The sequence below is a fragment of the Streptomyces sp. NPDC058335 genome (assembly GCF_042723915.1).
In the GTDB taxonomy this organism is placed as follows: Bacteria; Actinomycetota; Actinomycetes; order Streptomycetales; family Streptomycetaceae; genus Streptomyces.
Genome location: NZ_JBHXHX010000007.1, coordinates 290,048 through 403,778, shown reverse-complemented (window position 1 = coordinate 403,778; position 113,731 = coordinate 290,048). Strand labels below are relative to the sequence as shown.

Annotated in this window: 98 protein-coding genes, 3 tRNA genes, 1 other RNA gene, 1 pseudogene and 1 riboswitch (1 of these 104 only partly in view); of the genes and pseudogenes, 69 read left to right on the top strand and 34 right to left on the bottom strand. The window is 71.3% G+C overall.

The features are described from left to right. The 6 genes from ACFWJX_RS16655 to ACFWJX_RS16630 all read right to left on the bottom strand — a co-directional run. On the bottom strand, positions 1-1,766 hold the 5' portion of the coding sequence (locus ACFWJX_RS16655) for a CDP-glycerol glycerophosphotransferase family protein (protein WP_383242885.1). Its footprint begins 427 nt before the window's first position; only the first 1,766 of its 2,193 coding nucleotides appear in the window; it begins with the start codon at positions 1,764-1,766; its stop codon lies beyond the left edge, outside the window. A gap of 102 nt (positions 1,767-1,868) precedes the next feature. Beyond that, complete coding sequence (locus tag ACFWJX_RS16650) at positions 1,869-4,121, bottom strand: CDP-glycerol glycerophosphotransferase family protein (RefSeq protein WP_383242882.1); 2,253 nt, start codon at positions 4,119-4,121, stop codon at positions 1,869-1,871. Between the two features lie 149 nt (positions 4,122-4,270). Beyond that, positions 4,271-5,152, bottom strand: a complete 882-nt coding sequence (locus ACFWJX_RS16645) for a carbohydrate ABC transporter permease (protein WP_383242879.1) — start codon at positions 5,150-5,152, stop codon at positions 4,271-4,273. 88 nt (positions 5,153-5,240) lie between these two features. Further along, on the bottom strand, positions 5,241-6,524 hold the full coding sequence (locus ACFWJX_RS16640; RefSeq protein WP_383242876.1) for a carbohydrate ABC transporter permease: 1,284 nt from the start codon (positions 6,522-6,524) through the stop codon (positions 5,241-5,243). Positions 6,525-6,594: 70 nt separating this feature from the next. After that, complete coding sequence (locus tag ACFWJX_RS16635) at positions 6,595-7,974, bottom strand: ABC transporter substrate-binding protein (RefSeq protein ID WP_383242873.1); 1,380 nt, start codon at positions 7,972-7,974, stop codon at positions 6,595-6,597. 170 nt (positions 7,975-8,144) lie between these two features. Beyond that, positions 8,145-11,438, bottom strand: coding sequence for an FHA domain-containing protein (locus ACFWJX_RS16630; protein ID WP_383242994.1), 3,294 nt, complete (start codon positions 11,436-11,438; stop codon positions 8,145-8,147). Between the two features lie 379 nt (positions 11,439-11,817). On the opposite strand from ACFWJX_RS16630, the gene ACFWJX_RS16625 reads away from it, so the two are divergent. The 4 genes from ACFWJX_RS16625 to ACFWJX_RS16610 all read left to right on the top strand — a co-directional run bounded on the left by ACFWJX_RS16625 (position 11,818) and on the right by ACFWJX_RS16610 (position 17,411). Beyond that, positions 11,818-13,497: a protein kinase gene (locus ACFWJX_RS16625; RefSeq protein ID WP_383242870.1), complete on the top strand. Its 1,680-nt coding sequence runs from the start codon at positions 11,818-11,820 to the stop codon at positions 13,495-13,497. A 201-nt stretch (positions 13,498-13,698) separates the two neighbouring features. After that, positions 13,699-14,961 carry a serine/threonine-protein kinase gene (locus ACFWJX_RS16620; RefSeq protein ID WP_383242867.1) on the top strand — a complete coding sequence of 421 codons (1,263 nt, stop codon included), beginning with the start codon at positions 13,699-13,701 and terminating at the stop codon, positions 14,959-14,961. Between the two features lie 151 nt (positions 14,962-15,112). Then, entirely contained in the window at positions 15,113-16,219 is a 1,107-nt protein-coding gene (gene prfB, locus ACFWJX_RS16615; protein ID WP_383242864.1) for a peptide chain release factor 2, read from the top strand. Positions 16,220-16,523: 304 nt separating this feature from the next. Next, the gene (locus tag ACFWJX_RS16610; protein ID WP_383242861.1) at positions 16,524-17,411 is read left to right on the top strand and encodes a hypothetical protein; all 888 of its coding nucleotides are present in this window, start codon (positions 16,524-16,526) and stop codon (positions 17,409-17,411) included. A gap of 84 nt (positions 17,412-17,495) precedes the next feature. Here the strand turns inward: ACFWJX_RS16610 and ACFWJX_RS16605 are convergent, their stop codons facing one another. Then, positions 17,496-17,690, bottom strand: coding sequence for a hypothetical protein (locus ACFWJX_RS16605; RefSeq protein WP_383242858.1), 195 nt, complete (start codon positions 17,688-17,690; stop codon positions 17,496-17,498). Positions 17,691-17,927: 237 nt separating this feature from the next. On the opposite strand from ACFWJX_RS16605, the gene ftsE reads away from it, so the two are divergent. From ftsE to ssrA, 5 genes are all read left to right on the top strand, one after another. Beyond that, positions 17,928-18,617, top strand: coding sequence for a cell division ATP-binding protein FtsE (gene ftsE / locus ACFWJX_RS16600; RefSeq protein ID WP_067235911.1), 690 nt, complete (start codon positions 17,928-17,930; stop codon positions 18,615-18,617). Positions 18,618-18,653: 36 nt separating this feature from the next. Continuing rightward, entirely contained in the window at positions 18,654-19,571 is a 918-nt protein-coding gene (gene ftsX, locus ACFWJX_RS16595) for a permease-like cell division protein FtsX (protein ID WP_383242856.1), read from the top strand. A 68-nt stretch (positions 19,572-19,639) separates the two neighbouring features. Further along, a complete protein-coding gene (locus ACFWJX_RS16590; protein WP_383242853.1) occupies positions 19,640-20,809 on the top strand; it encodes a S41 family peptidase in 1,170 nt (389 codons plus the stop codon). Positions 20,810-20,889: 80 nt separating this feature from the next. Next, positions 20,890-21,423 (top strand): SsrA-binding protein SmpB, encoded by a 534-nt coding sequence (gene smpB, locus ACFWJX_RS16585; RefSeq protein WP_355914001.1) that lies wholly within the window; start codon positions 20,890-20,892, stop codon positions 21,421-21,423. Positions 21,424-21,579: 156 nt separating this feature from the next. After that, positions 21,580-21,968: a transfer-messenger RNA gene (gene ssrA / locus ACFWJX_RS16580) on the top strand. 62 nt (positions 21,969-22,030) lie between these two features. On the opposite strand, the gene ACFWJX_RS16575 is transcribed toward ssrA, so the two are convergent. Beyond that, complete coding sequence (locus tag ACFWJX_RS16575; protein ID WP_383242850.1) at positions 22,031-23,263, bottom strand: MFS transporter; 1,233 nt, start codon at positions 23,261-23,263, stop codon at positions 22,031-22,033. An 83-nt stretch (positions 23,264-23,346) separates the two neighbouring features. On the opposite strand from ACFWJX_RS16575, the gene ACFWJX_RS16570 reads away from it, so the two are divergent. From ACFWJX_RS16570 to ACFWJX_RS16515, 12 genes are all read left to right on the top strand, one after another. Further along, the gene (locus ACFWJX_RS16570; RefSeq protein WP_383242847.1) at positions 23,347-24,312 is read left to right on the top strand and encodes a LysR family transcriptional regulator; all 966 of its coding nucleotides are present in this window, start codon (positions 23,347-23,349) and stop codon (positions 24,310-24,312) included. Positions 24,313-24,553: 241 nt separating this feature from the next. Then, positions 24,554-25,669 carry a hypothetical protein gene (locus ACFWJX_RS16565; protein ID WP_383242844.1) on the top strand — a complete coding sequence of 372 codons (1,116 nt, stop codon included), beginning with the start codon at positions 24,554-24,556 and terminating at the stop codon, positions 25,667-25,669. Positions 25,670-26,192: 523 nt separating this feature from the next. Continuing rightward, positions 26,193-28,301 (top strand): bifunctional polysaccharide deacetylase/glycosyltransferase family 2 protein, encoded by a 2,109-nt coding sequence (locus ACFWJX_RS16560; protein WP_383242991.1) that lies wholly within the window; start codon positions 26,193-26,195, stop codon positions 28,299-28,301. Next, complete coding sequence (locus ACFWJX_RS16555) at positions 28,298-29,515, top strand: acyltransferase family protein (RefSeq protein WP_383242841.1); 1,218 nt, start codon at positions 28,298-28,300, stop codon at positions 29,513-29,515. The genes ACFWJX_RS16560 and ACFWJX_RS16555 overlap by 4 nt, the downstream gene beginning before the upstream one ends. Positions 29,516-29,664: 149 nt before the next feature. Continuing rightward, positions 29,665-31,092: a nitrate/nitrite transporter gene (locus ACFWJX_RS16550; RefSeq protein WP_383242838.1), complete on the top strand. Its 1,428-nt coding sequence runs from the start codon at positions 29,665-29,667 to the stop codon at positions 31,090-31,092. A 100-nt stretch (positions 31,093-31,192) separates the two neighbouring features. Beyond that, positions 31,193-32,377, top strand: coding sequence for a uroporphyrinogen-III synthase (locus tag ACFWJX_RS16545; RefSeq protein ID WP_383242835.1), 1,185 nt, complete (start codon positions 31,193-31,195; stop codon positions 32,375-32,377). A 285-nt stretch (positions 32,378-32,662) separates the two neighbouring features. Next, positions 32,663-33,259 carry a CGNR zinc finger domain-containing protein gene (locus ACFWJX_RS16540; RefSeq protein WP_383242832.1) on the top strand — a complete coding sequence of 199 codons (597 nt, stop codon included), beginning with the start codon at positions 32,663-32,665 and terminating at the stop codon, positions 33,257-33,259. Positions 33,260-33,600: 341 nt separating this feature from the next. Then, positions 33,601-34,122 carry a sigma-70 family RNA polymerase sigma factor gene (locus ACFWJX_RS16535; protein ID WP_010039908.1) on the top strand — a complete coding sequence of 174 codons (522 nt, stop codon included), beginning with the start codon at positions 33,601-33,603 and terminating at the stop codon, positions 34,120-34,122. Further along, on the top strand, positions 34,122-34,952 hold the full coding sequence (locus tag ACFWJX_RS16530) for an anti-sigma factor family protein (RefSeq protein ID WP_383242829.1): 831 nt from the start codon (positions 34,122-34,124) through the stop codon (positions 34,950-34,952). The genes ACFWJX_RS16535 and ACFWJX_RS16530 overlap by 1 nt, the downstream gene beginning before the upstream one ends. Positions 34,953-35,012: 60 nt before the next feature. Beyond that, positions 35,013-37,406 (top strand): HelD family protein, encoded by a 2,394-nt coding sequence (locus ACFWJX_RS16525; protein WP_383242826.1) that lies wholly within the window; start codon positions 35,013-35,015, stop codon positions 37,404-37,406. A gap of 324 nt (positions 37,407-37,730) precedes the next feature. Next, entirely contained in the window at positions 37,731-39,146 is a 1,416-nt protein-coding gene (locus tag ACFWJX_RS16520) for an NAD-dependent malic enzyme (RefSeq protein WP_383242823.1), read from the top strand. A gap of 337 nt (positions 39,147-39,483) precedes the next feature. Further along, a complete protein-coding gene (locus ACFWJX_RS16515; RefSeq protein WP_004000874.1) occupies positions 39,484-39,765 on the top strand; it encodes an HU family DNA-binding protein in 282 nt (93 codons plus the stop codon). Positions 39,766-39,867: 102 nt separating this feature from the next. Here the strand turns inward: ACFWJX_RS16515 and murA are convergent, their stop codons facing one another. Then, complete coding sequence (gene murA / locus ACFWJX_RS16510) at positions 39,868-41,214, bottom strand: UDP-N-acetylglucosamine 1-carboxyvinyltransferase (protein ID WP_383242819.1); 1,347 nt, start codon at positions 41,212-41,214, stop codon at positions 39,868-39,870. A gap of 262 nt (positions 41,215-41,476) precedes the next feature. Between murA and ACFWJX_RS16505 the strand changes: the two genes are divergently transcribed. The 11 genes from ACFWJX_RS16505 to ACFWJX_RS16455 all read left to right on the top strand — a co-directional run bounded on the left by ACFWJX_RS16505 (position 41,477) and on the right by ACFWJX_RS16455 (position 54,304). Beyond that, positions 41,477-42,049 carry a YqgE/AlgH family protein gene (locus ACFWJX_RS16505; protein WP_383242816.1) on the top strand — a complete coding sequence of 191 codons (573 nt, stop codon included), beginning with the start codon at positions 41,477-41,479 and terminating at the stop codon, positions 42,047-42,049. A 29-nt stretch (positions 42,050-42,078) separates the two neighbouring features. Further along, entirely contained in the window at positions 42,079-42,369 is a 291-nt protein-coding gene (locus ACFWJX_RS16500) for a DUF3039 domain-containing protein (protein WP_086770502.1), read from the top strand. A gap of 234 nt (positions 42,370-42,603) precedes the next feature. Beyond that, on the top strand, positions 42,604-43,896 hold the full coding sequence (locus tag ACFWJX_RS16495) for an extracellular solute-binding protein (protein WP_383242812.1): 1,293 nt from the start codon (positions 42,604-42,606) through the stop codon (positions 43,894-43,896). Positions 43,897-43,900: 4 nt separating this feature from the next. Then, on the top strand, positions 43,901-44,848 hold the full coding sequence (locus ACFWJX_RS16490; protein ID WP_383242810.1) for a carbohydrate ABC transporter permease: 948 nt from the start codon (positions 43,901-43,903) through the stop codon (positions 44,846-44,848). Then, positions 44,845-45,702 carry a carbohydrate ABC transporter permease gene (locus ACFWJX_RS16485; RefSeq protein ID WP_383242807.1) on the top strand — a complete coding sequence of 286 codons (858 nt, stop codon included), beginning with the start codon at positions 44,845-44,847 and terminating at the stop codon, positions 45,700-45,702. Before ACFWJX_RS16490 ends, ACFWJX_RS16485 begins: the two co-directional genes overlap by 4 nt. A 1-nt stretch (position 45,703) precedes the next feature. Beyond that, positions 45,704-47,335 carry a beta-N-acetylhexosaminidase gene (locus ACFWJX_RS16480; RefSeq protein ID WP_383242805.1) on the top strand — a complete coding sequence of 544 codons (1,632 nt, stop codon included), beginning with the start codon at positions 45,704-45,706 and terminating at the stop codon, positions 47,333-47,335. Positions 47,336-47,588: 253 nt separating this feature from the next. Further along, positions 47,589-48,482, top strand: coding sequence for an FAD binding domain-containing protein (locus ACFWJX_RS16475; RefSeq protein ID WP_383242802.1), 894 nt, complete (start codon positions 47,589-47,591; stop codon positions 48,480-48,482). Continuing rightward, a complete protein-coding gene (locus tag ACFWJX_RS16470; protein WP_383242799.1) occupies positions 48,479-50,050 on the top strand; it encodes a 2Fe-2S iron-sulfur cluster-binding protein in 1,572 nt (523 codons plus the stop codon). The genes ACFWJX_RS16475 and ACFWJX_RS16470 overlap by 4 nt, the downstream gene beginning before the upstream one ends. After that, entirely contained in the window at positions 50,047-52,356 is a 2,310-nt protein-coding gene (locus ACFWJX_RS16465) for a xanthine dehydrogenase family protein molybdopterin-binding subunit (protein WP_383242796.1), read from the top strand. Before ACFWJX_RS16470 ends, ACFWJX_RS16465 begins: the two co-directional genes overlap by 4 nt. 250 nt (positions 52,357-52,606) lie before the next feature. Further along, positions 52,607-53,806 (top strand): SUKH-4 family immunity protein, encoded by a 1,200-nt coding sequence (locus ACFWJX_RS16460; protein WP_383242793.1) that lies wholly within the window; start codon positions 52,607-52,609, stop codon positions 53,804-53,806. 9 nt (positions 53,807-53,815) lie between these two features. Continuing rightward, positions 53,816-54,304 carry a hypothetical protein gene (locus ACFWJX_RS16455; RefSeq protein WP_383242790.1) on the top strand — a complete coding sequence of 163 codons (489 nt, stop codon included), beginning with the start codon at positions 53,816-53,818 and terminating at the stop codon, positions 54,302-54,304. A gap of 27 nt (positions 54,305-54,331) precedes the next feature. Here the strand turns inward: ACFWJX_RS16455 and ACFWJX_RS16450 are convergent. Together ACFWJX_RS16450 and ACFWJX_RS16445 are read right to left on the bottom strand one after the other, a co-directional pair. Further along, a tRNA-Cys gene (locus tag ACFWJX_RS16450) sits at positions 54,332-54,406 on the bottom strand. 20 nt (positions 54,407-54,426) lie between these two features. After that, positions 54,427-54,524: transfer RNA gene (locus tag ACFWJX_RS16445), tRNA-OTHER, on the bottom strand. A gap of 198 nt (positions 54,525-54,722) precedes the next feature. On the opposite strand from ACFWJX_RS16445, the gene ACFWJX_RS16440 reads away from it, so the two are divergent. From ACFWJX_RS16440 to ACFWJX_RS16425, 4 genes are all read left to right on the top strand, one after another. After that, positions 54,723-56,195 carry an MFS transporter gene (locus ACFWJX_RS16440; RefSeq protein ID WP_383242787.1) on the top strand — a complete coding sequence of 491 codons (1,473 nt, stop codon included), beginning with the start codon at positions 54,723-54,725 and terminating at the stop codon, positions 56,193-56,195. Between the two features lie 148 nt (positions 56,196-56,343). After that, a complete protein-coding gene (locus ACFWJX_RS16435; protein WP_383242784.1) occupies positions 56,344-58,143 on the top strand; it encodes a DEAD/DEAH box helicase in 1,800 nt (599 codons plus the stop codon). A 328-nt stretch (positions 58,144-58,471) separates the two neighbouring features. Then, positions 58,472-59,116 (top strand): IclR family transcriptional regulator, encoded by a 645-nt coding sequence (locus ACFWJX_RS16430; RefSeq protein WP_383242781.1) that lies wholly within the window; start codon positions 58,472-58,474, stop codon positions 59,114-59,116. A gap of 311 nt (positions 59,117-59,427) precedes the next feature. Then, entirely contained in the window at positions 59,428-60,219 is a 792-nt protein-coding gene (locus tag ACFWJX_RS16425; protein WP_383242778.1) for a PDZ domain-containing protein, read from the top strand. A 6-nt stretch (positions 60,220-60,225) separates the two neighbouring features. Here the strand turns inward: ACFWJX_RS16425 and ACFWJX_RS16420 are convergent, their stop codons facing one another. Genes ACFWJX_RS16420 through ACFWJX_RS16400 form a run of 5 tightly spaced genes read right to left on the bottom strand, consistent with a single transcriptional unit; the run spans position 60,226 to position 64,385 of the window. Further along, positions 60,226-61,173: a glycine betaine ABC transporter substrate-binding protein gene (locus tag ACFWJX_RS16420; protein WP_383242987.1), complete on the bottom strand. Its 948-nt coding sequence runs from the start codon at positions 61,171-61,173 to the stop codon at positions 60,226-60,228. 5 nt (positions 61,174-61,178) lie between these two features. Then, positions 61,179-62,015 (bottom strand): ABC transporter permease, encoded by an 837-nt coding sequence (locus ACFWJX_RS16415; protein ID WP_383242775.1) that lies wholly within the window; start codon positions 62,013-62,015, stop codon positions 61,179-61,181. Continuing rightward, positions 62,012-63,244, bottom strand: a complete 1,233-nt coding sequence (locus tag ACFWJX_RS16410; RefSeq protein ID WP_383242772.1) for a betaine/proline/choline family ABC transporter ATP-binding protein — start codon at positions 63,242-63,244, stop codon at positions 62,012-62,014. The genes ACFWJX_RS16415 and ACFWJX_RS16410 overlap by 4 nt, the downstream gene beginning before the upstream one ends. Next, a complete protein-coding gene (locus ACFWJX_RS16405; RefSeq protein ID WP_383242770.1) occupies positions 63,237-63,884 on the bottom strand; it encodes an ABC transporter permease in 648 nt (215 codons plus the stop codon). The genes ACFWJX_RS16410 and ACFWJX_RS16405 overlap by 8 nt, the downstream gene beginning before the upstream one ends. A gap of 6 nt (positions 63,885-63,890) precedes the next feature. Continuing rightward, positions 63,891-64,385: an Lrp/AsnC family transcriptional regulator gene (locus ACFWJX_RS16400; protein ID WP_383242767.1), complete on the bottom strand. Its 495-nt coding sequence runs from the start codon at positions 64,383-64,385 to the stop codon at positions 63,891-63,893. A 122-nt stretch (positions 64,386-64,507) separates the two neighbouring features. Between ACFWJX_RS16400 and hppD the strand changes: the two genes are divergently transcribed. Further along, positions 64,508-65,653, top strand: coding sequence for a 4-hydroxyphenylpyruvate dioxygenase (gene hppD, locus ACFWJX_RS16395; RefSeq protein ID WP_383242764.1), 1,146 nt, complete (start codon positions 64,508-64,510; stop codon positions 65,651-65,653). 83 nt (positions 65,654-65,736) lie between these two features. Here the strand turns inward: hppD and ACFWJX_RS16390 are convergent, their stop codons facing one another. Further along, positions 65,737-67,215 carry a tetratricopeptide repeat protein gene (locus ACFWJX_RS16390; RefSeq protein WP_383242761.1) on the bottom strand — a complete coding sequence of 493 codons (1,479 nt, stop codon included), beginning with the start codon at positions 67,213-67,215 and terminating at the stop codon, positions 65,737-65,739. 92 nt (positions 67,216-67,307) lie between these two features. Between ACFWJX_RS16390 and ACFWJX_RS16385 the strand changes: the two genes are divergently transcribed. Beyond that, on the top strand, positions 67,308-68,714 hold the full coding sequence (locus ACFWJX_RS16385) for an FAD-binding oxidoreductase (RefSeq protein ID WP_383242758.1): 1,407 nt from the start codon (positions 67,308-67,310) through the stop codon (positions 68,712-68,714). A gap of 11 nt (positions 68,715-68,725) precedes the next feature. On the opposite strand, the gene ACFWJX_RS16380 is transcribed toward ACFWJX_RS16385, so the two are convergent. Next, positions 68,726-69,202: an SsgA family sporulation/cell division regulator gene (locus ACFWJX_RS16380; protein ID WP_383242756.1), complete on the bottom strand. Its 477-nt coding sequence runs from the start codon at positions 69,200-69,202 to the stop codon at positions 68,726-68,728. Positions 69,203-69,441: 239 nt separating this feature from the next. On the opposite strand from ACFWJX_RS16380, the gene ACFWJX_RS16375 reads away from it, so the two are divergent. Together ACFWJX_RS16375 and ACFWJX_RS16370 are read left to right on the top strand one after the other, a co-directional pair. Next, entirely contained in the window at positions 69,442-70,965 is a 1,524-nt protein-coding gene (locus ACFWJX_RS16375) for an RDD family protein (protein ID WP_383242753.1), read from the top strand. A 321-nt stretch (positions 70,966-71,286) separates the two neighbouring features. Then, the gene (locus tag ACFWJX_RS16370; protein ID WP_383242750.1) at positions 71,287-71,970 is read left to right on the top strand and encodes an RDD family protein; all 684 of its coding nucleotides are present in this window, start codon (positions 71,287-71,289) and stop codon (positions 71,968-71,970) included. Positions 71,971-72,002: 32 nt separating this feature from the next. Here ACFWJX_RS16370 and ACFWJX_RS16365 read toward each other — a convergent pair whose 3' ends face one another. Further along, positions 72,003-72,275 (bottom strand): hypothetical protein, encoded by a 273-nt coding sequence (locus tag ACFWJX_RS16365; protein ID WP_383242747.1) that lies wholly within the window; start codon positions 72,273-72,275, stop codon positions 72,003-72,005. A gap of 352 nt (positions 72,276-72,627) precedes the next feature. Here ACFWJX_RS16365 and ACFWJX_RS16360 point away from each other — a divergent pair, with 352 nt between their 5' ends. Together ACFWJX_RS16360 and ACFWJX_RS16355 are read left to right on the top strand one after the other, a co-directional pair. Further along, positions 72,628-74,973, top strand: a complete 2,346-nt coding sequence (locus ACFWJX_RS16360; protein WP_383242744.1) for an immune inhibitor A domain-containing protein — start codon at positions 72,628-72,630, stop codon at positions 74,971-74,973. A 145-nt stretch (positions 74,974-75,118) separates the two neighbouring features. Continuing rightward, positions 75,119-75,463: a hypothetical protein gene (locus tag ACFWJX_RS16355; RefSeq protein ID WP_073496261.1), complete on the top strand. Its 345-nt coding sequence runs from the start codon at positions 75,119-75,121 to the stop codon at positions 75,461-75,463. A gap of 26 nt (positions 75,464-75,489) precedes the next feature. Here ACFWJX_RS16355 and ACFWJX_RS16350 read toward each other — a convergent pair whose 3' ends face one another. Both ACFWJX_RS16350 and ACFWJX_RS16345 read right to left on the bottom strand, forming a co-directional pair. Next, positions 75,490-76,077: a nicotinamidase gene (locus tag ACFWJX_RS16350; protein ID WP_383242741.1), complete on the bottom strand. Its 588-nt coding sequence runs from the start codon at positions 76,075-76,077 to the stop codon at positions 75,490-75,492. A 99-nt stretch (positions 76,078-76,176) separates the two neighbouring features. Continuing rightward, a complete protein-coding gene (locus ACFWJX_RS16345; protein WP_383242738.1) occupies positions 76,177-77,523 on the bottom strand; it encodes a nicotinate phosphoribosyltransferase in 1,347 nt (448 codons plus the stop codon). A 56-nt stretch (positions 77,524-77,579) separates the two neighbouring features. On the opposite strand from ACFWJX_RS16345, the gene clpS reads away from it, so the two are divergent. The 8 genes from clpS to ACFWJX_RS16305 all read left to right on the top strand — a co-directional run bounded on the left by clpS (position 77,580) and on the right by ACFWJX_RS16305 (position 83,518). Continuing rightward, positions 77,580-77,897: an ATP-dependent Clp protease adapter ClpS gene (gene clpS, locus ACFWJX_RS16340; protein WP_137301422.1), complete on the top strand. Its 318-nt coding sequence runs from the start codon at positions 77,580-77,582 to the stop codon at positions 77,895-77,897. Between the two features lie 11 nt (positions 77,898-77,908). Continuing rightward, a complete protein-coding gene (locus ACFWJX_RS16335; protein WP_383242735.1) occupies positions 77,909-78,511 on the top strand; it encodes a DUF2017 domain-containing protein in 603 nt (200 codons plus the stop codon). A gap of 364 nt (positions 78,512-78,875) precedes the next feature. Next, positions 78,876-80,306: an amino acid permease gene (locus tag ACFWJX_RS16330; protein ID WP_383242732.1), complete on the top strand. Its 1,431-nt coding sequence runs from the start codon at positions 78,876-78,878 to the stop codon at positions 80,304-80,306. Between the two features lie 130 nt (positions 80,307-80,436). Beyond that, a complete protein-coding gene (locus ACFWJX_RS16325; protein WP_383242730.1) occupies positions 80,437-80,859 on the top strand; it encodes a Mov34/MPN/PAD-1 family protein in 423 nt (140 codons plus the stop codon). Between the two features lie 102 nt (positions 80,860-80,961). Beyond that, entirely contained in the window at positions 80,962-81,993 is a 1,032-nt protein-coding gene (locus ACFWJX_RS16320; RefSeq protein ID WP_383242727.1) for a LacI family DNA-binding transcriptional regulator, read from the top strand. A gap of 100 nt (positions 81,994-82,093) precedes the next feature. Further along, on the top strand, positions 82,094-82,189 hold the full coding sequence (locus ACFWJX_RS16315; protein WP_319180349.1) for a putative leader peptide: 96 nt from the start codon (positions 82,094-82,096) through the stop codon (positions 82,187-82,189). Positions 82,190-82,280: 91 nt separating this feature from the next. Next, entirely contained in the window at positions 82,281-82,559 is a 279-nt protein-coding gene (locus tag ACFWJX_RS16310) for a MoaD/ThiS family protein (protein WP_383242723.1), read from the top strand. 8 nt (positions 82,560-82,567) lie between these two features. After that, positions 82,568-83,518 carry a PLP-dependent cysteine synthase family protein gene (locus ACFWJX_RS16305; RefSeq protein WP_073496250.1) on the top strand — a complete coding sequence of 317 codons (951 nt, stop codon included), beginning with the start codon at positions 82,568-82,570 and terminating at the stop codon, positions 83,516-83,518. Between the two features lie 190 nt (positions 83,519-83,708). On the opposite strand, the gene ACFWJX_RS16300 is transcribed toward ACFWJX_RS16305, so the two are convergent. Beyond that, positions 83,709-84,176, bottom strand: a complete 468-nt coding sequence (locus ACFWJX_RS16300; RefSeq protein WP_383242720.1) for a type II toxin-antitoxin system PemK/MazF family toxin — start codon at positions 84,174-84,176, stop codon at positions 83,709-83,711. Positions 84,177-84,425: 249 nt separating this feature from the next. Between ACFWJX_RS16300 and ACFWJX_RS16295 the strand changes: the two genes are divergently transcribed. Then, positions 84,426-85,178 (top strand): MBL fold metallo-hydrolase, encoded by a 753-nt coding sequence (locus tag ACFWJX_RS16295; RefSeq protein WP_383242717.1) that lies wholly within the window; start codon positions 84,426-84,428, stop codon positions 85,176-85,178. Positions 85,179-85,251: 73 nt separating this feature from the next. On the opposite strand, the gene ACFWJX_RS16290 is transcribed toward ACFWJX_RS16295, so the two are convergent. Both ACFWJX_RS16290 and ACFWJX_RS16285 read right to left on the bottom strand, forming a co-directional pair. Beyond that, complete coding sequence (locus tag ACFWJX_RS16290; RefSeq protein WP_383242714.1) at positions 85,252-86,505, bottom strand: PTS transporter subunit EIIC; 1,254 nt, start codon at positions 86,503-86,505, stop codon at positions 85,252-85,254. 202 nt (positions 86,506-86,707) lie between these two features. After that, positions 86,708-88,009, bottom strand: a complete 1,302-nt coding sequence (locus ACFWJX_RS16285) for a PTS transporter subunit EIIC (RefSeq protein WP_383242984.1) — start codon at positions 88,007-88,009, stop codon at positions 86,708-86,710. Between the two features lie 98 nt (positions 88,010-88,107). Between ACFWJX_RS16285 and ACFWJX_RS16280 the strand changes: the two genes are divergently transcribed. From ACFWJX_RS16280 to rdgB, 4 genes are all read left to right on the top strand, one after another. Then, positions 88,108-88,452, top strand: coding sequence for a glucose PTS transporter subunit EIIB (locus tag ACFWJX_RS16280; protein ID WP_383242712.1), 345 nt, complete (start codon positions 88,108-88,110; stop codon positions 88,450-88,452). Positions 88,453-88,530: 78 nt separating this feature from the next. Beyond that, entirely contained in the window at positions 88,531-89,268 is a 738-nt protein-coding gene (gene rph, locus ACFWJX_RS16275) for a ribonuclease PH (protein ID WP_383242709.1), read from the top strand. A gap of 136 nt (positions 89,269-89,404) precedes the next feature. Further along, positions 89,405-89,815 (top strand): hypothetical protein, encoded by a 411-nt coding sequence (locus ACFWJX_RS16270; RefSeq protein ID WP_383242706.1) that lies wholly within the window; start codon positions 89,405-89,407, stop codon positions 89,813-89,815. A gap of 31 nt (positions 89,816-89,846) precedes the next feature. After that, positions 89,847-90,449: an RdgB/HAM1 family non-canonical purine NTP pyrophosphatase gene (gene rdgB / locus ACFWJX_RS16265; protein ID WP_383242703.1), complete on the top strand. Its 603-nt coding sequence runs from the start codon at positions 89,847-89,849 to the stop codon at positions 90,447-90,449. 46 nt (positions 90,450-90,495) lie between these two features. Here the strand turns inward: rdgB and ACFWJX_RS16260 are convergent. Both ACFWJX_RS16260 and bcp read right to left on the bottom strand, forming a co-directional pair. After that, positions 90,496-90,580: transfer RNA gene (locus ACFWJX_RS16260), tRNA-Leu, on the bottom strand. Between the two features lie 240 nt (positions 90,581-90,820). Further along, positions 90,821-91,288, bottom strand: coding sequence for a thioredoxin-dependent thiol peroxidase (gene bcp / locus ACFWJX_RS16255; RefSeq protein WP_383242700.1), 468 nt, complete (start codon positions 91,286-91,288; stop codon positions 90,821-90,823). A gap of 101 nt (positions 91,289-91,389) precedes the next feature. Here bcp and ACFWJX_RS16250 point away from each other — a divergent pair, with 101 nt between their 5' ends. From ACFWJX_RS16250 to ACFWJX_RS16240, 3 genes are all read left to right on the top strand, one after another. Continuing rightward, complete coding sequence (locus ACFWJX_RS16250; protein ID WP_383242697.1) at positions 91,390-91,719, top strand: DUF3618 domain-containing protein; 330 nt, start codon at positions 91,390-91,392, stop codon at positions 91,717-91,719. A 44-nt stretch (positions 91,720-91,763) separates the two neighbouring features. Then, on the top strand, positions 91,764-92,120 hold the full coding sequence (locus ACFWJX_RS16245; RefSeq protein ID WP_383242694.1) for a GroES family chaperonin: 357 nt from the start codon (positions 91,764-91,766) through the stop codon (positions 92,118-92,120). A 57-nt stretch (positions 92,121-92,177) separates the two neighbouring features. After that, positions 92,178-92,253, top strand: a riboswitch (guanidine-III (ykkC-III) riboswitch). Positions 92,254-92,288: 35 nt separating this feature from the next. Further along, positions 92,289-92,609, top strand: coding sequence for a multidrug efflux SMR transporter (locus ACFWJX_RS16240; protein WP_086770363.1), 321 nt, complete (start codon positions 92,289-92,291; stop codon positions 92,607-92,609). A gap of 4 nt (positions 92,610-92,613) precedes the next feature. On the opposite strand, the gene ACFWJX_RS16235 is transcribed toward ACFWJX_RS16240, so the two are convergent. Then, positions 92,614-95,382 carry a transglycosylase domain-containing protein gene (locus ACFWJX_RS16235; protein WP_383242690.1) on the bottom strand — a complete coding sequence of 923 codons (2,769 nt, stop codon included), beginning with the start codon at positions 95,380-95,382 and terminating at the stop codon, positions 92,614-92,616. Between the two features lie 246 nt (positions 95,383-95,628). On the opposite strand from ACFWJX_RS16235, the gene ACFWJX_RS16230 reads away from it, so the two are divergent. The 4 genes from ACFWJX_RS16230 (at position 95,629) to ACFWJX_RS16215 (ending at position 99,005) form a co-directional block, all read left to right on the top strand. Continuing rightward, the gene (locus tag ACFWJX_RS16230; RefSeq protein WP_383242687.1) at positions 95,629-96,429 is read left to right on the top strand and encodes an ABC transporter permease; all 801 of its coding nucleotides are present in this window, start codon (positions 95,629-95,631) and stop codon (positions 96,427-96,429) included. Positions 96,430-96,490: 61 nt separating this feature from the next. Then, positions 96,491-97,255, top strand: a complete 765-nt coding sequence (locus ACFWJX_RS16225) for an ABC transporter permease (RefSeq protein ID WP_383242981.1) — start codon at positions 96,491-96,493, stop codon at positions 97,253-97,255. 63 nt (positions 97,256-97,318) lie between these two features. Further along, positions 97,319-98,308 carry an ATP-binding cassette domain-containing protein gene (locus ACFWJX_RS16220; protein ID WP_383242684.1) on the top strand — a complete coding sequence of 330 codons (990 nt, stop codon included), beginning with the start codon at positions 97,319-97,321 and terminating at the stop codon, positions 98,306-98,308. Positions 98,309-98,318: 10 nt separating this feature from the next. Beyond that, positions 98,319-99,005 (top strand): DUF1707 domain-containing protein, encoded by a 687-nt coding sequence (locus ACFWJX_RS16215; RefSeq protein WP_383242681.1) that lies wholly within the window; start codon positions 98,319-98,321, stop codon positions 99,003-99,005. Between the two features lie 111 nt (positions 99,006-99,116). Here the strand turns inward: ACFWJX_RS16215 and ACFWJX_RS16210 are convergent, their stop codons facing one another. After that, positions 99,117-100,511, bottom strand: a complete 1,395-nt coding sequence (locus ACFWJX_RS16210; RefSeq protein ID WP_383242678.1) for an SGNH/GDSL hydrolase family protein — start codon at positions 100,509-100,511, stop codon at positions 99,117-99,119. Positions 100,512-100,690: 179 nt separating this feature from the next. On the opposite strand from ACFWJX_RS16210, the gene ACFWJX_RS16205 reads away from it, so the two are divergent. Both ACFWJX_RS16205 and ACFWJX_RS16200 read left to right on the top strand, forming a co-directional pair. Then, entirely contained in the window at positions 100,691-102,001 is a 1,311-nt protein-coding gene (locus tag ACFWJX_RS16205) for a DUF445 domain-containing protein (RefSeq protein WP_383242676.1), read from the top strand. A 53-nt stretch (positions 102,002-102,054) separates the two neighbouring features. Next, positions 102,055-103,626, top strand: a complete 1,572-nt coding sequence (locus tag ACFWJX_RS16200; RefSeq protein ID WP_383242673.1) for an MFS transporter — start codon at positions 102,055-102,057, stop codon at positions 103,624-103,626. Between the two features lie 42 nt (positions 103,627-103,668). Here the strand turns inward: ACFWJX_RS16200 and ACFWJX_RS16195 are convergent, their stop codons facing one another. After that, positions 103,669-105,249, bottom strand: coding sequence for an alginate lyase family protein (locus tag ACFWJX_RS16195; protein ID WP_383242670.1), 1,581 nt, complete (start codon positions 105,247-105,249; stop codon positions 103,669-103,671). 74 nt (positions 105,250-105,323) lie between these two features. Continuing rightward, positions 105,324-105,842, bottom strand: a complete 519-nt coding sequence (locus tag ACFWJX_RS16190; protein ID WP_383242667.1) for a hypothetical protein — start codon at positions 105,840-105,842, stop codon at positions 105,324-105,326. Positions 105,843-106,005: 163 nt separating this feature from the next. Here ACFWJX_RS16190 and ACFWJX_RS16185 point away from each other — a divergent pair, with 163 nt between their 5' ends. Then, positions 106,006-106,971, top strand: a complete 966-nt coding sequence (locus ACFWJX_RS16185) for a GlxA family transcriptional regulator (protein ID WP_383242665.1) — start codon at positions 106,006-106,008, stop codon at positions 106,969-106,971. A gap of 25 nt (positions 106,972-106,996) precedes the next feature. Here the strand turns inward: ACFWJX_RS16185 and ACFWJX_RS16180 are convergent, their stop codons facing one another. Further along, entirely contained in the window at positions 106,997-107,305 is a 309-nt protein-coding gene (locus ACFWJX_RS16180) for a hypothetical protein (RefSeq protein ID WP_383242662.1), read from the bottom strand. 168 nt (positions 107,306-107,473) lie between these two features. Here ACFWJX_RS16180 and ACFWJX_RS16175 point away from each other — a divergent pair, with 168 nt between their 5' ends. From ACFWJX_RS16175 to ACFWJX_RS16165, 3 genes are all read left to right on the top strand, one after another. After that, on the top strand, positions 107,474-107,905 hold the full coding sequence (locus tag ACFWJX_RS16175) for an Hsp20/alpha crystallin family protein (RefSeq protein WP_383242659.1): 432 nt from the start codon (positions 107,474-107,476) through the stop codon (positions 107,903-107,905). 111 nt (positions 107,906-108,016) lie between these two features. After that, the gene (locus tag ACFWJX_RS16170) at positions 108,017-108,520 is read left to right on the top strand and encodes a DUF2267 domain-containing protein (RefSeq protein WP_383242657.1); all 504 of its coding nucleotides are present in this window, start codon (positions 108,017-108,019) and stop codon (positions 108,518-108,520) included. A gap of 124 nt (positions 108,521-108,644) precedes the next feature. Then, positions 108,645-109,901, top strand: a complete 1,257-nt coding sequence (locus ACFWJX_RS16165) for an alpha/beta fold hydrolase (RefSeq protein ID WP_383242654.1) — start codon at positions 108,645-108,647, stop codon at positions 109,899-109,901. A gap of 45 nt (positions 109,902-109,946) precedes the next feature. Here ACFWJX_RS16165 and ACFWJX_RS16160 read toward each other — a convergent pair. After that, a pseudogene (locus ACFWJX_RS16160) lies at positions 109,947-110,557 on the bottom strand (Scr1 family TA system antitoxin-like transcriptional regulator). Between the two features lie 100 nt (positions 110,558-110,657). Here ACFWJX_RS16160 and ACFWJX_RS16155 point away from each other — a divergent pair. After that, positions 110,658-111,515: a hypothetical protein gene (locus ACFWJX_RS16155; RefSeq protein ID WP_383242651.1), complete on the top strand. Its 858-nt coding sequence runs from the start codon at positions 110,658-110,660 to the stop codon at positions 111,513-111,515. Here ACFWJX_RS16155 and ACFWJX_RS16150 read toward each other — a convergent pair. Further along, positions 111,503-112,360, bottom strand: coding sequence for an aldo/keto reductase (locus ACFWJX_RS16150; protein ID WP_383242648.1), 858 nt, complete (start codon positions 112,358-112,360; stop codon positions 111,503-111,505). The genes ACFWJX_RS16155 and ACFWJX_RS16150 overlap by 13 nt on opposite strands. Beyond that, a complete protein-coding gene (locus ACFWJX_RS16145) occupies positions 112,294-113,490 on the bottom strand; it encodes a JmjC domain-containing protein (protein WP_383242646.1) in 1,197 nt (398 codons plus the stop codon). The genes ACFWJX_RS16150 and ACFWJX_RS16145 overlap by 67 nt, the downstream gene beginning before the upstream one ends. Between the last annotated feature and the right edge of the window lie 241 nt (positions 113,491-113,731).

Genomic DNA, 113,731 nt, shown 5'->3' with positions numbered 1-113,731 from the left:
TCGATGATCCGGCCGGAGCCCCGGCGTACGCCCCGGTCGTAGAAGTAGTGCGCCCGCAGCAGCACGACGACGTCCTCGCCGGCCGCCTCGCAGAACGCCTCCAGGTCCAGGCCCGCGTCGAAGCCGGTCCGGTGGTCGCGGTGGGTCGGCGCGTACAGCACGGCCGTCTTCCCCTCCGGGACGCCCAGCTCGCGCCGGACGCGGGCGACGTCCTCGGCGGTCGCCGTGCAGAAGACGTCGTTGCGCGGATAGCCGTACTCCAGCTGCTCGTACGAGCCGGGGAACGCGCGCTCCCACATCTGGGTGGAGTGGGTGTTGGAGGACAGGTTGTAGTCCCACCGGTCGACGCGGCCCAGCAGCTTCGTGAAGCTGCCGGTAGCGGCCGCCACCACCGGGTACGTCGACTGGTCGACGCCCATCTTCTTCAGCGGGGTGCCGTGCTGCGTCTGCACGTGCACGCTGCCCTCGCGCTTGACGACGCCCTCCGCGAAGTTGGCGTTGTTGACGAGGTACTTGGCGCGCGCGAGGAGCCGCCAGGCCCGGCGGCTGCCGATCACGGCGTGGTCGACACCCGGCGGCATCGAGTGCGCCTGCTCGGGCTCGACGAGGAACACCGAGCGGATGTGCGGGGCGAGTTCGACGGCCTTGGCATGGATGGCGGCGGGGCTGCACGCGTAACCCCGGCCCCAGTACGCGCAGTACACCGCCAGGTTCGGGTCGATACGGCGGCGCAGTTGCAGCCGGTAGTACAGGCGGGTGCGCAGTCCGCGGGGGCGCGGGACCCGCTGGGCGACGGCCGAAGCCTTCCGGTTGGCGCCCCGCAGCGCGCGGAACGCCGTGTACGCCCCCGCCGCCAGCAGCCGGTGCTGCACCCCCAGGCTCCCGCCCGGCCTGCGGAACCCGGCCGGCCGGTGGCGCCGGTACAGCGCGGTCGCCCGGCGGAAGAACGCCCGGCGACCGGAGGCGGGCAGCCGGGCCGGGTGCGCGGCCGTCTTCAGTACGGCGGCGAACAACTGGGCGAACAGATCACCGGTGAAGCCGTGTCCGGCCGCCCCGGTGAGCACCAGATCGGTCTGTTCCAGCAGGTCGGCGTGGTGCTCGCCCGGCAGGTTGAGCCGGCTGCCCTGCCGCCGCAGCAGATGCCGTACGACGACGGAGCGCAGGACCGCGACCCGCTCGGCCTGCACGGTGACCAGGCCGCCGAAGCCGATGTCCGTGAAGTGCCCGGCGGGAAAGGCGAGTTCGCGCGCGGTGAGGAAGTCGTGCCGGTAGGCGGCGCTCCACACGGGCAGCTGCACGCCGGTGATCTCGGGCGCCTCGGCGGGCGCGAAGGCACCCTGGGGCGCCTTGGCGAACAGCGGGGCCGCCGGGTTGGCCGGCTCGCCCTCCCACCAGGGGATCCGCTCGTGCTCGGCGTACAGGACGTCGACCTCGCCCGTCTCGGCCAGCCGGGCTTCCAGCGCGGTCAGCGCGCCCGGCGCGAGGGTGTCGTCACCGTCGAGGAACAGCACATACGCGCCGGTCGCCGCCCGCATCCCGGTGTTGCGCGCCCCCGCGAGCCCCGCCGACGGCGGCGAGAACACCGGGATCACGCGGCTGTCCCGCTCGGCGTACCCGGCGGCGACGGCCCCGGCCGGGGTGTCGGGCGCGTCGCAGACCGGGATCAGCTCGAAGTCGTCGAAGGACTGGCCGAGGACGGAGTCCAGCGCCAGGGACAGCCGGCCGGCGACCCCATGGGACGGAACGATGATGCTGAAGCGGGGCATTCTGCTCTTTCTGTGTCTGGCTCGGTCGGGTTCCGGCGAGATTCCGGCGGGGCTCCGGCCGGGGGATTCCGGCGGGCTCCGGCACGGGCTGACGCGGCGGCTCTAGTGGCTGGTGACCCGGGGGCCCGAAGGCTGCGGCACGGTGGCCAGAGCCGGGCGCGTGTGCGTCGCCGCCGCCGACGGCACGGGACGGCGTTCCGCGAGCGGCACGACGGGCGGCACGTCCGTCTCGCCCAGCACGACCCGCCGTACGACGCGCTCGGCGGCGTGTCCGTCGTCGTACGGGCAGAACCGCTCCCGGAACGCGGCGCGCAGCTGGGCCGAACGGGAGCCGCGCCAGTGGCCGGTCGCGAAGATGTCGATCAGTTCGTCCTCGCTGCGGGCGACCGCGCCAGGCGGGAAGGCGCGCACGTCGAAATAGGTGCCGCGGGCCGCCTCGTACGCCTCCCAGTCCTCGGCGTGGACGACGATCGGGCGGTCCAGGCCGGCGTAGTCGAACATGATCGACGAGTAGTCGGTGACCAGGGCGTCCGAGGCCAGGCAGAGGGACTCCACGCTCGGGTGGCCGCTGACGTCGATGACCCGGCCGTCGGCGAGCGGGGCGGCGGGCTGCCAGTAGTGGGCGCGGGCCAGGATCACGAAGCGCGGGCCCAGCCGGTCCAGGAGCCGCTCCAGGTCGAGGGCGGCGCGCTGGGTGCGTCGGTAGTCGCGGTGGGTGGGGGCGTACAGGATCGCCACCGCGTCGCGCGGGATGCCCAGTTCCTCGCGCAGCCGGGCCACGTCCGCGGCGGTGGCCCGCTGGAAGACGTCGTTGCGGGGATAGCCGTACTCCAGTGTCGTGTAGCCGCCGGGGTAGACGCGTTCCCAGGTGAGGGTGGTGTGGCGGTTGGCGGACAGCACGTAGTCCCACTTGTCGACGCCCCTGAGCAGTTCCGCGAAGTCCATGTCGCGGGCCGCCGCGGGGCGTTCCTGGAGGTCGAGGCCCATGTGCTTGAGCGGGGTGCCGTGCTGGGTCTGCACGAAGACCTGGCCGGGGCGCTTGACCAGCCGGCGGTCGAAGTTGACGTTGTTCACCAGGTACTTGGAGCGGGCCAGCGCCGTCCAGTAGGCGGCCGTGCCGGGACGCAGCGGGCGCGGGCCCGGCGGGACGGTGTGCCGGTGCTCGGGGTGGGCGATCCACGCCGTGCGCACCTGCGGGGCGAGGGCGCGGAACGCGCTCTCCAGCGCGCCCGGGTTGCAGCCGTGGCCGCGGCCCCAGTAGGCGGCGAAGACGGCCCGGTCGGCGCGTAGCGGCAGGCGCAGCTGGATCCGGTAGTGGGCCTGGAGACAGGCGGCCTTCAGAGCGCGGGCGAGTTTCGCGGCGAGCCCGCTCGTGCGGCGGCGCAGGGCCGTGGCCGCCTGGAGCGCCCGGTAGGTGCGGTGCAGGCCGAGGTGGACGAGACCGTGGCGCAGCCGGGAGCGCAGCGGGACGGGCGCGCCGGGCGTGCGGTAACGGCGGTAGTGGGCGCGGGCCCGGCGCAGGAACTCGCCGCGCGAACCGCGCGGCAGCCGGTCCGGCCGCGTGAACACCGTCGTCAGGTGGTCGACCATGCGGCGGAACAACACCGGCCGCCAGTGCGCGAGTTCGGGCCGCCGGTCGATGAACGCGAACACCCGGTCGTACTGGTCGAGGACGTCGAAGTGGCGGCGGCTGGTGGTGGAGAGGATGTTGCCGCCGCGGCGCCGCCGGTAGTGGACGCAGACCCGGTCCAGCGTGGCGATCGACCCGGCGGACATCAGCGCCGGGTAGGTCCAGGGGGTGTCCTCGTAGTAGCCGGGGGGGAAGGTCAGGCCGACGCGCTCGACGAAATCCCGCCGGTAGGCCTTGTTCCAGGCGACCATCAGCACCCGCAGCAGCCCCGGCCGGTCCTCCAGCCGGAAGGGCGCCGGGCCCCGCTCGGTGAGCTGATCGGCGAACTGGTGGCGCTCGGTCTCACCCGTCCAGAACGCGGTCGCGTAGTCGTACACCAGGACGTCCGGCTCGCCGGTGTCCTTCAGCCGGTCGGCGATCGCGCGCAGCGCGTCCGGGGTGAGCGTGTCGTCGGAGTCCAGGAACAGCAGGTAGTCGCCGGTGGCCTGGGCGAGGCCCGCGTTGCGCGCGGGGCCCAGACCGGCGTTCTCCGGCAGGTGCAGGGCCCGCACCCGTGGATCGCGGGCCGCGAACTCGTCGATGATCTCGCCGCAGGCGTCCGGCGAACCGTCGTCGACGGCGATCAGTTCGAGATCGGTGTACGACTGGGACAGCACGGATTCGAGGCACTCGTGCAGGTACGCCTGAACCTTGTACGCGGGGACGATGACACTGAACCTGGGCAAGGGACATCCATAGGTCGGCGCGGACGACAGGGCCTGGTCCGGGCAACGGCCGATGGAGTGACTTGGTTACGTTCGTCTACGGCATCCGGGGGACACCGGGTGAACGGAGGGGGGCGGGCCGATGGCGCCCACCCCCCTTGCCGTACCGCCTACTTGACCGCGCCGGCCATCACGCCGGACACGAACTGCCGCTGGAACGCGAAGAACACGGCCAGCGGGACCACCATCGAGATGAACGCGCCGGGTGCCAGCACGTCGATGTTGTTGCCGAACTGCCGTACCTGCGTCTGCAGAGCGACGGTGATCGGCTGGCTGTCGGCGTTGGTGAACACCAGTGCCACCAGCATGTCGTTCCACACCCACAGGAACTGGAAGATGCCGAGGCTCGCGATCGCCGGACCGCCCAGCGGCATCACGACCCGGGTGAACAGGCGCAGTTCGCCGGCGCCGTCCAGCCGGGCCGCCTCCAGCAGCTCGCGGGGGATCTCCGCGAAGAAGTTCCGCAGCAGGAACACCGCGAAGGGCAGACCGAAGCCCACATGGAAGAGGATCACCCCGAGGACGGACCCGAACAGGCCGACCTTGCCGAACAGTTCGGCGATCGGGATCAGCGCCACCTGCACGGGCACCACCAGCAGGCCCACCACGGCCAGGAACCACCAGTCGCGGCCGGGGAACTCCATCCACGCGAACGCGTACCCGGCGAGCGAGCCGATGACGACGACCAGGACCGTCGCCGGGACGGTGATCAGGACCGTGTTGAAGAGGGAACCGGTGATGTCGCCGTTCTCCAGCAGCTTTTGGTAACTGTCCACGGTGAGCTGGGACGGCTCCGCGAACACCTTCCACCAGCCGCTCGCGCTCATGTCCTCCGGGGAGCGCAGCGAGGAGATCAGCAGACCGATCGTCGGCACCAGCCAGAACAACCCGACCAGGATCAGGAAGACCCGGACCGCACCACCGCCCACCTTCTCCACGATCCGCCCGCCCAGCGAACGCTCGGCCCGCACGGGTTCCACGGGAGTCTTCATCGCCGCACCTCCCGCCGCAGCCGACGTACGTTACTGCGCTCACCCGGGGGACGACCCCCGGACCCCCGGCAGAACGACGGGTGCGTGCTCATCGCCTGACCTCCCGCCGCAGCCGACGTACGTTGAACCACATCACCGGGATCACCAGCAGGAGCAGGAACACCGCGATGGCGCTGGCGATGCCCGGCTGGTCCTCGGAGAACCCCTTGCGGTACAGCTCCAGGGCGAGCACGTTCGCGTCGTCCTGGGAGGAGCCGGGGGCGATGATGAAGACCAGGTCGAACACCTTCAGGACGTTGATCATCAGGGTGACGGTGACCACCGCGAGGACCGGCGCGAGCAGCGGCACGGTGACCCTGCGGAACACCTGCCACTCGTTCGCCCCGTCCACCCGGGCCGCCTCCAGCAGCTCCCGCGGCACACTCGCCAGCCCGGCCGCGATCAGCACCATCGCGAAGCCCGCCCACATCCAGATGTACGACCCGATGATCGCCGGCGTGACCAGCGACGGGCCGAGCCAGTCCAGGCCGTTGTACGCCTCCTCGAAGTTGCTCGCGGGCAGCCGCAGCTGCGCCCCGTCGGCCGCTTCGGGCAGCGTGAAGGTGCCGTCACCGGCGGCGGTCGTCGAGGCCACGACCTTGCCGTCCTTGACCGCCTCGATCCGCATCCCCGCGTAGCCCAGCTCGGCCGGGTCCGGGGCGCCGAGCGTGCCGACGCCCTTGCCGCGGGTGAAGTCCTGCCAGGTCGTGCCGGTGACCTTGCCCGGCTCGGACGGTGCCGGCGCCGCCTTCTTCGCGCTGTCGGGCATCTGGTCCGGGGGTACGCCGACCAGTGGGAGGAAGACCGGATCGCCCGCGCGGACCGGCTCCTTGGTGAGGAAGGCGCCGCCCTTCGCGGACTCCAGCGGCGACTCACGGCCCGGATGGGCCTTGGGGAACGCCGACGACTGCGCGAACGTGTCGTGCACCCCGACCCACACCGCGTTGGCGACCCCCTTGTCCGGGTCCTGGTCGTAGACCAGCCGGAAGATGATGCCGGCGGCGAGCATCGAGATCGCCATCGGCATGAAGACGACCAGCTTGAACGCGGTGCCCCAGCGGATGCGTTCGGTCAGCACCGCGAAGATCAGACCGAGCGCGGTCGCCACGGTGGGCGCGAACACCACCCACAGGACGTTGTTCTTCAGCGCCGTGCGGATGCCGTCGTCGGTGAAGAGGGCCTTGTAGTTGTCGATGCCGGCGAATCCGTCGCCGGACTGGTCGTAGAAACTGCGCACGACCGAGTACCCGATCGGGTAGACCACGAGCGCGCCCAGCAGCACCAGGGCGGGCAGCAGGAACAGCGCCGCCACCGTCCTGCGGGTGCCGGTCACGCTTCTGCGCGAGCGAGGAGGGGCGGGGGCTCCGGGAGCCCCCGCCGCACCGGCCGATGCCATGACCGGCTCAGTTCCCGTACGCCGCTGCCGCGTCCGACTCCAGCTTCGCCTGGATGCCGGCCACGTCCGTCGGGTTCTTCAGGAAGTCCTGGAGGTCCTTCCACTCGCCCTTGCCCGGCGTACCGCCGAAGGCCTGCGGGGCCTGGTCGGACATGTCGAAGCGGAAGTCGTCACCGGCCGCGACCAGCGCCTCGGCGATCTTGCGCTGCACATCGTTCGGGTACGCCGCCGGGTCGACGTTCTTGTTCGGCGAGAGATAGCCGCCCAGCTTTGCCTGGATCTCCGCCGCGTCCGGCGAGGCCAGGAAGGTCGCCAGCGCCTGCGCGCCCGTGGAGTCCTCCAGGATGACCGCCGCGTCACCGCCGGAGACCACCGGCGCGGTGTCGCCGACCTTCGGGAACGGGAACACCTTCGCGTCCGTGCCCACCTTCGCGTCCGTCTGCGCGATGTTGACCTGGACGAAGTCGCCCTCGTAGACCATCGCGGCCTTGGGCTGGTCACCGCCGGTGAAGGTCTGGGTGACGGCGTTCGGGAACTGCGTCTGAAGGGCACCGTCGGCGCCGCCCGCCACGTAGTCCTTCTTGCCCCAGATCTGCGCGAGCGTGGTCAGCGCCTCCTTCACGGAGGGGTCCGTCCACTTGATCTCGTGCCTGGCCAGCTGGTCGTACTTCTCCGGGCCCGCCTGGGAGAGATACACGTTCTCGAACCAGTCGGTCAGCGGCCAGCCGTCCGCGCCCGGGATCGAGAAGGGGGTGACACCGGAGTCGTAGACCGTCTGGGCCGTCGTCAGCAGTTCGTCCCACGTCTTGGGCTCACTCGCGCCCGCGTTCTCGAAGACCTTGGCGTTGTACCAGATCAGCGACTTGTTGGCCGCCTTGTAGTAGACGCCGTACTGCTCGGCCCCGACCTTGCCGATGTCCTGCCAGCCCTGCGAGTAGTTCTTCTGCAGCTCCTTGAGCGCCTCGGGGCCCAGCGGCTTGGCCCACTTCTTGTCCACGGCCTGCTTGATGGCGCCCGGCTGCGGCAGCATCGCCACGTCCGGGGGCTGACCGCCCGCGATCTTCGACCCGAGGAAGTTGATGATCGGGTCCTGCGCCGGTACGAAGGTGACCTTCGCGCCGGTGCGCTTCTCGAACTCGGCCAGCACCTTCTTGAAGTTGGCCTGCTCCGGGCCCGTCCAGACGGCCGCGACCTCCAGCGTCGTGCCGTCCAGCTTCGGGAGGGTCAGGGCGTCGCCGGACGCCTTCGTGCCGGTGGTCTCGTTTCCGCCGCTCTTGTCGTCGTCGCTGCCGCACGCGGTGAGCGAGAGCGCGAGGGCTCCCGCGAGGACCGTGGCGGCCGCCTTCACGGTCCTGCGTGTCCGGATGGTGTTGCTCGTGCTGCGCATCACTGCCCCGTTCTTCGTTCCTCGTCGAACGTCCGAGCGCTGTCCCGTGGCACTGGTCTACGCCGGGTGCGGAGGGTCGGCAAGTGCGCGTGCGGTGTCAACCGGGGGATCGTGACCGCGTCGTAACGCCCTCCTCAAACTCCCCCGGACGCGCCGGTTGTGCCGCCCTTCTACAGCAGCGACGGCACCTCGGCCGCCGATACCTCGCGGGCCGCCCGTTCCAGGGCGCTGGCCAGGAGGGCGAGGTCGGTGGGGCCGTTGCCCAGTTCGCGGACGGGTCTGCGGGTCGGAGGGTCGCCCATGCGCTGCCACTCCAGGGGGACCACCGTGGGGCGCAGGGTCGCGGTGCGCGGGATACGGCCCGTCACCCGGCCGCCCTGGAACGGGGTGAGCCGGCCGTCCGGGCCCCTGAGCCGACCGCGGCCGGGGGCCGGTTCGTCGGTGCCCGAGCCGGGCGCTTCGAGGGTGATCCGCAGGGTGGCCTGCCGGGCCGGCTCCGACTCGGCCGTACGGCCCCCCGGACCGGTCGCGGCCACCAGGTGGACGCCGAGCCGCTCACCCTCGCGGGCCACCGCCTCGAGCGCGCGCATCACCGAACCGGCGGCGGGGCGGCCGGGGGAGCCGAGCGCGGGGGAGACCAGGGCGTCCAGGTCGTCCACCACGACGACCAGGCGGGGCAGCGGCGGCGGTGCCTCCGTCCGTCGGCGGGCCGCCGCGCCGGGGCGCAGCCGCAGGGTCGAACTGGGCGGGGCGTCGAGGTCGGCGGCGCCGGTACCCCCGCCGACCGGCTGGCGCTGCGGGACGATACGGCCGGACACCGCGCGGTGCGTGTGCCACTCGGCGAAGTCGGACCGCCCGAGCAGCTCGGCCCGCCGCTTCAGCTCGGCGCTCAGCGACTGCGCGAACTCCCGCATGCGGACCGGGTCGTTGGCCGTGAGGTGCGTGGTGACATGCGGTACGTCCGTGCAGACCCGCAGGCCTTCGCCGTGGCCGGCGCCCGCCTTGCCGACGGTGTCCCGGCCGTCCAGCAGGACGATACCGAGCCGGTCGGGGCGCTCGGCGGCGGCCAGCGAGGCGACGACCGCCCGCAGCAGCTCCGTACGCCCGCTGCCGGGCGGGCCCTCGACCAGCAGATGCGGGCCCTCGGCGGACAGGTCCACGGAGACCGGGCCGCGCGGGCCCGCGCCCAGCACGGCCGAGGCCCGGCCGCCGAGCGCCTCGGTGTCGTCGGCCGCGTCGGCCCAACGGGCCATCAGGGAGGCCGGGGTCGCGCGCGCCAGGCCCAATTCGTCGAGGAGACGGGCCGACTGGGGCAGCGGGGCGGACACGCGCGCGGGGCGGTCGCCGCCCGGGGAGACCTCCGGGCGCAGGGGGGCCAGGGCCCGCGCGAAACGCTCCGCCCAGGCGGCGGAGACCGCGTCGACGGCGCCGACCGTGCCGTGGCCCACCGGGCCCGGCCGCTCGGACTCCGCCCCGGCCGGGGCGACCCGCAGCAGCCGCAGCGCGGTCGCCACATCGCCGCTGAGCAGCGCCACGGCTCCGCACGCGCGGAAGGTGGGCGCCGCCGCGCAGGCCGCCTCGTACACGTCGGTCACCGGCGCGGCGGGGGAGGCGGCGGGCGTCTCGGCCAGGCAGACGACGTGGATCCCGGCCCGCGGACCGGCCGTCGCCAGCCGGGCCGTCGCCTCACGCAGGTCGGCGCCGCCGGGGTCGCCGTCCACGACGAGGACCGTGTACGGGCCCGGGAAGCCGTCCCCGGCGCCGTCCGCCACGGCCCACGAGGGGCGGTGGGCTGTGCCGCGTGGGGCGGGGAGGGGCGCCGGTGCCGCCGCGCCGTCCGTCAGACGGTCCTCCAGGCGGCGCAGCAGTTCGTCGGTGCGGGCGGTGGCCTGGTCGCGGTCGTGGGCGAGGAGGAGGCGGCAGTCCTGGCCGTGCCCCGGGCGCAGTTGCGGCAGCCAGCCCAGCCAGGACCACTCGGCGACCCGCTCGTCCTCGGAACGCGCCCGGTCCGTGCTGATCAGGACGATCTCCAGCAGGTCCGGGGAGTGCAGCGCGGCGAGCTGGGCCAGCACCGCGCGGGCCAGCCCGGCCAGCCTCGGGCGCGGTCCGGCCAGGCCCAGGGCGCCGACCTCGCGCAGGCCCGCGGTCACCGGCACGGCCGGCAGCAGCGACCCGTCCGGCGCCACCCGGTCGGCCGTGCCCAGCCGGACCGTGAGCGTCTCGGGGTGGCCCGGCCGGCGCTCCCACAGCCGCGGGCCCGGACCGAGTGCGGTCAGCAGCAGGGCGGCCGGGTCCGGCCAGGTGTCCGGGGCGGACGGCACCCCGGCGGGCGGCTCCCACTCGGCCTCGGCCACCTGGTCGTCGTACGCCTGCGGATCGTCCGTCTCCTGCGGGCCGCCGCGGCCGCCGGCCAGCCGGCGGGCCCAGGCGGACAGGCCGCCCCGCCTGCGCAGGCCCTGGGGCACCTCGGTGCCGCGCACGGGCGTGCCCTTGCGGGTGGTGCCGCCGTCCTCCTCCGAGGAGGGCTGGTGCGGGCCGCGGGCCTCGGACGGGTCGGTGAAGGAGCCGAGCCCCGAGCGGCCGCCGTGGGTGGCGCCGTGGCTCTCGATGGGCGGCGCGCCGCCCTGGCCCGGCACCAGAGGTGCCTGCGCGCGCTCGCCACGGGTGGGTGCGGAGTCGCGCCAGTCGAGCGTGCCGTAGGCGTGGCCGGTGGGGGCGGACGGAGTGTCGTCGCCGCTCACGCGCGCGTGGGGCACGTCCGCGGGGGCGGCGGCCTCGGGTTCCGGGCTCGCGGACGGCACCCGGACGTGTCCCTCCCCGTCGGGTGTCGTGGCCACCCGCGCGCCGGGGCCGCCGGGCGGCGCCAGCCGCAGGGCCGACTCGCCGACCCGCAGCAGGGCGCCCGGGGTGAACCGGAGCGGGCGGCTCTGCACGCGCGTGCCGTCGAGCGTGGTGCCGTTGGTGGAGCCGAGGTCGGCGACCGTGACCCGCCCGTCGGCGGAGAGCGTCACCGCGCAGTGCAGTCGGGAGACGTCCGGGTCGTCGAGCGGGACGTCGGCGTCGGCGGAGCGGCCGACGCGGATCTGGCCGCCGTGCAGCAGATGGACCCCGCCCGCGTCCGGCCCCGCCACCACGTGCAGCCGGGCCGGGGCCTCGTCGACCTCCGGATGCGGCTCGGGGTCGGCCGGTGCGCCCAGACAGAGCACGGCGCCGTCGATCAGGGGTGGTTCGCCGAGGGTGCAGCGCTGGGCGTCGAGTCGCTGCGCGCCCGCGTACAGCACGGGCTGGGCTCCCCCGGACGGAGCAGTGCCCCCCTCCCCGGAGACCGCCGCGGCCAGGGTGGACGCCACCGCGGCCAGAGCCGTGCCGGCGGGCGCCGTGACCAGCACGTCGCAGCTCGCGGCTCGGCCCCGCGTGTCCCCGGGCGGGCCCTGCGGGTCTACGACGGTCAGCCGGATCTGCATCGCCGTCAGCGGTCCCTTCTGCCCGTGCGCGGACTTTCCCCCACCCCACGCGAGCACGTCGGCCAGTACTCCAGGCATCCTCGCACCTGTCACCGACAATGCGCCCGCCACCGAGGGACAAGTGATCTTGATTGGTCGGCTCTGCCCGTAAAAGTGCCTGACCGATGGCTTACGGATGACCGCTTGAGATCGGTCACGTCCGCCTTCGGCAACCAACGGACCGAGGCGAGCGTCTTTCCTTCGAACATGTACGGGGAGCGGCGCGTGACCGTGCGTAAGGGCGTACGGAAGGACCATAGGAAGAGGACAGCCCCCTGCCGGGGGCACAGCACTACAGTGGGTCGGAACAGAGGCAAGCAAGCAGCAGGGAGCGCGTGACGTGCGGCCAGTCGGCAGCAAGTACCTGCTCGAGGAGCCGCTCGGACGCGGCGCCACGGGCACCGTCTGGCGAGCCCGCCAGCGCGAGACCGCGGGCGCCGAGGCGGCCGTGGCCGGCCAGCCCGGCGAAACCGTGGCGATCAAGGTCCTCAAGGAAGAACTCGCGAGCGACCCCGACATCGTGATGCGCTTCCTGCGGGAGCGCTCCGTACTCCTCCGGCTGACCCACCCCAACATCGTCCGGGTCCGCGACCTGGTCGTCGAGGGCGATCTGCTGGCCCTGGTCATGGACCTCGTCGAAGGTCCCGACCTGCACCGCTACCTCCGCGAGAACGGCCCCTTCACGCCCGTCGCCGCCGCCCTGCTCACCGCGCAGATCGCCGACGCCCTCGCCGCGAGCCACGCCGACGGCGTCGTCCACCGCGACCTGAAGCCGGCCAACGTGCTCCTCCTCCAGAACGGCGGGCAGATGCACCCGCTGCTCACCGACTTCGGCATCGCGCGCCTCGCCGACTCCCCGGGCCTCACCCGTACGAGCGAGTTCGTCGGCACGCCGACGTACGTCGCCCCGGAGTCCGCCGAGGGCCGCCCGCAGACCTCCGCCGTCGACATCTACGGCGCCGGCATCCTGCTGTACGAGCTGGTCACCGGCCGCCCGCCGTTCTCCGGCAGCTCGGCCCTGGAGGTCCTCCACCAGCACCTGAGCGCCGAACCGCGCCGACCCTCCACCGTGCCCGAGCCGCTGTGGACGGTCATAGAGCGCTGTCTGCGCAAGAACCCCGACGACCGCCCCAGCGCCGAGAACCTCGCGCGCGCCCTGCGCGTCGTCGCCGAGGGCGTCGGCGTGCACGCCAACTCGATGCAGATCGCCGCCGCAGAGGGCGTCGGCCACCTGCTCGGGCCGGACCCGGCGCCCGCCACCGTGCCCGGCGCGCCCGCCGGCGCCTATGACCCGAACGCCGCGACCAGCGTGCTGCCGCACACCGCCGGCCCCGGCAGCCCGCCCGGCGCCGCGGACCCCACCGCCGTCCTGCCCCACACCGGTGGCCCGGCGGGCGCGGGCGACCCGACGACCGTCATGCCGCCGGTGCAGCCGCCGCACCGGCCCGGCGGACAGCAGCCCGAGGAACCGCACCCCTGGCAGAACCAGCTGCGCGCCGCCCGCGACCGCAACGAACAGACCCAGGTCCAGTACCTCGATCCGAACGAGGACCCGCTGCGCCGCCGCCCCCAGCGGCAGGTCGCCCGCCCGCAGCAGCAGCCCCGACAGCAGCAGCCGAGGCCCCAGCAGCGCCCGCAGCAGCGGCCCCAGCAGGGCTACGGCCATCCCCAGCAGCAGCCGCAGCAGTACGCCCCGCAGCAGCAGCCCCAGCCGCAGCGGTACGCCCCGCAGCCCCAGCAGCCGCCGCAGCGGCACGCGCCGGAGCCCCGGCAGCCGCGCGAGCCGAGGGAGCCGAGGCAGCGCAGCGCCAACCCGATGAAGATTCCCGGGCTCGGCTGCCTGAAGGGCTGCCTCTTCACGGTGGTCATCCTCGTGGTGGCCGGCTGGCTGATCTGGGAACTGAGCCCGCTCCAGGACTGGATCGGCACCGGCAAGGGCTACTGGGAGCAGCTCGGCGACTGGTTCCAGACGGTGAGCGGCTGGATCGGCGATCTCGGCGCGAAGACCGGCGGCGGCTGACGGACGGGTCGGCCCGCGGGGGCCCGACCGCGAGTTTGGGGATTTGTCGACTCCTGGCGGGTGATTTCCGTCTCCGAGGCGAGGATTGCCTCGCGGGACGCGTAGCTTTGTCGGCTGGGGTCTGGGGGCCCGCGGCGTAGCCGCTGATGTCAGCGCCCCCGGATGGCGCAGCGTCGGCAACACGCGTCTGTAGGAGCAGCCTTGGCACGGAAGATCGGCAGCCGGTACACCGCCCACCAGATCCTGGGACGCGGCAGCGCCGGCACGGTGTGGCTGGGCGAGGGGCCGGACGGTCCCGTCGCCATCAAGCTGCTGCGCGAGGACCTCGCCTCCGACGAGGAGCTGGTGGGCCGCTTCGTGCAGGAGCGCACCGCCCTGCTCGGTCTGGAACACCCCAACGTGGTCTCCGTACGCGACCTCGTGGTCGACGGCAACGACCTGGCCCTCGTCATGGACCTGGTCCGCGGCACGGATCTGCGGACCCGCCTCGACCGGGACCGCCGGCTCGCGCCCGAGGCCGCCGTGGCGATCGTCGCGGACGTCGCCGACGGGCTCGCCGCCGCGCACGCGGCCGGCATCGTCCACCGGGACGTCAAACCGGAGAACATCCTCCTCGACATGCAGGGCCCGCTCGGCCCCGGTGGCTCGCACCGCGCGCTGCTCACCGACTTCGGCGTCGCCAAGCTGATCGACACCCCCAAGCGGACCCGCGCCACGAAGATCATCGGTACGCCGGACTACCTCGCCCCCGAGATCGTCGAAGGCCTCCCGCCGCGCGCCTCGGTGGACATCTACGCGCTCGCCACCGTCCTGTACGAGCTGCTCGCGGGCTTCACGCCGTTCGGCGGCGGGCATCCCGGCGCGGTGCTGCGCCGGCACGTCACCGAGTCCGTCGCTCCGCTGCCCGGCATCCCCGACGAACTGTGGCAGCTGCTCGTGCAGTGCCTGGCCAAGGCACCGGCCTCCCGGCTGCGGGCCTCCGAGGTGGCCGCCCGGCTGCGCGAGCAGCTGCCGATGCTGGCCGGGATGCCGCCGCTGGACGTCGACGAGCCGGACGGCGAGGCGGCGGAGGAGACCGCGGGCGATCAGGCGACCGGGCGGGGCGAGGTCGCGGAGGAGGCGGCTCCGTCCGCCGGCGACGGGCGGGGACGGCGCGGGTCCGTGTCCCTGGTGCCCGGGGCGCAGCCGGACTCCAACCGGGACACGCACACGTCGATGCGGGTGCCGGCGCCGGACGAGCTGGCGGGTGGGGCGCACGGGACCGCACGGGTGCCTCGGGCGGCGGGGGCGCCGCGGCCGGGGTCCGCGCGCCATCGTGCCGCCACTCGGCGGCGGAGGGTTGTGGTCGGGGTGGCCGCGGTGGTGCTGGTCGCTGTCGCGGGGGTCGGGACGTGGGCGGCCACGGCCGGGGACGACGGTGGCGGACCCGGGGAGCCGGGGAACTCGGCCCCGGCGTCGCCCTGAGCGGGGAGGTTCGCCCCCGCCCCCCCTTCCCGTCCCGAACCTGGGGGCTGCCGCTCCCCGACCCCCGCTGCGGCCCTGAAGGGGCCGCGTCCTCAGACGCCGGACGGGCTGAGAGGCGTTGGTCGCTTGGCGGAGCCGTTACGCTGGAGGGGTGGCAGTCGTCGATGTATCCGAAGAGCTCAAGTCCCTCTCCTCGACCATGGAGTCGATCGAGGCCGTTCTGGACCTCGACAAGCTGAGGGCAGACATCGCCGTGCTCGAGGAGCAGGCGGCAGCGCCGTCCCTGTGGGACAACCCGGACGAGGCGCAGAAGATCACCAGCAAGCTGTCCCACCTCCAGGCCGAGGTCAGGAAGGCCGACGCCCTGCGCGGCCGGATCGACGATCTCTCCGTCATGTTCGAGATGGCCGAGGAGGAAGACGACCCGGACGCCCGCGCCGAGGCCGAGTCCGAGATGGTCTCCGTCAAGAAGGCGCTGGACGAACTGGAGGTCCGCACGCTGCTCAGCGGTGAGTACGACTCCCGCGAGGCCCTCGTCAACATCCGCGCCGAGGCCGGTGGCGTCGACGCCGCCGACTTCGCCGAGAAGCTCCAGCGGATGTACCTGCGGTGGGCGGAGCAGAAGGGCTACAAGACCGAGATCTACGAGACCTCGTACGCCGAAGAGGCCGGCATCAAGTCGACCACCTTCGCCGTGCAGATCCCGTACGCCTACGGCACCCTCTCCGTCGAGCAGGGCACGCACCGGCTCGTGCGCATCTCGCCCTTCGACAACCAGGGGCGCCGCCAGACCTCCTTCGCGGGCGTCGAGATCCTGCCCGTGGTCGAGAAGACCGACCACATCGAGATCGACGAGTCCGAGCTGCGGGTGGACGTCTACCGCTCCTCCGGCCCCGGTGGCCAGGGCGTCAACACGACCGACTCCGCGGTCCGGCTGACCCACCTCCCCACCGGCATCGTCGTCTCCTGTCAGAACGAGCGGTCGCAGATCCAGAACAAGGCCTCCGCGATGAACGTCCTCCAGGCCAAGCTGCTCGAGCGGCGCCGCCAGGAGGAGCAGGAGAAGATGAACGCCCTCAAGGGCGACGGCGGCAACTCCTGGGGCAACCAGATGCGTTCGTACGTCCTGCACCCGTACCAGATGGTCAAGGACCTGCGCACCGACTTCGAGGTCGGCAACCCCGAGGCCGTTTTCAACGGTGAGATCGACGGGTTCCTGGAGGCCGGCATTCGCTGGCGCAAGCAGCAGGAGAAGTAACTTTGTCGACAAGGCAACTGTCCCCGCGATGGGGGTAGTTGCCTTTTCGTTTGCCTGCGCTTCCCGGCATGTCTGGGTTTTGCATCACACTCACACCTTCAATGTCCGGCAAAGGGTGCCGAGTTGGACATTGCGTGCGCAACGGCCTTGACGTTGCTATGAAAAATGGGAAGGGTGCAGTCTGGCATGCGTATCTCTGGGGCGCATGTGAACCGGGGGACTTCAGCACTTCTGGCTACCCCCGTCGATCACCGCCCCGGACGCGGCCTCATCGACGATTTCGGCTACTGGGGGTAGCGACCATATGACCAAGAAGACGCGCGTCCGTATCGCGCGCATCGCCGCGGGCGCAGTGATCGCCGCGGGCGCCTCGCTGACGGTGGCGGGCGTGGCTTCGGCCGACTCCAACGAGGGCGGCCTCAGCGGGCTCGTCGAGACGCTCGACGGGGAGCAGCCCGGCGACGACCCGATCTGCGACATCGTCGCCGACCCCGACTGTGACGACGAGGAGCCCGGCACGGCCGCCGTCGGTGGTGCCGCCTCCGTCGGCGGTGCCGCTTCGGTCGGCGGAGCCGCCGCGTCCGGTGACCAGAGCACCGGTGGTGCCGCTTCCGTCGGTGGCGCTGCTTCCGTCGGTGGCGCTGCCTCGGTCGGTGGCGCCGCTGCTTCGGGTGACCAGAGTGCCGGTGGTGCCGCTGCTTCGGGCGACCAGAGCAACGGTGGCGCGGCTGCGTCCGGTGACCAGAGTGCCGGTGGTGCCGCTGCTTCGGGCGACCAGAGCAACGGTGGCTCCAACGGCAACTCCAGCAGCAACGGTGGCTCGAGCAGCAACGGTGGCTCGAACAGCACCGGCGGTTCGAGCAGCACCGGCGGTTCCAGCACCACCGGCGGTTCCGCCGACGGCGGTTCCACCACCGGTGGCGGCTCGACCACCTCCGGCGGCTCCACCACCGGAGGTTCCGGCACCACTCCCGACGGCACCGCCGCTCAGGAGGCCGGCAGCTCCGCGCTGACCGACACCTCGGACGCGGCCTCCGACAACGTCGCCCAGGGTGGTGGCAAGGAGCTGGCCGAGACCGGCGCCGGGCAGACCACGTTCCTGATCATCGGCGCTGCCACGATGATCGTCGGCGGCATCGGCTTCCGTGTGCTTCCGCGTCTCGCGGAGGGCCGCGGCGGGGCTGCTGCCTGACGGTAGGCGGCCGCACCGGCACGTGACGTACGCGCGAAGGGCCCGGAGCTGGAAAGCTCCGGGCCCTTCGGCGTCGTACGGGGGCTACGCGGTCTGGTGGGCGAGCAGCGCCATCGCTGCCACCAGCACCGCCAGCAGCGCGATCAGCGCCATCGGGTTCAGTCCCGCGAAGAAGTTGTTGTCCTGCTGCAGCCGCTCGCGGTTCGCGCGGCACACCCTGCACCGGCCCTCGCTCACGGGCGCGGCGCAGTTAGCGCACACCAGCCGGTCGTACGTCATGCGCTCGCCCTCCTTGCACCGGTTCCACAGACACAACGCCCGCTGTGACGCAAACGTTCCCCTCCACTCTGCCAGGTTCCGCGGGATTCAGCGCGGGGTCCCGGCGGGAGCTGCCTCACAGGGCAGTGGCCGTACAAAAACGCACAAGCCGCACACAACCGTGACCGCTGCCTGCGCACGCCTCCCCGGTTCGCGTATGGTCACGCTCATCTACCCCCGGCGACCCGTGGTGCATCCGTGATCCGATTCGACAATGTCTCCAAGGTCTACCCCAAGCAGACCCGCCCCGCACTCAGGGATGTGTCCCTGGAAGTGGAGAAGGGCGAGTTCGTGTTCCTCGTGGGGTCCTCCGGCTCCGGAAAGTCCACCTTTCTGCGGCTGGTCCTCCGTGAGGAGCGGTGCAGCCACGGTCAGGTGCACGTGCTGGGCAAGGACCTCGCGCGCCTGTCCAACTGGAAGGTGCCGCAGATGCGCCGCCAGTTGGGGACGGTCTTCCAGGACTTCCGCCTGCTGCCCAACAAGACGGTCGCCGAGAACGTCGCCTTCGCGCAGGAGGTGATCGGCAAGTCCCGTGGCGAGATCCGCAAGTCCGTGCCGCAGGTGCTCGATCTCGTCGGGCTGGGCGGCAAGGAGGACCGGATGCCCGGTGAGCTGTCCGGTGGTGAGCAGCAGCGGGTGGCGATCGCCCGGGCCTTCGTGAACCGGCCCAAGCTGCTGATCGCGGACGAACCCACCGGCAACCTCGACCCGCAGACCTCCGTCGGCATCATGAAGCTGCTGGACCGGATCAACCGGACCGGTACGACCGTGGTGATGGCGACGCACGACCAGAACATCGTGGACCAGATGCGCAAGCGCGTCATCGAGCTGGAGAAGGGCCGTCTCGTCCGCGACCAGGCCCGCGGCGTCTACGGCTACCAGCACTGACCGCCACCGTCCACGGAAAGGCTTGAACAACCCGCCATGCGCGCCCAGTTCGTACTGTCCGAGATCGGTGTCGGTCTCCGTCGCAATCTGACGATGACGTTCGCCGTCGTCGTCTCCGTCGCCCTGTCGCTCGCCCTGTTCGGCGGGTCGCTCCTGATGAGCGACCAGGTCAGCACGATGAAGGGCTACTGGTACGACAAGGTCAACGTCTCGGTCTACCTCTGCAACAAGAGCGACGCCGAGTCGGACCCCAACTGCGCCAAGGGCGCGGTGACCGAGGACCAGAAGAAGCAGATCAAGTCGGACCTCGGCAAGATGTCGGTCGTCGACTCGGTGACGTACGAGTCGCAGGACGAGGCCTACAAGCACTACAAGGAGCAGTTCGGCGACTCCCCGCTGGCCGCCTCCCTCACGCCGGACCAGATGCAGGAGTCGTACCGGATCAAGCTCAAGGACCCGGAGAAGTACCAGGTCGTCGCGACCGCCTTCGACGGGCGGGACGGCGTGCAGTCCGTGCAGGACCAGAAGGGCATCCTGGACAACCTCTTCAAGCTGCTGAACGGCATGAACTGGGCCGCCCGCGCGGTGATGGCGCTGATGCTCGTCGTGGCGCTGATGCTGATCGTCAACACCGTGCGCGTCTCGGCGTTCAGCCGGCGGCGCGAGACCGGGATCATGCGCCTGGTCGGCGCATCGGGCTTCTACATCCAGGCGCCGTTCATCGCGGAGGCCGCGGTCGCCGGGCTGATCGGCGGCGGGGTCGCCTGCGGATTCCTGGTGCTCGCCCGGTACTTCCTCATCGACCACGGACTCGCCCTGGCCGATCAGTTGACCCTGATCAACTTCATCGGCTGGGATGCGGTGCTGACGAAGCTTCCGCTGATCCTCGCCACCAGCCTGCTGATGCCCGCGCTTGCCGCGTTCTTCGCGCTGCGCAAGTACCTGAAGGTGTGACGCATGCCAAGGGGGTCGTACGGTCAAGCGACCGTACGGCCCCTTCGCGTTCCCCTAGACTCACCGCCATGTCAGGCCGCGAACCGCTCTGTTCGTCCCGCCGCTTCGGCCGCGGGGCGGCTCTGACCTTGGTGTTCGCGAGTGTGCTCGTCGCGGGCGCGGCGACCGGCTCGCTGCCCGACAACCGCGGCAAGTCCGCGTCCGGAGCGGCCCGCGCCACCGCTCCCATCAGCCCCCCCGAGGCCGTGACCAGGGCCGCCGAGGAAGCGATGGCCGACGGAAAATCGCCCCTGGAGGCCGCCGAACGTGCCGTGAGCCGCAGCGGGGACCGCTGGGCGGCGGTGTACTCCGAGGGCGAGTACGAGGAGTTCGCGGAGTCCCTGGACGGCCTGTACACCGGCGTCGGCCTCGAGGCTCGGCGGGAGCGCGACGGCCGGATCGAGGTCACCAAGGTGCAGGCCGGGTCACCCGCGGCCGCCGCCGGGGTCCGCGCCGGGGACCGGCTGCGCAGCGTCGACGGAAGTGCCGTCGACGGACGTCCGGTCACCGAAGTCGTCTCCTTGCTGCGCGGTGACGCGACCGACGCGGCCGCCGGCACGACCGTCCGCCTCGGCCTGGAGCGGGGCACGCGCGCGTGGACCGAGACGCTGCGCCGGGCCCGTCTGTCCACCGACTCGGTCACCGTGCGCACCCTCGCCGGGGGCATCACCGTCATCAGGATCACCGCGTTCACCAAGGGCGCCGGCCGCGCCGTACGCACCGCCGTCGACGCGGCCCCGGCCGGTGCCGGGGTCGTCCTGGACCTGCGCGGCAACTCGGGCGGTCTGGTCACCGAGGCCGTCTCCACCGCCTCCGTCTTCCTCGACGGCGGCCTCGTCGCCACCTACGACGTCGACGGCGAGCAGCGGGCCCTGCACGCCGACTCCGGCGGCGACACCACGCGCCCCCTGGTGGCGCTCGTCGACGGCGGCACCATGAGCGCGGCCGAGCTGCTCACCGGCGCCCTGCGGGACCGCGGCCGGGCGGTCGTCGTCGGCTCCCGCACCTTCGGCAAGGGCTCGGTCCAGATGCCGAGCCGGCTGCCCGACGGTTCGGTGGCCGAGCTGACCGTCGGCCACTACCGCACCCCCTCCGGCCGGAGCGTCGACGGTACGGGCGTCACCCCGGACCTGGACGCGGACGACGGGGCCCTGGAGCGGGCCGAGACCGTGCTGAGCGGGCTCGGGGACGCTTCGTGAGCGTCCGGTCACGCCCCTCGTAATCGGCTTTCCCTCAAGGGCCCCGCAGGTGCGAAAATGGCCGGACTATGAACAAGGCAATGTACGTACCCAAGGAGTCCCAGCCGAAGCAGGGCAAGCCGGCCGAGGACAAGACCAAGGGCCAGCGCAAGATCGTCGCGCAGAACAAGAAGGCCCGGCACGACTACGCGATCATCGACGTCTACGAGGCCGGTCTCGTGCTCACCGGCACCGAGGTGAAGTCGCTGCGCCAGGGCCGTGCCTCGCTGGCCGACGGCTTCGTGCAGATCGAGGGCGACGAGGCGTGGCTGCACAACGCGCACATCCCGGAGTACAGCCAGGGCAGCTGGACCAACCACTCCGCGCGCCGCAAGCGCAAGCTGCTGCTGCACCGCGAGGAGATCGACAAGCTGGCGTCGAAGTCGGAGGAGACGGGTCACACGATCGTGCCGCTCGTCCTGTACTTCAAGGACGGCCGCGCGAAGGCGGAGATCGCGCTCGCGCGGGGCAAGAAGGAGTACGACAAGCGTCAGACCCTGCGGGAGAAGCAGGACCGACGGGAGTCGGACCGCGTGATCGCGGCGGCCAAGCGGAAGCAGCGGGCAGCCGAGTAGCGGACCCGATAGCGGACCCGGTGGCGGCCCAGCGAGGTCGGGGCCGGTCGGCCGCCGGGAATAGGCTGGCATCGCGGTGCGTTGGTCACGTACGATGGCGACAGTCCTCCACAGCGGGGACGAGCCGCCCCCTCGGGGGCATTGAAAAATCAACATGGGGATGATCGGTTTCGACAGCGGCTGTTGAAGCAGGGGAAGCGTGTCGAGGAAGCGGCAATGATCTCGTTAACCATATGTCGCAAAAAATAATCGCCAATTCCAAGAGCGATTCCCAGTCCTTCGCCCTCGCTGCCTAATAAGCAGTGAGTGAAGGACCCTTAATGGGTGTCAGCCCGGGAGTGTTCCCGACCCGGATCCTGGCATAATCTAGGGGACTAAACCATCGAGCCCGGTCACGGGGTTCGATGGGAAATCAAACAGTGACTGGGCCCGTCGGCGACTTGTTCGCGTGATCGCCGGGGCCGAGAAAATCGCAGCGAACTGCACACGGAGAAGCCCTGATTCTGCACCGTTGGACGCGGGTTCGATTCCCGCCATCTCCACCACCCCATGTGAAGAGAGAACCCCGCCCCCTCAGGGAGGCGGGGTTCTCTGTTTTCCGCTGCCCTCAGGATTCGGCCGGGGCCGGGTGTTCCCGGCCGGGCGTCTTCGGTTCGGCCCGCCGGACCGCCGCCAGGGAGATCAGCAGGGCCGTCGCGGCCGCCAGCACCGGTATGCCGTAGCCCGCCGCCGGGGAGACGTGGTCGGTGACCCAGCCGCCGGCCGCGCTGCCGCAGGCGATGCCCCCGAGCAGGCCCGTCACGGCCAGGGTCATGCCCTCGTTGAGACGGCCCTCGGGCGTGCGCTCCTGGACCAGTGCCATCGTGGTGACCATCGTCGGCGCGGTCGCCATCCCGGCCACCAGCAGCGCGCAGGCCAGCAGCGGCAGCGAACCGGCGACGGCCGCGGCGAGCAGGGGCAGCGTCAGCAGGGCGGTCATCGCGGCCACGCTCCACGGATGCCGGCGCGCGGCCGGTCCCACCGGCCGCACCGCCCCGAACGCCAGCCCCGCCGCGCACGAACCGGCCGCCTGGAGCGCGAGCACCACGCCCGCCGCCGCGGCGTGCCCGCGCGCGTCCGCGAACGCGATCGTGACGACCTCCGTCGCCCCGAACACCGCCCCCAGTGCCAGACAGCAGACCAGGAGCGGCAGGACGCCGGGCGCGCGCAGCGGTGACGACCCGGCCGCCGCACCGGGACGGGGCGGCGGCTCGGTCGCGCGCTGGGCGGCGAACACCAGGATCCCGGTCACCAGCAGCACCGCGCCGGTCAGTGTGCCCGCCTCCGGGAAGAACGTGCCGCACAGGAAGGCCGCGAGGACCGGGCCCAGCATGAAGCACAGCTCGTCCGCGGCCTGTTCGAAGGAGTTCGCGGTGTGCAGGGCGGCCGGGTCGCCCCGGAAGAGGTGGTTCCAGCGGGCGCGGGACATGCCGCCGGTGTTGGGCGTGGTCGCGGTGGCGGCGTACGCGGCGAACAGGGTCCAGTCCGGGGCGCCCTGGCGCACGCACACCACCAGCGCGAGGCTGCCGAGCACCGCGACCAGCGTGGCCGGTACGGCGATCCGGGCCTGCCCGTACCGGTCGACGAGCCGTGCGGTCCAGGGCGCGACCAGCGCGGTCGCGGCGAGCCCGGTCGCGGTGACGGCACCGGCGAGGGCGTACGAGCCGCGTGTGTCGGCGATCATCACCACCGCGCTCACGCTGAACATGCCCATGGGCAGGCGGGCCATGAGGTTCCCGGCGGTGAAGGCGCGGGCACCGGGGACGGTGAAGAGACGGCGGTAGGGGTTCGGTCGCGGCATGCGCCCACCGTCGCCCGAGGACGATCATGGGGTCCAACACCTGTTCGGAGCCGATTCACGCCACCGCGTTGTAAATTCGCCGGATGCCGGCTCACCTCGACCCCCGCCTGCTGCGCGCGTTCCTCGCCGTCGCCGAGGAACTCCACTTCACACGCGCCGCGGCCCGCCTCTACGTCGCCCAGCAGGCCCTCAGCCGGGACGTACGGCGGCTGGAGCGCGAGCTGGGTGCCGAACTGTTCCTGCGGACCACCCGGCAGGTGACGCTGACCGCTGACGGCGAGCGGCTGGTGCCCCACGCGCGCGAGGTGCTCCGCGCGCTGGACGACCTGTTCGCCGCGTTCGGCCCGGCCCGCCCGCTGCTGGTGGACCTCAACTCCCCGGGGCTTGCCACCGGCCGCCGGGTGCTGCACCGGGCCCGTGAACTCGCCCCCGAGCACGAGCTGATGGCCCGCTTCGAGAGCGGCCTGACCGGCGCGGCCGTGGAGATCGTCGCGGGCCGGCTGGACGTGTCGTTCGGCCGGTACGCGGGCCTGGACCCGGTACTGCGGGCCCAGTTGGACCACCAGCTCGTGCGCTACGAGCCGATGGCGGTGCTGCTGCCCGAGGGACACCCGTTGGCGTCGGCGGACGAGGTGCCGCTGTCCGCACTGGCCGGGGAGCGGGTGTACGCGGGCGCGGGAAATCCGCGGACCCCTGAGTGGACCGACCTCGCCCGACTCCTGTTCGAGGGGCGTGGCATCCAGGTCGCGCCGCCCGTGCCGCTCGCCGTGGGGGAGGAGGAGTTCCGGCGGATCATGGCAAAAGACCCCTTTCCGATCCTCGCGGCAGTAGGTTTTCCGGCCATGCCCGGAGCGGTGCTGCGGCCGCTCGTCGACCCGGTCCCTTTGTCCCCCGTGTCGCTGGTGTGGCGAAAGGGGCTGGTCCATCCGGCGCTCGATGTTCTGCGCCGTGCAGCGGTCGAACTCGGGTTCGCGGAGGGGTGGCTGGAGCGTCCCGTCGAGGGATGGATTCCGGCCATCGACATGAACATGGCGTCTACCCATAAATGAGACATCGCACACATGGGCATCCCGCCTGCGCTAGATTCGTCGCCCTGAGCACGCTGGGGTCATTGGGGGCGCGCTGACCGGGTGGGGGCCCGGTTCCACCGGCATGTGCTCGCGGTCTCGGGCGCACCCAGCAACCGACCCGTGGTGTCCCGTGGGGGGAAACGCGCACGTGAAGAATTGGCGGGAAGATGCCCAACCGGAGTGGCCGGAAGCGGCGTCGCCGACCGGAAACGTACCGGCCGTGGAGGGAAACACCCAGGTGTTTCCCGACGGCGTACGGCAGCCCGTGAGGGGCGGGTCGGGGGAGGGTGACCGGGACGCGCTCCCGGATGCCGGCCTCGACGCGGAGGGCCGAGCATTACCCGGATATCAGGACGGATCAGGGCAAAAAGGTGAGCCGTCGCCTTCGCACATCCTTTCCGAAAACGAACGGTCGAGCGGTGGACTCCGGGACCCCTGGGAGGAGGCCGACGAACGGTCCGTCGCCCTGCCCGGCACGGACGCGGAGCGCAACGACCCCGACGAGGTGACCGTCCAGCTCGACTCCCCGCACCGGACGACGGGCAGGCGCGGCGACGGCCCGGACGCCTCCGACGCACCCGTGTTCGTCGACGAGTCCGGCCGCCGCGGCCGTACCTTCCGGCGGATCGGCATCACCGTCGGACTCGCCTGCGCCGCCTACGCCGTCGTCATCGTCGGCACGCTCCTGTCCGGGAACGCGGGAGCGCCCTGGCTGCCGGTGCCGGGCCAGAAGGACGACGAGCCGGCCGGCCAGGTCGACACCTCCGGTGAGCCCAGTTACTCGGTCACCCCGACGCCGCCGGACTTCGCGGCGCCCGGCCTCCCCGGCTACACCGCCTCCGGGCCCGCGTCGGTCCCGTCGGGGACGGGCGCGGCGCCCAGCGCTTCGGGCAGCGCCGCCGTCCTGCCCAGCGTGTCCGTCGCCGCCCCGCGGCCTCCGCTGCCCAGCGAATCCGGCCGGCCCAGCCCGGTCCTCACCAGTGAGCCCTCGCTCCCGGTGCCGAGCAGCCCCGCCGCGTCCCCGCCGCCGGTCGAGCCGTCCCCGCCGGTCAGCGTGGAACCCACCCCGCCGCCCCAGCCCTCCCCGGCGGGAGGCGCGGGCACCGTGGTGGCGGGGGGCGCGGCAGAGCCGGCGGTCACGGGGTCGGAGACGGTAGGCGGGTCCGGCTCGGGCGCGGGCTCCGGTCCGGGCGAAGAGACCGGTACGGCCGCTGCCTCCGGTGCCGATCCGGGGGCCGGCTCCTCACCCGGGCCGTCCCCGTCCCCGTCATCGGCCTCGTCGGCCGGTCCCGACGATGCGTCCGACACGGCCGAGGTGTCCGGCACCGTCTCCTGAGCTTCGTCCGGCCTTGCCGTCCGGCCTTGCCGTCCGGCCTTGCCGTCCGGCCTTGCCGTCCGGCCTTGCCGTCAGGCCTTGTCGTCCGGCCTCGTCGGCCGTGTCGCGCCTTTCTCGCCGCACCGGCCGGCCGACCCGCGGCCCACCCCGTACGGCCGTCGGCTGTCCTCCCGCCCCGCCCGCCGGCACAGCCGTCCCCGCCCGGTGTCCGCCCGTCCTCGTCTCCGAAAGAACGTCCCTCATGGCTCCACGCAGCAGCCGGCGCACGACCCGACGGTCCGCCGGACCCACCGCACACTCCTCCCCAGGGCCGGTCCCGTTCACGTCGGACGACGACGAGCGGGGCGGCGCACCGCCGCCGCCCGCGGCAGGCCGCCGTTCGAACCGGGGCCGCTCGCGCGGTCGCCGTACACCGGGCGGACGGGTCCCGGCCGGGGGCGAGGCTTCGGCGGGCGCCGCCCGCAGGCGCCTGCGGCCACCCCTGCGCCTGCGTCATCTGCTGCCGCTCGTCGTGCTGTTCGCGATGATGGGGATGCTCCTGCTGCGCGGCTACGTGCACAGCGAGGTCCTCGCCGACCACCGCGTCCGCCCCGACGCCGCCGCCGACCGGGTGCCCCGGGCGATCCTCGACGGCGGCCCCGTCGTCGACACCCGCGGCGGACAGGCCACCAGCATCGACGTACCGGACCACCGGATCGTCCTCACCTTCGACGACGGCCCCGACCCCCGCTGGACGCCGCAGGTCCTCGACGTCCTGGAGAAGCACCGCGCGCACGCCGTCTTCTTCATCACCGGGACGATGGCCAGCCGCTACCCGGACCTCGTGCGCCGGATGGTCGAGGAGGGTCATGAGATCGGCCTGCACACCTTCAACCACCCCGATCTCTCCTACCAGTCGAAGAAGCGCATCGACTGGGAGCTGACGCAGAACCAGCTCGCCCTGACCGGCGCCGCCGGCATCCGCACCTCCCTGTTCCGCCCGCCGTACTCCGCGACCGCCTCCGCCCTGGACAACAACACCTGGCCGGTGACCCAGTACATCGGCAGTCGCGGCTACCTCACCGTCCTGACCGGCGACGACAGCGAGGACTGGCGCAGGCCGGGCGTCACGGAGATCATCCGCAACTCCACGCCCGCCGAGGGCAAGGGCGCGATCGTCCTGATGCACGACTCGGGCGGCGACCGCAGCCAGACGGTCCGGGCGCTCGACACCTACCTGCCCCGGATGGCTCGGCAGGGCTACGCGTTCGAGAACCTCACCGAGGCCCTCGACGCGCCCAGCGCGCACAGTCGGGTCACCGGCCTCGAACTGTGGAAGGGCCGGGCGTGGACCGCCCTGATCACGGCAGCCGACGACCTCACCGGCGTCCTCGTCGTCGGCCTCGCCGTCATCGGCGTCCTGGTCTTCGCCCGCTTCGGCCTGATGCTGCTGCTGTCCGCCGTGCACACCCGTCGCACCCGCCGCCCCGACTTCGTGTGGGGCCCCGACGCACCGGTCACCGAACCGGTGTCCGTGCTGGTGCCGGCGTACAACGAGGCCAAGTGCATCGAAAGCACGGTCCGTTCACTGGTGAGGAGCGATCACCCGGTCGAGATCCTCGTCGTCGACGACGGCTCCTCCGACGGCACCGCCCGCATCGTCGAGGACCTGCGCCTGCCGGGCGTACGCGTCGTGCGTCAGCTCAACGCGGGCAAACCGGCCGCCCTCAACCGGGGCATCGCCAACGCCCGGCACGACCTCATCGTGATGATGGACGGCGACACCGTCTTCGAGCCGTCCACCGTACGGGAGTTGGTGCAGCCCTTCGCCGACCCGCGCGTCGGCGCCGTCGCCGGCAACGCCAAGGTCGGCAACAAGGACACCCTCATCGGCGCCTGGCAGCACATCGAGTACGTGATGGGCTTCAACCTCGACCGCCGTATGTACGACGTCCTGCGCTGCATGCCGACGATCCCCGGCGCGGTCGGCGCGTTCCGCCGCAGCGCCCTCGACCGGGTCGGCGGCATGAGCGACGACACCCTCGCCGAGGACACCGACATCACCATGGCGCTGCACCGCGACGGCTGGAAGGTGGTGTACGCCGAGAAGGCCCGCGCCTGGACGGAGGCCCCCGAGTCGGTGCAGCAGCTGTGGTCCCAGCGCTACCGCTGGTGCTACGGCACCATGCAGGCGATCTGGAAGCACCGCCGCGCCCTGGTGGAACGGGGCCCGTCGGGCCGCTTCGGCCGGGTCGGCCTGCCCCTGGTCTCCCTGTTCATGGTGGTCGCGCCGCTGCTGGCACCCCTGATCGACCTGTTCCTGATCTACGGACTGCTGTTCGGCCCCACGGGCAGGACCGTCGCGGCCTGGTTCGGCGTCCTGGCCGTCCAGGCGGCCTGCGCGGCGTACGCGTTCGTCCTGGACAAGGAGCGGCTGACCCCGCTGATCTCGCTGCCCCTGCAACAGCTCCTCTACCGCCAGCTGATGTACATCGTCCTGCTCCAGTCCTGGATCACGGCGCTCACCGGCGGCCGGCTGCGCTGGCAGAAACTGCGCCGGATGGGCCAGGTGGCGGCCCCGCCCGGCGCGGAGACGCGGACCGCCGCGGACGTGGAAGCAGTGGAAGAAGTGCAAGAAGGGGTGGCCCGATGAGTACCCACCACTCCGACCTCCCGACCCGGACACCGCCCGGGGCGGGCCGGGAGACGGAGGAGGCAGAGGCACGGGAGAAACAGCGGAAACCGGCTTCCCGCGACCGTTACTTCGATCTTCTCCGCGCCGTCGCCCTCTTCCGGGTCGTCTTCTACCACCTCATGGGCTGGGCCTGGCTGCCCGTCGTCTTCCCGTCGATGGGCGTGATGTTCGCCCTGGCCGGCAACCTCATGGCCCGCTCCCTGCGCCGCCGCCCCGCGATCGACGTCGTCCGCGGCCGGCTCCGCCGTCTCCTGCCGCCCCTGTGGCTGCTGGGCGCGGTGGGTGTGACGGGCATGCTGCTGGGCGGCTGGGGTCCGAGCGAGGAGGGCCACCCCGTCTGGTGGTGGCTCCACCTCGCCTTCTGGATCCTCCCGGTGAGCGAGCCGCCGTACGGCGAGGGCCTGCCCGGCATCCACGGGCTGATCGGCGAGGACTGGGCGGTCGCCGTGGGCGTACCCCTGTGGTACCTGCGTGCCTACCTCTGGTTCGTGCTGCTGTCCCCGCTGCTGCTGCGCGCCCTGCGGGCGGCACCGTGGCCGACGATCCTCTCGCCCGTCGCGCTGTCGGCGGCCCTGGAGTCCGGCGTACTCACGGTCCCCGGCTGGCGGCTGGAGTCGGCGCTCACCGACCTCGGTGCGTTCGGCGCGTGCTGGCTGCTGGGCATGGCCCACCAGGAGGGCGTCCTGCGCCGGCTGCCCCGGTACGTCGTCCCCTCCCTCGCGCCGGTGGTCGCGTGCCTCGGCCTCTGGTACGCCTCCACCCAGGACTTCAAGGAGGGCCACGACCTCGACGACATGCCGTTCGCGCAGTCCCTGTGGTCCTTCGCGGCCGTTCTGCTCCTCCTGCACCTCAGCCCCGCCTGGCAGGAGTGGCCCCGCCGCCTGCGCCGCTGGGACCGCCTGATCACCCTCCTCAACTCACGTGCCGTGACGATCTACCTCTGGCACACCGTGTGCATCGTGGTCGTCGAGTCCCTCTGGGACCGCCTGTGGAGCGTCGGCTTCCTGGAGACCGACGCCCACTGGATGCTGGTGAGCCCCTGGCCCCAGCTGCCGGCCGTCTGGCTGCTGACCGCGGGTTGCGTCGTCTGCTTCGGCTGGGTGGAGGACCTGGCGGCGGGCAGACACCCGAGGCTCTGGCCGGACGGGCGCCCGGGAGCCCACCGCGCTTGACCTCTCATCCGGCCTTCGCGCAAGGTGAGAGCAACGTTCCCTTCCGGTCACCCACAGCCACAGGCCGGAAACGCGCCCTCCCTACCTTCGGGACTCATCACCGCTCATCCCCGCGAAACACCCCGAGCCCGGAGCACGTGGAGGCGTCAATGACAGCCCCTGGTACAGCCCCCGCACCCCCGACCGACCCGAACGCCTCCTCGGCCTCCTCGAAGGTCTCCTCGAAGAAGGGGAGCCACTGGATCGAGGAGTGGGACCCGGAGAACGAGGCGTTCTGGAACGCGAAGGGCGAGAAGATCGCCCGCCGCAACCTCCTGTTCTCCGTCCTCTCCGAGCACATCGGGTTCTCGATCTGGACCCTGTGGTCGGTGCTGGTGCTCTTCATGGGCCCGGAGTACGGCCTCACCCCGGCCGACAAGTTCATGCTCACCTCGATGGTGACCCTCGTCGGGGCAGTCGTCCGGGTGCCGTACACCTTCGCCGTCGCGGTCTTCGGCGGGCGGAACTGGACGATCATCTCCGCCGCGATGCTGCTCATCCCCGCGACCGCCGCGTTCACGGTGATGGAGCCGGGCACCTCGTTCAGCACCTTCCTCCTGGTGGGCCTGCTGGCAGGCGTCGGCGGCGGCAACTTCGCCTCCTCGATGACGAACATCAACGCCTTCTTCCCGCTCCGCAAGAAGGGCTGGGCGCTCGGCCTCAACGCCGGCGGCGGCAACATCGGTGTGCCGGTGATCCAGCTGGCCGCCCTCGGCGTCATCGGCGCGAGCGGCGGACCGCGCGTGCTGCTCGGGATCTACATCCCGCTGATCTTCGTCGCAGCGATCCTGGCCGCCCTGTACATGGACAACCTCGCGTCCGTGAAGAACGACACCGGCGCCGCGATCGACGCCGCCAAGGACGCCCACACCTGGATCATGGCGTTCCTCTACATCGGGACGTTCGGGTCGTTCATCGGGTACTCCTTCGCCTTCGGGCAGGTGCTGACCAACCAGTTCGGCCGTACGCCCCTCCAGGCCGCCTACCTCACCTTCATCGGCCCGCTGCTCGGCTCCCTCATCCGTCCCGTCGGCGGCTGGCTCGCCGACCGCTACGGCGGGGCCCGCATCACCCTCTACAACTACGTCGGCATGGCCGCCGCCACCGCCCTCCTGGTCTTCGCCAGCATGCAGAAGTCGCTGCCCCTGTTCGTCTCCGTCTTCGTCGTCCTGTTCGTCCTCACCGGGCTCGGCAACGGGTCGACGTACAAGATGATCCCCGGCATCTTCCAGACGAAGGCCGTCGCGAAGGGGCTCGTGGGCGAGGAGGCTGCCGCCTACGGCCGCCGGCTCTCCGGCGCCTCCATGGGGCTCATCGGGGCCGTCGGCGCGCTGGGCGGCGTCGGCATCAACCTCGCCTTCCGCCAGTCCTTCCTCTCCTACGGCTCCGGCACCGGCGCGTTCGTCGCCTTCCTCGCCTTCTACGGCGTGTGCTTCGTGGTCACCTGGGCCGTATACCTTCGCCGCCCGGCCGGGCGGATCACCGCCTCCGGTACCGCATCCGAGGCGAAGTCGCAGCTCAGCTACGCCGAGGTGTGACGTAACACCGGCGACATGAAGCCGAACCGAGCCTGTCACGCACCATTGGCAGGCTCGCTCGGCATGTAGGTCCATACGACTCCAGTGCGGGACGAGTGTTATGTACGAGCAGCAACAGCAGCGACCGGACGACAACCCGGGCGGCCAGGACGCCGAGCAGCACGGGCCCCTCGCCGGCTTCACGGTGGGGGTGACCGCCGCGCGCCGCGCCGACGAGCTCGGAGCGCTGCTCCAGCGGCGCGGGGCGGCGGTGCTGCACGCGCCCGCCCTGCGGATCGTGCCGCTCGCCGACGACGGCGAACTCCTCGCCGCCACCAAGGACCTCCTCGACCAGGCGCCCGACGTCGTGGTGGCCACCACCGCCATCGGCTTCCGGGGCTGGGTGGAGGCCGCCGACGGCTGGGGGCTCGGCGAACAGCTGATCGCCCGCCTCGCCGACGTCGAACTGCTCGCCCGGGGGCCGAAGGTCAAGGGCGCGATCCGCGCCGCGGGGCTCACCGAGGAATGGTCGCCGTCCAGCGAATCCATGGCCGAGGTGCTCGACCGGCTGCTGGAGGAGGGGGTCGAGGGCCGCCGCATCGCCGTCCAGCTGCACGGCGAGCCGCTGCCCGGCTTCGTGGAGGCGCTGCGGGTCGGGGGAGCGGAGGTCGTGGGCGTGCCCGTGTACCGGTGGATGCCGCCGGAGGACATCTCGCCCGTCGACCGGCTCCTGGACGCCGCCGTCTCGCGCGGACTGGACGCGGTCACCTTCACCAGCGCGCCCGCCGCCGCCTCGCTGCTGTCCCGGGCCGAGGAGCGGGGCCTGCTGCCCGAGCTGCTCGCCGCCCTGCACCACGACGTGCTGCCGGCCTGCGTCGGCCCCGTCACCGCACTGCCCCTGCAGGCGCACGGGGTGGACACCGTCTCGCCCGAACGCTTCCGGCTCGGACCGCTCGTACAACTGCTGTGCAAGGAACTGCCGGGCCGGGCCCGCGCGCTGCCCGTCGCCGGACACCGGATGGAGATCCGGGGGCACGCCGTGCTGGTGGACGGCTGCCTCAAGCCCGTGCCGCCGGCCGGGATGTCCCTGCTGCGGGCGCTGTCGCGGCGGCCGGGATGGGTCGTACCGCGCGCCGATCTGCTGCGGGCGCTGCCCGGGACGGGAAAGGACGAGCACGCCGTCGAGACGGCGATGGCCCGGCTGCGGACCGCCCTCGGGGCGCCGAAGCTGATCCAGACGGTGGTGAAGCGGGGGTACCGGCTGGCGCTGGACCCTGCCGCCGACGCGAAGTATTCGGACGGGTGAGAGGTGAACGGGGGCTGGTGTGGGCGTCGCGGGGGCTGCCGCCCCCGGACCCCCGCCGTTCGGCCCTCGTCCTCGAACTCCCCAGAGGGGGGACCCTGGACGGGCTGAAGTGCCCGGCCGGTGTGGACAGGGGCCCCGGACGGGCTGAACGACATGCCCGGTGGGCCGAAATGCACCCGGTGGCTGAGTACACCCCCGTCCAAGGGGTTCCGGCGAACCGCCCCCACCCGCCACTGTGAAAGGCGACGCTTCCCCTCGCAGCCTTTCCTCGGCGGTGACAGGCACATGGCACTGGGTACGGGCACGCCCCCCTACGACCTCCGCTTCGACGCCGGGCGGATCTGCCTGGACCTTCTCGCCACCGCCCACCCCCTCGAACGCCTCGACGCCCTGCCGCCGTTGTGCGCCTGGATCACCGGGTCCGGTCTGGTGCCGCCCGGCACCCGGCTGACCCACGCCGACCCCTCCTGGCCGCTCGCCTTCCGGGAACTGCGCGGCAGTGTCCGCCAGTTGGTGTCCGGGTGGCTCAACGGCGAAGCGCGGTCGGCGTACGACCCCGCCCTCGCCCACGTCAACTCCGTCGCCCGTACCGCGCCCCCGGTCCCCCGTGCCGTACGCGTGCGGGACGGGGCGCTCGTGCGGGAGCTGGACGCGGAGCCGGAGTGTGCGGCGCTGCTCGCGGTGGTCGCGCGGGACGCCGTGGAGTTGCTCACCGATCCCGTCGCGCGGGCGGCGCTGCGGCAGTGCGCGGGGGACAACTGTCCGATCGTGTACGTCGACACGTCCCGTGGGCGGCGCAGGCGCTGGTGTTCCAGCGAGGTCTGCGGGAACCGGGAACGGGTCGCCCGGCACCGTCGGCGCGCGGCGCTCGCGCGGGCCTGATCCCTCGGCGCACCCAAGTGGGCTGTCCGCTATGGGGTGTTCGTGACCGCGCTGCCGAAGTGATTTCGATTACACGCCGTTTACCTTCACCCGTTGCCGGGCAGCCGCCCCGGCTTCTCGCGTGTGGGGGAAATGTAAAGAAAGAGGGGTGGGAATGTGCCCCGTTGTTCCCCTTGTCATGTCAACCCGCAGAAATCTGTCACTCCGGTTTGAACACTCGCAGGACCACATCCGTACCGGTGGGGGAGCGACCGACTCGGGGGAACCCCCGGACACCGGAGGTGGGCGTGCGCAAGGATGCGGCCGTGGCCAATGAACGTGGATCGAGGGCCCGACATCGCATGTCCCAGCCCTCGGAACCTGATGAGGAGCTGATGCGTGCTCTGTATCGGGAGCATGCCGGACCCCTTCTTGCGTATGTCCTGCGACTGGTTGCCGGTGACCGGCAGCGCGCAGAGGACGTCGTGCAGGAGACACTCATCCGTGCCTGGAAGAACGCCGGTCAGCTCAACCGGGCGACCGGATCGGTACGCCCCTGGCTGGTGACGGTCGCACGTCGCATCGTCATCGACGGCCACCGCAGCCGGCAGGCCCGGCCGCAGGAGGTCGACCCGTCGCCGCTGGAGGTCATCCCCGCGGAGGACGAGATCGACAAGGCGCTGTGGCTGATGACGCTGTCAGACGCTCTCGACGACCTGACCCCGGCCCACCGGGAGGTGCTCGTCGAGACGTATTTCAAGGGGCGTACCGTCAACGAGGCGGCCGAGACGCTGGGCATACCCAGCGGCACCGTGCGCTCACGGGTTTTCTATGCCCTGCGGTCGATGAAGCTGGCGCTCGAGGAGCGGGGGGTGACGGCGTGATGAGTGTTTACGGGGGATTCGGAACGGGTGGTTCGGGTATGTCTGGCCCCATGCAGGGATCTATGCAGGGATCTCCGAGCCCGAGCGAACACGAGACCGTGGGCGCCTACGCCCTCGGGATCCTCGACGACGCCGAGGCAACCGCTTTCGAGGCGCATCTCGCCGGGTGCGAGTGGTGCGCCCAGCAGCTCGACGAACTCGCCGGGATGGAGCCGATGCTGGCCGCGCTCGCGGACCTGCCGGGCGCCGGGACCCCCGCGATCGGAGAGTCCCTGTCCGCCAGGCCGGGCCCGCGACTGGTCGAGAAGCTCGTCGTCGAGGTCTCGGACCGTCGCGCCCAGAAGCGTCGGCGCAGCCTCTACATGATCGCGGCCGGCGTCGCGCTGGTCATCGGCGGACCGCTCGTGGCCGTGGCGGCCAGCGGCGGTGACGACAGCGGCGGTACCGGCGTCGAGGCGGGCGTGAGCCCCGCGAAGTCGGCCTTCGAGACGCTCTCCGACAAGGTCACGGGCACCGACCCGGGCACCAAGGTCACCGCGACCGTCGCCATGGGCGAGAAGGCCTGGGGCACCGAGGCCGTGGTCGAACTGAAGAACGTGGCGGGTCCCAACAAGTGCTCGCTCATCGCCGTCGGCAAGAACGGCGAACGTGAGACCATCTCGTCCTGGTCCGTCCCGGAATGGGGCTACGGCCTGCCCAACGCCAAGACCGATCAGGCCAAGAACCCGCTGTACGTCCAGGGCGGCGCCGCGTTCACCCCGAACGAGATCGACCACTTCGAGGTCATGACCTTCGACGGAAAGAAGCTCGTCGAGGTCGACGCGCCGTAGCCTCCAGCGGCCCCCTTCGCGTACGGTTGACGGCTGCCCAGCACGTCAGAAGGGGGCCCGGTGGCCGCTCAGGCTCAGCAGGAATCCGCGGTCGACTCGGTTCAGGACCACTCAGTTCGTGACCGTGAGATCAGCGTCGAACAAGAACACCTGGACCGGGTGTACCGGCGCCTCGAGGAGAAGATCCACGAGGCCGAGTTCCTCATGCACGACGCGGCCCGCCGCGGCCAGGTCGGCACGCCCGGTGCCCTGGCCGAGCGGGACGCACAGGTGTTCCGGGCGGGGGTCCACCTCAACCGCCTCAACAACGAGTTCGAGGACTTCCTCTTCGGCCGGATCGACCTGCTCCCCGGCAAGGACGGCAAGAAGGGGCCCGACGGCGCCTACACCGCCGTGGAGCCCGCCGAGGGCGCCATCCGTGCCGACAACACCGCCGACATCGCCGAGACGCTCCACATCGGGCGCATCGGGGTCCTCGACGAGGAGTACGCCCCGCTGGTCATCGACTGGCGGGCCCCGGCCGCCGCGCCGTTCTACCGGTCCACACCGGTCGATCCCGGCCGGGTCGTCCGCCGCCGGGTCATCCGGTCCAAGGGGCGCCGCGTCCTCGGCGTCGAGGACGACCTGATGCGCCCGCAGCTGACGGCCCGCCTCGACGGCCGGGAACTGCCCGTCATCGGCGACGGCGCCCTCATGGCCGCCCTCGGCCAGGCCCGCAGCCACACCATGCGCGACATCGTCGCCTCGATCCAGGCCGAACAGGACATGGTCATCCGTGCCCCGGCCGCCTCCGTCACGTACGTCGAGGGCGGCCCCGGCACCGGCAAGACCGCCGTCGCGCTGCACCGGGCCGCGTACCTCCTCTACCAGGACCGGCGCCGGTACGCGGGCGGCATCCTGATCGTCTCCCCGACCCCGCTGCTCGTGGCGTACACCGAGGGCGTCCTGCCCTCCCTCGGCGAGGAGGGCCAGGTCGCGATCCGCGCCATCGGCTCCCTCGTCGACGGCCTGGAGGCCAACCTGTACGACTCCCCGGCGGTGGCCCGCGCGAAGGGGTCGTACCGGATGCTGAAGGTGCTGCGGAAGGCGGCGCGCGGGGCGCTCGACGTGGGGCGGCCGAGTGCGCCGGCCGGACAGCTCGCGTTCGGGGAGGACGACGACGGGCGGCCTCCGGCCCCGGCCGGTACGCCCGACCGGCTGCGCGTCGTCGCCTTCGGGCGGCGGCTGGAACTGGAGGCCGGGGACCTCGGCCGGATCCGGGAGAGCGCCCTCAGCGGCACCGCGCCGGTGAACCTGCTGCGCCCCCGCGCCCGCAAGCTCCTCCTGGACGCCCTGTGGGAACGCTCCGGCGCGTCCGGCCGGCACAGCGACCCCGAACTGGCCGCCGAGCTGCGCTCCTCCTTCGACGAGGACGTGACGGGCGAGGACTCCTTCATCGCGTTCCTCGACGCCTGGTGGCCCGAGCTGACCCCGAAGTCGGTCCTCGCCGCCATGTCCGACGAGCGCAGGCTCGGGCGCTGGGCCCGCCGGATCCTCAACCCCGGCGAGGTCCGCAAGGTCGCCCGCTCGCTGAAGCGCGAGGGCCACTCGGTGCACGACATCGCGATGCTCGACGAGCTCCAGGCGATCCTCGGCGCCCCGGCCCGTCCCCGCAAGAGACGCGAATTCGACCCGCTGGACCAGCTCACCGGCCTGGAGGAGCTGATGCCGGTGCGCGAGGAGACGCAGCGCGAGCGGGCCGAGCGCCTCGCCCAGGAGCGCACCGAGTACGCGCACGTCATCGTCGACGAGGCCCAGGACCTCACGCCGATGCAGTGGCGCATGGTCGGCCGCCGCGGCCGGCACGCCACCTGGACGGTCGTCGGCGACCCGGCCCAGTCCTCCTGGTCCGACCCCGAGGAGGCCGCCGAGGCCCGCGACGAGGCCCTCGGCAGCCGCCCGCGCCGCCGTTTCCGGCTCACCGTGAACTACCGCAACCCGGCGGAGATCGCCGAGCTGGCCGCGAAGGTGCTGGCGCTGGCGATGCCCGGCGCCGAGTCGCCGTCCGCGGTCCGGTCGACGGGCGTCGTACCGCGTTTTGTGGGAGCGGACAAAAGGCACAGCACGGCGGTGACGGACACCCTGGGCGCGACCGTCCGCGCGGAGGCCCAGCGTCTCCTGGACCGGGTCGACGGCACCGTCGGCGTCGTCGTGGCCATGAACCGCCGCGAGGAGGCCCGGCGCTGGCTCGCCGGACTCGGCGACCGCGTGGTGGCCCTCGGCAGCCTGGAGGCCAAGGGCCTGGAGTACGACGCGACGGTGGTCGTCTCGCCGGCCGAGATCGCCGACGAGTCCCCGGCCGGCCTGCGGGTGCTGTACGTGGCCCTGACCAGGGCGACCCAGCAGCTGACGGTCGTCTCGGCGGACCGCGACGAACCGGACGGGAACGGGGTGCCCGATCTCCTGAGGGACTGATGAACGACTGATCGGGGACCGATTCCCGAGAAGGTCCCCGCGCGGGAATGGTCTTCCGGGATCCGTTTGTTAGCCTGGGTGTGACACCGGCTCGATCCAAGCCCCCGGGCCCAACCTTCGTCGCTACGAGCGACCACTTGCCGCGAGGCGAGCATGGCGGGTCGGTGTCATAGACAGACGAGAGAGGCCCACGTCCGTGTGACGTGGGCCTCTTTCGTCGTGAACTCAACGTTCGCAACCCAGGGGTGGCTAACGCCTACCCGGCAGTAGGTGCGACGATCGGACCGCATCCAGCGTCACAGGTGAAAGCAGAGGAAGTCGGCCATGGCAACGGCGCCCAGCGTCTCCTACTCGATGACGGTCCGGCTGGAGGTGCCCGCGAGCGGAACCGCGGTCTCCCAGCTCACCGGGGCCGTCGAGTCCCACGGAGGCTCGGTCACCGGCCTCGACGTCACGGCTTCCGGCCACGAGAAGCTCCGCATCGACGTCACGATCGCGGCCACCTCCACCGCGCACGCCGACGAGATCGTCGAGCAGCTCCGCGGCATCGAGGGCGTCACCCTGGGCAAGGTCTCGGACCGTACGTTCCTGATGCACCTCGGCGGCAAGATCGAGATGCAGTCCAAGCATCCGATCCGCAACCGCGACGACCTCTCGATGATCTACACGCCGGGCGTGGCGCGGGTCTGCATGGCGATCGCCGAGAACCCCGAGGACGCCCGGCGCCTCACCATCAAGCGCAACTCCGTTGCGGTCGTGACCGACGGCTCGGCCGTGCTGGGCCTCGGCAACATCGGCCCGATGGCCGCCCTGCCGGTCATGGAGGGCAAGGCCGCCCTCTTCAAGCGGTTCGCCGGCATCGACGCCTGGCCGATCTGCCTGGACACCCAGGACACCGACGCGATCGTCGAGATCGTCAAGGCGATCGCCCCGGGCTTCGCCGGCATCAACCTCGAGGACATCTCCGCCCCCCGCTGCTTCGAGATCGAGGCCCGGCTGCGCGAGGCCCTCGACATCCCCGTCTTCCACGACGACCAGCACGGCACGGCGATCGTCGTCCTCGCCGCGCTCACGAACGCCCTGCGTGTCGCGGGCAAGGCCATCGAGAACATCCGCGTCGTCATGTCGGGCGCGGGCGCGGCCGGTACCGCCATCCTGAAGCTGCTGATCGCGGCCGGCGTGAAGAACGCCGTCGTCGCCGACATCCACGGCGTGGTGCACGCGGGCCGCGAGGACCTCGTCGACGCGGCCCCCGGCTCGGCGCTGCGCTGGATCGCCGACAACACCAACCCCGAGGGCCTCACCGGCACGCTGAAGGAGGCCGTGCGCGACGCGGACGTCTTCATCGGCGTCTCCGCCCCGAACGTCCTGGACGGCGACGACGTGGCCGCCATGGCCGACGACGCGATCGTGTTCGCGCTCGCGAACCCGGACCCCGAGGTGGACCCGGCGGTCGCCCGCCGGACGGCCGCGGTCGTGGCCACCGGCCGCTCCGACTTCCCGAACCAGATCAACAACGTGCTGGTCTTCCCGGGTGTGTTCCGCGGCCTGCTGGACGCCCAGTCCCGCACCGTCAACACGGAGATGATGCTCGCCGCCGCCAAGGCCCTCGCCGACGTGGTGACCGAGGACGAGCTGAACGCGAACTACATCATCCCGAGCGTCTTCAACGACAAGGTCGCCGGCGCGGTGGCGGGGGCCGTCCGGGAGGCCGCCAAGGCTGCGGGGGCCAACGCCTGACACCCCTTCGTGTGCGGGGGTTGTGACGATCGCCACGACGGGCCATGAAACCGGCGCGTCGTGGAACCCCTTACACCTGACGGCCATCTATGGTAGGCCGCCAGTCAGTGGCGCTTCTCGTGTGACTCCCAAGGGTGTTCTCACGACTCCTGCGGGTGCCGGATTGGCTTTCCCGCCGCAGGTGGGGGCAGGATGCGTGTCTGGGCGCGAGGGTCTGACAAGGGACCCGGGTCCGGGGACTGTCCGAAGACCCTGGCAGCATCGGCTTCGCTGTGCCCAACATGCGGCTCCGCCGCGTGGCACGCCTCAACGGCAAGAAGAACACGGGAGTAAGAACATGAACCGCAGTGAGCTGGTGGCCGCGCTGGCCGACCGCGCCGAGGTGACCCGCAAGGACGCCGACGCCGTGCTGGCCGCGTTCGCCGAGGTCGTCGGCGACATCGTCTCCAAGGGCGACGAGAAGGTCACCATCCCCGGCTTCCTGACCTTCGAGCGCACCCACCGTGCCGCTCGCACCGCGCGGAACCCGCAGACCGGCGACCCGATCCAGATCCCGGCCGGCTACAGCGTGAAGGTCTCCGCGGGCAGCAAGCTCAAGGAAGCGGCCAAGGGCAAGTAGGCCTCACCGGTACGCCGCGGGACGCGTACGAGGCGCCGTAACGTCAATGGGGCGGCCACCCGGACTCGGGTGGCCGCCCCATCGTCGTACGCGGGATGTGGGCTATCCGAGTGCCTTGCCCGGCAGTTCCACCTTCGCGCCCAGCTCCATCAGCTTGTCCATGAAGTTCTCGTAGCCGCGGTTGATCAGGTCGATGCCGTGGACCCGGGACGTGCCCTGGGCCGCGAGGGCGGCGATCAGGTACGAGAAGCCGCCGCGCAGGTCGGGGATGACCAGGTCGGCGCCCTGGAGCTTGGTCGGGCCCGACACGACCGCCGAGTGCAGGAAGTTGCGCTGGCCGAAGCGGCAGTCGGAACCGCCCAGGCACTCGCGGTACAGCTGGATGTGGGCGCCCATCTGGTTGAGCGCGGAGGTGAAGCCCAGCCGCGACTCGTAGACCGTCTCGTGGACGATGGACAGGCCGGTGGCCTGGGTGAGGGCGACGACCAGCGGTTGCTGCCAGTCCGTCTGGAAGCCCGGGTGGACGTCCGTCTCCAGGGCGATCGACTTCAACTGGCCGCCGGGGTGCCAGAAGCGGATGCCCTCGTCGTCGATCTGGAAGGCGCCGCCCACCTTGCGGTAGGTGTTCAGGAACGTCATCATCGAGCGCTGCTGGGCGCCGCGGACGTAGATGTCTCCCTCGGTCGCCAGCGCCGCGGACGCCCAGGAGGCGGCCTCCAGGCGGTCCGACAGGGCGGCGTGGTTGTAGCCGCCGAGCTTGTCCACACCGGTGATGCGGATCGTGCGGTCGGTGTCCATCGCGATGATGGCGCCCATTTTCTGCAGGACGCAGATCAGGTCCTCGATCTCCGGCTCCACGGCCGCGTTCGCGAGTTCCGTGACGCCCTCGGCGAGGACGGCCGTCAGCAGCACCTGCTCGGTCGCGCCGACGGACGGGTACGGCAGCACGATCTTCGTGCCGCGCAGCCGCTGCGGGGCCTCCAGGTACTGGCCGTCCGCCCGCTTCTCGATCTTCGCGCCGAACTGCCGCAGCACGTCGAAGTGGAAGTCGATGGGCCGGCCGCCGATGTCGCAGCCGCCCAGGCCCGGGATGAAGGCGTGACCGAGGCGGTGCAGCAGCGGGCCGCAGAACAGGATCGGGATCCGGCTCGACCCCGCGTGCGCGTCGATGTCGGCGACGTTGGCGCTCTCGACATAGGTCGGGTCGAGCACCAGCTCACCCGGCTCCTCGCCCGGACGGACCGTCACCCCGTGCAGTTGCAGGAGGCCGCGTACGACCCGCACGTCACGGATGTCCGGAACGTTGCGCAGTCGGCTCGGCTCACTGCCCAGCAGGGCGGCGACCATGGCCTTGGGTACGAGGTTCTTCGCACCGCGGACACGGATCTCGCCCTGAAGCGGGGTTCCGCCGTGGACAAGCAGGACGTCGTCTGAGCCGTTGACGGTCATGTATCTCGCGTTCCGTGGAGTGGGGCAGGGCCGGAGAGGACAGAGTAATCGCCGTGGGCCCCCGTCCCGTAAGCCCGAGGACGACGCAGGGACGTCATGGCTCTGTCACAACACGAACCGTTCCGTACCGGACACACGGCGTCACCGTCGGCCCGGCCGGGGTACCCGTGCGCCCGGACCGCCTCCGTGCGCCCGGCCAGCGCTCACTCCTGTACGCCGGTTGCCTCCCCACGTGTGGGGAAGATGGGGGATCATGTCTGGCATGACCGAGGTGTCCTCGCTCACAGGGCGGCTGCTCGTGGCAACCCCCGCCCTGGCGGACCCGAACTTCGACCGTGCGGTGGTGCTCCTTCTCGACCACGACGAGGAGGGCTCGCTCGGTGTCGTCCTCAACCGCCCGACGCCGGTGGGCGTCGTGGACATCCTCGAGGACTGGGCGGACCTCGCCGGTGAGCCGGGTGTCGTCTTCCAGGGCGGCCCGGTCTCCCTCGACTCGGCGCTGGGCGTCGCCGTGATCCCCGGCGGCACCGCCGTCGACGGCACGCCGCTCGGCTGGCGGCGGGTGCACGGCGCGATCGGCCTCGTCGATCTGGAGGCCCCGCCGGAGCTGCTCGCCTCGGCCCTCGGCTCGCTGCGGATCTTCGCCGGGTACGCCGGCTGGGGTCCCGGCCAGTTGGAGGACGAGCTGGTGGAGGGCGCCTGGTACGTGGTGGAGTCCGAGCCCGGTGACGTGTCCTCGCCGTCCCCGGAGACCCTCTGGCGCGAGGTCCTGCGCCGTCAGCGCAACGAGCTGGCGATGGTGGCGACGTACCCGGACGACCCTTCGCTCAACTGACGGGTGTGACCTTCAGTACCCTTGGCGGTATGAGCACTCTTGAGCCCGAGCGCGGCACCGGAACGGGGACCCTCGTAGAGCCGACGCCGCAGGTGTCGCACGGCGACGGTGACCACGAGCGCTTCGCGCACTACGTCCAGAAGGACAAGATCATGGCGAGCGCGCTCGACGGGACTCCCGTCGTGGCGCTCTGCGGCAAGGTGTGGGTGCCCGGCCGCGATCCGAAGAAGTACCCGGTGTGTCCCATGTGCAAGGAGATCTACGAGTCCATGGGTTCCGGTGGCGACGACGGCAAGGGCAAGGGCAAGGGCGACAAGTAGCCGGTAGCCCGGTGGCCGTCTGATTTTCTCGGAGGTCCTCAAGGTGTGCTTCTGCGCACCTTGAGGGCCTCCGTGTCGTTTTGCGGCCGGGGCCGCGTTGCACGGGGTGCGTCGCCTGGTCACAGAGTGGTTGAGACCTCTTGTGGTGGCGTTCACGCAGTCCCTAGCCTCCCGAGTGTTGTGCACAGCGAAACCGTCATTGCGCATGTTGCAACGCTCTCGGAGGAACGCTCCATGAAGCCGTCCGTCCGCATCGCCGCGCTGCTGACCGTCCTGGTCACCGCCGCCTGCGCCCCACAGACCTCCGCCAACTCCTCCTCCGCCGAGGACGACAAGAGCGGCACGCTGCGCGTGTGGCTCTTCCAGGAAGTCGGCAACGATCCCAAGCAGAAGGTCGTCGACTCCGTCGTCGCCGACTTCGAGAAGGCCCACGACGGCACGGACGTCCAGGTCGAGTACATCCCGGTCGACACCCGCGCCCAGCGCGTCAAGGCCGCCCTCAACGACCCGACGTCCGCGCCCGACGTCATGGAGTACGGCAACACCGACACCGCCGGCTACGTGAAGGACGGCGGACTCCTCGACGTCACCGAGGAGTTCACCTCCTGGGCCGAGACCAAGAACACCGACCCCACCGCCCGCGGTTCCGTCACCGTCGACGGCAGGATCTACGGCGCCCCCCTCTACGTCGGCGTCCGCGCCCTCTACTACCGCACGGACGTCTTCGAGGAACTCGGCCTCGCCGTCCCGAAGAGCATGGCCGAACTCGCCTCCACCGCCCGCGAGATCCGCGCCGCGAAGCCCGAGCTGTACGGCCTCGTCGTCGGCGGCGCCTACACCTACGGCGCGCTGCCCTTCGTCTGGGCCAACGGCGGCGAACTCGCCACCGGCAAGGACGGCTCGTACGCCTCCGCCATCGACAGCGCCGCCGCCCAGAAGGGGATCAAGGCCTACACCTCGCTGTTCGGCGACGACAACTGTCCCGCCGCCAAGTGCGCGGGCATGGGCGGCAACGACACGATCACCGCCTTCGCGGCGGGCAAGGCGGGTATGGCGATCGGCGGCGACTTCAGCCACACCGCCGTCGAGGCCGGCAAGGTGAAGGGCAGGTACGCCGTCGTCCCGCTGCCCGGCGTCCCGGCCGGCTCGGTCGCGCCGGCCTTCGCGGGCGGCAACAACATCGGCGTGCTCAAGAGCACCTCCCACCGCACCCTCGCCGTGCAGCTGATGGAGGCACTCGCCTCCAAGCGGACCCAGGCGCGGCTGTTCGACGCGATGGGCTTCCTGCCGACCTTCACGGACGTCCGTGAAGCGGCGGCGGCACGGCAGCCGTACGTGAAGCCGTTCGTGGAGACCCTGGCGGCGGGCACCAGGTTCGTCCCGGCCTCGCCCGCCTGGTCGCAGATCGACTCCCAACTGGTCCTGCCGACCATGTTCCAGGAGATCGTCAGCGGCCGGAAGGACGTGGCGGCGGCCTCCGGGGAGGCCGCCGAGAAGATGGACGTCGCGTTCGGCAGCGTGGGCTGAGCCGATGGTCGCGCACGACACGGTGGCCGTGGAGAAGCGCCCCGCGCTCTCCACGGCCCCGGCCCCCCGGAGGCGGACCCGCGGTGCCTGGACACCCTGGCTCTACCTCGCCCCCGCTCTCGTCGTCCTCGCCGCTCTGCTCGGCTACCCGATCTACCAGCTCGGCCTGATCTCCCTCTTCCGCTATACGCAGGCACAGGTCAGCGGCGGTGAACCGACCGTCTTCCGGGGATTCGGCAACTACGCCGACGTCTTCGCCGACGACCGGTTCTGGCAGGTGCTGCTGGCCACGGTCGTCTTCGCGGCGGCCTGCGTGCTGTCCACGCTCGCCGTCGGCTGCGCCCTCGCCGTGCTCCTCACCCGCGTGCGTGCCGTACCGCGGCTTGCGCTGATGCTCGCCGCGCTCGGCGCCTGGGCCACCCCCGCGGTCACCGGCTCGACCGTGTGGCTGTTCCTGTTCGATCCCGACTTCGGCCCGGTCAACCGCGTCCTCGGCCTCGGCGACCACTCCTGGACGTACGGCCGCTACAGCGCCTTCTTCCTGGTCCTGCTCGAAGTGGTCTGGTGCTCCTTCCCGTTCGTGATGGTGACGGTGTACGCGGGCATCCGCGCCGTACCGTCCGAGGTGCTGGAGGCCGCCGCCCTGGACGGCGCCTCCCAGTGGCGCATCTGGCGTTCGGTCCTCGCGCCGATGCTCCGGCCGATCCTGGTGGTCGTCACCATCCAGTCGGTGATCTGGGACTTCAAGGTCTTCACGCAGATCTACGTCATGACCAACGGCGGCGGCATCGCGGGCCAGAACCTCGTCCTCAACGTCTACGCCTACCAGGAGGCGTTCGCGTCCTCGCAGTACGGGCTCGGCGCGGCGATCGGCGTCGTGATGCTGCTGATCCTGCTCACCGTCACGCTCGGGTACCTGCGGCTGCTGCGCCGGCAGGGGGAGGAAATATGAATCTTCCACGGCCTCTCGCGGGAGGACTCGTGCGGCATCCGTGGCGGACCGCCGCCGACGCCTGCGCCCTGCTGGTCGCGGCCGTCGTCGCCTTCCCGCTGTACTGGATGGTGCTCGGCGCCTTCAAACCGGCCGGTGAGATCGAGTCGAGCGAGCCCCGGCCCTGGACCCTGTCCCCGTCCCTGGATTCCTTCCGGCGCGTCTTCGGGCAGCAGGAATTCGGCCGTTACTTCCTCAACAGTCTTGTCGTCGCGGTCACGGTGGTGATCGTCTCGGCGGTCATCGCGTTTCTCGCCGCGACCGCCGTCACCCGATTCCGGTTCCGCTACCGGACCACCCTGCTGATCATGTTCCTGGTGGCCCAGATGGTGCCCGTGGAAGCGCTCACCATCCCCTTGTTCTTCGTGATGCGGGACGCCGGTCAGCTGAACACCCTGGGCGCCCTGATCCTGCCCCACATCGCCTTCTCACTGCCGTTCGCGATCTGGATGCTGAGGGGCTTCGTGAAAGGCGTCCCGGAGGCCCTGGAGGAGGCCGCGTACCTCGACGGGGCGAGCCGTACGCGATTCATGTGGCAGATCCTTTTCCCGCTCGTGCTGCCCGGCCTGGTCGCCACGAGCGTGTTTTCCTTCATCTCCGCCTGGAACGACTTCCTCTTCGCCAAGTCGTTCATCATCAGCGACACTTCGCAGTCGACGCTGCCGATGGCTCTGCTGGTGTTCTACAAGCCCGACGACCCCGACTGGGGCGGGGTGATGGCCGGTTCGACGGTGATGACGATTCCGGTGCTGGTCTTCTTCGTACTCGTACAGCGACGACTCGTCTCCGGCCTCGGCGGAGCGGTGAAGGACTGACGTGACTTCTGGAAACGACATCATTCCGGCGCCGCGAGCCGTCGAGGGCCCCATGCGGTGCGGGGTGCCGCTGGACGACTCCACCACGCTGTGGGCCGCGCCCGGCACGGAGACCACCGAACGCTGGCTGCGGGCCACGCTCGGCGCCGCTCACGGCCTGCCGCTGCGGCCCGGCCCCGAGGAGGCCCGGAACGGCGTACGGCTGCTCGTCGACGACACGCTGGAGCCGGAGGCGTACCGGCTGAGCGTCATCGCCGACCGGGGCGTCGAGATCCGCGGCGGTGACCCGGCCGGCGTCTTCTGGGGCGCGCAGACCCTGCGTCAGCTCCTCGGCCCGGAGGCCTTCCGACGCGCCCCGGTGCGGCCCGGAACGCGCTACGGCATCCCGCACCAGATCATCGAGGACGGCCCGCGTCTCCGCTGGCGCGGTCTACTCCTCGACGTGGCCCGGCACTTCATGCCCAAGGAAGGCGTCCTGCGCTACCTGGATCTGATGGCCGCGCACAAACTCAACGTCCTCCACTTCCATCTGACCGACGACCAGGGCTGGCGCATCGAGATCGAGCGGCACCCCCGGCTGACCGAGATCGGCTCCTGGCGCTCCCGCACGAAATTCGGCCACCGTGCCTCGCCACTGTGGGACGACAGGCCGCACGGTGGTTTCTACACCCAGGACGACATCCGCGAGATCGTCGCCTACGCCGCCGAGCGGCATATCACCGTGGTCCCGGAAATCGACGTACCCGGTCACTCGCAGGCGGCCATCGCCGCGTATCCGGAACTCGGCAACACCGATGTCGTCGACACCTCCGCCCTCTCCGTCTGGGACACCTGGGGGATCAACCCGAACGTACTCGCCCCCACCGACAACACCCTGCGCTTCTACGAGGAGGTCTTCGAGGAAGTCCTCGCACTCTTCCCGTCGGAGTTCATTCACGTCGGCGGCGACGAATGCCCCAAGGAGCAGTGGCGCGGCTCACCCACCGCGCAGGCCCGCATCGAGGAACTCGGTCTCGCCGACGAGGACGGACTCCAGGCCTGGTTCATCGGGCACTTCGACACCTGGCTCGCCGCGCGCGGGCGGCGGCTCATCGGCTGGGACGAGATCCTGGAGGGCGGCCTCGCCGAGGGCGCCGCCGTGTCGTCCTGGCGCGGTTACGCGGGCGGGATCGCCGCCGCGCGCGCGGGACACGACGTCGTCATGTGCCCCGAGCAGCAGGTGTACCTGGACCACCGGCAGGACGGCGGCGCCGACGAGCCCGTGCCGATCGGCTACGTGCGCACTCTGGAGGACGTCTACCGGTTCGAGCCCGTGCCGCCCGAGTTGACGCCCGAGGAGGCGGCACACGTGCTGGGCACGCAGGCCAATGCGTGGACCGAGGTGATGGAGGACGCCGCGCGCGTGGACTACCAGGTGTTTCCCCGGCTCGCGGCCTTCGCCGAGGTCGCCTGGAGCCGGCTGCCGGCCCCGGAGCGGCGGGACTTCGCCGGCTTCGAGCGGCGGATGGAGGCCCACTACGAGCGGCTCGACGCCCTGGGCGTCGCCTACCGGCCGCCGGGCGGCCCGAAGCCCTGGCAGAAGCGGCCGGGCGTGCTGGGCCGGCCGGTCGAGGGGGCGCCGCCCAATCGCTGACCCGCACCACGGGGCACAGACCCTGGTCACGGAAAAACCCGGCAGGATCACCGAAGAGTGGCAATTCGCGCACACCGGTGATGCCGTGCGAAAACGGACCATCTCCCTGATGGGGTGGGCGAATGCCTCCTAGCGGACCCCCGCGTTCGGGCCTTGCGAAGATGTGCCAGAGTTGCCACGTCCGCCCTGTCAGCACGTACCGTACGGCAGCACAGGTGGGACCAGGTGGGGCAGCGGGAAGGGGCAGCCGGTTTTGACCACGCACGCACCGCAGGCGGGGCAGGCCGTCACGCTGCCCGCGACGCTGGACGAAGCCGTGGCGGCACTCGCCGTCACGCCGGCCGCCGTGCCCGTGGCGGGCGGCACCGACCTCATGGCCGCCGTCAACTCGGGCCAGCTCAGGCCCGCGGCACTGGTCGGCCTGGGCCGCATCAGCGAGATCCGCGGCTGGCAGTACCAGGACGGGCACGCCCTGCTCGGCGCCGGACTCACCCACGCCCGCATGGGCCGCCCCGACTTCGCCGCCCTCATCCCGGCGCTCGCCGCCGCCGCGCGCGCCGCGGGCCCGCCGCACATCCGCAACGCGGGCACGCTGGGCGGCAACATCGCCTCCGCCGCCCCCACGGGCGACGCGCTGCCCGTGCTGGCCGCGCTGGAGGCGACCCTGATCATCGCCGGGCCGGGCGGCGTCCGCCGGGAGATCCCGGTGTCGCACCTGCTCGCCGGCATGGACATGCTGCGCGGCGGCGAACTCATCGGGTTCGTGCGCGTGCCCCTGCTGCACGCCCCCCAGGTCTTCCTGAAGGCGACCGGCCGCACCGGCCCCGGGCGGGCCGTCGCCTCCGTCGCCCTCGTCCTCGACCCCGCCCGGCGCGGAGTCCGGTGCGCCGTCGGCGCCATAGCGCCGATGCCGCTGCGGCCCCTGGAGGCCGAGCAGTGGGTCGCCCGGCTCATCGACTGGGACAACAACCGCGCCCTCGTCCCCGAGGCGCTGACCGCCTTCGGCGAGTACGTGGCCGCCGCCTGCATCCCGGACGCCGTCCCGGCCGAGGACGGCTCCGTGCAACCGCTACCGCCCGCCGTACTGCACCTGCGGCGCACCGTCGCCGCGCTGGCCCGACGAGCACTGGGGAGGGCACTGTCATGACCGACGACCAGCACGGACAGGGCACGCCACCGGGCGGCGGCCGCTGGGACCCGCTGCCCCAGGGTGACTACGACGACGGCGCCACCGCCTTCGTGAAGCTCCCCGAGGGCGGCATCGAGGCTCTCCTGGCCGCCCGCGGCGACGGCAGCCCGCTCGCGGCGCCCGGCCACGGCTACGTGCCCCCGCAGATCGAGGCGACGCACGACGGGACCGACCCCGCGGCGGCCGGCGACGGCGGCTGGGCGGCCCCCGCGGCCGGCACCGACTGGCCCGCGCCGGCCAGCGGGACGGCCGGCGGCGACCGGTTCACGTACAACCCGGGCGCCACCGGTCAGTGGACCTTCGACGACAGCAACGCGCCCGCCGAGCCCGCGCCCGGCCACGACGTGACCGGCCAGTGGTCGATCCCCGTCGCGGGCGGCGATCTGCCCGACGAGTCGGGCGAGTTCACCACCTCGGCACTGGTCGAGCAGTGGGGCGGCGGCACGCCCCCGGCCACCCTGCCGGGCGGCGCGTCCGCGCCCTGGGCGACGGAGCCCGCGCCGGACGAGCGGTCCTGGGGCCCGGAGACCGACGGGGCCGGCGCGCCCCTCGCCGAGGACGCCGGAGCACGACCGGACGCGACCGCCTTCGGACACGCCCCGCGGCACGACACCACCGGCCCCGCGTCCCACGACCACCCCGCCCCGCCCGAGCACCCCGGCGAGCAGCCGCCGCCCGGACGGCCGTACGAGGCCGGGCCCGGCCCCGTGGAGGCCCACCGGCCGTCCCCTGAGGCCCCGGAGGACCCCAGGGGCCCCGAGGCCGCTCACGAGCCCGCAGAGGCCGCCGAGGAACACCCGGAGCAGGCCGACGCCGACGCGTCGTCCACGCGCGTGGACGACGACCCGGAAGCGGAAGCGCGGCCCGAGCAGGAGGCGGCCCCTCACCACGAGGACCACCCCCTCGCCTCCTACGTCCTGCGCGTCAACGGCTCCGACCGGCCCGTCACCGACGCCTGGATCGGCGAGTCGCTGCTCTACGTCCTGCGCGAACGGCTGGGACTCGCCGGCGCCAAGGACGGCTGCTCCCAGGGCGAGTGCGGCGCCTGCAACGTCCAGGTGGACGGGCGCCTCGTCGCCTCCTGCCTGGTCCCGGCCGTCACCACCGCCGGCAGTGAGATCCGTACCGTCGAAGGCCTGGCCGTCGACGGGCAGCCCTCCGACGTGCAGCGGGCGCTCGCCCGGTGCGGGGCGGTGCAGTGCGGCTTCTGCGTGCCCGGCATGGCGATGACCGTGCACGACCTGCTGGAGGGCAACCCCGCGCCCACCGAGCTGGAGGCCCGCCAGGCGCTCTGCGGCAACCTGTGCCGCTGCTCCGGCTACCGGGGCGTCCTCCAGGCCGTCCAGGACGTCGTCGCCGAACGCGAGGCACACTCCTCGGCGGACGCTGAGTCGGACGGCGACGAGGCACGTATTCCCCACCAGGCGGGCCCCGGCGGCGGAGGCATCCACGCCTCGGCGTTCGAGAACCCCGCGCAGCCCCACCCGCACGACCCGGCGTACGGCCAGGACGGAGGCCAGGCGTGACCAACGAAGCAGCCACCGCGACGAGCCCCGCGGAGGCCGCCCCGGCCCCCGAGCCGATCCCGCACGGCCTCGGCGCCTCCCTGCCGGCCGCCGACGCCCGCGCCAAGACCGAGGGCACCTTCCCGTACGCGGCCGACCTGTGGGCCGAGGGCCTGCTCTGGGCGGCCGTGCTGCGCTCCCCGCACGCCCACGCGCGCATCGTCTCCATCGACACCACCCACGCGCGGGAGATGCCCGGCGTACGGGCCGTCGTCACGCACGAGGACGTGCCCGGCAGACCGCTGCACGGACGCGGCCCGGCCGACCGCCCGGTGTTCGCCTCCGAGGTCGTACGCCATCACGGCGAGCCCATCGCGGCCGTCGCCGCCGACCACCCCGACACCGCGCGGATGGCCGCCGCGGCCGTCATCGTCGAGTACGAGGTGCTCGACCCGGTCATCGACCCCGAACTGGCCTTCGAGGCCGAGCCGCTGCACCCCGACGGCAACCTGATCCGGCACATCCCGCTGCACCACGGCGACCCGGCCGCGACCGGCGAGATCGTCGTCGAGGGCCAGTACCGCATCGGCCGCGCCGACCCCGCCCCGATCGGGGCCGAGGCCGGCCTCGCCGTGCCCAGGCCCGACGGCGGCGTCGAGCTGTACCTGGCCTCCACCGACCCGCACAGCGACCGGGACACCGCCGCCGCCTGCTTCGGCCTGTCACCCGATCAGGTGAAGATCGTCGTCACCGGTGTGCCCGGCGCCACCGCCGACCGCGAGGACCAGGGCTTCCAGCTCCCGCTCGGCCTGCTGGCGCTGCGGACCGGCTGCCCGGTCAAGCTCACCGCGACCCGCGAGGAGTCCTTCCTCGGACACGCCCACCGCCACCCCACCCTGCTGCGGTACCGCCACCACGCGGACACCGAGGGCAGGCTGGTCAAGGTGGAGGCGCAGATCCTCCTCGACGCGGGCGCCTACGCCGACACCTCGTCCGAGGCCCTCGCCGCCGCCGTCTCCTTCGCCTGCGGCCCCTACGTCGTCCCCAACGCCTTCATCGAGGGCTGGGCCGTCCGCACCAACAACCCGCCCTCCGGCCACGTGCGCGGCGAGGGCGCCATGCAGGTCTGCGCCGCCTACGAGGCGCAGATGGACAAACTGGCGAAGAAACTCGGCGTGGACCCGGCGGAACTGCGCCTGCGCAACGCCATGGCCACCGGCGACGTCCTGCCGACCGGCCAGACGGTCACCTGCCCGGCGCCCGTCGCCGAACTCCTCCAGGCCGTCCAGGAACACCCGCTGCCCGCCCTGCCGAAGGACTCCCCCGAGGAGGACTGGCTGCTGCCCGGCGGCCCCGAGGGCGCGGGCGAACCGGGCGCGGTGCGCCGCGGCGTCGGCTACGGCCTCGGCATGGTCCACATGCTCGGCGCGGAGGGCACCGACGAGGTCTCCACCGCCACCGTCAAGGTCCAGGACGGCGTCGCGACCGTCCTGTGCGCGGCCGTCGAGAGCGGCCAGGGCTTCACCACCCTCGCCCGGCAGATCGTCCAGGAGACCCTCGGCGTCGACGAGGTGCACGTCGCGCCCGTCGACACCGACCAGCCCCCGGCCGGCCCCGGCTGCCGCGGCCGGCACACCTGGGTCTCCGGCGGCGCGGTGGAACGCGCGGCCAAGATGGTCCGCACCCAGCTCCTCCAGCCCCTCGCCCACAAGTTCGGCATGTCCCACGAACTCCTCCAGATCACCGACGGCAAGATCACCTCGTACGACGGGGTCCTGTCGACGACCGTCGCCGAGGAACTGCACGGCAAGGAGCTGTGGGCCACCGCGCAGTGCCGCCCGCACCCCACCGAGCCGCTGGACGGGGCCGGTCAGGGCGACGCGTTCGTCGGCCTCGCGTTCTGCGCGATCCGCGCGGTCGTGGACGTCGACATCGAGCTGGGCTCGGTACGGGTCGTGGAGCTGGCGGTCGCCCAGGACGTCGGCCGGGTGCTCAACCCGGCCCAGCTCGCCGCCCGGATCGAGGCGGGCGTCACCCAGGGCGTCGGCATCGCCCTGACCGAGAACCTGCGGACCCCGCGCGGCCTGCTCCGCCACCCCGACCTCACCGGCTACGCCCTCCCCACGGCCCTGGACGCGCCGGACATCCGGATCGTCAAGCTGGTCGAGGAGCGGGACGTGGTCGCGCCGTTCGGCGCGAAGGCGGCCAGTGCGGTGCCGGTCGTGACGTCCCCGGCGGCGATCGCCTCCGCCGTACGGGCCGCGACCGGCCGCCCGGTGAACCGGCTGCCGATAAGGCCGCAGGCGGCCGTGGTGACGGGCCAGTGAGTACGACGCCGGTGCGCGCGGGGGCTGCTGCCTGACCGGCTCGGTGGACACCGGACCGCGCGCCCGCATGTCATGTCTCCGACTCCGGCCGGACACCGGGGAGTCGACCGTGGGGGAGACGGTCGAGGAGATACTCGTGGGAAGGGAACGCGGGCGCGTGGCCTGGCGTCCTTCTTGTCGAGGGCCGTTGTCAGTGGTGCCGCGTAGTGTGCGGAGCAGTGGGACGGCGAACTTCACGCACGGGGGACCGATGAGCACGACCAGCACCACCGCCGGCACGCCGGTGATCACCCTCTCCGAGGCCGAGCTGGATCCGTACGTCACTCACGCGCCGAGCCGCCGCTGGCTGAGCGGCCCCGGACTGCCCGACGTCGGCGCGCTGGTGACGTTCGAGGCGCTGCGCGCGGACGGCCTGCGCACGGTCGCCGACTCCACCGGCGACTCCGGCCACCGCCTCCCCGACGACCTGCGCGACCAGCTGGTCATCGGCGGACTCCTCAGCCTGGCGGGCCCGCAGACCGAGTCGGTGCTCCTCGACGGCGCCACCGGCGAGATCACGACGACGTACTTCTTCCACGACCGCCCCGACCTGATGGACCGCCGGCCGCTCGCACCCTCCCTGGAGAAGCTCGTGCGGTTCGCCACGGCGGCCGACGAACTCGCCGCGCTCAGAGGCCAGTTCGCGGCCTACGCCGGACGCTTCGGGCCGGAGGCGGTGGCCGAGGCGTCCGGACAGCTGCTCGCGCTGTACGAGTCGGGGGCGGACGGCGAGGTGCCCTCGTTCTGGCGGCTGGCCGCGGTGATCCGTCCCCTCGCGCTGGTCGCGGGCCCCGGCACCCGTTCCGGGCTCGCCCTGGACCTGCCGCCCCGGCTGCTGGACGAGGAGTTCGACACCGGCGCGATCGTCCGCTTCGAGGAGGTCGACTTCCCGGCCGCCCTCTCCCACGAGCCGACCCGCCGCTTCCTGCGGGAGACGGGACTGCCCGAGGAGTGCGTCTGGTTCTCCCTCGACATGGACGTCCCGCTGCCCACGCTCGCCGAGCACTGGGCGGACGAGCCGGACACCCGACTCCCCGACGGCGCCGATCGCCTGATCCGCCTCGGCCACCTCGTGGAGGACACCAGCCTCGTCCTCGACGGCACCACCGGCGCGGTGCTGGCGTGGAGCGAGGCGGAGGCCCGACTCCGGCCGCTGAACGCCGACATCTCGACGCTGGCGTTCACCCTCTGGCTCGTCCACCGCGAGCACACCCTCGACGCGGAACACGAACTGACCGAGGCCTACGACCGGTTGGCCGACACCATGACCCGCACCCTGGCCGCCCTCGACCCGGTGGCCTGCGACCCGACGCCCAGAACGCCCACCGACGACGGCTGGCGCTACTGGCCGGGCATGTTCGAGGACGAGGCGGGCGGCGGGCTCTACGCCCGGGGCGGCTCCACACCGTAAAGTCCCCGCATGGACTGGCTGGCCCCGGTGAACACTTTGACAGGCGCGGCGATCGGCATCGGCTCCACACTGCTCGCGGACCGCCTCCGCTGGCGCCGCGACCGCGAGGCGCTCAACCAGGACACGCGCCGGCAGGCATACGCGGCGTTCATGGCGGCGCTGTCCGACGTCTACTCCCGCCTGCACGAGACCGCCCGCGAGACGCTCCCCCCGGCGCAGGCCCGCACGGCAGCCCACGAGGTGTTCACCGCCGGCAACCTCTACCCACTCCGCTACGAACTCGCCCTGATCGCCCCCTGGGACGTCATGGAACCGGTCAACCAGGCCTTCTGGAAGGTCCGCGACCTACGCGACCTGGTCGCGACGGGCGCGCACACGGACGCCCCGGACTTCCGAGCCCACGTGGGCGACTACCTGAAGGCCACGGAATCGGCCCAGACGGCCATGAGACGAGACCTGGGCACGTCCTGGCCGCAGGGGGCTGGGGGAGGGGCGTAGCCGGAAGCGCCCAGCGCTACGCGGTGTTGGAGGCCGTGGCGGGATTCGAACCCACGTAACTCGCTTTGCAGGCGAGCCCCTGAACCACTCGGGCACACGGCCGTGCGACAACTCTTCACTCACGGCCGTGGTGGGATGCGAACCCACGTGACTCCCCGCGAGCGGAGCTCGCTGATGAGTGCAGCGCAGGCGAGCCCCTGAACCACTCGGGCACACGGCCGTGCGACAAACGGTTCTTCGTGAACCGCTTGGTCATGACCGTAGGCCCCCGAAACCGCGGGGCTCAAGGGAACCCCGGGGGCTGCAACGGGACTGCCATGTGCCGTTCATGAACGGGCCGGCGTAGGACCAATGGACGATGGCCGGTCCCGTCTCTCGACAGGGGTCAATGTCGGTTGTGGGCCTTACTCTGGCGGGCATGGCCGTCCATGAACCTCGCGACACCGGTGTCGCAGACGTACCGGGGAAGTCCAGCTCGCGCCGACCGGAGGAGGGCGTGCTGGGGCGGGACTTCCGGGCCCTGAGCATCGGGATCGTGTCCGTCGTGCTGCTGATCGCCTTCGAGGCGACCGCCGTGGGGACGGCGATGCCGGTCGCGGCGCGGGAGCTGGACGGGCTGTCCCTGTACGCCTTCGCGTTCTCGGGGTACTTCACGACCAGCCTGTTCGGCATGGTGCTGGCCGGCCAGTGGTCCGACCGTCGGGGCCCGCTCGGGCCGCTGACCTGCGGGATCGCCACGTTCGCCGCGGGGCTTCTGCTGTCGGGGACCGCCGGGGTCATGTGGCTGTTCATCCTCGGGCGGGCCGTGCAGGGGCTGGGCGGCGGGCTGGTGATCGTCGCGCTGTACGTCGTCGTGGGACGGGCCTATCCCGAGCGGCTGCGGCCCGCGATCATGGCGGCGTTCGCGGCGAGCTGGGTCGTGCCGTCGGTCGTGGGACCGCTGGCGTCCGGCGCGGTGACCGAGCACCTCGGCTGGCGGTGGGTGTTCCTCGGCATCCCCGCGCTGGTCCTCTTCCCGCTCGCCCTCGCGCTGCCGCAGATACGGCGGCTGGCCGCGGGTCCGGTCGACGGCGCCGCGAGCGCCTCCTCCGACCGGCGCCGCATCCGTCTCGCCCTCGGCATCTCCCTCGGCGCGGCACTGCTCCAGTACGCCGCCCAGGACCTGCGCCCGCTGTCGCTCCTGCCCGCCGCCGCGGGCGCCGCCCTGCTGGTTCCGGCCGTCCTCGGCCTGCTTCCGCACGGCACCTGGCGGGCGGCCCGCGGCCTGCCCTCGGTGGTACTGCTGCGCGGGGTGGCCGCGGGGTCGTTCATCGCCGCGGAGTCCTTCGTGCCGCTGATGCTGGTCACCCAGCGCGGCCTCAGCCCGACCCTCGCCGGTTTCTCCCTCGCGGCCGGCGGGGTGACCTGGGCGCTGGGCTCCTGGGTGCAGTCCCGGCCCCGCGTGGAGCCGTACCGGGACCGGCTGCTGACCGGTGGGATGGTGCTGGTGTCCGCCGCCATCGCCGCCGCGCCGAGCGTCCTGATCGACGCGGTGCCCGCCTGGACGGTGGCCGTCGCCTGGGCTTTCGGCTGCTTCGGGATGGGCCTGGTGATCTCCTCCACCAGCGTGCTCCTGCTCCAGCTGTCCGCTCCCGAGGAGGCCGGTTCCAACTCGGCGGCCCTCCAGATCTCCGACGGCCTGTCCAACGTGCTGCTGCTGGCCGCGGGCGGTGCCGCCTTCGCGGCGCTCGGCGGCGGAACCGTGTCGCACGCGGCCACCGAGGCCGCCGGCGGCTCGCATCCGGCCGCCTTCGCCGCGGTGTTCCTGCCGATGGCGGCCGTGGCCCTGGTCGGGGCGTGGGTGACGACACGGCTGCGACAGAGCGTGCGCGACGGTACGGCTGTGACGTGAGTCCCACCCGGGGGCGACCCGGCGTCGTTCGCACGGTGGCGGCCGGGGACCGCCGGTAGGGTGGCCCGGTTGTCATACGCACGGTGCCGCCCGAAGCCGCACGGTGCGCGAAACCGCACGAACCCGAACGACCCACGAACCGGAGACCGTGACTACCACCGCCGCCTCCACCCCCACCTCCCACCACCTCTCCCCCGCCTTCCCCGGCCGGGCCCCCTGGGGTACCGCCAGCAAGCTGCGCGCCTGGCAGCAGGGGGCGATGGAGAAGTACCTCCAGGAGCAGCCGCGCGACTTCCTCGCCGTCGCCACGCCCGGCGCCGGCAAGACGACCTTCGCGCTGACCCTCGCCTCCTGGCTGCTGCACCACCACGTCGTGCAGCAGGTGACCGTGGTCGCGCCCACCGAGCATCTGAAGAAGCAGTGGGCGGAGGCGGCCGCGCGGATAGGCATCCGGCTGGACCCCGAGTACAGCGCGGGGCCGCTCAGCAAGGACTACCACGGCGTCGCCGTGACGTACGCGGGCGTCGGCGTGCGGCCGATGCTGCACCGCAACCGTGTCGAGCAGCGCAAGACCCTCGTCATCCTCGACGAGATCCACCACGCCGGTGACTCCAAGTCCTGGGGCGAGGCCTGCCTGGAGGCGTTCGAGCCGGCCACCCGGCGGCTCGCGCTCACCGGTACGCCGTTCCGCTCCGACACCAACCCGATCCCCTTCGTGACGTACGAGGAGGGCAACGACGGCATCCGGCGCTCGTCCGCCGACTACACGTACGGCTACGGCTCCGCCCTCGCGGACAACGTCGTGCGGCCCGTCATCTTCCTCTCCTACAGCGGCAACATGCGCTGGCGCACGAAGGCCGGCGACGAGATCGCCGCACGCCTCGGCGAGCCGATGACGAAGGACGCGATCAGCCAGGCCTGGCGTACGGCGCTGGACGCGCGCGGCGAGTGGATGCCGAGCGTGCTGCGCGCCGCCGACCAGCGGCTCACCGAGGTCCGCAAGGCCATCCCGGACGCGGGTGCGCTCGTCATCGCCTCCGACCAGGAATCGGCCCGCGCCTACGCCAAGCTGATCCGGGAGATCACCGGGTCGAAGGCGACCCTCGTCCTGTCCGACGACGTCGGCGCGTCCAACCGGATCGACGAGTTCAGCGCGAGCAACGACCGGTGGATGGTCGCGGTGCGCATGGTGTCCGAAGGCGTCGACGTGCCGCGCCTCGCGGTCGGCGTGTACGCCACCACCATCTCCACGCCGCTCTTCTTCGCCCAGGCCGTCGGCCGTTTCGTACGGTCGCGGCGGCGCGGCGAGACCGCGTCGGTGTTCCTGCCGACCGTGCCCGACCTCCTGGGCTTCGCCAACGAGATGGAACGCGAGCGTGACCACGTCCTCGACAAGCCCAAGAAGGACGGCGAGGAGGACCCGTACGCCGAGGAGGAGAAGCTCCTCCAGGATGCCGAGAAGCAGCAGGACGAGGACACCGGCGACCAGGAGATGCTGCCCTTCGAGGCGCTGGAGTCCGACGCCGTCTTCGACCGGGTCATGTACAACGGGGCCGAGTTCGGCATGCAGGCCCACCCCGGGAGCGAGGAGGAGCAGGACTACCTCGGCATCCCCGGACTCCTGGAGCCCGAGCAGGTGCAGTTGCTCCTCCAGAAGCGGCAGGCCAAGCAGATCGCGCACAGCCGCAAGAAGCCGGACGGTGAGGCCGACCTGCTGGAGCTGCCGGCCGAGCGGCGGCCGGTCGTCTCCCACAAGGAGCTGATGGAGCTGCGCAAGCAGCTCAACACGATGGTCGGCGCGTACGTCCATCAGAGCGGCAAGCCGCACGGTGTCATCCATACCGAGCTGCGCCGCGTGTGCGGCGGACCGCCGAGCGCGGAGGCGACGGCGGGACAGCTGCGGCAGCGCATCGCCAAGGTGCAGGAGTGGGCGACCCGGATGAAGTGACGCCCCCGGGCGTCCACCGTCACGCCGGTAGGGGGCGCACGGCGTCGGTCGCGCACTGTACGTATCGGGACAAACACAGGTAGTCCATACCGGCCAGTGACCGGATTCTGGACGGAGCCTTCCGCTCAGCGAACCTGCTTCGCTACTGTCCCGCTACGCACACGCCCCGTGGCAGCGCCGCCGCGGAGCGCAGCCGTGAAGCGACCGGGTCCGGACACGCCGGACCCCTCTGCCGATCGGCGGCCTCTGACGCGCGTCGCTGACGGGACTCGGCGACGCATCCGCCGCTGTGGAGGCCGCCGACCTCACCACTTAAGGAGTGGGCGTCGTGACCGCGGAGACCTCCCAGACGCTCGACAGGGGACTGAGGGTCCTCAAACTGCTGGCCGATACGGACCACGGGCTGACCGTCACCGAGCTTTCCAACAAACTGGGCGTGAACCGGACCGTTGTGTACCGGTTGCTCGCCACACTGGAGCAGCACGCACTCGTACGACGTGACCTGGGCGGACGAGCCCGGGTCGGACTCGGGGTGCTGAGGCTGGGGCGGCAGGTGCACCCGCTGGTACGCGAGGCCGCGCTGCCCGCGCTGCGGTCGCTGGCCGAGGACATCGGGGCGACCGCGCATCTGACGCTCGTCGACGGGGCGGAGGCGTTGGCCGTCGCCGTCGTCGAGCCGACGTGGACCGACTACCACGTGGCCTACCGGGCCGGCTTCCGGCATCCGCTGGAGCGGGGTGCGGCGGGCAAGGCGATCCTCTCCGCCCGGCAGCGGACGGCTTCCGGGGAACCCGGTTACACCCTCACCCACGGCGAACTGGAGGCCGGCGCGAGCGGGGCGGCGGCGCCGCTGCTGGGCGTGACGGGGGTGGAGGGCAGCGTGGGTGTCGTGATGCTGGCCGACGCGGTGCCGGAACGGGTGGGGCAGCGGGTGATGGACGCGGCCCGGGAGGTGGCGGAGGCGTTGCGCTGACCGCTCGGCCGAGCGTGGCCGGAGCCCTCGGCCGGGGGCGGGGCCGGGAGTGGGGCGGGGCGGGGGGCGGGTCGCGCGGCCCGGTGCTGCGGGGTGGCCCCTGCGCCCACCCTCCGCCACCCTCGGCCCCGCTCGAGCGGGGGACTGACCCCCATCGCCCTGGGGATCCCCTCAGGCCCTTCAGGGCATCGGGGGAGGCACACATGCCCGCAGATGGCGGCAGGCAGCCGGAGGCTGCGGCGGGTAGCCGCAGGCTGCGGCGGGCGCGGGCCCGCGACTGGGCGGCGTCGCGGTCGCGTTAGATTGGCCCCGTGCTCTCACGCCTCACACGTCCCCAGGCCCTTGCCGTCTGTGCGCTTCCGCTGGTGGCGTTGCTCGCCACCGTGGGGCTGGCGCCGTTGCCGTTCTCGGTGGCGCAGCCGGGGATGACGGCGAACGTGCTCGGCGAGAACAAGGGCACGCCCGTCATCACGATCTCCGGTGCGCCGACCCGTGACACGACCGGGCAGCTGCGGATGACGACCATCGAGGCGACCGGCCCGGACGCGGACATCACCCTGGGCGATGTGATCGACGGCTGGTTCCGTACCGACCAGGCCGTCATGCCGCGTGACTCGGTCTACCCCGCCGGGGACAGCACGAAGGAGATCGAGCGGTACAACACCGAGCAGATGGAGAAGTCCCAGGACACCGCGACCGAGGCCGCCCTGAGGTACCTCGACCGCGCCGACGACGGCATCGAGGTCACGCTGAAGCTCGCCGACGTCGGCGGCCCCAGTGCGGGCCTGCTGTTCTCCCTGGGGATCATCGACCGGCTCGACGGCGACGGCAGCGGAGGCGATCTCACGGGCGGCCGTACGATCGCCGGTACCGGGACCATCGACGCGGACGGCAAGGTCGGCGCGGTCGGTGGTGTGGCCCTGAAGACGCAGGCCGCCCGCCGGGACGGCGCGACCGTGTTCCTGGTGCCGAAGGCCGAGTGCTCGGACGCCAAGTCCGAACTCCCCAAGGGCCTGCGGCTGATTCCGGTGTCCACCCTCGAGGGAGCGGTCAGCGCCCTGGTCGCCCTGGAGAAGGGCAGCGGCTCCGTCCCGAGCTGCTGAGGGCCCCTACTTCACGAACCCCTCCGCCTTCATCCAGTCCAGGGCGACCTGGTGCGGGTCCTCGCCGGCGACGTCCACCTTCGCGTTCAGCTCCTGGGCCACCGCGTTGTCGAGTTTCGCGGTGACCGGGTCGATGACCTCGGCGATGGCCGGCCACTTCTCGAAGGTCTCGGTGTTGATCACGGGGGCCGCGTTGTAGTTGGGGAAGAACTTCTTGTCGTCGGCCATCACCACCAGGTGCATGGACTTGATGCGGCCGTCGGTGGTGAAGACCTCGCCGTAGGTGCAACTGCCCTTCGCCGCCTGGGTGTAGATGATCCCGGTGTCCATCTGCGTGATCCGGTTGGCCGGCACCTTCATGCCGTACGCCTTCTGCATGCCCGGCAGTCCGTCCGCGCGGTTGGCGAACTCGCTCTCCACGCACAGCGTGACGGCCTTGGGGTCCGACCGGGACAGCTCGGCCACCTCCGACAGCGTCTTCGTGCCGTACCTCTTGTAGTTGGCCTGGTTCATCGCCAGCGCGTAGGTGTTGTTCAGTCGGGACTGCGGCAGCCAGGTCACCCCGTTGCGCACGTCCGCGTCGCGCACCGCCTCCCACTGCTTCCGCGGGTCGGTGATGGGCTCGCTGTTGCCCTGGTACGTGATCCAGGCGGTGCCCGTGTACTCGTACATGGCGTCGGCGTCGCCCTTGCGGATCGCCTCGCGGCCGCCGATGGAACCCTGGATGCCGGTACGGTCCAGGACCTCCGCGCCCGCCGCCTCGAAGGCGATGCCCATCATCGCGCCGAGGATGAGGTTCTCGGTGAACGACTTGGACGTCACGGTGAGATGGGCGCCCTCAAGTGGTTCGCCCTGCCCGATCGAGCCGGGGGAGACGTCGTCGACCATGGGGGAACCGCTGGTCAGGCCACAGCCGGAGGCCAGCACGAGCAGCCCCGCCAGACAGAACGGCATCCTTCTCACTGCCCCACCTCCAGGCCGCGCGGTCGCAGCAGCACCTCCGCCAGCGAGGCCAGCCAGTCGACCAGCAGGGCCAGGGCCACGGTCAGGACGGAGCCCAGTACCAGTACCGGCATGCGCTGGTTGGTGATGCCGGTGGTGATCAGCACACCCAGGCCGCCGCCCCCGCCGAAGGTCGCCAGGGTCGCCGTGCCGACGTTCAGGACGAGCGCCGTACGGACCCCGGCCAGGATGAGCGGGACCGCCAGCGGCAGCTCCACGCGGGTGAGCACCCCGGCCGGGGACATGCCGATCCCGCGGGCGGCCTCCAGCAGCGTCGGGTCGTTCGCCTTCAGGCCCGCGATGGTGTTGGACAGCACCGGCAGGACGGCGTAGGCGATGATCCCGATGAGGGCCGCCGTGCGGCCGATGCCGAGCCAGATCACCAGCAGCGCGAGCAGCCCGATCGCGGGGGTCGCCTGGCCCATGTTGGCGAAGGTCATGGCGACCGGGGTGGCCTTGCGGAAGGCGGGCCGGGTCAGCAGGATGCCCAGCGGGATCGCGATGATCAGCACGAAGAAGGTGGAGATCGCCGTCAGTTCGACGTGCTGCCACAGCGCCTTGGACACCTGGCCGTCGGACAGCGCGTTCTCGGAGAGGGAGTCCAGGTCCGCCTGCGCGAACCACAGCCAGGTGGCGAGCAGCATCGCGACCAGGAACGCGGGCACGAGGGTCAGCTTCTGCCAGCCGATGCGGCGGCGCGGGGGAGCGGACGGCGGAGCCGGGGGCTCGTCCTCCTCGCCCAGCCGAGCGTCCAGCCGGTCGTCCGGCCGGTCGTCCAGCTCTGGGGTGCTCACGCCTTCACCTCCCCGCCGGGGCCCTCCTGTTCCGCGTGCGTCTGCGCGGCTCGGGCCTCCTCCAGTTCGTGCTGGGCCTCCAGCGCCTCCAGCCGGTCGGCCTCCAGCAGTTCGTGCACCGAGTTCATCAGCGTCTCCATGTCGACGACCCCGATGTACGCGCCGCGCCGCCCGGTGACCGCGACCCGCCCGGTGTTGTCGGTGAGCACCGCCTCCAGGGCGTCCCGCAGGGTCGCGTCCCGGGTCACCGTGTCCGTGACCAGCGTCCCGGCGCGGGCCAGCGAGCCCTTGGCCCGCATCAGGTCACCGCGCCGCAGCCACTTGTAGGGGCGGCCGCGCTTGTCGAGGAGCAGGATCTCGTTCGTCCCGCTGGAACGGATCCGGTTGAAGATGGTCTGGAGCGGATCGTCGACGCTCACCGTCGGGTACTCGGTGACCTCCACATCCCGTACGCGCGTGAGGTTGAGCCGCTTCAGGGCCGCACCGGCGCCCACGAACCCGGACACGAAGTCGTCCGCCGGGTTGGTGAGGATCGCCTCCGGGGTGTCGAACTGGGCGATGTGCGAACGCTCGCGCAGCACCGCGATCCGGTCGCCCAGCTTGATCGCCTCGTCGAAGTCATGGGTGACGAACACGATCGTCTTGTGCAGCTCGTGCTGGAGCCGGATCAGCTCGTCCTGGAGGTGGTCGCGGGTGATCGGGTCCACGGCGCCGAACGGCTCGTCCATGAGCAGCACCGGTGGATCCGCCGCCAGCGCCCGCGCCACCCCGACCCGCTGCTGCTGACCGCCGGACAGCTGGCGCGGATACCGGTTGTGGAACTCCCCGGGGTCCAGCCCGACCAGGTCGAGCATCTCCTCCACCCGGTCCTTGATCCGGCCCTTCGGCCAGCCGGTCATCTTCGGCACCAGCGCGATGTTCTGCGCGACCGTCATGTGCGGGAACAGCCCGGACGCCTGGATCGCGTAGCCGACCTTGCGGCGCAGCTTCACCGGGTCGATGTCGGTGACGTCCTCGCCGCCGATGCGGATGCGGCCGCCGCTCGGCTCGATCAGCCGGTTGATCATCTTCAGCGTCGTCGACTTCCCGCAGCCGGACGGCCCGACGAAGACGACGATCTCGCCCGCCTTGATCTCCATGTTCACGTTGTCCACGGCGGGGCTCGCGCTGCCCGGGTAGCGCTTGGTGAGGTTCTCCAGCTCGATCGCGGCGCCATGGGACTCAGACACGGATCCCCCTCGGAATCGTCAGCCGTCCGACGAGGACGTACGCGGCGTCGAACAGCAGGGCCAGCACGATGATCCCGAGGGTGCCCGAGAGGACCTGGTTGAGCGCGTTCTTGCTGCCCAGGGAGGCGAGGCCGCGGAAGATCTCGTTGCCGAGGCCGGGCCCGGAGGCGTAGGCGGCGATGGCCGCGATGCCCATCAGCATCTGCGTCGAGACCCGGATGCCGGTCAGGATCGGCGGCCAGGCCAGCGGCAGCTCGACCCGCGCCAGCCGCATCAGCCTGGACATCCCGATGCCCTTGGCCGCGTCCACCAGGGACGGGTCGACGCCCCGCAGGCCCACGATGGAGTTCCGCACGATCGGCAGCAGCCCGTACAGCGTCAGCGCGATCACCGTCGGGGGCACGCCCAGGCCCACCACCGGGATCAGCAGGCCGATCATGGCGAGGGACGGGATCGTGAGGATGGTGGAGGTGGCCGTGGTGGCGAGGTTCCCCGCCCAGTCGCTGCGGTAGGTGACGACCCCGAGCAGCATGCCGATCAGGGTCGCGAGGACCATGCACTGGAACACCGCGCTGGCATGCTGGTAGGCGTCGGTGAGCAGCTGCTGGTGCCGGTTGCCCAGGTACTCCCAGAAGCTCACACGCCCTCACCCCGTCGCTCTGCCCGGCCCTTCCCGTGTGTCCGCCGCCTGTTCCACCAGCGGGATGATCCGCAGCGGAACGGGGTTCTCCATCACGATCGCGGTGGAGGCCCGGACAATGCCATCAAAACCGACGACCCGGTCGATGACCCGCTGGAGATCGGCGTTGGAGCGGGCCACCAGACGGCACAGCATGTCCCCGGTGCCGGTCGTGGTGAGCAGCTCCAGCACCTCCGGCACGGACGCCAAGTGGGCCCGTACGTCGGCCCCTTGGCCCTGCCGGATCTGGAGTGTGGCGAAGGCGGTGACCGGGTAGCCGAGCGCCGCCGGGTCCACCTCCGGACCGAATCCGCGGATGACTCCATTCGACTGAAGCCGGTCCAGCCGCGCCTGCACGGTCCCCCGCGCGACCCCCAGCCGCCGGGACATCTCCAGCACGCCGATCCGCGGCTCCCGTGCCAGCAGCACGATGATCCGGCCGTCCAGATGATCGATCGCCACGCCCGCCTCCGAGATGGTCACCCTGTACAGAAACGCTGCCGAAACCGCCGTACCACTGAACAGCCTGTCCAGTGGTACGGCGAACTATTGCGCACCTTGCAGAGCGGGGCGAGGCTTCGGCTATGACGCAGACCACACACCACACTCCCGACACCGCCCGGCAGGCCGATCCCTTCCCGGTCAAGGGAATGGACGCGGTCGTCTTCGCCGTGGGCAACGCCAAGCAGGCGGCGCACTACTACTCCACCGCCTTCGGCATGAAGCTGGTCGCCTACTCCGGACCGGAGAACGGCAGCCGCGAGACCGCCGCCTACGTCCTGGAGAACGGCTCCGCCCGCTTCGTGCTCACCTCGGTGATCAAGCCCGCCACCACCTGGGGCCACTTCCTCGCCCAGCACGTGGCCGAGCACGGCGACGGCGTCGTCGACCTCGCCATCGAGGTGCCCGACGCGCGCGCCGCGTACGCCTACGCCCTGGAGCACGGCGCCCGCTCGGTCGCCGAGCCGTACGAGCTGAAGGACGAGCACGGCACGGTGGTGCTGGCCGCGATCGCCACCTACGGCGAGACCCGCCACACCCTCGTCGAGCGCACCGGCTACGACGGCCCCTATCTGCCGGGCTACGTGGCCGCGAGCCCGATCGTCGAGCCGCCCGCCCACCGCACCTTCCAGGCGATCGACCACTGCGTCGGCAACGTCGAACTCGGCCGGATGAACGAGTGGGTCGGTTTCTACAACAACGTCATGGGCTTCACCAACATGAAGGAGTTCGTGGGCGACGACATCGCCACCGAGTACAGCGCCCTCATGTCGAAGGTCGTCGCCGACGGCACGCTCAAGGTCAAGTTCCCGATCAACGAGCCCGCCGTCGCGAAGAAGAAGTCCCAGATCGACGAGTACCTCGAGTTCTACGGCGGCGCGGGCGTCCAGCACATCGCCCTCAACACCAACGACATCGTCCAGACGGTCCGCACCATGCGCGCCGCCGGGGTCCAGTTCCTCGACACCCCCGACTCGTACTACGACACCCTCGGCGAGTGGGTCGGCGACACCCGCGTGCCCGTCGACACCCTGCGCGAGCTGAAGATCCTCGCCGACCGCGACGAGGACGGCTACCTGCTCCAGATCTTCACCAAGCCGGTCCAGGACCGCCCGACCGTCTTCTTCGAACTCATCGAACGGCACGGCTCGATGGGCTTCGGCAAGGGCAACTTCAAGGCCCTCTTCGAGGCCATCGAGCGGGAGCAGGAGAAGCGCGGCAACCTCTAGAAGCCGGTTGCCGAAGCCGCTACCGGAGACCGCTACCGCTACCGGAAACCGAAGCCGCTACCGGAAGCCGCTACCGAAACCGGTTACGAGAACTTCGGCACCTTCGCCATCGACGGCTCGCCCAGCGCCACCAGCGCCGAGCGGGCCGTCCGGGCGTGCAGCGGGGAGAAGTGCGGGTTGATCCGCAGCGCCTCCTCCAGATGCCGCCGCGCCGCCCCGTCCCGCCTCAACTGCCGCTCGATCATGCCCCGGTGGTACGTGTACGGCGCGCTGCGCACCGTACCGTCGTGCGCCCGGTCGGTGGCGATCACGGCGTACCGCAGCCCCTCCTCGGGCCGCCCGGCCCGGTGCAGGGCCCAGCCCAGCGCGTCCGCCACCTCGATCCCCGGCTGGCGCCGCCACTCCGCGCCCAGCCGCCGCACCGCCGCCGCCGGATCCCCGTGGTCGGCCTCGAACCGGCCGAGCAGCAGCTCACCGTCCACCCCGCCGGCCGCCTCCTGCCGGACCCGCTCGCGCAGCAGGTCGTACTGCACCCGCGCCGCCTGGGTCATCCCCAGCGACTCGTACAGCTCGCCCAGCTCCAGCGCGTACTGCGGCAGCGGCTGCTTGGCGAGGGCCACCTGGTACGCGCTCAGCGCCTCCGAGGTCCGGCCCAGCGCCGCCAGCGCCCGCCCCTGCCCGGCCTGCGCGGCCCGCTGGTCGGGGTCGAGCCGCACCGCCTCCTGGAAGTGCCGCAGCGCCGCCTCCCGGTCGCCGCGCTCCCAGGCGAGCTGTCCGGCCCGCTCCAGGCACGCCGCCCGTTCGGCGGGGGAGACGGCCCCGGCCGCCGCGTCCGACAGCGCGGCCGCCGCGTCCTCGCGCCAGCCCCGGTCCCGGTAGACGGCCGCCGCCCGCGCCAGCGCCGCGGGACCCGAGCGCAGCTCCAGCAGCCGGTCCAGCGCGGCCTTCGCCTTCTTGTGCTCGCCGAGCCCGGTGTAGGCGTCGATCAGCTGCGGATACGCCGTCCAGCGCTTGGGGGCCGCCTCGCGCGCGGCCTCGCCCCAGGACCGTGCGGCCGCGAAGTCGCGGCGGGCGTTGGCGAGGGCGGCCAGACCGACCAGCGCCTCGGTGTTCCTCGCGGGACGCACCGACAGGGAGGTCCGCAGCGCCCGTTCGGCCTTCGGATAGTGGGCGGCCGTGTCGGCGGTGCGCCGGCCCTGCTCGACGTAGGCCGCGCCGAGGACCGCCCAGGAGCGGGCGTCCTTCGGATGCGCGCGCACCCGGGCCTCGCGCTCGCCGATCAGCACCGCCAGATCGGGCAGCGCGGCGGCCACCCCGGTACGGACCGCGGCCTGCGCCTGAGCCCCCGGAGCGGCGGCCGGGGCCCGCGGGTCCGCCCCCTCGCCCGGCAGGCACAGCAGGACCCCGCCCAGCACCAGGCAGCCGGCCAGCGAGCCGATCAGCAGCCGCCGACGCAGCCGGGAGCGGGCCTTCGACGGCCCGGGTCCTGTCCCGGGCCGCGTCTCGGCGGCTTCCGTGGGTTCGGCGGCTTCGTCGGCGGCGGTCTCGGTAGCGCTCTCCATGGCGCTCACTGTGCGTCAGTGCGACGACCGCGCGACGGTATCCGCCGGGTGCCGCAGACGGGGTTCACACCGATGGCGGCGGGTGCGACGCTGTGATCATGAGCCGTATCGAAGCCCCTCGCGACGAGGTGACCGGCAACCTCCTCGACCGACTGCTCGACGGCCTGCCCGCCGAGGCGGTCCTCACCGACCCCGACGTGACGGCCGCCTACGCGCACGACATGGCGAGCTTCTGCCCGGCCGGCATCCCGGCCGCCGTCGTGCTGCCGCGCACCGTCGAACAGGTCCAGCACGTCCTGCGCACCGCCACCGAGCTGCGCGTCCCGGTCGTCCCGCAGGGCGCCCGCACCGGCCTGTCGGGCGCCGCCAACGCCTCCGACGGCTGCCTGGTCCTCTCCCTGACGAAGATGGACCGCATCCTGGAGATCAGTCCCGTCGACCGCATCGCCGTCGTCGAACCCGGCGTCGTCAACGCGGTCCTCTCCCGCGCCGTGGCCGAGCACGGCCTGTCCTACCCGCCGGACCCCTCCAGCTGGGAGATGTGCACGATCGGCGGCAACATCGGCACCGCCTCCGGCGGCCTGTGCTGCGTGAAGTACGGCGTCACCGCCGAGTACGTCCTCGGCCTGGACGTCGTCCTCGCCGACGGCCGCCTGCTGTCCACCGGCCGCCGCACCGCCAAGGGCGTCGCCGGATACGACCTCACCCGCCTGTTCGTCGGCTCCGAGGGCTCCCTCGGCGTCGTCGTCCGGGCCACCCTCGCGCTGAAGCCCCAGCCGCCGCGGCAACTGGTCCTGGCCGCCGAGTTCGCCTCGGCTGCCGCCGCCTGCGACGCCGTCTGCCGGATCATGGCCGACGGCCACGTCCCCTCCCTCCTCGAACTGATGGACCGTACGACGGTCAAGGCGGTCAACGAGCTGACCCGCATGGGCCTGCCGGAGACCACCGAGGCCCTCCTCCTCGCCGCCTTCGACACCCCGGACCCGGCCGCCGACCTCGCCGCCGTCGGCGCGCTCTGCGAGGCCGCCGGCGCCACCCAGGTCGTCCCGGCCGAGGACACGGCCGAGTCCGAACTGCTCCTCCAGGCCCGGCGGTCCTCGCTGGTGGCGCTGGAGGCGGTCAAGGGCACGACGATGATCGACGACGTGTGCGTGCCCCGCTCCCGGCTCGGCGACATGCTGGAGGGCGTCGAGCGCATCGCCGAGAAGTACCGGCTCACCATCGGGGTCTGCGCCCACGCCGGCGACGGCAACACCCACCCCACCGTCTGCTTCGACGCGGCCGACCCCGACGAGGCGCGGCGCGCCCGCGAGTCCTTCGACGAGATCATGGCGCTCGGCCTGGAACTGGGCGGCACCATCACCGGCGAGCACGGTGTGGGCGTGCTGAAGAAGGAGTGGCTGGCTCGCGAGCTGGGCCCCGTCGGCGTGGAGATGCAGCGGCAGATCAAGCAGGCCTTCGACCCGCTGGGCATCCTCAACCCCGGCAAGCTGTTCTGAGCCGCGCGCGGTCATTCACCGTCCTTCGACTCGTCGGACGGCCACGGGTCGCGCAGCCACAGATCGTCGGCCGGAAGGGGGGCGAGCAGCTCGGCCAGCGCCTCGTCGATGCCGAGCTGCCCACCCTCGGTCCCCGGCGGCACCACCCGCAGCGTCCGCTCCAACCAGGCCGACACCTGGGCCGTGGGCGCCTCCAGGAGGGCGTCACCGTCGGGTGAGCTCAGCGCCATCAGGAGGACGCTGTGCCCGCCCACCTTCGTCGGCCACACCCGCACGTCCCCGTGCCCGCACGGCCGGAACACGCCCTCCACGAGGAGTTCGCGGGCGAACGTCCAGTGGACGGGGTGGTCCGAGTCGATGTGGAAGCCGATGTGGATGGCGAAGGGGTCGTCGCTGCGGTAGCCGAGCCGCGCCGGGACCGGGATGCTGCGTTCCGGCGACAGGACGAGCTTGAGCTCCAGCTCCCGTTCCACCACGGTGTGATGCATGTCCGTTCTCCTCTCGGTACTGATCCGTACGCAGGGGAGAGCGGGATCCGGGCCGAGCGTTACGCGGGTTCGGGGCACTTTTTCCGCGGGCTGTCCTCGCGGCCGTCCGAACGTGTGAAGGGCATGCACGCCGTTGCCCGGAAAGGAGTGGGAACGGCGGGACTGGCGATGGGGGTTGCGCTCGTCTGATAGATGTGGAGGCCCCCATCCCACCCCCGAGCAGATACGGGACGACGGACATGAGCGCCCCAACCCCGGCACCCGGCGACGACAGGCCCCGCGAGGGGTACTACCCGGACCCCTCCATCCCTGGATACGTCCGGTACTGGAACGGTGCCTCCTGGGTGCCCGGCACCAGCCGCCCGGCGCCGTCCGACGGCGCACCGCTCGCCCCTCCGGGGGCATCCCCGGCCCCCGCCCAGGCCCAGGCTCCCGCCCCGGCCCCCGTCGAGGAGACGGGCCCGCACTTCTTCGACGAGGACCCGCAGCAGTACGGCGGCACCCCGGAGCCGGCCTCCGCGTGGGGCGCCGACCGTTCCCGCCAGTCCGGCTTCGGCGGCGAGCAGGACCGCCGCGTCTCCTGGGGCAACCCGCAGCCCCCGGACCCGCGCACGGCCCCGTCGGAAGCCGCGCCCGACGCCACGTTCATGTCCCGCCGCCCGACCACGGGCCCGGCGCCCGCGGACGAGGGCACGATGACCTTCCGCCCGCCGTCCCCCCGCACCCCGGACCAGCAGGGCTACGGCCCCCAGGGCCCGGTGGGCGTGGGCAGCGGAGGCGGCTCCGCGGGTGGCTCCGCCGATGGGGCCGGTTCCGGTGGGCCGGGCGCGGGCGCCTTCGGCCCGGCCGGGCCGATGCCCGAGGCTCAGTCCCCGGCGGGGTTCGGCGCGGGCAAGGCCGCCGCCGATCGCGCTGCCGCGGCTCAGGCCGTGCCGGCCCAGGGCGCCCCCGGCGGCCCGCAGGCCATGTCCGCGCAAGGCCCCGCCGGCCACCAGGCAGCCCAGGCAGCCCAAGCCCCGCAGTCCGCCCAGGCTCCCCAGGCCGGTGCCGGGCCGCAGGCCGCCCAGGCCCGGTCCGCCCCGAGCGTCTCCCCCCAACCCGCACCCAGCCTCCCCCAGCAGGCCGGCGGCGGCGCCCCCATGGCTCCCGGCCCCGGTGGCGGTCAGCACTCCTGGGCGCAGCAGGTGCACCAGCTCGCGGGTGCCGGGGACGATCAGCCCGTAGTGCCGTGGAAGCCGCCGGTGGACGACGTGTTCCAGGCCGCCGCCCGCCGACAGTCGGAGGCGCGTCCCGCGGGGCTCGGCAGGCGGCTGGGCGCGCGGCTCGTCGACACGCTCGTCCTCGCGGCCGTCACCGGCGCGGCGGCGGTCCCGCTGGGCCTGAAGGCGGTCGAGCACGTCAACGACAAGATCGACGCGGCCAAGCTCACCGGCGAGACGGTGACGGTCTGGCTGCTGGACGGCACCACGTCGGTGTACCTCGGTGTCGTGCTGGCCGTCCTGGTGCTCTTCGGCATCGTCTACGAGGCGCTGCCGACCGCCAAGTGGGGCCGCACGCTGGGCAAGAAGCTGTTCGGTCTGGAGGTGCGGGACATCGAGGGCCACCAGCCCCCGTCGTTCGGCCACGCCCTGCGCCGCTGGCTCGTCTACAGCGTCCCGGGCCTCCTCGCCATCGGCCTCGTCGGCATCCTGTGGGGCCTGTTCGACAGGCCGTGGCGCCAGTGCTGGCACGACAAGGCGGCCCACACCTTCGTCGCGGGATAGGGCCTGTCGTCACATTCCCGTCGTGCGCCCGGAGGGCGGGCCTCGCGGCGTCCGGTGCGTGCTCCGGGGGTCCCCCAGCTGAAGGCTGGGGGGGTGCCGGGCTAAGGCCTTCGTACCGGTTGTACGTGGCTCTGTGCCCGGTGCGGCGAGTGGGGGCACCACCCACGCCCTTGAGGAGCGTGCGCGTGTATGGCGTCGCCAGGCGGACGGGAACCTGACGACAGGCTCTGGTGCCCCCACCCCGGCCGTCCCAGCGGATCTCGTACCCCGGACGGCCGCTCGCCGGATGCGGGGGCGGGCCGTTCGCGGTCGACTCGGGCCATGACGACCGAACCGCCCCCCGGCTCCGGCGGCGAGCCGCCGGAGGACGATCCGTTCAGGAAGCAGCCCCCGCAGCAGCCGCCGCACGGTCAGGGGCAGGGCCCGCAGGGTTCGCCGTACGACAGCCCGTACGGCGGTGCGGGCGGGCAGCAGCCCCCGCCGTACGGCGGTGCGGGCGGGGGCGGGCCCTACGGCGGCGACCCCTACGGCGGTTATCCCGCCGACCCCCTCTCCGGGATGCCCCCGCTCGCCGACAGCGGCAGGCGCACGCTGGCGCGGATCATCGACATGATTCTGGTGGCCGTCGTCGTGTGGCTGCTGACGTGGGGCTTCGGGGTCAACGAGTACGACGTGGACGGCGACGGCGTCGAGGTCGGCAAGTCCCTCACCCAGTCCCTCGTGGCCGCCGTGCTGTACGTCGCCTACGACACCTTCTTGACCGCCAAGTCCGGTCAGACGCTGGGCAAGAAGTGGCTGGGCCTGCGCGTGGCCAACCTAGACGACGGCTCCACGCCCTCCACGCAGACCTCACTGGTGCGCGCCCTCGTGCTGTGGGTGCCGTTCGCCTTCTGCTGTGCCTGTCTGTGGACGGCGATCTGCGGCGGCTGGAGCTTCTTCGACAAGCCCTACAAGCAGGGGCTGCACGACAAGGCCGCCAAGACGGTCGTGGTGAGCACCGGCTGACGGCCTGTCGGTACGACGAGCGGTCACGGCCCTCAGGGTGTCGACGGCTCCCGGACCGGCTCGGGTGCCGCGGCGACCGAGGCGGGTACGGGCTCGGTCACGGTGGAGCGCGCCACGGTGACGGTGACCTGGCGCCGGGGCGCCGGGAGCGTCATGGCGACGAGTACGCCGAGGGCCAGCGCGGTGATGGCGATGACCGCGACGAGTGAGCCCGAACTCGTCGGTGCCAGCAGCAGCATGGCGAGCGTCGAGAGGATGACGGTGCAGGAACCGTACGTGAGCTGTGCGACGGTCGGACGAGGCATGGCAATCGTGTCCTCGGGAGCGGGGGCGGTCTCGACTCTATTCGGCTGCATGCCCGACTGGAACGAGCAGTAAGCGTGAGCTGACACACGGTGCCGGTGCACAGGGGGCGCACGGAGTCATGGCGTCCACTCGGTGGACGGGACCGCGCGCCCGTCACGTCACCGTCACGTGTCCGCAATGCGAACGCACCCTCCCAATAATGCGTTGATCTGTTCAAGTCAAGGTCTGTCTTTTCTGGTGAAGCAGTAGTCAAATGACGGCACTTGACTACACGCGTATAACCGCGCGCGGACATCCCTTGACATGGATCCCCCTTCCGCGCGTCCGGCACGCGTTAGGGGAGGCAATCAAGTGACCAGTAGATCCTGGACGTTCAGGACGTCCGCCACGGTCGTCGCCCTTGCGGCGGCCTCGGCGACGTTCTCGGCGTTCGCCGTGGCACAGGCGGCCGACAGAGCGCCGTCCGAGACCACGGCGGTGGACCGGCACGACCCGCAGCCGGCCAAGGCCCGCGAACACGACTTCGACGGGCCGCTCAGCAAGACGCAGGAGGCGCAGCGCGAGGAAGCCCTCGAGCAGGTCCTGTCCGGCGAGGCGACGGTCAAGAACCGGGACGGCTCCAAGGTCGTCCAGCTCGACAGCCGTAAGGGCGAGAGCAAGTACGTCGAACTCGGCCGCGAGAAGACCGACAAGATCTTCACGATCCTCGTCGAGTTCGGCGACCAGATCGACAGCCGCTACGGCGGCACCCCCGGCCCGCTGCACAACCAGATAGCCGCGCCGGACCGCACCAAGGACAACAGCACGGCCTGGCAGGCGGACTACAACCAGGCGCACTTCCAGGACCTGTACTTCGGCACCGGCACGGGCACCGAGTCGCTGAAGAAGTACTACGAGAAGCAGTCCTCGGGCCGCTACTCGGTCGACGGCGAAGTGACCGACTGGGTCAAGGTCCCCTACAACGAGGCCCGTTACGGCTCCAACGACGCCTCCACCGGCGCCTGGTACGCCGTGCAGGACGGCGTCAACGCCTGGGTCGCCGAGCGCGAGGCCGCCGGTGACACCGCCGCCGAGATCAAGGCGGAGCTGGCCGAGTTCGACCAGTGGGACCGCTACGACTTCGACGGCGACGGCGACTTCAACGAGTCCGACGGCTACATCGACCACTTCCAGATCGTGCACGCCGGCGAGGACGAGTCCGCGGGCGGCGGCGCGCAGGGCGCGGACGCCATCTGGGCCCACCGCTGGTACGCCTTCGGCACCGACGCCGGTTCCACCGGCCCGGACACCAACAAGCTCGGCGGCGCCCAGATCGGCGACACCGGCATCTGGGTCGGCGACTACACCATCCAGCCGGAGAACGGCGGCCTGGGCGTCTTCGCCCACGAGTACGGCCACGACCTCGGCCTGCCCGACGAGTACGACACGGCGGGCGGCGAGAACTCCACCGGCTTCTGGACGCTGATGTCCTCCGGTTCCTGGCTCGGCACCGGCAAGGACTCCATCGGTGACCTGCCCGGCGACATGAACGCCTGGGACAAGCTCCAGCTCGGCTGGCTGGACTACGAGGTCGCCAAGGCGGGCGTGAAGTCCAAGCACAAGCTGGGCCTGTCGGAGTACAACACCGCCAACCCGCAGGCGCTCATCGTCACGCTGCCGGACAAGACGGTCACCACCGACGTCGTCGTGCCGGCCCAGGGCGCCACGCAGTGGTGGAGCGGCAGCGGCGACGACCTGCGCAACACCCTGACCCGCTCGGTCGACCTGACCGGCAAGTCGACGGCGGCACTGTCGCTGGACGGCTGGTGGGACATCGAGGCCGACTACGACTACCTCTACACCGAGGTGTCCACGGACGGCTCCAACTGGACGCCGGTCGACGGCAAGCTGGCCGACGGCTCCGCCATCCCGCGCGACGGCAGCGGCAAGCCGGCCCTCACCGGCACGGTCGACGCCTACCAGAAGCTGACGTACTCGCTGGACGCCTACGCGGGCCAGAAGGTGGACGTCCGGTTCCGCTACGCCACCGACGGCGGCGTGGCCCAGAAGGGCTTCGCGGCCGACCAGATCACGGTGACCGCGGACGGCGCGGCCCTGTTCTCCGACAACGCGGAGAGCGCGGACGCCGCGTGGACGGCCAACGGCTTCACCCGCATCGGTGCGGCCATCACGGACGACTACGCGCAGTACTACATCGCCGAGAACCGTCAGTACGTCTCGTACGACAAGGTCCTCAAGGTCGGCCCGTACAACTACGGCTTCTCGACGACCCGTCCGGACTGGGTGGAGCACTACCCGTACCAGAACGGCCTGTTGATCTGGAAGTGGGACACCTCCCAGGCCGACGACAACACCAGCCAGCACCCGGGTGAGGGCCTGATCCTCCCGGTCGACGCGCACCCGACCCCGCTGAAGTGGTCCGACGGCAGCCTGATGCGCAACCGCATCCAGTCCTTCGACTCCACCTTCAGCTGGTACCCGACCGACGCGATCACGCTGCACAAGGCCGACGTCGCCACGAAGATCAAGGCCCGTCCGGGCGTCCCGGTCTTCGACGACAGCCTGTCGTCCTACTACGACGCCTCGAACCCGCTGGCCGGCGTCAAGATCACTGACACCAATACCTCGATCAAGATCGTCAGCGAGCCCCTGAGCGGCTCGACGATCACCGTGAAGGTGGGTCCGTCGGCTAAGTAGCCAACGTTTCCCCAGGTCAGACGCGTATCGGCGGCAACCCTCTGGCGGGTTGCCGCCGATCGTGTTTAGGTGCCTCCTGTGTCCTTCTTATTGACAGACCCAGAGACGACCGCTTCGACACCGACACGCACGGGGGTGTGACCGCATGGCCGCAGGAGGCTTCTGCACGTTGCCGAACGGCTCGGTGGTGGTCGCGCTGAACCTGCCCAGCCCCGCCGCCGACGGCGCCGCGGCCGTACGCGTCCTGGTCGTCGCCCAGAACCGCGCCCGAGCCCTGACCAGGCTCCGCAACCTGGGCCTGCGCGCCGTCTACCTGCGGGGCAACGCCGCCCCGCCCAGCCCGGACGAGATCACCGCGGTCCTGCACCATCCCGACGGCCTCATATGGCGAACGGCCCCCGACAACGCTGTCACCACCCTCGTCGGCGTTCCCGAACTGTGGCGCCCGATCCGCGCGCTGCTCCGCCGTCCGGCGGCCTCGGGGACGTAGCCCGCGGCCGGAAACGCCGGAAGCGGTTACTGCACGACCGGCTTCCCCGACAGTTCCACGCCCGCCCCGCGCAGCTCCTCGAGCGCCCGCTCGGTGGTCTCCGGGGCGACCCCGGCGGTCAGGTCGAGCAGGACCTGGGTGCGGAAGCCCTCGCGGGCCGAGTCCAGCGCCGTGGCCCGGACGCAGTGGTCGGTGGCGATGCCCACCACGTCCACCTCGTCGATCCCGCGGGCACGCAGCCAGTCGCCCAGCTTGACGCCGTTCTCGTCGGCGCCCTCGAAGCCGCTGTACGCGGCGGCGTAGGCGCCCTTGTCGAACACCGCGTCGACGGCGCCGGAGGCGACCGCCGGGGCGAAGTTGGGGTGGAAGCCGACGCCCTCGGTGCCGGCCACGCAGTGCGCGGGCCAGGAGTGCACATAGTCGGGGTTGTCGGCGAAGTGGCCGCCGGGGGCGATGTGGTGGTCGCGGGTGGCCACCACATGGCGGTATCCGGCGGGGGCCTGCCCGATCAGCTCGGTGATCGCGGCGGCCACATCGGCGCCCCCGGACACCGCGAGGCTGCCCCCCTCGCAGAAGTCGTTCTGCACGTCTACGACGATCAAGGCGCGGCGCATGGTGGGTGTCCTTCGACTGTGGGTGAAGTAATCGAGCCTAGAGACTTCGGCGGCGGTAGGGGAGGGGGCGTCACCGCCCCGTCCCACGGACATTGCGCTCTAGCTACCCGAGCGGCCCTGGACGTACTCCGTCGGAAGGACGGGTTCCCCTCGTGAGAGCTGCGTGGCGGACAGCGGCAGCCCGGCGCGGGCCGCCGTGTGCCGGTCGCGGACCACGTCCAGCGGCTCGCGGGCGATGACCTCGCCGCTCTTGATCAGCTCGACCAGCAGCTGGTGGTCGGCCAGCTCGGCGGGGACCTGACCGGTGCCGACGACCTCCGCCTCGGCGACCCCGTCCGCGTCCGGGCGGCGCGCGGCCCACTTGCGGCCGCCGACCGACGTCTTGCCGCCGGACGACTTCTTCGCCACCGGCACCAGCGGCGCCTTCGGGTCGTCGGACTCGGCGCGGGCGACCAGCTTGTAGACCATGGAGGCCGTCGGATGCCCGGAGCCGGTCACCAGCTGGGTGCCGACGCCGTACGCGTCCACGGGCGCGGCGGCCAGAGAGGCGATGGCGTACTCGTCGAGGTCCGAGGTCACGATGATCCGGGTGTCCGTCGCGCCCAGCTCGTCCAGTTGCTGGCGCACCCGGTGCGCGACGAGCAGCAGGTCACCGGAGTCGATGCGGACCGCGCCCAGCTCGGGCCCGGCGACCTCCACGGCCGTACGGACGGCCTCGGTGACGTCGTACGTGTCCACGAGGAGGGTGGTGCCGCGGCCCAGCGACTCCACCTGGGCGCGAAAGGCGTCGCGCTCGCTGTCGTGCAGGAGGGTGAAGGCGTGCGCGCTGGTGCCCACCGTGGGGATGCCGTAGCGGAAGCCGGCCGCCAGGTCGGAGGTGGTGGCGAAGCCGCCGACGTAGGCGGCGCGGGACGCGGCCACCGCGGCCAGTTCGTGGGTGCGGCGGGCGCCCATCTCGATGAGCGGGCGCTGCCCGGCCGCCGAGGACATGCGGGAGGCGGCGGCCGCGATCGCCGAGTCGTGGTTGAGGATGGACAGGATCACGGTCTCCAGCAGCACGCACTCGGCGAAGGAGCCCTCCACCCGCATGATCGGCGAGCCGGGGAAGTACACCTCGCCCTCCGGGTAGCCCCAGACGTCACCCGAGAAGCGGTAGGCGGCGAGCCATTCCAGGGTCGGCTCGTCGACGATCTGCCGCTCCCGCAGGAAGCCGAGGACGCCCGCGTCGAACCGGAAGTTCTCGACCGCGTCCAGGACGCGTCCGGTGCCGGCCACCACGCCGTAGCGCCGGCCCTCCGGCAGCCGCCGGGTGAAGACCTCGAAGACGCTGCGCCGCCCGGCGGTGCCCGCTTTCAGCGCGGCTTGCAGCATCGTCAGCTCGTACTGGTCCGTGAAGAGTGCCGTCGAGGGAACATCCACCGGCAGTCCAAGATCCGCAGTGCTCATGGCGAGAATCGTACTCCCTTTTCGTCGGTGTGACGATTTCCCTGGTGCATGGCAGCATGGGCAGTGTGACGTCACCCGCTCCCCTAGAGATCGAACGCACCGAGTCGGCGGAGGAGGTCTTCGCCGTACCCGAGCCGGACGTCCCCTGGGTCACGATCGTCCACAACGATCCGGTCAACCTCATGAGCTACGTGACGTACGTCTTCCAGACGTACTTCGGCTACTCCAAGGACAAGGCCACCAAGCTCATGCTCGACGTCCACCACAAGGGCCGGGCGGTCGTCTCCAGCGGAACCCGCGAGGAGATGGAGCGCGACGTGCAGGCGATGCACGGTTACGGACTGTGGGCCACCCTCCAGCAGGACCGGAAGTAGTCACCTCACCGATGCCAGGACACTTCGAACCGATCCCCGGCGGCGGCGCGGCCGTCGCCCTCGACGACGTCGAGATCTCCATCATCCGGTCGCTGGCCGTGCAGCTCCTGGAGCTGATCGGCCCCGGCCCCGCCGAGGACGCCTCCGCCGACCCGCTCGCCGAGCTGTTCGCCGAGGGTCCGAGCGAACCGCCCTCCGACCCGGTCCTCAAGCGCCTCTTCCCCGACGCCTACACCGACCCCGAGGCCACCCCCGGCCCCCGGGAGGCGGAGGAACGGCGCGCCCACTCCGCCGAGTTCCGCCGCTTCACCGAGAACGACCTCCGGGCCGGCAAGCGGGAGAACGCCCTCGCGGTCGTGCGTTCCCTGGACGCGCTGGTCGCCGAGGGCGACAGCGTGGCGGTGCTCAAGCTGTCGCCCGAGGAGTCCCAGCAGTGGCTCCGCACGCTCAACGACCTGCGCCTGGCGATCGGCTCCCGGCTGGACATCGCCGACGAGGACGACACCGACCTCCTCTACCGGCTGCCGGACGAGGACCCGCGCAAGCCGATGGTGATGGCGTACCTGTGGCTGGGCGGCCTCCAGGAGACGCTCGTGACCACCCTGATGGGCTGAGAAACCGCCGTCACGGGCTGAGAAAGCTGCCGTTGCGACCTGATGTGTGACGGTTCTGTGTTCGCTCAGAGGACGCTCAAATCCGGATAACGATCGCGTCACCGGTGCGGCCGACTGTGTCCCTTTTGTGTCCAGTTTGGCCGCTTCTCCTTGTGTAATGCGCCACACAACCGCCGGGCGATCAATATTGCGGCCGTGATAAATCTTCACGACCGCCCGGCGAACACCACCCGTATGTGCGCCGGGTGCGCCACCGAGCCGGCGGATCGCCGGCCAGGCACAACGCTCCATCAATCCGGGGGGATCGAGACCCGATCCGCGGCCGACGAAGGCCCGGTTCGGCATGGAGAAAGGCGCACCACACATGACCTCCGCTCAGGTCGACACGGAAAAGGGCCCAGAGGAGTCGGGAGAGGGTTACGAGCGCGGACTCGGCAGCCGACAGGTCCAGATGATCGCGATCGGCGGCGCCATCGGCGTCGGCCTGTTCCTGGGCGCCGGGGCGAACATCGCCAAGGCGGGTCCCAGCCTCATCCTCATGTACGCCCTCGCGGGCGTGATCATCTTCTTCATCATGCGGGCGCTCGGCGAGCTGCTCCTCTACCGCCCGGTCTCCGGGTCCTTCGCGGAGTACTCCCGCGAGTTCCTCGGCCCGTTCTTCGGCTACTTCACCGGCTGGACGTACTGGCTGATGTGGGTCGTGACCGGCATGGCCGAACTGACGGCCGCCGCGATCTACGTCAACTACTGGTTCCCGTCCGTCCCCCAGTGGGTGACGGCGCTGGTCTTCCTGGTGATCCTCTTCGGGGTCAACCTGATCTCCGTGAAGCTCTTCGGTGAGCTGGAGTTCTGGTTCTCCATGGTCAAGGTCACCGCGCTCATCGGCATGATCGTCATCGGCCTCGGCGTCCTCACCTTCGGCTTCAGCTCGGCCGGCGACACCGCCGCCGTCTCCAACCTGTGGGCCTTCGACGGCTTCTTCCCCAAGGGCGTCGGCTCCTCCCTCATGACCCTCCAGGGCGTCATGTTCGCCTACCTCGCCGTCGAGCTGGTCGGCGTCACCGCCGGCGAGTCGGAAGACCCCGAGAAGACCCTCCCGAAGGCCATCAACACGCTCCCGTGGCGCATCGCGCTCTTCTACGTCGGCGCGCTCACCGTCATCCTCTGCGTCGTCAAGTGGACCGAGTTCGCGCCCGGCGTGAGCCCCTTCGTCGCCGCCTTCGCCAAGATCGGCATTCCGGCCGGCGCCGCCATCGTCAACTTCGTCGTGCTGACCGCCGCCCTGTCCTCCTGCAACTCCGGCATGTACTCCACCGGCCGCATGCTGCGCAACCTGGCCGACAGCGGCGAGGCCCCGGCCGTCTTCCGGAAGCTGTCCTCGACCAAGACGCCCGCCCTCGGCATCGCCGTCTCCGTCGCCTTCATGGGCATCGGCGTGATCCTCAACTACGTCGTCCCCGAGAAGGCCTTCGGCTACGTCACCTCCGTCGCCACCGCGGCCGGCATCTGGACCTGGCTCATGATCCTCGTCAGCCACGTCCTCTACCGCCGCGCCGTCGACGCGGGCCGCCTGCCCGCCTCGTCCTTCCCGGCACCGGGCGGCGCCAAGTGCAGCTACGTCGCCATCGCCTTCCTCCTCTTCGTCACCGGCCTCATCGCCTACGACCCCGACTCCCGCGTCTGCCTCTACGTGATGGCCGGCTGGGCCGCCGCCCTCGGCATCGGCTGGGCCGTACTGAAGACCCGCAACCCCCGGATCACCGAGCGCCGCCCGGAACTGGACAAGGTGAGCTGACCCCCGAGGACGTCCAGCCGCAGGGAGCACTCGTGGCGCCCCCTGCGGCTGCCGCTCAGGACGTCCGGCATATGGGCCGCCCCGTACCGCCCCTCGGTACGGCGCGGCCCATCTGCTTATCCTGGCGACCATGCTCACCATCACCCAGGCCCTGTTCGACCAGATCGTCGCCCACGCGCGCGAGGACCACCCCGACGAGGCATGCGGCGTGGTCGCGGGCCCCGCGGGCTCGGACCGCCCCGAGCGGTTCATCCCCATGCTCAACGCCGCCCGCTCGCCCACCTTCTACGAGTTCGACTCGCAGGACCTGCTCAAGCTCTACCGCGAGATGGACGACCGCGACGAGGAGCCGGTGGTCATCTACCACTCCCACACCGCCACCGAGGCCTACCCCTCCCGCACCGACCTCTCCTACGCCAACGAGCCCGGCGCCCACTACGTCCTCGTCTCCACCGCCGACACCGACGACGCCGGCCCCTTCCAGTTCCGCTCCTACCGGATCGTGGAGGGCCAGGTCACCGAGGAGGAGATCAAGGTCGTCGAGGCGTACTGAGCCCGGCCGGGCGGCCGGCCGGGCCACCGTTTCTCCCACGCGCCGAACCTGCGCGGCAGCTACCGTTTCCGCCAGGTACACGCACAACCAGCCGCAACGGAGATGGTGTTGACGCAACGGACGAACGCTCGCCGCCCCACCCTGGAGGACGTGGCCCGGCGGTCGGGGGTCTCGAAGTCCACGGTGTCACGGGTGATCAACGGCGAGGCGCGGGTGCGGGCGGAGGTCGTCGACCGGGTCCGGGCGGTCGTCGCCGAACTGGGATACGTCCCCAACCAAGCCGCCCGCCAGCTGGTCACCCACCGCACGGGCGCCGTCGCGGTCGTCGCCGCCCAGCCCGAGAACCGGCTCTTCCTCGACCCGTACTTCGACTGCCTGCTGCGCGGCATCCGCCGCGAACTCGCCCGGCACGGCGCACAGGCCGTCATGCTGTTCCTCGACGAACCGGACGACTACGCGCGCGTGGCCGACTACCTCGGCGGCGGCCATGTCGACGGCGCGCTGCTGTTCCCCCTGCGCCCCGACGGCCGCCTGCCCGAGATGATCGACCGTCTCGGCCTGCCCGCCGTCTTCGGCGGCCGCCCCCTCCTGCGCGACGGCGACACCGTGCACAGCCACGCCTACGTCGACGGCGACAACCGCGGCGGCGCCCGCCAGGCCGTCCGGCACCTGGTCTCCCTCGGGCGCCGGCGGATCGCCGCCGTCGCCGGGCCCTACGACCAGGAGAACTCCGCCGCCGACCGCCTCGCCGGCTACCGGGACGTCCTGCCGGCCGCCCCGGCCGGCCTGGTCGAGAAGGCCGACTACACCCGGCAGGGCGGCGCCGACGCCATGGCCGCGCTGCTGGACCGTTGCCCCGACCTGGACGCCGTGTTCGTCGCCTCGGACTTCATGGCGTCCGGCGTCCTGCAGACACTGCGCGAGCGCGGCCGCCGGGTCCCCGACGACGTCGCCGTCGTCGGCTTCGACGACCTCGCCTCCATCGCCGAGTCGACCGACCCGCCCCTGACCACCGTCCACCAGGACGTCGAGGAGATGGGCCGGCACATGGCCCGGCTGCTCATGGACGACGGCGCGTCGACGGCGTCCTCGGTGGTCGTCCCCACCCGCCTGGTGCTCCGGCAGTCCGCCTGAAGGAGACGGTCCCACCCGCGGTCTCACTCCCCGGCCTCATTTCGTCCATCATGTGGGATCACACTCCAGGGCCCGGACCGGGAATCGATACGATGAGCCCATGGTTTCCCACGACGTGAGCGAGAAGACGCCGGGCGCACTGCTCGTGGCGCGGCTGCACGTCGACCTGTGCAGGCTCGCCAGCGCCATCTGTTGACGCCGGCCCTGCCGCCGTACGGCCGTGCGCCGCGGCGCCCTCACACGCATGTACCTGCGCTGCCCACACCTTCCGACAGGAGCCCTGAGCCATGGCCATCGAGGTCCGCATCCCCACCATCCTGCGCCAGTACACCGACGGCAAGAAGGCGGTGGAAGGCAGCGGTGACACCCTCGCCGACCTGTTCACCGACCTCGAGACCCGGCACACGGGCATCCGGGCCCGCATCGTGGACGACGGCCAGCTGCGCCGCTTCGTCAACGTGTACCTGAACGACGAGGACGTCCGCTTCGTCGAGGGCATCGACACCAAGCTGACCGACGGCGACACCGTGACGATCCTGCCGGCCGTGGCCGGCGGCATGGCCTGAGCGACCCGATGCGCTACGACTCCCCCCTCGCCGCGGTGGGCAACACCCCTCTGGTGCGCCTGCCGCGGCTCTCGCCGTCCGCCGACGTCCGCATCTGGGCCAAGCTGGAGGACCGCAACCCCACCGGCTCGGTCAAGGACCGCCCCGCCCTGCACATGATCGAGCAGGCCGAGAAGGACGGCCGGCTCACCCCCGGCTGCACCATCCTCGAACCCACCAGCGGCAACACCGGCATCTCCCTCGCCATGGCGGCCAAGCTCAAGGGCTACCGCATGGTCTGCGTCATGCCGGAGAACACCTCCCAGGAACGCCGCGAGCTGCTCGCCATGTGGGGCGCCGAGATCATCCCCAGCCCCGCCGCCGGCGGCTCCAACACCGCCGTACGCGTCGCCAAGGAGCTGTCCGCCGAGCACCCCGACTGGGTGATGCTCTACCAGTACGGCAACCCGGACAACGCCGGCGCCCACTACGCCACCACCGGCCCGGAGATCCTCGCCGACCTCCCGTCCGTCACCCACTTCGTCGCCGGACTCGGCACCACCGGCACCCTCATGGGCGTCGGCCGCTTCCTGCGCGAACACAAGCCCGACGTCAAGATCGTCGCCGCCGAACCGCGCTACGACGACCTGGTCTACGGCCTGCGCAACCTCGACGAGGGCTTCGTTCCCGAGCTGTACGACGCCTCCGTCCTCACCACCCGCTTCTCCGTCGGTTCCGCCGACGCCGTCACCCGCACCCGTGAGCTGCTCCAGCAGGAAGGCATCTTCGCGGGCGTCTCCACGGGCGCCGCCCTGCACGCCGCGATCGGCGTCGGCAGGAAGGCGCTCACCGCGGGCGAGAGCGCCGACATCGTGTTCGTCGTCGCCGACGGCGGCTGGAAGTACCTCTCCACCGGCGTCTACACGGCCGCCACCACCGAAGAGGCCATCGAAACCCTCCAGGGCCAGCTCTGGGCGTGAGCCGGTTCGCGTGACCCGAGGGCCGGTCCGGAGTTCTGCGTCTGCCTCGCGACGCCCGGCACGGCACCTCGACGCACGGCCGAACCACCCACGTACGTCCAGTACGAGTGCGATCCGGCCGCACGCCGACGCACCGCACCAGACGCCGCGAGGCCGCCCTTCGGGCGACGACGGGAACTCCGGACAGGCCCTAGTTCGCCAGGTGACGGACCTGGTCCCACAGGACCGGGTCCACCACACCCACCCGCCGCCGGAAGTCGCCCAGCGCGACCTGGCGCAGCTCGTCCGTCTCCAGGAAACTCGCCCGCCCCCGCGTGTCCCCGACCGCGCCCGGCGGCAGCGGAATCACCCCGGCACGCTCGTCGTGGTACTTGCTGGTGATCTTCGCGACGGTCACCCGGTTCCCCCGCACCACCAGCACCAGACACGGCCGGTCCTTCCCACCCGGCCCGTCCTCGTACGGCACGTTCGCCCACCAGATCTCCGCCGGCCGCGGCCGCCCCGCACCCCGCCCGCGCCCCGGTCTCCGCGCCGGCCGCCCCGGCGGCCGGGACCTGCGCCCCGCCGGACGCCGGCCGCGTCCCCAGCCGTCGACGAGCGCGGCGACGAGCGCGAGCAGCACCACCGCCGCGAGAGCCGGCCACCAGGACGTGTCCATACGCACGACCGTACCGGGGCGCGTTCGCCCGCGCGCGCCCTCCCACAAGCCCCCGCACCCCCGGTCCAGCCGAACCGGTGACACCACAGGTGAGTTCCCCCACAACGGCCCCTGGTGGAGGAGCGACCAGAGGTTTTGCGCCTTACGCTCGACGAACCGCACGACCCCTGTCGCCCCCTTTTCACGACCGTCCGTTTTCCGATCTTCCCCGGTACTTCTCGGTTTCCCGCCAGCGGAGGTTTCTGCTCTATGAAGCTCACCGTCGTCGGCTGCTCGGGGTCGTTCCCGTCCGCGGAATCGGCCTGCTCGAGCTACCTCGTCGAGGCCGACGGCTTCCGGCTGCTTCTCGACATGGGCAACGGCGCCCTGGGCGAGCTGCAGCGCCATTGCGGTCTCTACGACCTCGACGCGATCTTCCTGAGTCATCTGCACGCCGACCACTGCATCGACATGTGCGCCTACTTCGTGGCCCGCTACTACCGCCACGACGGCGGCCGCTGCGCCCCCATCCCGGTCTACGGCCCCGAGGGCACCGAACACCGCCTCACCACGGCCTACGCCGACACCCCCTCGGCCTCCTCCATGAGCGAGGTCTTCGACTTCCACACGGTCAAGCCCTCCACCTTCGACATCGGCCCGTTCACGGTCCACACGGAACGCGTGGCCCACCCGGTGGAGGCGTACGGCATCCGCGTCGAGCACGGCGGGCGCTCGCTCACCTACTCCGGTGACACCGGAGTCAGCCCGGCCCTCGACGAACTCGCCCGCGACAGCGACCTGTTCCTGTGCGAGGCCGCGTTCACGTACGGCAAGGAAAGCATCCCCGACCTGCACCTCAACGGCCGCGAGGCGGGTGAGACGGCCGCCCGTGCGGGCGCCCGCCGCCTCGTCCTCACCCACATCCCCCCGTGGACCGACCCGCAGGTCAACCTCGCGGACGCCCGCGCGGCGTTCGACGGGCCGGTGGAAGTGGCGGCGCCGAGAGTGACGTACGAGATCTGAAGCCCCCGCGCACGACGAAGGCCCCCGGAGCGGTTCAGGGCTCCGGGGGCCTTCGTCGTGCGTCAGACGGGGCTCACGCCTTCGTGAGGTCCTCGACCTCCTCCTCGGGCTCGCGGCCCGGGGTCGTGAGGTTGAACCGCACGATGGCGAAGCGGAAGACCACGTAGTAGATCACCGCGAACACCAGGCCGATCGGGATGATCAGCCATGGCTTGGTCGCCAGGTTCCAGTTGAGGAAGTAGTCGATCGCGCCGGCCGAGAAGCTGAACCCGTGGTGGACGCCAAGGGCCCACGTGACGGCCATCGACAGGGCCGTGAGCACCGCGTGGATCACATACAGCAGTGGCGCGATGAACATGAACGAGAACTCGATCGGCTCGGTGATACCGGTGACGAACGAGGTCAGCGCGAGCGAGACCATCAAGCCGCCGACGGCCTTGCGACGCTCCGGGCGCGCGGTGTGCGTGATGGCGAGGGCGGCGGCGGGCAGCGCGAACATCATGATCGGGAAGAAGCCGGTCATGAACTGGCCGGCGGCGGGGTCACCGTGGAAGAAGCGCGGCAGGTCACCGTGCCACACGGCACCGGACGCGTCCTTGAAGGTGCCGATCTCCTGCCAGGCCACCGTGTTGACGAACTGGTGCATGCCCACCGGGAGCAGCGCGCGGTTGATCGCGCCGAAGATGCCCGCGCCGACCGCGCCGAGGCCGGTCATCCACTCGCCGAAGTTGGTGATGACATCGCCGATCGGCTCCCACACCAGCCCGAAGACGACGCCCACGGCGGTGCCGATGAAGGCCATCAGGATCGGCACCAGCCGGCGGCCGTTGAAGAAGCCCAGCCAGTCGGGGAGCTTGGTGCGGTGGAAGCGCTGCCAGGTGACCGCGGCTATCAGGCCCATGATGATGCCGCCGAAGACCTTGGGGTCGTTGTAGGTGGCGGCCACGTCCGCGCCCTTGGTGACCTGCGCGTCGGTGATCGGGAACGCGGTCAGCACGTTCTTGTAGACGAGGAAGCCCACCAGCGCGGCGAGCGCGGTCGAGCCGTCGGCCTTCTTGGCGAAACCGATGGCGATACCGACGCAGAACAGCAGCGGCAGGTTCGCGAAGACGGCGTCACCGGCGGTGGCGAACACGTCCGCGACCTTGCCCCAGCCCAGGCCGTCCTCACCGAAGACGTCGGGCTGACCGAGCCGCAGCAGGATGCCCGCCGCCGGCAGCACGGCGATGGGCAGCTGAAGGCTGCGGCCGACCTTCTGAAGGCCCTGGAACAGGCCTGATCCCCACTTCTTCGTGGGGGCCGCCGTTGGCGAGGTGGCGGTGCTCATACACTTCCTCCATCGGGTGGTGGTCTACACCACTCAGTGGTGTAGACCTGTTTCTAGCACGATGAAGGCGATATAAGGAACCCGTCAAAACTGCAACCGGAGCACTACGCACCGCACCCGCCCGAGCCGCCGCCGCGGAGTATGACGAAGGGCCCCCGGACCAGTGGTCCGAAGGCCCAAACTCCTTGCCCGGTAAGGCCTTTCAGGCCTTCGTGATGTCCTCCCGCTCCTCCTCCGGCTCCCGCCCCGGCGTCTTCAGATCGAACCGCGTGATCGCGAAGCGGAAGATCACGTAGTACACGAGAGCGAAGCACAGGCCGATCGGAATGATCGCCCACGGTCTCGTCGCCAGATTCCAGTTGATGACGTAGTCGATGAGACCCGCCGAGAAACTGAAACCGTCGTGCACCCCCAGCCCCCACGTCACCGCCATCGACACACCCGTCAGCACCGCGTGGATCGCGTACAGCACCGGCGCCACGAACAGGAACGAGTACTCGATCGGCTCGGTGATGCCCGTCACGAACGAGGTCAGCGCCACCGACAGCATCAGACCGCCGACCTCCTTACGACGGCCCGGCCGTGCGCAGTGCGTGATCGCCAGAGCCGCCGCCGGCAGCGCGAACATCATGATCGGGAAGAACCCCGACGTGAACTGACCCGCGTCCGGATCGCCCGCCAGGAACATGTTGATGTCACCGTGCACCACCGACCCGTCCGGTTTCGTGTACGAACCGAACTGGAACCAGATGGGCACGTTCAGGAACTGATGCAGACCGATCACCAGCAGCGCCCGGTTCGCCAGCCCGAACACACCCGCACCCCAGGCACCCGCATCGCTCAGCCAGTCGCTGAAGTTCTCCAGCGCGTCGCCGATCGGCGGCCAGACCCACAGACACAACGCCGCGAAAGCGATGGCCACGAAGGCCATGATGATCGGCACCAGTCGACGGCCGTTGAAGAAGCCCAGCCAGTCCACCAGCCTCGTACGGTGAAAACGCTGCCAGAAATAGGCCGCCAGCAGACCGATCACGATCCCGCCGAAGACACCCGGATTCTGGTACGTGAACGCCACCACCGTGCCGTCCTCGGTCCCCTGGCAGCCGATGCCCGGCACGGCCTTCAGTCCCTCGCCGCAGTCCTCCGGGAACTGCCGCAGCACGTTGTAGTAGACGAGGAAGCCCGCCACCGCCGCCAGCGCCGTCGAGCCGTCGGACTTCTTCGCCATACCGATGGCCACGCCGACGCAGAACAGCAGAGGCAGACCCAGCTGACCGTCCAGCAGGGCGCCGCCCGCGCCCATCATCACCTTCGAGACGTCCGTCCAGCCCAGCCCGTCGGCCCCGAACACATCAGGCTGCCCCAGCCTGTTGAGGATGCCCGCCGCCGGCAGTACCGCGATCGGCAACTGGAGACTGCGCCCCATCTTCTGCAGACCCTGGAACAGAGCGTTCCAACGGGCCCGCGCAGGCCCGACCGTGGTGTCAGCGCTCTCGGCACTCATGGTTTGGCGACCGCCTGTCAGGTGGTGTAGACCAGCTACGGACGATTTCGATGCTGTGACGTCATCCTTCGATACATCCGGCACGATCGCTCGCAAAGATGGGCCAACTGTGGGTTACTGCGACAAAGCGGTCCGGAGCAGCTCACGGCAAGTCGCATCAGGTCGTATCAGGTCACATCAGGGAACTCAGGGACCTCAGGGAGAAGGACATGGCCAGCAAGGCTGAGAAGATCGTCGCCGGGCTCGGCGGCATCGACAACATCGAAGAAGTCGAAGGCTGCATCACCCGCCTCCGCACCGAGGTCATCGACGCCAACAAGGTCGACGAGGCCGCCCTGAAGGCCGCCGGAGCCCACGGCGTCGTCAAGATGGGCACCGCCATCCAGGTCGTCATCGGCACCGACGCCGACCCCATCGCCGGGGAGATCGAAGACATGATGTGAGCCCCACCGCTCACCCGAAAGGGCCCCACCGCACCCGCGGCAGGGGCCCCTTCCACACCTGCCGCTAGGCTCGACGCCATGTCTCGCATCGACGGCCGCACCCCCGAACAGCTCCGCCCCGTCACCATCGAACGCGGCTGGAGCAAGCACGCCGAAGGCTCCGTCCTCGTCTCCTTCGGCGACACCAAGGTCTTCTGCACCGCCTCCGTCACCGAAGGCGTCCCCCGCTGGCGCAAAGGCAGCGGCGAAGGCTGGGTCACCGCCGAATACTCCATGCTTCCCCGCGCCACCAACACCCGCGGCGACCGCGAATCCGTCCGCGGCAAGATCGGCGGCCGCACCCACGAGATCTCCCGCCTCATCGGTCGCTCCCTGCGCGCCGTCATCGACTACAAGGCCCTCGGCGAGAACACCATCGTCCTCGACTGCGACGTCCTCCAGGCCGACGGCGGCACCCGCACCGCCGCCATCACCGGGGCCTACGTCGCCCTCGCCGACGCCATCACCTGGGCCCAGGGCCGCAAACTGATCAAGGCCGGCCGCCAGCCCCTCACCGGCACCGTCTCCGCCGTCTCCGTCGGCATCGTCGGCGGCATCCCCCTCCTCGACCTCTGCTACGAGGAAGACGTCCGCGCCGAGACCGACATGAACGTCGTCTGCACCGGAGACGGCCGCTTCGTCGAGGTCCAGGGCACCGCCGAGGCCGAGCCGTTCGCCCGCGACGAACTCAACTCCCTGCTCGACCTGGCCGTTTCCGGCTGCACCGAATTGACCGTGCTCCAGCGCACGGCACTTGATACCGTCCTGCAAAAGTAAAGAGCACGCCAAAGAGGGCCGGACGCGCGGGCAACCCCGCCGTCCGTCCCGGCGTCTTGCGCAGTACGACGGCCCGCGCACGGCCGCACACGACGGGGGCCTCCCGGGGGGCCTGCACAAGGGGAGGAACATCACCATGTCCAAGGCCGCGAGCCGTCACCGAGGCCGCCGTATCACCATCGCCGCCGCCACCGCGGCCGTCGCACTCACCGTGGGACTCACCACCACCGGCTGCGACGCCGTGAACAAGGCACTCGACTGCGTCCAGACCGCCGACGCCATCGCCGACAGCGTCACCGACCTCCAGCAGGCCGTGGAGAACGCCGCCAACGACCCGACGCAGACCCAGGAGTCCCTCACCTCCATCGAGAAGAACCTCGACAAAATAGGTGACAAGTCGGATAACGCGGACGTCAACAAGGCGGTCGACGACCTCCGCGAGGCCGTCACCAACGTCCGCACCGCCGTCGACAACGGCGACAACACCCCCGACCTCAGCCCCGTCACCGACGCGGCCGGTGAACTGACCAAGGTCTGCACCCCGTAGAACCGCGCGCGGAAGTCGGGATACTGGGCCCATGACCCGCCTGATCCTCGCCACCCGCAACGCCGGAAAGATCACCGAACTCAGGTCGATCCTCGCCGACGCAGGCCTGCCCCACGACCTCGTCGGCGCGGACGCCTACCCCGACATCCCCGACGTCAGGGAAACCGGCGTCACCTTCGCCGAGAACGCCCTCCTCAAGGCCCACGCCCTCGCCCGAGCCACCGGCCACGCCGCCATCGCCGACGACTCCGGACTCTGCGTCGACGTCCTGGGCGGCGCTCCCGGCATCTTCTCGGCCCGCTGGGCCGGCAAACACGGCGACGACCGGGCCAACCTGGAACTCCTCCTCGCCCAGCTCGCCGACATCGCCGACGAACACCGAGGCGCCCACTTCGCCTGCGCGGCGGCCCTCGCCCTCCCCGACGGCACGGAACGCGTCGTCGAAGGCCGGCTGAAGGGCACCCTCCGCCACGCCCCGGCCGGCACGAACGGCTTCGGCTACGACCCGATCCTCCAGCCACACGGCGAGGCCCGCACCTGCGCGGAACTGACAGCGACGGAGAAGAACGCGATCAGCCACCGGGGCAAGGCGTTCCGGGGACTGGTGCCGGTGATTCGCGAGTTGTTGGGCTGAGGTGAGAAAGGAGGGGCCGCCCGAATGGACGGCCCCTCCGTATGCGTGCGGCCGGTGGGACTCGAACCCACACGGGTGTGAACCCACTGGGACCTAAACCCAGCATGACTGCCAAATTCCATCACGGCCGCTCAAGAACGGTCATCAACCTCGACCGGCGGCACTCAGTGTACGGGGATACCGGGTCACCCGGCGAGCGCGCCTCTGCCCTTCTGGCGGCACCACGTCTCCGTCGTGGAGTGGCAGTTGGGGCTGATGTACCGCAGGTTCTCCCGGCGGCTCTCCCGCCGGTTCCCGTTCACCTGGCCGGTCTTCACATGGGAGCGGCCCGCGGCGACCGGGGTCGACGCGGGCCGTAGGGAGGAGGGGGCTCAGATGCCCAGGTCCTTGATGATCTTGGCTACGTGGCCGGTGGCTCGGACGTTGTAGAGGGCGTGTTCCACCTTGCCCTGCTCGTCGATGATGATCGTGGAGCGGATGACGCCCATGTAGGTCTTGCCGTAGTTCTTCTTCTCGCCGAAGGCGCCGTACGCGTCGAGGGCCTTCTTGTCCGGGTCGGCGAGCAGGGTGACCTTGAGGGATTCCTTCTCGCGGAACTTGCCGAGCTTCTCGGGGGTGTCGGGGGAGATGCCGATGACGTCGTACCCGGCGCCGGCGAGGAGGTCGAGGTTGTCGGTGAAGTCGCAGGCCTGCTTCGTGCAGCCGGGGGTCAGGGCGGCCGGGTAGAAGTAGACGATGACCTTGCGGCCCTTGTGGTCCGACAGGGACACCTCGTGGCCGTCGGCGTCGGGGAGGGTGAAGGCGGGGGCCACGTCCCCGGGCTGGAGTCGCTCGCTCATCGGTCCAGCGTAACGGGGGGTCCTGACAGTGCGGGCGGGTGGGGAACTGACAGACTGTCCAGAACACGTAGGAAACGTCGGCTCACTTCGGAGGCCCCACCGTGGCGGACACGTCGGACACCAGAACCCCGGCGCAGATCGAGGCGGACATCAGGCGCCGCCGAGAGACGCTGGCTGAGACGCTCGACGAGATCGGGGTGCGGGTGCATCCGAAGACGATCGTCGGCGATGCGAAGGCGAAGGTCGCCGCCAATGTCGATCACACGCTCGGGAGGGCCTACGTGCAGGTCAACCGTGTGGTGAGCGATGTGAAGGCGCAGTTCGTGGACGAGGAGGGCGCGCCGCGTCTGGAGCGGGTGGTGCCGGTGGCCCTGGTGCTGGTCGGGGTCGTGGGGCTGCTGGCGTTCGGTACGCGTCGTCGCAAGGGCTGACCCGGAGGCGTTCCGGCCGGGCGGAGGCAGGTAGGTTCGTTGGCGTGAGCGGTAAGAGAAGCGAGCACAGCAGTCACGACGACAAGCTGCCGATCCGGATGCTGCACGACCGGGTTCTGGTGCGTCAGGACGCGAGTGAGGGTGAGCGGCGCTCCGGCGGCGGGATTCTGATCCCGGCGACGGCGGCCGTGGGCCGTCGGCTGGCGTGGGCGGAGGTCGTGGCGGTGGGTCAGAACGTGCGGACCGTGGAGCCGGGCGACCGGGTGCTGTACGACCCGGAGGACCGGGCCGAGGTGGAGGTGCGGGGGATCGCGTACGTGCTGATGCGCGAGCGTGATCTGCACGCGGTGGCCGCGGACCGGTTCGAGGGGTCGGAGGACTCGACGGGCCTGTACCTCTGATGCACCTCTGATTCGTAGGCTGAGAAGGGCTGGTGACCATGGTCACCAGCCCTTCGCCCGTTTTTTTGCTAGCTTGGAAGGAGCCCGACGAGACGCGCCGTACCGGGATGTACGCAGGCAAAGACGACGCACCGTTCTGTTGAGCGTTCGTGTCTCGGAGGTGCTGTCATGGCCTGGGTTCTGTTGATCGTCGCCGGTCTGCTGGAGGTGGGCTGGTCGATCGGGATGAAGTACACCGACGGGTTCACGCGTCTGGTGCCCAGCCTTTTCACCGGTGCGGGGATCGTCGCGAGCATGCTGTTGCTGTCGTACGCCGCGCGTTCGCTGCCGATCGGGACCGCTTATGGCGTGTGGGTGGGGATCGGCGCTGCGGGGGCGGCGGTGTTCGGCATGGTGGTGCTGGGGGAGCCGGCGACCGCCGCCCGGATCTTCTTCGTGTGTCTGCTGCTGGTCGCCGTGGTGGGGCTGAAGGCGACCTCGGGGCACTAGTCGGTCACTCGTCGACCGGCCTTCGGTTCGTGAGCTGGGGGAATGTGCCGCCGGGTGTGCCGGTGAGGCCGCCGTCCGAGGTGTCGCCGGTGGTTCCGCCGTCGGAGGTGTCGCCGGTGGTGCCTCCGTCGGTGGTGCCGCCCGTGGTGGGGGTGCCGCCGGTGGAGGTGTCTCCGGAGGTGCTGCCGGTGGTGCCGCCGGTGGTGGGGGTGCCGCCGGTCGTCGTGCCGCCGGTGGTGCCGGGCGTGGTGCCGCCGTCGGTCTGGCCCTGGTTCGTCCCGGGGGACTGGGTGTTCTGGCCGCCGGTGGTGTCGTCCTCGTCGTTCTCCTCGGTCGGCTCGTTCTGGGAGGGCCCGGAGGACGGGTACGCGGTCTCCTCGGAGCCTTCCTGGATCTGGAGGGCGAAGTCGGTGACGGGGGTGCCCTTGAGGGCGTCCTTGGTGAACTGGGCCCAGATCTGGGCGGGGGCGCCGCCGCCGTTGATGCGGGGCAGGCCCATCGCGCCGTAGAGCGACTTGTGGGCGGCGGTGACCGGGTCCTGGCCCATCACCGCGACGACGGTGGCGAGGTCGGGGGTGTAGCCGGCGAACCAGGCGGCGGTGTCCTCTTCGGCGGTGCCGGTCTTGCCCGCGGCGGGGCGGCCGGCGGCGAGTGCCGCGGTGGCGGTGCCGTTCTGGACGACGCTGCGCAGCACGGAGGTGGTGGTGTCGGCGGCTTCGCGGCTGATGACCTGGGAGGTCTTGCGGTCGGGGAGGTCGAAGACGTCGGTGCCGTTCTTGGTGACCTTGTCGATCATGGTGTAGGTGCCGTGCCGGCCGTGGTTGGCGAGCGTGGCGTAGGCCTCGGCCATGTCGAGGACGCTGGCGGTGGCCGTGCCGAGGGCGATCGACGGGTAGGGCTCGAGGTCGGGGGTGTTGCTGGGCAGGCCCAGTTCGATCGCGGTCTGCTTGACCTTCTCGGGGCCCACGTCGACGGCCATCTGCGCGTACACGGCGTTCACGGACTTGTCGGTGGCGCTGCGGACGCTGATGTCGCCGTAGTCGACGTTGTCCTCGTTCTCGGGGGCGTAGCGGCCGCCGCTCCAGCCCTGTACGGGGCGTTGGTCGGTGCCGTCGTAGATGGTGTTGGGGGTGATGCGGCGACGGTCCTGGGTCTCGGAGTCGTTCTCGACGGCCGAGGTGAAGACGAAGGGCTTGAAGGTGGAGCCGACCTGGAAGTCCCGGCGGGTGGCGTTGTTCGTGTACTGCTTGACGTAGTCGATGCCGCCGTACAGGGCGAGGACGTTGCCTGTCTTGGGCTCGACGGCGGCGCCGCCGGCGCGGACGTAGGTGTCGGCCTTGCGGTCCTTCTGGTCGAGCTTGTCCATCAGCTTGTCGTTGACGGCTTCGACGAAGGCGTCCTGCTTCTTCTTGTCCAGGGTGGTGGTGATGCGGTAGCCGCCGGCTTCGAGTTCGTCGGCGGTGGCGATCTTGTTGGTGCGGAGGTAGTCCTTGATGGCGTTGACGAGGTAGCCGCGCTGGCCGGACATGCCGGTGTCGGCGCCGGAGGTCTCCTTGGGGGCGGGGAACCTCAGTCCGGTGCGGTCGGCCTGGCTGAGCCAGCCCTTGCCGACCATGCCGTCGAGGACGTAGTTCCACCGGGCTTCGGCGGCCTTGCGGTTCTCGGGGTGGGCGATGACGTCGTACTCACTGGGCGCGTTGACCAGGGCGGCGAGGTAGGCGCCCTGGGCGGGGGTGAGTTCGGCGGCGTCGACGCCGTAGTAGGCCTTGGCGGCGGCCTGCATGCCGTAGGCGTTGCGGCCGAAGTAGCTGGTGTTGAGGTAGCCCTCGAGGATGTCGGCCTTGGAGATCTCGCGGTCCAGCTTGATGGCGATGAAGAACTCCTTCACCTTGCGGGTGACGGTCTGTTCCTGCGCGAGGTAGTAGTTCTTCACGTACTGCTGGGTGATCGTGGAGCCGGACTGCTTGCCCTTGCCGGTGGCGGTGTTCCAGCCGGCCCGGATCATCGCCTTGGGGTCGATGGCGGACTCGGTGTAGAAGTCGCGGTCCTCGGCGGCCAGGACGGCGTGCTGGGCGGCTTTGGAGATCTGGGAGAGGTCGACGTTCTCGCGGTTGACGGTGCCGTCGCGGGCGATCTCGGTGCCGTCGGCGTAGAGGTAGACGTTGCTCTGCTTGGTGGCGAGGGCGTTGGCGGGCGGGATCTTGACCATGGAGTAGCCGAGGAAGAACAGGCCGATGAGGAGGGCCGCGCCGAGGACGAGGGTGCCGAGGACCATGCGCCAGGTGGGGAAGATCCGACGCCAGCCGGTGCGCTTGGGCCGCTTGGGCTTGGCGCTGTCCGCGGGCCCGGCTGCGGGCACGTCCGCGAGGCCGGCGGCCTGGGGGGTGCCGACCGTCTGGGGAGCGCTCGGCGCCTCGGCTGCCGCGGGGGTGCGGGCGGCTCGGGGTGTGTGTGCCGCCTTGGGCGCGTGGGCCGTTTCGGCGGGGCGGGCCGCTTCGGGGATGCGGGCCATTTCGGCGGTACGTGCCGTGCCAGGCGTACGTGCCGTGTCAGGAGTACGCGCCGTTTCCGGCGTACGGGCCGGGTGAGGCGTACGGGCCGCTCCGGAGGGCCCGGAGGCCACCTCGGGTTTGCGTGTCGCCCTGGGTTCGCGTGCCGCCTCGGGCGTCCCCGTGGCCCTGGGTGTCCCGGCGGCCTCGGAGGTGCCGGCCGCTTCGGGTGCGCCGGCTGCCCGGCCCTCGGTCGGCTGCTTCGGCTGCGGCTCGTCGCTCATGTGTTGCTCGGACTCCTGTTTCGCGTCGTACGTTCCCGTACGTCTCGTACGCCTTCTGCGCCCCCTGTTGAAGACTCTCGCACCAAGCGTTCCGTTCCCGGCAATCGGCGCGTGTTGTGCCACACGTGCGGAAGGGGTGCCCGGAAAATCGCGTGGCACGCGAGGTCGCCCGCCCACTAGGCTCCTGCGCTTCGCCGCCGTGGCGGGAGCGGCGCGGGATCGCCGCGGGTGAGGAGGGCTGGTGCCGTGGGTTCGGTGCGCTTGTACGCGGCCGTGGCGGCGGGGAGTTTCAGAAGGTACGCGACCTATCGAGCGGCGACGGCGGCGGGGGTGTTCACCAACACGGTTTTCGGCCTGATCCTCGTCTACACATATCTGGCGTTGTGGGACGAACGGCCGCAGCTGGGCGGCTACGACCAGGCGCAGGCCGTGACGTATGTGTGGCTGGGGCAGGCGTTGTTCGCCACCCTCGCGCTGCAAGGCGGCGGTTTCGAGGCCGAGTTGATGGAGCGGATCCGCACGGGTGCGGTGGTGGTCGATCTGTACCGTCCCGCCGATCTGCAAGTGTGGTGGTTCGCGGCCGACTTCGGGCGTTCGCTGTTCCAGTTGCTGGGGCGGGGGGTGATTCCGTTCGCTTTCGGGACGCTGGTCTTTCCGTCGGCGCTGCCCGCCGATCCCTTGTTGTGGTTGCGGTTTCTTCTCGCGTTGCTGCTGGCGATGGTGGTGAGTTTCGGTATCCGGTTTCTGGTGGCGTTGAGCGGTTTCTGGCTGCTGGACGGGACGGGCGCGCTCCAGATGCTGATGGTGACGGGGATGTTCTGTACGGGTATGGCGCTGCCGCTGAACGCGTTTCCGGAGCCGTTGGGCGGGATCGTGCGGGCGTTGCCGTGGTCGGCGATGCTCCAGATGCCGGCGGACCTGCTGATGGGGGAGGCCGGGGCGCTGGAGACGTACGCCTTCCAGGCGGGGTGGGCGGTGGTGCTGCTGGTGCTGGGGCGGATGGTGCAGGCGGCGGCGACGCGGCGGGTGGTGGTGCAGGGTGGGTGAGGCCGGCCGGGTGCGGGAGCGGCTGCTGGAGGGGTGGCGGGCGTACCGGCTGATCGCCGGGATGTGGATCCGTTCGACGATGGCCTACCGGTTGTCGTTCGCGATGACGCTGGTGAGCGGGCTGCTGGTGACGGGTCTGGACTTTGTCGCGATCTTGCTGATGTTCTCGCGGGTCGATGCGCTCGGCGGCTATTCGCTGCCGGAGGTGGCCTTCCTGTACGGCCTGTCCGCGACCTCGTTCGGGATCGCGGACCTGGTGATCGGTTCGGCGGGCCGGCTGGGCTCACGGGTGCGGGACGGCACGCTCGACACGCTGCTGGTGCGGCCGGCGCCGGTGCTGGCGCAGGTGGCGGCGGACCGGTTCGCGTTGCGCCGGATCTCCCGGATCACGCAGGGGGCGCTCGTGCTGGGGTACGCGCTGGCGGCGACGGACGTCGACTGGACGGTGGTCAAGGTGCTGCTGGTGCCGGTGACGCTGGTAAGCGGCGCGGTGATCTTCGGTGCGGTGCTGGTGGCGGGGGCGGCGTTCCAGTTCGTGGCGCAGGACGCGGCGGAGGTGCAGAGCGCGTTCACGTACGGCGGTCAGACGCTGCTCCAGTACCCGCCGACGGTGTTCGGGAAGGAGCTGGTGCGTGCGGTGACGTTCGTGTTCCCGCTGGCCTTCGTCAACTGGGTGCCGGCGGCGTATGTGCTGGGCCGGCCGTATCCGCTGGACCTGCCGGGCTGGGCGGCGTACGCCCCGCCGCTGGTGGCGGTGGCCTGTTGTGTGCTGGCCGGGCTGGCCTGGCGGGCCGGGCTGAGGTCGTATCGGAGCACGGGAAGTTAGCTGAGCACGGGAAGTCAGCGGATTGTGGAAAGTCAGCGGAGTGCGGAAGTCGGCGGGGGAGTCGTGGTGGACGCGTTCATCGAACTCGACGGGGTCGAGAAGGTCTTCGACGTGCGTCGGCGTACCGGGTTTCTCCGGCGGGAGCGGCGGCAGGTGCGGGCGGTGGACGGGCTGTCGTTCACCGTGGCGCGCGGTGAGATCGTCGGTTACATCGGGCCGAACGGTGCCGGGAAGTCGACGACGATCAAGATGCTGACGGGCATCCTCACCCCGAGCGGCGGCCGGCTGCGGGTGGCGGGCATCGACCCCGCCCGTGAGCGGACCCGTCTGGCGCATCGCATCGGGGTGGTGTTCGGGCAGCGGACGACCTTGTGGTGGGACCTCCCGCTGATCGATTCCTACCGGCTCGCGCACCGCATGTACCGCATCCCGGACGCCCGTTACCGCGAGAACCTCGACCGGCTCGTCGAACTCCTCGACCTGGGAAGCCTGTTGGACGTGCCGGTGCGGCAGCTGTCGCTCGGCCAGCGGATGCGCGGCGACATCGCGGCGGCGCTGCTGCACGACCCCGAGGTCCTCTACCTCGACGAGCCGACGATCGGTCTCGACGTCGTCTCCAAGGCCCGGGTGCGGGAGTTCCTGGGCGAGCTGAACACCGAGCGCGGCACGACGGTCCTGCTCACCACCCACGACCTCCAGGACATCGAGCGGCTCTGTTCCCGCGTGATGGTCATCGACCACGGCCGCATGATGTACGACGGCCCGCTCGCGGGACTGCACGAGGCGGGGGAGAGCGAACGGACCCTGGTCGTGGACCTGGCACGGGAACTCCCGCCCATCGACGCGGGCCCGGCGGCTCGGGTCGTACGGGTGGAGGGGCCGCGTCAGTGGCTGGCCTTCCCGGCGTCGCAGTCGGCGGCTCCGCTGGTGGCGCGGATCGCGGCGGAGTATCCGCTGGTGGACCTGTCGGTGCGGGAGCCGGACATCGAGGCGGTGATCGGCCGTATGTACGCGGACAAGGAGACCGTAGTGCCGGGCGCGGGGAACTCGTAGGCTGCTGTTCATGACCGACGACGCAGTCCCGGACCTCCGCGCCTCCGATGCCGACCGTGAGCGTGTCGCCGAGGTCCTGCGGGACGCCCTGGCCGAGGGCCGGCTCGACATGGCGGAGTTCGAGGAGCGGCTGGACGCGACGTACCGGGCGCGGACGTACGGCGAGCTGACGCCGATCACCCGTGACCTGCCCGCCGCGGGGGTCGCTCCGCCGCCCGCCGTGTCCCTGCACAAGTCCGCGGCGCGGGGCGACGGGGACGGGGACGGGGCGTGGGCCGGGCGGATCGTGGGCGGCGAGGGGTCGTCCACGTGGGCCGTGGCCGTCATGTCCGGCTTCCAGCGCAAGGGGCACTGGACGGTGCCCCGGCGGTTCACCAGCTTCGCCTTCTGGGGCGGCGGGGAGATCGATCTGCGCGAGGCGGACTTCGCGGCCGGGGAGGTCGTGATCAACTGCATCGCCGTCATGGGCGGGATGAACGTCGTGGTGCCGCCCGGGGTCGAGGTCGTGGTGCGGGGGATCGGGGTCATGGGTGGCTTCGACCACAGGGAGCAGGGGGTGCCGGCCCCGGCGGGCGCTCCGCGGGTGGTGATCACCGGGTTCGCCTTCTGGGGCGGGGTGGGGGTGGACCGCAAGCGGCGGCGGGAACGCGGGGGGTTGTCCCGGGGGCGGGACAGGCACCGTCACCTGGGGCACTGAGGGAGTCGGTGCCGGGGGTGGTGGGCCGCGTGGCCGCCCCCGGAGGGGGGCCCAGCGACCGTCCCCCGTGCAGACGGCGGCAGGTGTCCGCCGGCCGGGCGGGCTCGGGCGTTACAGCTCCGCCCGCCCCGCCCCCCTCAGCTGGCTCCACCTGATCAGTTGCGCCATCTTCCGGTAGCCCCTGTCGCTGGGGTGGAGGTGGTCGCCGGAGTCGTACTCCGACTTGAGGCGGCGGGGGTCGTACGGGTCGTGCATCGCCCGGTCGACGTCCACGACCGTGTCGTAGACCGACCCGGACCGGATCGCCGAGTTGATCTGCCGCCGTACGTCCTCGCGGGCGTCGGTGTAGCCGCGGTGGCCGCGGAAGGGGAGCAGGGTGGTGCCGACGGCCTTGATGCCGTGGGCGTGGGCGCGGCGGACCAGGTCGCGCAGGCCGTCGAGGACGGCGTCGGGGTCGGCGGTGTTCCGGCTGCGGAGGATGTCGTTGACGCCGAGGTCGATGACGACGACCTTGACGTTCGGTCGGCCGAGGACGTCCCGGTCGAAGCGGTTCGGCCCGCTGGGGTTGCCGGCGGGTCGGCCCAGGCCGTCGGTGAGGACGCGGTTGCCGCTGATGCCGGCGTTGACGACGCCGTAGCGCGGGGCGTCGTCGTCGCCGTCGGAGAGGGCTGCACGGAGCCGGTCGGCGAGGACGTCGGGCCAGCGGCGGTTGGCGCCGGGGGTGGAGGTGGCGCCGTCGGTGATGGAGTCGCCGAAGGCGACGACGGTGCCGTCGGCCTCCTCGCTGAGGACGTCCAGCGCGGTGAGGTAGCGCCAGTACGTGCTCTGCCCGGTGTACGGCGCTCCCGTCACGTCGGCGGTGTGCTCGCCGTCGGCGACGTAGCTGGTCTGCTGGGCGCGGTGGTGGAAGGTGACCGGACCTGCGGAGGTCGGCGTGTAGAGGCTGACCAGGATGTCGGTGTCGCGGGGGACGGCGAGCGGGACGGCGTCGCTGACGGCCTGTTCGCCCGCCGGGACGCTGATCGTGGGGCGGCCGCCGAAGGTGAGCCGGCGCAGGGTGTCCGGGTCGGCGGCGGGGCTGTCGTCGGCCGCCGCGACGGCAAGGGTGACGGCGGTGACGGTCAGCGGGCTGGTGCCGTAGAGGTTGGACAGCGTGATGCGGGCACTCGTCCCTCCGACGCTGGTGTGGACGACGTTGCGCACCGTGCGTCCCGCCGTGCCGTCGGGCTCGGTGAGCGGTTCGCCGCCGACGGGGGCGGCGGCCCAGCTGCCGACCCAGACGCCGGTGGAGGCGGCCGCGGCGGAGTGGGAGCCGGTGCGGGAGGAGGCGAGGGTGTCCTGGCCGCGGCGCCCGCCGTCCCCGGCGTCGACACCGATGTATATGGCGGCCGAGAGGCCCACGATCACGGCGAGGACCGCGGACAGGAGGACGTGGTGACGGGTGTCGCGGTGGCCGCTTCGGCGGGCGTGGGGCACCCCAGGCCCCCCGCCGTCATGCCTGGTCATGCGGGTGTGTGTCTCCTCGGACGAGGGAGCGGCGAGGCTCCGACGGAACATTCAGGAGATCACCGTTGAACTCCCCCACCTGACAGACGCCGGGAACTCCTGTTTCGTTCCAGGAGTCGGACAGGTGGGGACAATGGTCGCGTGCGGGTCACGGGGGACCGGGAACGGGTGGAGAGCGGATGGAACGTACGGGAACGGAAGACAGGGCGACGCCCGCGGCGCGCGCCATGAACGTCTTCAGCGCGGCCGACGAGGAGCGCCGGCGCGGGGTGCGGCGCATGAAGCTCACCGCGACCGGGCTGCTGGTCTTCGTGGCGGTGGTGTACGTCCTCGCCGAGTGGGCCTCCCACCGGGGCGCCGGGGCCTGGGCGGGGTATGTGGCGGCGGCCGCCGAGGCGGGCATGGTGGGCGCGCTCGCGGACTGGTTCGCCGTGACCGCGCTGTTCCGCCATCCGCTGGGCCTGCCCATCCCGCACACGGCGATCATCCCGACCAAGAAGGACCAGCTGGGCGTCTCCCTGGGCGAGTTCGTCGGCGAGAACTTCCTGTCCGGTGATGTCGTACGGCAGCGGCTGCGCGCCGTCGGCATCGGCAGCCGGCTGGGCGCCTGGCTGGCGGAGCCGGAGCACGCGGACCGGGTCACGGAGGAGCTGGCGACGGCGCTGCGGGGGGCGCTGACCGTGCTGCGGGACTCCGATGTGCAGGCGGTGGTCGGGGAGGCGATCACACGACGGGCGGACGCCCAGGAGATCGCGCCGGGGATGGGCAAGATGCTGGAGAGGATCGTCGCGGACGGCGGTCACCGGCGGGCCGTCGACCTGGTGGTGGCGCGGGCGCACGACTGGCTGGTGCTGCACGCCGATTCGGTGATGGACGCGGTGGAGGGCGGCGCGCCCGGCTGGACGCCCCGGTTCGTCGACAAGCGGATCGGCGAGCGGGTCTACAAGGAGCTGCTGCGGTTCTGCGCGGAGATGCGGGACATGCCGTCCCACCCGGCCCGTGGTGCCCTGGACCGCTTCCTGCGGGACTTCGCCTCCGACCTTCAGTCCGACACCGAGACCCGCGCGCGGGTGGAGCGTCTCAAGGGCGAGGTCCTGGGCCGCGGCGAGGTGCAGGATCTGATCGCGTCCGCCTGGACGGCCGTACGGTCCATGATCGTGTCGGCGGCCGAGGACGAGCGCAGTGAGCTGCGGATGCGGGTGCGGTCGGCGCTGCTGTCGCTCGGGTCCCGGATGGCCACCGAGCCGAAGGTCCAGGGGAAGGTGGACCGGTGGGTGGAGGGCGCCGCGGTGCACGTGGTCTCGACGTACCGCAAGGAGATCACTCTGCTGATCACCGACACGGTGGCGGGCTGGGACGCCGAGCACACCACGCGCAAGATCGAGGCGAACATCGGCCGTGACCTGCAGTTCATCCGTATCAACGGCACGGTGGTCGGGTCGCTGGCGGGCCTGTTGATCTACACGGTGGCGCGGGGGCTGGGGGCGTAGCCGCTTTTCCTCGGGGAAGTCGATGGTGGTTCCGCTCGACGTGGAGGGAGCCCATGACCACCGCCGCACAGGCCGAACCCGGCCGAACCATCACCACGGACATCCCCGCCCGCCTGGACCGTCTCCCCTGGTCACGCTGGCACTGGACGATCGTCATCGGCCTGGGCACCGTGTGGATCCTCGACGGCCTCGAGGTCACGGTCGTCGGCAACATCGCCGGGCGGCTGTCGGAGCCCGGCAGCGGCCTGCCCATCACCTCCGGACAGGTCACCGGCATCGCCGCCGCGCTGTACGTGGCGGGTGCCTGCATCGGTGCGCTGTTCTGGGGCCGGCTGACCGACCGCTGGGGCCGTAAAAAACTGTTCATGATCACCCTGGCGGTCTATCTCGCGGCGACCGCCCTGACCGCGATCTCCTTCGACACCTGGTGGTTCCTGCTCTTCCGCTTCCTCACCGGCTTCGGCATCGGCGGCGAGTACGCGGCGATCAACTCGGCGATCGACGAGCTGATCCCGGCGGAGTACCGGGGCCGCGTCGACCTGATGATCAACGGCAGTTTCTGGCTGGGCGCGGTCGGCGGTTCGCTGCTGTCGATCGTCGCGCTGAACACGGACCTCTTCGCGGCGAACGTGGGCTGGCGGCTGACGTTCGCACTCGGCGCCGTCCTCGCCCTGGTCATCCTCCTCGTACGGCGCCATGTTCCGGAGAGTCCGCGCTGGCTGCTGATCCACGGCCGGGAGCGGGAGGCGGAGGAGATCGTCTCCTCCATCGAAGGGCAGATCGAGGCCGAGCGGGGCGCCCCGCTGCCGGCGGCCGAGGGCGAACTCACCATCCACCAGCGCCCCAGCGTGTCCTTCGCCGAGATCGGCCGCACCGTCTTCTCGAAGTACCGCCGCCGCGCCGTCCTCGGTTTCTCCCTCTTCATCGGGCAGGCCTTCCTCTACAACGCGATCACCTTCGGTTTCGGCGCGATCCTCACCACCTTCTTCGACGTGCCGACCGGCCACACCGGCTACTACTTCGCCGTGATCGCCCTCGGCAACTTCTGCGGCCCGCTGCTGCTCGGCAAGCTGTTCGACACGGTCGGCCGCCGGGTCATGATCTCGTCGACGTACCTGCTCTCCGGCCTGCTGCTGTTCGGCACGGCCTGGCTGTTCGACCGCGGCTCGCTGAGCGCGACCACGATGACGGCCTGCTGGTGCGCGGTGCTGTTCTTCGCCTCCGCGGGCGCCTCCAGCGCCTACCTCACGGTCTCCGAGATCTTCCCGATGGAGACCCGTGCCATGTCCATCGCCTTCTTCTACGCCCTCGGCACCGCCGCGGGCGGTATCAGCGGCCCCCTGCTGTTCGCCGACCTCACCGGCACGGGCAGGGTCGGCGACACGGTCCTCGCGTTCCAGATCGGCGCGGCACTGATGTGCGCGGCGGGCCTGGTCGCCGCGTTCCTCGCGGTACGGGCCGAGCGACGCTCCCTGGAGGACATCGCGAGGCCCCTGACGGCGGCTGCGACGAAGGCCCGTACGGCGGTGGGTGCCGGGGCGGCGACCGGGAAGTCCGGGGAGCCGGGGGGTCCGAAGGGGCCGCAGCCTCCGCAGCCCCCGGGGCCGAAGACGGCTACGGCGTGAGCCGGCCGTCGTCACGCGGGCGGGGCAGGGGCGGGGCAGGGGCTACTCGCTGTGGGCCCCGCCTCCGGTCCGGCGCTGTTCCTGACCCCGCCCCCGCCGCCGTAGGAGCAGCAGGCCGCCGGCGAGGGCGGTGATGCCGGTGGCGGCGGTCCAGGCGGCGAGGTCACTGGAGCCGGTGGACGCGAGGTCACCGCTCTTGCCGCCGGCGGGAGTGGGGGCGGTGCCGCCGGGGGCCGATCCGGGCGGGGTGTTCGCGGCTGGGGCGGACGGGTCCGCCGAGCCGGTGACGGACGGGGACGCGGATGCCGAACCCGCACCCGAGGCCTTCCCCCCGCCCACTCCCGTGCCGGCCGCCCTGTCCCGCGTGAACGCCAGCGTGCCGAAGCCGAGTTGGTCGTAGCCGCCGCTGTTGGGGCCGTAGTCCCCGCCGCCGCCCTCGGGGGCGGCCTTGGCGGCGATGCGGGTGAGGTAGGGCGCGGACAGGCCCCGCCGCCTGGTGTAGTGGTTGGCGATCATCGCCCAGACGGGGCGGGTCATGGTCGGGTCGACGGGTGCCGCGTCGGCGGCGGTCTCGGTGCCGGACCAGCCGCCGACCGCGCCCTTCTCGCGGGTGTTGGCCGTGTAGGTCACGTCACCGCCGAGGCTCCACTTGGCGACGTACTGGGCGCCCTTGAGGAAACGGCTGTCGTCGTAGCCGTACAGGTCGATGCCCTGGTTCCAGGCCATCTCGCACACCGTGCCCATGAGGCCGACGCCCAGCAGGGCGTGGCCCTGGTCGCGGCCGGCCTCCAGCCACTCGGCGAGCCCGTCCTCGCCGACGACGGGGATGGCGTTGCGGACGGAGCCGAGCCCGGCACCGTTCTCGAAGTACTCGACGACGCGCCCGACTCTCGCCTCGTCGTCGCAGAAGATGCCCGTGGCCAGGACGCACGCCATCGCGGTCAGATCCCAGTTGGTCCAGTAGTTGGTGACGACCGCGTTGTTGTGGTTCTCCAGGAAGCTCTCACTGAGCGGGGCGAAGACGGTGGTGAGCATGGTGCGGAACCGGTCGAGTTCGAAGTCGTCGCGGTCGCGGACGAGTTCGGCGGCGTTGGCGATCTGGTAGCCGTACAGTCCGGCGGCGAGGAACCGGTCGGCGGATCCTTCGAGCGAAGTCAGCCTGCCGGACCAGGAGTTGAGGATCGCGACGGCGGTGTCGGCGTGGGCGGTGTCGCCGTCGACGTGGTAGCGGAGGGCGTTCTGGTAGGCCGCGTGGACGTCGTTGTAGAGGATCGCGTAGTTCTGCGGGCTGCCCGCGCCCCGGTACACGGTGGCCTGCGGATTGGCCGTCCAGCCGCTCTGCGCGTGCCGGTTGGCGGCCAGCTTGGCGAACCCGGCGGCGTAGGGGGCGGCGCCGGCCTTCACCTTGGCCGCCATACGGTCCAGGTCGGCGCCGGTGTGCAGGAGGCCGGGGTGGGCGTAGCCGGAGCCCCGCGCGCTGCCCGCGGCCTGTGCACCGCCCGCGGTCTGCGCCCTGCCCGTGGCCTGTGCGATCCCGGTGCTGAGGGTGACCGCACCGGCCGTCGCGCCCGTGGCCTTGAGCAGGCTCCGGCGGCTGATCTGTCGACGTCGAGTCTCGTGCATGCCCCGGAGACGGGCGGGGGCCGGGCCGATAACGAAAAGTGCGCGGTCCGGCCCTGGCCCACGCCTCCACGCCGCTACGCGCCTGTCGTCGACCCCGGCCGGACGATCATCAGGACGGTGACGGTCGCCCACAGCAGGTTGAAGACGCCGGTGAACATGGCGAGTTGGACGGTCGCCGCGCGGGTCGCCTCACGGGTCGCCGTGCCCGCGGTGCCTCCGCCGCCGCCCTCGGTGCCCTCTGCCCGCTCGGTGCCCGAGGTGCCTTCCGCGAGGATCTCCTGCCGGGGCAGGACCAGCACGACGAGGACGAGCGCGGCCAGGACGGTCAGCACGATGGACACGATCAGCCAGGCGTCGCCGAGCACGCCCATCGCGCCCGCCGTGAAGAACCCGAAGACGGGGACGGAGATGCCGACGGCGGCGTACACCCGGCAGATCCGGTGCAGCAGCTGTACGGTCTCGGCGGCGCGGGCGTCGTCCGGCGCGGCCAGGGCCCGGCGCGCGGCGGGCGGGAACATGCTCGCGGCGACGGTGACGGGACCGATCGCGACGATCGCGGCGAGGACGTGGACGGCGAGGAGGAACTTGGTCACGGGCCGACGGTAGGCGTCGGGCCGATCTCGCAGAAGTGGCGGGAGTGCCATGGGGCGACGGATTCTCGCCAAGAGGGCCGTGGCAGGTGGGGCTGGGCATACTCCCGTTGCCCTCCTCGTGGCCGGGGTTGGCGATTTCTCGTCGTATGCCTAGGCTCTCGCCATGCACACCGTCGCCGTCCTGGCCCTGGACGGGGTCATCCCCTTCGACCTGTCCGCCCCGATCGACGCCTTCGGCTGGGCCCGGCTGCCCGACGGCCGGGAGGCGTACCGGGTGCGGGTCTGCTCGCCGTACCCGTCGGGCGAGGTGAGCGCGGGGGCGTTCACGGTCCGGGCGCCGTACGGCCTGGAGGCCCTCGCGGAGGCGGACACCATCATCCTGCCCGGCGTCCGGGAACCGCCGGAGCGGCTGCCGGACGGCGTCACCGAGGCACTGCGCGCGGCGGCGGAGAACGGCACGCGTATCGCGTCGATCTGCGTCGGGGCGTTCCTGTTCGCCGCGACCGGCCTGCTGGACGGCCTGCGCGCGACGACCCACTGGATCGCCGCCCGCGACCTGGCGGAGCGCTACCCGCGGATCACCGTCGACGCGAACGTCCTCTACGTCGACAACGGGCAGTTCCTGACCTCGGCGGGCGCCGCCGCGGCTCTCGACATGTGCCTGCACATGATCCGCGGGGACCACGGCTCGGCCGTCGCCGCGCAGGCGGCCCGCATGTCGGTCATGCCCCTCGAACGCGAGGGCGGGCAGGCCCAGTTCATCGTCCACGACCTGCCGCCCGCCCCGTCCGGGGCCACGCTGGAACCCGTCCTGCGCTGGATGGAGGAGCACTGCGACCGCGACCTCACCCTGGACGAGATCGCGGCCCACGCGGGCATGAGCACCCGCACCCTCAACCGCCGCTTCCGTGAACAGGCCGGCACGACGCCGCTGCAATGGCTGCACCGGGCGCGGGTGCGGCGGGCGCAGTACCTGCTGGAGACGACCGCGCACCCGGTCGAACGCATCGCGGCCCAGACGGGCTTCGGCTCCCCGACGGCGTTTCGTGAACGGTTTCGCAGGGTGGTCGGGACCAGCCCGCAGGGGTATCGGCGGGCGTTCCGGTCGGGGGCGGCGGTGTCGGGCTGACGGGGCCCTGACCTGGGCGGTCGGCTCAGGCCCGGCGGTCCGCCACGGCCCAGGAGGCCAGCGCGACGGCGCCCGCGACTCCGAGGACCGACGGCCAGGCGCCCACCTTCTTGGCCAGCGGGTGGGACCCGGCGAACGCGGCGACGTACGCGACCGTCAGCGCGCCCGCGGCCCTGCCGCCCGCCCGCTGCCGCCACTGCTGCGCGGCCGCGGCCCCCGCCACGGCGAGTACGGCCCCGCCGAGCGGCCGCTTCTTCGTCCACCGGGCCACGCCGTACCCGCCGACGAGGCCACCCGCGGCGATCACCGAACTGGGAATTTGTACCTTCGCCATCACTGCTCCTCGAGATCGCGTCGCCCCGAAGCCGGTCGCCCAGAGGCTAACGCGCCGACCAGGCATCCTGGCCAACCTGAGTCGAGGGTTGTCAAGTTTCCTCCTCCGAGCTATATAAGAAGGCGTAGGGCATCGCACCGAAGAGTCTGAGGAGAGGAGTGGACTGTGATGCTCATGCGTACCGACCCGTTCCGCGAATTCGACCGACTCGCGCAGCAGGTCTTCGGCACCGGCACCGCCGACCGCCCCGCCGCCATGCCGATGGACGCCTACCGGTCCGGGGACGACTTCCTCGTCCACTTCGACCTTCCCGGCATCGACCCCGAGACGATCGAGCTGGATGTCGAACGCAACGTCCTCAACGTCCGCGCCGAGCGCCGTACCCCCGCCCCCGAGGGCGCGGAGCTGATCGTCGCCGAGCGCCCGACGGGCACCTTCACCCGCCAGCTCTTCCTCGGCGACACCCTGGACGTGGACCGGATCGACGCCTCGTACGAGGCAGGCGTCCTCACCCTGCGCATCCCCGTGGCCGAGCAGGCCAAGCCACGCCGCATCCAGATCACGGGCGGCGACGGGGGCCGCAGGCAGATCAGCGGCTGACGCCACGCGTCCCGTGGCCCCGGGGGCCGGCCCCGGGGCCACGGGACGCGCCCATCCCTGCCGAACCGCACCACACGACACCGCACCGGACTCGGAGGAGGAGCCCGAACGATGACGAAGACCGCGCAGACGCCGAGGACGGTGATTCCGGCCCCGCAGCGGCCCGTACGCGCAACGGCGATGCAAGACGACGGCGGCCGCAGGGACCGAGGCCGGGACTGGAGTGAACTGGTCGCCGCTGTGCGGGAGTCGGGCCAGTACTCGACCACCGCCGAGGCCGAACGCGTCACCCGTGTCGTCCTCTCCGCGCTGGGCGGGCATGTCACCGGCGACGAGCGCGTGGCCCTGGCCCGCGCGCTCCCGAGGGAGGCGGCGAGAGTGATCGCGTCCCAGATCCCGGCGACCCGGCCGCAGTCGGCGCAGGAGTTCGTCGACACGGTGGCGACCCGGATCGAGGGCGCCACCCCGGCCACGGCCCGCTGGGACGTCAGCTCGGTCCTCAGCGCCCTGCCGAGCCTGATCGGCGACGACCTGACCGACCGGGTCCTGGACCGACTCCCGCCGGGCTACGCCCTGTTGTTCGGCCGTGCGGAACTGGCGTCCCGCACGTCCTGACCCGCCCGCCCACTTTCCATCCCCCGCCTGCCGCCGCCGTACGGCAAATCCGCTGGCGGCGGCAGCGGGGCGGGGGAGACGCTGTGGTCACCCGCCGAGCGACCAGGACAGGCAGGCCCCGGAGTTGACCGCGTACCTCACCACCCCCGACGACACCCGCCTCGCCTACCGCGACCACACCCCGGCGCACCCGGACCCGACGGCACGCCCCGTCGTCCTCCTCCACGGCCTCGCGGGCCACCTCGGCGAATGGGACGACCTGACCGCCCGCCTCCTGGCCGACGGCCACCGCGTGGTGCGCTACGACGCCCGCGGCCACGGCGACAGCACGCGCACCCCGGCCGACATGACGAGGCGTGCGGCGGTACGGGACGCCGTAAGCCTCCTGACACACCTGTCCCTCCCCCCGGCGGTCCTCCTCGGCCAGTCCCTGGGCGGCCTGACGGCGCTGCTGACCGCGGCGGCGCACCCCTCGCGGGTGGCGTCCCTGGTCCTGGTGGAGGCGGGCCCGGCGGGCCGTACACCGGAGCTGCCCGCGCAGATCGCGCACTGGCTGGACAACTGGCCGGCCCCCTTCCCCTCCCGCGCCGAGGCGACGGCGTTCCTGGGCCACGACACGTGGGCCGACGGCCTGGACTGGCGACCGGACGGCGGCCACGCGCGAGTGGACCGGGACACGATGATCGCGGCGGTGGAGGCACTGTCCACGGACGGCTACTGGGAACAGTGGTCCCAGGTCGCCTGCCCCACTCTGGTGATCCGGGCCGAGCGAGGCCTGCTGCGGCAGGAGGAAGCGGAGCGGATGCGGGCCCGCCGCCCGGCGGACACCGTCCTCACGACGGTCCCGGACGCCGGCCACGACGTCCACCTGGACAACCCCGACGCCCTGTACGAGGCGACGCGCACCCACATACGGCCCCCCGACCCCGAGCCGGCCGAACACGCGCGGTACGCCGAGTACGTCCGCGCCCTCGACGAGGTCCCGCCCGCCGAGGAACCGGCCCTGATCCGCCGCATCCTCACCGACCCGGACCGCCAGATGGCCGGCGCGGCGGTGATCCACCACATGGACCGGCGCGGCGAGGCCCTGCACGGCTCCCCGGCCGCCACCTGGCAGAAATGGGCGGCCGGAGTGAGAGAGGCCCTGGGCCCGACCCCGCCCCCCTTCCTCCTCACCCGCCTGGAGGAGTGGACGCACATCCACACCCTGACCACGTCGTCCGACACCTGGGACCCGGCGCACCTGTCCACGGGCTCGGACTGGCTCCAACGCCGACTCACGAAGACCCCGGGGGTCCCGGCCGCGGTACTGGCGCACTTGGCCGAACACGGGCGTACTCGGAGGGTGCGGGCGGCGGCGGGGAGGGGGTTGCAGGGCTGAGTCTCGTGGCGTCGGCGTCGGGGCAACACCGCCCTCCCCGAGGAGTCACCTGCTCCAGTGATCCAGGGCTTTCGAAATCAGTGCTCTCGCCGCGTCCCCGTAAGAGGCCGCGCCGCTGATGGCTTCGAAGGCTTTGGCATAGAGGGCGATTTCGGACGGATCGGTGATGTCCACACGCCGGGAGACGCGTTCGTAGTCGGCACGGCGTCTCTCGTCCGTCTCGAAGATGCTGAACGCCGGCTTGGGTACGACTCCCACCTCGGCGGTGGCGGAAAGGATTCCGAGGTTGAGTGAAGGAAGGCCGATGTCACGAAGGAGCCGTTCCATCTGTCACGCATGACCGACGACCCGCCGATGTTCGTGTACAGCCCCTGCTCGCCAAGGACGACGTCGTACCGGTGCTCCCCGTCGTAGAGCACCTGCTGCCGCTCCATGCGCTTGGCCACTCCGGTCGGCACATCATCCGGAACCCCGAGGAACTCGACGACCTGCCGCAAGATCACGGTGGCGTACGCCTCGGTCTGAAGCGTGCCCCAGATCACGGTGGGGACGAACGCCTTGCCATAGCGGGTCTGCTGGTACCAGCGGATCACCTCGTCCTGGATCTCTTCCGTTCCGGTGGCCAGCCGCTGCTGCCAGGGGGTCGCGTGGGTCATTTTCTCTCCCTCTCTCGTCAACGGGGACAGGCTCCCGGGCCACGACCTGTGACGCGGACGGTAGCCACCAAGCCGTCGGACCGCTGCTACGGTCGCTGTCATGTCGCTCCCGGTCTCCACTGGTCGTGCTGTCGATCTACGAGTTCGGCCGGTTGATGAGGTTCTTGATCGCGTCGAGCGGGCGTTCCAGGTTCGTTTGGACGCGGACACCGTGGTGCGCAAGCGTCGCTCCGTCGGCGCGAGGACGGACCGCCACACGTGGGTCCGGGTCGAGCGCCGCTCGCTGGACAGGATCGGGGACCAGGGCTGGAACGGCACCGAATGTGCCGCACGCCTGCAGAACATTGCCCAACCTGCCTGGCAGGCATGTGTGGTCTGGCGAGACCCTGATGAGCCCGCGATGTGGCGCGCCGACGAGACCGACTTGCTGCCCGGAATGCCGGTGGGCACCGCGGTACTGGGCGCTGCCCCGCAGCTGACAGACGCGTGGTGGCAGGACCTCAACGCCTCGCTGGACACACTCGCGGCGCAACACACGATGCGCGTCGCCACGCCGGACACGGTCACCATCACGCAAGCTCTCGTCACGGAGTCCATCCGTACAGCTTTTCCAGATGACTTCGACACGACCGTCGAGCAGTGGGTGCCCGCGCACGCGGACCTGAACTGGGCCAACATGACCGCGCCCACCTTCTGTCTCTTCGACTGGGAGGACTGGGGGACCGCGCCACGCGGACTGGACTCCGCGACCCTGTGGGCAAGCTCGCTCGCCGTCCCGTCTCTGGCGGGCCGCGTCAGGCAGGAGCGGCGCCGCGACTTCGAGAGCCGGGACGGCAAACTGATGACGCTGTTCGCGTGCTCGAAGATCCTCGGGCCGGAGGCGCACCCTGAGGATCCTCGGTTGGGACCGGCAAGCCGCCTGGCGGAGCAGGTTGTCGCAGAGTTTCAGGCGGGCTGACCGCGTAGCCGGTCGCGGAGAAGGCTCCTGTACTCGTTGATCACCTGTTCGTCGGCCGCGCAAGACAGCGCCTCGACCAACTCGCCCAGGTGAGCGGGCTCATCAGAACCCACGGCAACGGCGCCCACCCGAGGGAGGAGATAGGCGGCGCGAAAGGCTGCCTGCACGTGAGAGAGGATCCCACCGTCGCATAGGAAAATACGAGGGTCGATTTTCTCCCATAGCGGGTTGCTCGTGTTGCCTCCGAAGGGGCTCATACCCCACTTATTGTCGTGATCCAGGTCCCAGGCCTCAGAGAGGCTGTCCGCGGCATCGAGCATTCGCGCCCCTACCAGGAGACCGGCACGGACCATGAGGACGGAGGGCCTCGCCGCGGCTCCATCGATCAGGCCCAGCAGCGATGAGGGGTCCCAAGTCGCGATGCCCCAAGCGCCGCACAGGCCCTTGGCTGTCGTGACGCTCAGAGCGGCACATGCATGGGCCAGGACCTCCCGGTCGCGGCGGGCATCCCCTCGGAGTGACTGTTCCGGGTTGTGCAGGAATACGACGTCCGGCTCCCGTCCGAGATCCCGGGCCGCATCCTCCACGGCCGCACGCAGTCGGAAGGGGGCGAGGGAATGTACTGCTCCGCTTGGACTCGGGAAGTAGCCGACTTTCGTGGAGACCGTGAATCTCGGCAACAGATCGCCCACCGTCCTCGCCAGGGTTTCATGCGAGAGGAATCCGAGGTAGTTGGTGCTGGTGTCGATGGCGGTGACACCCAAGTCCAGTGCGCCGGTTAGGAGGTGGCGTTGGTGACGAGACCGGTGTAACCCGAGAACAACTCGGGGGTCAGCGACGCGCACAACTCCTCCTCTACCAGCACTTTGGCGATCTCCAACACTTCAGCTCCAACGGTCGGCACTGCCTGATCGAGACGGACTGGTACGCCACTCAGCAGGAGGCGAAGAGCGGGCAGGGCCTTTGCCGCGAACGTGAGTCTCCTGCCCGACGCCAACACATCGGCGGTTTGCCCGTTCTCACGGATTTGGGGAGCGAAGTGGGTGGTGCACACCACGGCATCTAGCTGCCCGAAGATTTCCAGGAAGGGCACGTGCCTGGGGAGAGGCATCGTCTGTTCGTACGCGGCTAGGAAGTCGGCAGGGGACCGCTCGTTGATCAGCCGAGTTGCTGCATCGGTCAGGGACGCGATGCCATTCCCGTGCCAACGGTCGAGATCATGTCGGAAGACCTCGCTCTCGCGGCACCAGTCGCCGAGCCACGCGAGCCAGCTCGCTCCCGTGCGCTTGGTGATGCCGAACGTGACGTGAAGGCTCTTACCCGATCCGTGGCCGTTGCGGGTCGCCTGGTGCCAGTACCCTCGCGGAATGTGCATCACGTCGCCGGTCTCCATCACCCCGGACCAGACGATCTCCTCGCTAGGGGTGTTGTTGGGATCGGTGTCGCGGTACATGGGCACCGGCCGAGAGGTCCCGCGTACCTCCCACTCCTTCTCCCCAGCGAGCTGGACGATCAGCACGTCGTGATCGTCCCAGTGCAGCGGGAAGCCTGAGGCCTCGTTGGTGGTCAGATAGGCGTTGACCTGTACCCGTTCCTGCGACCACCACTGCAACGCCCGGCACGTGACTTCCATCGTCGGGTCGAAGACATTGGCCTGGTCAAGAATGACGGTTGCCCCATCGCGCAGAAGCCTGCCCAGGCTGTGCATGTTGACCATTGGGATGCTCTGGCCCCGGGGGCTGACGCTGTCGGTGAAGTAGACGGCCGGGTGCACCTCTTCGCCCTCACGGAAAACTCGGAACTGCGGGCGGTTCAGACTCCTGCGCATGACGACATCGAGCATGCGGTTAGGGGTCAGAAGGCGGGACACCACCTCCGGGTCGTTCAGGCGTCCACGTACGAAGTCCCTTCCGAGACCCTCCGCGCCCCTCCACCCAAGAGCCGTTTCGACAGCCCCGATCAACCGATGTTCCATCACTGCCTCCTCATGACTTCGACCACGTGGTGCAGAGGCAGCGGGGGCCCGCATGTCGGAACTTGCGAGCCCCCGCCGCTCGCTGTTACTCGCCGTCGTGCAGGTTGCCGTCTCCACCAGGCCACGGCGCATCGCCTGAACTGCCGGCGTTGTCGGACCGGAGACTGTCGTACCGATCGTGGACGGCGGTCAGCTCCTCCACCGCCACCAGGAGTCCGCTTCGGGACGGCGGCGGCATTGC

Excerpts from the sequence above, each read along its gene's own strand:
- ACFWJX_RS16210 (WP_383242678.1), bottom strand. The coding sequence starts at position 100,511 with ATGACCAGGCATGACGGCGGGGGGCCTGGGGTGCCCCACGCCCGCCGA.
- hppD (WP_383242764.1), top strand. The coding sequence starts at position 64,508 with ATGACGCAGACCACACACCACACTCCCGACACCGCCCGGCAGGCCGAT.
- ACFWJX_RS16560 (WP_383242991.1), top strand. The coding sequence starts at position 26,193 with ATGATGGGGATGCTCCTGCTGCGCGGCTACGTGCACAGCGAGGTCCTC.
- ACFWJX_RS16175 (WP_383242659.1), top strand. The coding sequence starts at position 107,474 with ATGCTCATGCGTACCGACCCGTTCCGCGAATTCGACCGACTCGCGCAG.
- ACFWJX_RS16530 (WP_383242829.1), top strand. The coding sequence starts at position 34,122 with ATGAGTGTTTACGGGGGATTCGGAACGGGTGGTTCGGGTATGTCTGGC.
- ACFWJX_RS16335 (WP_383242735.1), top strand. The coding sequence starts at position 77,909 with ATGCCAGGACACTTCGAACCGATCCCCGGCGGCGGCGCGGCCGTCGCC.
- ACFWJX_RS16330 (WP_383242732.1), top strand. The coding sequence starts at position 78,876 with ATGACCTCCGCTCAGGTCGACACGGAAAAGGGCCCAGAGGAGTCGGGA.
- ACFWJX_RS16365 (WP_383242747.1), bottom strand. The coding sequence starts at position 72,275 with ATGCCTCGTCCGACCGTCGCACAGCTCACGTACGGTTCCTGCACCGTC.
- ACFWJX_RS16555 (WP_383242841.1), top strand. The coding sequence starts at position 28,298 with ATGAGTACCCACCACTCCGACCTCCCGACCCGGACACCGCCCGGGGCG.
- ACFWJX_RS16215 (WP_383242681.1), top strand. The coding sequence starts at position 98,319 with ATGACCGACGACGCAGTCCCGGACCTCCGCGCCTCCGATGCCGACCGT.
- ACFWJX_RS16455 (WP_383242790.1), top strand. The coding sequence starts at position 53,816 with ATGGACTGGCTGGCCCCGGTGAACACTTTGACAGGCGCGGCGATCGGC.
- rdgB (WP_383242703.1), top strand. The coding sequence starts at position 89,847 with ATGACCCGCCTGATCCTCGCCACCCGCAACGCCGGAAAGATCACCGAA.
- ACFWJX_RS16390 (WP_383242761.1), bottom strand. The coding sequence starts at position 67,215 with ATGGAGAGCGCTACCGAGACCGCCGCCGACGAAGCCGCCGAACCCACG.
- ACFWJX_RS16635 (WP_383242873.1), bottom strand. The coding sequence starts at position 7,974 with ATGCGCAGCACGAGCAACACCATCCGGACACGCAGGACCGTGAAGGCG.
- ACFWJX_RS16280 (WP_383242712.1), top strand. The coding sequence starts at position 88,108 with ATGGGCCAACTGTGGGTTACTGCGACAAAGCGGTCCGGAGCAGCTCAC.
- ACFWJX_RS16325 (WP_383242730.1), top strand. The coding sequence starts at position 80,437 with ATGCTCACCATCACCCAGGCCCTGTTCGACCAGATCGTCGCCCACGCG.
- ACFWJX_RS16420 (WP_383242987.1), bottom strand. The coding sequence starts at position 61,173 with ATGCCGTTCTGTCTGGCGGGGCTGCTCGTGCTGGCCTCCGGCTGTGGC.
- ACFWJX_RS16605 (WP_383242858.1), bottom strand. The coding sequence starts at position 17,690 with ATGACGTACGACCGGCTGGTGTGCGCTAACTGCGCCGCGCCCGTGAGC.
- ACFWJX_RS16240 (WP_086770363.1), top strand. The coding sequence starts at position 92,289 with ATGGCCTGGGTTCTGTTGATCGTCGCCGGTCTGCTGGAGGTGGGCTGG.
- ACFWJX_RS16550 (WP_383242838.1), top strand. The coding sequence starts at position 29,665 with ATGACAGCCCCTGGTACAGCCCCCGCACCCCCGACCGACCCGAACGCC.
- ACFWJX_RS16270 (WP_383242706.1), top strand. The coding sequence starts at position 89,405 with ATGTCCAAGGCCGCGAGCCGTCACCGAGGCCGCCGTATCACCATCGCC.
- ACFWJX_RS16145 (WP_383242646.1), bottom strand. The coding sequence starts at position 113,490 with ATGGAACATCGGTTGATCGGGGCTGTCGAAACGGCTCTTGGGTGGAGG.
- ACFWJX_RS16545 (WP_383242835.1), top strand. The coding sequence starts at position 31,193 with ATGTACGAGCAGCAACAGCAGCGACCGGACGACAACCCGGGCGGCCAG.
- ACFWJX_RS16185 (WP_383242665.1), top strand. The coding sequence starts at position 106,006 with ATGCACACCGTCGCCGTCCTGGCCCTGGACGGGGTCATCCCCTTCGAC.
- ACFWJX_RS16505 (WP_383242816.1), top strand. The coding sequence starts at position 41,477 with ATGACCGAGGTGTCCTCGCTCACAGGGCGGCTGCTCGTGGCAACCCCC.
- ACFWJX_RS16225 (WP_383242981.1), top strand. The coding sequence starts at position 96,491 with ATGTGGATCCGTTCGACGATGGCCTACCGGTTGTCGTTCGCGATGACG.
- ftsX (WP_383242856.1), top strand. The coding sequence starts at position 18,654 with ATGCGCGCCCAGTTCGTACTGTCCGAGATCGGTGTCGGTCTCCGTCGC.
- ACFWJX_RS16315 (WP_319180349.1), top strand. The coding sequence starts at position 82,094 with ATGGTTTCCCACGACGTGAGCGAGAAGACGCCGGGCGCACTGCTCGTG.
- ACFWJX_RS16490 (WP_383242810.1), top strand. The coding sequence starts at position 43,901 with ATGGTCGCGCACGACACGGTGGCCGTGGAGAAGCGCCCCGCGCTCTCC.
- clpS (WP_137301422.1), top strand. The coding sequence starts at position 77,580 with ATGGGCAGTGTGACGTCACCCGCTCCCCTAGAGATCGAACGCACCGAG.
- ACFWJX_RS16495 (WP_383242812.1), top strand. The coding sequence starts at position 42,604 with ATGAAGCCGTCCGTCCGCATCGCCGCGCTGCTGACCGTCCTGGTCACC.
- ACFWJX_RS16290 (WP_383242714.1), bottom strand. The coding sequence starts at position 86,505 with ATGAGCACCGCCACCTCGCCAACGGCGGCCCCCACGAAGAAGTGGGGA.
- ACFWJX_RS16295 (WP_383242717.1), top strand. The coding sequence starts at position 84,426 with ATGAAGCTCACCGTCGTCGGCTGCTCGGGGTCGTTCCCGTCCGCGGAA.
- bcp (WP_383242700.1), bottom strand. The coding sequence starts at position 91,288 with ATGAGCGAGCGACTCCAGCCCGGGGACGTGGCCCCCGCCTTCACCCTC.
- ACFWJX_RS16285 (WP_383242984.1), bottom strand. The coding sequence starts at position 88,009 with ATGAGTGCCGAGAGCGCTGACACCACGGTCGGGCCTGCGCGGGCCCGT.
- ACFWJX_RS16155 (WP_383242651.1), top strand. The coding sequence starts at position 110,658 with ATGTCGCTCCCGGTCTCCACTGGTCGTGCTGTCGATCTACGAGTTCGG.
- ACFWJX_RS16345 (WP_383242738.1), bottom strand. The coding sequence starts at position 77,523 with ATGAGCACTGCGGATCTTGGACTGCCGGTGGATGTTCCCTCGACGGCA.
- ACFWJX_RS16440 (WP_383242787.1), top strand. The coding sequence starts at position 54,723 with ATGGCCGTCCATGAACCTCGCGACACCGGTGTCGCAGACGTACCGGGG.
- ACFWJX_RS16300 (WP_383242720.1), bottom strand. The coding sequence starts at position 84,176 with ATGGACACGTCCTGGTGGCCGGCTCTCGCGGCGGTGGTGCTGCTCGCG.
- ACFWJX_RS16485 (WP_383242807.1), top strand. The coding sequence starts at position 44,845 with ATGAATCTTCCACGGCCTCTCGCGGGAGGACTCGTGCGGCATCCGTGG.
- ACFWJX_RS16305 (WP_073496250.1), top strand. The coding sequence starts at position 82,568 with ATGCGCTACGACTCCCCCCTCGCCGCGGTGGGCAACACCCCTCTGGTG.
- ACFWJX_RS16570 (WP_383242847.1), top strand. The coding sequence starts at position 23,347 with ATGCCGGCTCACCTCGACCCCCGCCTGCTGCGCGCGTTCCTCGCCGTC.
- ACFWJX_RS16515 (WP_004000874.1), top strand. The coding sequence starts at position 39,484 with ATGAACCGCAGTGAGCTGGTGGCCGCGCTGGCCGACCGCGCCGAGGTG.
- ACFWJX_RS16540 (WP_383242832.1), top strand. The coding sequence starts at position 32,663 with ATGGCACTGGGTACGGGCACGCCCCCCTACGACCTCCGCTTCGACGCC.
- ACFWJX_RS16470 (WP_383242799.1), top strand. The coding sequence starts at position 48,479 with ATGACCGACGACCAGCACGGACAGGGCACGCCACCGGGCGGCGGCCGC.
- murA (WP_383242819.1), bottom strand. The coding sequence starts at position 41,214 with ATGACCGTCAACGGCTCAGACGACGTCCTGCTTGTCCACGGCGGAACC.
- ACFWJX_RS16195 (WP_383242670.1), bottom strand. The coding sequence starts at position 105,249 with ATGCACGAGACTCGACGTCGACAGATCAGCCGCCGGAGCCTGCTCAAG.
- ACFWJX_RS16205 (WP_383242676.1), top strand. The coding sequence starts at position 100,691 with ATGGAACGTACGGGAACGGAAGACAGGGCGACGCCCGCGGCGCGCGCC.
- ACFWJX_RS16575 (WP_383242850.1), bottom strand. The coding sequence starts at position 23,263 with ATGCCGCGACCGAACCCCTACCGCCGTCTCTTCACCGTCCCCGGTGCC.
- ACFWJX_RS16170 (WP_383242657.1), top strand. The coding sequence starts at position 108,017 with ATGACGAAGACCGCGCAGACGCCGAGGACGGTGATTCCGGCCCCGCAG.
- ACFWJX_RS16200 (WP_383242673.1), top strand. The coding sequence starts at position 102,055 with ATGACCACCGCCGCACAGGCCGAACCCGGCCGAACCATCACCACGGAC.
- smpB (WP_355914001.1), top strand. The coding sequence starts at position 20,890 with ATGTACGTACCCAAGGAGTCCCAGCCGAAGCAGGGCAAGCCGGCCGAG.
- ACFWJX_RS16520 (WP_383242823.1), top strand. The coding sequence starts at position 37,731 with ATGGCAACGGCGCCCAGCGTCTCCTACTCGATGACGGTCCGGCTGGAG.
- ACFWJX_RS16645 (WP_383242879.1), bottom strand. The coding sequence starts at position 5,152 with ATGAAGACTCCCGTGGAACCCGTGCGGGCCGAGCGTTCGCTGGGCGGG.
- ACFWJX_RS16630 (WP_383242994.1), bottom strand. The coding sequence starts at position 11,438 with ATGCAGATCCGGCTGACCGTCGTAGACCCGCAGGGCCCGCCCGGGGAC.
- ACFWJX_RS16320 (WP_383242727.1), top strand. The coding sequence starts at position 80,962 with ATGGTGTTGACGCAACGGACGAACGCTCGCCGCCCCACCCTGGAGGAC.
- ACFWJX_RS16375 (WP_383242753.1), top strand. The coding sequence starts at position 69,442 with ATGAGCGCCCCAACCCCGGCACCCGGCGACGACAGGCCCCGCGAGGGG.
- ACFWJX_RS16310 (WP_383242723.1), top strand. The coding sequence starts at position 82,281 with ATGGCCATCGAGGTCCGCATCCCCACCATCCTGCGCCAGTACACCGAC.
- ACFWJX_RS16370 (WP_383242750.1), top strand. The coding sequence starts at position 71,287 with ATGACGACCGAACCGCCCCCCGGCTCCGGCGGCGAGCCGCCGGAGGAC.
- ACFWJX_RS16180 (WP_383242662.1), bottom strand. The coding sequence starts at position 107,305 with ATGGCGAAGGTACAAATTCCCAGTTCGGTGATCGCCGCGGGTGGCCTC.
- ACFWJX_RS16590 (WP_383242853.1), top strand. The coding sequence starts at position 19,640 with ATGTCAGGCCGCGAACCGCTCTGTTCGTCCCGCCGCTTCGGCCGCGGG.
- ACFWJX_RS16460 (WP_383242793.1), top strand. The coding sequence starts at position 52,607 with ATGAGCACGACCAGCACCACCGCCGGCACGCCGGTGATCACCCTCTCC.
- ACFWJX_RS16350 (WP_383242741.1), bottom strand. The coding sequence starts at position 76,077 with ATGCGCCGCGCCTTGATCGTCGTAGACGTGCAGAACGACTTCTGCGAG.
- ACFWJX_RS16610 (WP_383242861.1), top strand. The coding sequence starts at position 16,524 with ATGACCAAGAAGACGCGCGTCCGTATCGCGCGCATCGCCGCGGGCGCA.
- ACFWJX_RS16380 (WP_383242756.1), bottom strand. The coding sequence starts at position 69,202 with ATGCATCACACCGTGGTGGAACGGGAGCTGGAGCTCAAGCTCGTCCTG.
- ACFWJX_RS16535 (WP_010039908.1), top strand. The coding sequence starts at position 33,601 with ATGTCCCAGCCCTCGGAACCTGATGAGGAGCTGATGCGTGCTCTGTAT.
- ACFWJX_RS16500 (WP_086770502.1), top strand. The coding sequence starts at position 42,079 with ATGAGCACTCTTGAGCCCGAGCGCGGCACCGGAACGGGGACCCTCGTA.
- rph (WP_383242709.1), top strand. The coding sequence starts at position 88,531 with ATGTCTCGCATCGACGGCCGCACCCCCGAACAGCTCCGCCCCGTCACC.
- ACFWJX_RS16355 (WP_073496261.1), top strand. The coding sequence starts at position 75,119 with ATGGCCGCAGGAGGCTTCTGCACGTTGCCGAACGGCTCGGTGGTGGTC.
- ACFWJX_RS16235 (WP_383242690.1), bottom strand. The coding sequence starts at position 95,382 with ATGAGCGACGAGCCGCAGCCGAAGCAGCCGACCGAGGGCCGGGCAGCC.